We start from the raw sequence: 115,343 nt of genomic DNA, 5'->3' as shown, positions 1-115,343 counted from the left end.
CCACCATGGCTTGCGATTCAGGCAACGGGTTTTTGCGTATCTCTCGGTCGATCAAGGCAAACCAATCTAAACCAACAGGCTTGGTCATCTCAGGAATACGTCCCTGTGCTTTAGCCAACTTGGTAGGACCATGTGACTCTCCAAGCTCTGCTAATGGATAAGTGATGAAACGATCATGTACCTCAACCGCGGCCTGCTGATCTTTTGGTCCAAACACACCCGTACGATGAATTAGCCAAACCATAGGCGTACGTGAACGCACGACATGATCAATCCCTGCCGGGGTTTTACCTTGCCAGTCGTCATTCACAAGCAATACCTTACTCCCTTGAGAACCAGTGTTTCCCTCATAGAGATCGGTAATCGAATCGGAATACGCATCGAGTAACTGGACGATATAGTAACGGTCATCCGTTCGCGGGATCTCAATGACCATAGGTCCAGCTAAGTCCAAATCATAATGCGCTTGAGAATACATCGTATCGTTGTTGACTGTTGGGACGATGCGGTCTTGCGGGCCCGACAACTGGCGAGTTTTTCCCATCTGATTTAGCGGTGCCATCGCATTGTCCATCGGTATAGAAACTGATGTAGACGTTTCTCGTACCGCCGCAACCGTTAATGGTCCTGCTCCATAGATAACCGCTTGGAGACCCAAGTGGTAAGCGAGCTCTTCTTCTGGTGAAGGGGTGATTTCAGCGTGCAAAGGCAAGCTAAGCGCTGTGCAAAGTGATAACGCTAGGGATGACTTCTTCATAGTGAAGCCTCGATATGTAGTGTAGTTGCAACCAAGAATAAAGGCGGAAAGCAGAGTGACGAATCTATGTATACCTATAGTTAGTATTAACAATTTTAATAGAGCATGTTTGACTCAATACAAAACTGCAGATTGCGCTCCTCTAGCCCCCTATTGCTCACAAATCGCGTATTAATTATTAAAATTCTTAATACCTGTTATCAAACACCCTTCTGTGCTTTTTCTCTATATTGTCTCAAACCTTCAATGACTACGTTGAAACCAATAACGAATCCCTACTGATCAAAATCTATGAGGCCGATAAAATGAAAAAGCGTCTATTGTCTCTGGCGATATCCAGCATCGTCATCTGCACGCCTGCTTGCGCCCAAAACCAATCAGCAGACTCCATTCCGTTGAATATAGCCACTCAAACAGCGCAAGAGAACAACCCACAAACTCTTGCTCAACTGGCCTACGAGTATGCCTACAGCATTGATGAGGCTTATAAATACTTCTATACCACAGTGGTTGAAGCGGATTACCCATTAAACCAGTTTCAAAACATCAGAAAGCTTGCCGATGACACCTATACCGCTCATCCTTCCATCAACAATGACACGTTGCATTTGATGGGCTGGATGGATCTTGGTGCTGAACCGGTCATCGTCACGATTCCTGATCACGATGAGGGCCGTTATTGGTTGTTCCACACTATGAACATGCAGCACTTTACAGACTCAGCCTTTGGCTCTCCTGATAGAGGCGAAAAAGGGGGCATGTTTATGTATGCAGTTGAAGGCTGGGAAGGAGAGATTCCTGATAGTGTTGATGAAGTTATCTACGTGGAGCACCCACTGGTCAAAATGATGGGACGAATCATGGACCTGGGTGGAGACGATTCAGCCCAAGCACAAAAACTCATGGACCAATGGAATATCAGAACACTGTCTGAGTTCCTTGGCGAAAAAGGTCCCGAGCCGATAGAAAGAAACTATCCGAATCCTAAAAAAACAAACTGGGCTGAGCGAACCAACTTCATCCTTTCTGAAGGCACTATGCGAGAACATGATTCGGAACTACTCGCCCAGTTCGATTTCGTTAAACTTGGCTACCCTCAAGGGATTGAATTTACACCGCAAGAACTTGACTTGATTGCAGCCGGTGAGAAACAGGGCTTGGACCGCATAAAAAATGCCGGTTTTGACGACTCAAGAGACGTATTAGGCACGCGAGATCAGATGACTCAGGTTCCGAGCTATCAACATGCGTATGGCACGTTGATGGGACAGTGGGGATTGCCCGCAGAGCATACTATGTATGCGGGTGACTTCTTCGATGCTGATGGTGAGCCCTTAGATGGCAGTAAATACGATTACACCGTGACCTTTACTGCGCCTGACATCAATGATGGTGGTTTTTGGTCTTACACCGCCTATAGCGCTAAGACTCGGTTAATGGAGTCGAATCAGATGAACCGCCACTCCAGGGGAGATAGAACATTAAAGGCAAACCCTGACGGCTCCTATACCATCTACATGAGTTCTGATACTGAAGGCCAAGAAGACAACCCTAACTTCTTGCCTATCCCTAATCATGCTTGGTACTCGATCCTGAGAATGTATACCCCAGGAGAGGAAGTACGAACGGATAAATGGAAAGCGACGCCGTTTACTAAGGTAGAAAAGTCATAAGCTCGATAAACCAAGCGGGCAACTTGGCCCGCTTGATCATCGTTTGAAGTCCGGTGTTTCCACTAACTAAGACAACAGAGTGGATGCTCGCTCATGAAGCCATTGGGTCAAAGGATCATGTCGATTTCTCTGATGAGAAAACAGCGCCAATGGTCGATAATGCGCCTCTTCAGGGAGTTCTATAGGTAAGTCAACATATCGAAAGCGCTCATCCAATTTGGGTAACAGGTGTTTAGAGACGATGCCCAAATAGTCACTTTGCTCCACCAAATGAAGCATAACCATAACATCACTTGTACGGACACCGACCTTTTTGTCTCGATGCATCTTTCTAAATATCTGTTCACTGCGCGAACTTCCAGAGTCGCCATAAACCAAATTAACGCAAAGTGGATAATCCAGAACTTCGTTGAGACTGTTGCCATTTATCGGATGATCTTTACGCATGACAACAACAAACTCGTCATTGCCAATGTCTTTTTGCATGATGTTTTTATTGGTGTCCATCGGCAACGCACTGAACCCCCAACACTTGTTTTTTAGCTCAATATCACGCAAAGCATCAAAACCCCAATGATAACAATCTACTGTCGCATTCGGTGCTTTGCTGGAAAGTAATTGAACGAGCGGAGCCGCTATAGTCGACATCAGTGGTGGTGAAAATATCAGGGTCACCTCACCAGAAACTTGACTGATATCCCATGTCTCTTCATCTAGGTACAAGGCATCAATACTATCCAAAATCGATGGTAGTCCCTGAAGTATCTGCTGGCATCTAACTGTCGGTTCTAGCTTGTTCTTATCTCTGACAAACAAGGGGTCATTGAACTGATCCCTCAACTTACGCAACATCACGCTGATCGTGGGCTGGCTCACGTGCAATCGCCGTGCTGCTGTCGTTGTCTGCTTTTCCTCACTCAATACGACAAGCAGTCGCAATAGATTCAAGTCTTTCGTCATCGTTGGCCCACCAAACATAAGATATGTTAATAGTATAAACTCAAATGACCTTACCTTTATTAAAATTATTAATAGTAGCTATTAACCCACGAAGCCAGCATTTCTCTTACCATCTCTAAGCTCATTTATGGAGACTACTTTATGAAATGCCCAAACAAGTTCGTTAAAAGTGCCGTCGCACTTTCAATCGCGGCAAGTGCATTGCTCGCTGCCTCACCTGCCCTTGCCAAAGCGCCAAACATTGTCACCATCATGCTCGATGATGTCGCTCCGATGGATCTGTCTTCTTATCACCGAGGTCTCGGCGCGATTGAAACACCTAATATCGATCGCATCGCCAATCGCGGTGTCATGATCAGTGACTACTACGCACAATCAAGCTCAACAGCGGGCCGCTCAGCCTTCATCACTGGCCAATACCCGTTTCGTACTGGCTTAACTTCGGTGGGTCAGCCAGGGTCAAAACTCGGCATGCGCCAAGAAATCCCTACTCTCGCCGAGCTTCTCAAACAAAAAGGTTACGCCACCGTTCACGTCGGTAAATCGCATTTGGGTGACAATAACTCCCACCTACCTACGGTGAATGGCTTTGAAGAGTACTATGGGTTTCTCTACCACCTCAATGTGATGGAAATGCCGGAACAACCTGAGTTTCCAAAAGATCCAAACTTCATTGGCATTCCGCGCAATGTTATCCACTCAGTAGCTACCAGCGAACATGATGACACGATAGACCCAAGGTTTGGGGTGGTTGGTAAACAGAAAATCACCGACAGAGGCACATTGGGTAAAGAGCGTATGAAGCGAATCGATGAGGAGTTCTTGAACTTCGCGACGGATTGGCTCGATACACACGAAGAGCAAAATGGCGATCAACCCTACTTCATGTGGTTTAACCCATCACGCATGCACACGATTACTCATGTAAACGATGAGTACGAAGGCTCTAGCCAAACCTCAACCTATTACGATGCCCTGAAACAGTTGGATGATCAGGTGGGTGTTCTGCTTGATAAACTCGAATCGCTTGGCGAGCTCGATAATACTATCGTGATGTTTACCTCCGACAATGGTGTGAATGCTGACCACTGGCCTGATGGTGGCGCGGCTTCATTCCGTGGTCAAAAAGGCACCACCTGGGATGGTGGTTTCCGCGTCCCTATGTTGGTGAGTTGGCCTGAGAAATTCCCTCAAGGTACCTATGTTGACGGTCTAATGTCGGCTGAAGACTGGCTACCAACGCTGATGGCAGCGGCAGGTGAACATGACATTAAGCAACAACTGTTAGAGGGTAAGAACATCGAAGGCAGAGAGCGTGTTGCTCATTTAGATGGCTATAACCAAATGGAGATGCTGGCTAACGGCGGCGAAAGTCTTCGTAGCGAATTCTTCTTCTACAACGAAAGCAGCCTCAATGCCGTGCGCGTCAATGAGTGGAAAGTGCACCTAAAAACCAAAACCACCTGGACAGAGCCAGCCAAAGAGTGGCCGTTTGGTGTCTTGGTGAACATCAAAGCAGACCCTTATGAGCGCTCACCAGACACAACGGGTTGGTACCACTGGATGAAGCAAAAGTCTTGGGTGCTCCCATACTTCTATCAAGCGATCGGTGAGTATCAACAGTCGCTCAAGGAGTATCCGCCAATCCAAAAAGGCACAGGCGTGGGTATGGGTAATGACACCATAGACTAACTCACGACTTGAGCTACTCCAGACTCTCTCATGGAGTGGCTCTTTTTACTAAGAGACAAGGACGGCTTCATCACAAAGAAATCGAAAGAGCAATCAATGACACAAACACTCCCTTTCAGCCTCACAATTAAACCCGTTGGTTCTAACTGTAATCTCGATTGCAGCTATTGCTACTACTTAAATAGCGACACTGGCTGTGGCTCGCCAATGGAAACTGAATCCCTTGAAGTCTCGATTAAGAACCACATTCAATCTCAACCCAAACATAGCCAAGTCGTTGATTTTATCTGGCACGGTGGCGAGCCCCTTTTGCGAGGTAGAGCCTTTTATGAGCTGGCTTTTGAGCTCCAACATAAGTGGGCGGGTGCGAAGCGCATTGCTAATACGTTTCAAACCAACGGCACTTTAATCAATCAACAATGGGCACAACTGTTCAAACAGCACAACGTGATGGTGGGTATTAGTGTGGATGGACCAAATCTGCTCAATGACATCGCACGAATTGATACTGATGGACAATCAAGCTTCGAGAGAACCATGCGCGGGCTCTCTTTGCTTAAAGAGCATGATGTAGAGTTCAACACCCTCACTGTTGTGAACAACAGAACTTATCGCCATGGTGCTCAGATCTATCAATTTCTTAAACGAGCCAATAGCACCTACCTTCAGTTTCAACCTTGCCTCGATCATGAACTGGATAGGCGTTCAAACTACGACTGGTCTCTTAATGGTGAGCAATGGGGACAATTTTTGTGCGATGTTTTCGATGAATGGTGTAAAGATGATATTGGAAAAATACACGTCCAGTTGTTCGAAAACTGCTTGATGATCTTAATGGGGCATCCAAGCCAGATGTGTCATCACAGTGAAGTCTGTGGGCAGCAGCTCATGCTTGAGAAAAGTGGAGCAGTGTTTAGTTGTGAACACTACCCCTATAAGCAGTATGAATTGGGCAACAGTCACCAAGACTCCCTCCAAGAGATGGTTTCAAGTCAACAGCAGCGCGCATTCGCCGCGACAAAAAAACACCTTAATGAGAACTGTCACCGCTGCGATTTCTTGCCACTTTGTAACGGCGGATGTCCAAAATACCGAGACCAATCCAATAAGCAAAACTTGCTTTGCGATGGATATCGGATCTTCTTCAACTATGCACTACCAAGGATGTTGAAAATGGTTGATTCTATGAGTCGCGGCTACTCTCCAAGATTCTACAAGTTGGTCTAACGTGTTCGAGTGCCTCGCGAGTCTATTAGGGGCACCCAACTCTATTGAGAATGGTTTACTAATCAAGTCAAACCAAGCTCTGTCGATATCCATCTGACCACCCTTACAAGTGCATCTGCCTTGATTTGACGTTTTTTTGTCCTAGCTTCCTTAGCATAAAAGCAATAAACACAGAGCCTATCATCTGCAAGGACAAAGATATGAACGTCATGAATTGGTTAAACCAAATGTCGGTTAAAGTGAAGCTTACCTTGGCGTTATCACTGCCATTGCTGTTTGTTTGCCTGCTATCTGTACGCTTAATTAATGGTCTCGATAGTCAGCTAACCAGCTTAAAGACCATCGAAGGAGGGATTCAATTTGTCGACAGTTTGTCTTCCCTGTACAAAGAGTCTCATCAAGCGCGAATGGACAGGGACTCAAGCAATTTAGAAGGCACGTACCAAAGACTCACAGAACTCATTCCCAAAGCGCTCCCCACTCAAGATCCCATTATTGTTAAGCAATTAGTCGATGACCTTTATCAAACCAGCTTAGACCTGACACAAGCGCAAGGAATGGAGGAGATTGAAGAGCAGTCAGAGTGGCTAGTCGATATTTATACCCAGGTTCTATTGCTACTCGAAAAAGAGCCAATTCAAAGTGGAATAGCGACAATAGAAGGCCACCAAAACGCACTCTATCAACTTAACTGGCTCTTACTTTGGGCATCAGAAGAGAACTGGCACCTTCACCTATTGCACGACAATCAGGATGCGAGTTTAGATAGATTAGAACAAGTCGACTATCACGATATGTTGGTTGGTTATATTAAAAACCAGCAGCTCTATATTGATCGATTCGTTGCCCTGAATGCTGACGAGCAGCAGGTGAAACTGCTGTTGACTGCCTTTTCAAATGCTGCTTTTGAGGTTTCATATGAGTTTCGACAACAGCTACTCAACATGGCAACCACCCCTATTTCGCCCCAAGACATCAAATTTGGCTTTCAAGCCTTAGATGCTCGACTAGACCTTATCTCTAACGTTGCTGATGTCATCAACAGTCAACTTGTGGTGGAGATGAATACGCTGGTGAGTGAATTTCAAAAACAACGTACGCTGTTTTTTGTTGTTCTCGGCGTCATGGCGATCATCGTTATCGTTATCGGAACCAGTCTCGCAACTCGTATCTCACAAAAACTCGCTGAAATACTCGGCTTCCTCAGACAGATGGAAGACACCAATGAAATGCCAACCAGACTCAAGATTGGTGGGCGTGACGAGTTAAGTAGTTTTGCACGGCAGGTAAATAAGCTGGCGGAGGAGCGGATTGAAAATCAAAATCGAATCATAAAATCTAAAGAAGAGGCGTTGCTAGCAAAGGAAAAAGCAGAGCAAGCGAGTAAAGCGAAGAGTAGTTTCCTCGCTAACATGTCGCACGAGATACGAACTCCGCTAAACGGCGTTATCGGTATCTCTGAGGTACTCACAGATACAGACTTAAGTGCAACGCAACGCGACTATGTCGACACCATTGAGACGTCTTCTCAGCTACTCCTTAGCCTAATCAATGACATTCTCGATTTCTCAAAGATCGAATCAGGAATGCTCATTATCTCACATCACCACACCACGATTCGTGAGACGCTATTCGACATCGCTGCCATTGTCGCCCCAAAAACGGCAGAGAAGAACCTCTCCATCAATGTCGATATCTCTGACGATTTCCCCTACCGGATCATGGTGGATGACCACAGATTAAGACAAGTTCTCATGAACTTCATGTCTAACGCGGTCAAGTTTACTGAAACGGGTGGTGTCACTATCTCCGCAAAAGTGCTTTCTGTAAGTGGAAAAGCCTCTACACTGCGTTTTGAAGTCATTGATACGGGCATCGGTATTGATGAGAAGAAACAAGAGCAAATCTTCAAGCCATTTACCCAAGAAGATGACTCCACCACGAGAAACTTCGGTGGTACAGGCCTTGGTCTTGCTATCAGCACACAGTTAATCGAATTAATGGGCGGTGAAATTAAGATTCACTCGCGCAAAGGGTACGGCAGTTGCTTCTATTTCGATCTCGAACTTGAGGTTATCGAAAATTATTACGTAGCAACCAAAGAGCAAGCTCCTATTTCTGTCTGTATTGTTGGCACCCCAAGTAAGATGAGAGACGCGATTGCAAATGAACTCAAATACTACAATATCTCTGTGGCTGCCACCTTCAACACACCTGCGGATATTAAAGAACTGGATGACGACAGTGTGATCGTACTTTGTCAGCAAGAGCTGCAACAAGCACTCGATGACTGTCACGCTATTCGACACCAAAACGAACACCAAAGTATTTGTCTCGTTCGAAATTACGGGCAGTCTCAACATGACTATGGTCAATTAATCGATGGTTTGGTCAGCTACCCATTGCTTGGTAATCGCTTAACCAAGGCTGTCCGCGCCAGTGCTTCTAAGCAAAGCTCACGCCAACCGCAAAAAAATGTCGTTGAGCTCAGAGCTAATGTATCTCGCAAAGCTTTACTGGTAGAGGATAATAAGGTTAACCAAAAGGTGGCCACGGTTAACCTGCAAAAGATGGGTTACGAATGTGATATCGCCAACAATGGTCAGGAAGCACTCGACAGAGTCATGGCGCATCCAGGGTATTTGTTCATATTGATGGATTGCATGATGCCCGTCATGGATGGCTTTGAAGCAACGCAAGCGATTCGCGCCTGGGAGCAAAGTAACGAGAAAGCCCCTACCCCAATCATTGCAATGACAGCCAGCGTACTAGACGATGATATTCAACGCTGCTTCGATGTTGGTATGGACGACTATGTCCCTAAACCATTCAAAGCTAATTTACTGCAAGACAAAATCGAGAGAATCACTCCTCCGGAGGTCAGTAGCACAACGGTCACTCCAGAGAAAGTGGATACACCTTCTCAAACTGTTCAAGCTAAGGTTTTGCTTGTTGAAGATAACAAAGTTAATCAAAAAGTCGCCTCTACTCATTTGAAAAATGCTGGATACACCTTTGATATCGCCAATGACGGACAAGAAGCCGTGGATCTCATTGAGGCAGGAAACCAATATTTGCTTATCCTCATGGATTGCATGATGCCAAACAAAGACGGTTTTGGCGCTACTGCAGACATTAGGGTGTATGAACAAGAGAATGGTCTTAAACGCACGCCAATCATCGCACTGACTGCCAGTGTGATTGATGATGATATACAACGCTGTTTTGACTGCGGAATGGATGAGTACCTGTCTAAACCCGTCAAAAAGGACGTGTTGCTGGATAAGATGGAACGATTTAAATAATCGTAACTAACGATAGGCGATAAAAATATCAAAAGGGTTGGATGTCATCGAGAACACACAACCCAAATCATGTACTCATTTTAAGCCATCAAATCGCTTACTGAGTCTCTACCAAAAGGTTCTTCTTCAGCTCAAGCGCGCGAATATCGGCTTCCAACTGCGCGACCTCGCTAGGATCGGTTGCTTTGTCGAGCTCTTCTCTTTTGGCTTCAATCTTCTTCATTACTTCAACAGCAGGAGGGACGCAGTTGGCGTCCTTAAGAATTTTCATACCTAGACGGTGTTCAGCAGGTGTTTGAAAGTACTCATCATTATCGATGGCTTTGCCTCGGTAAGCATTATTCTTTAGCTCACCACTTTTTTCCGCTTTTTGAATCCAACCAGCAATCGCATTGTCAACGAATAATGACATAGTAACCTCTTTTTATAGTCAGCTCAGGGCTGTAAATTTTCGGTCCCTCGAATCCTAATCTGCAATGCTTCCATGCCTTGGGCCTAGCACTTAGGCAATCTAACCAGTATGCCTCTATTGCCCAAAAAACAGCCGCACTATGAGTGCAGCTAACAACAATCTAATATTACCATCTTCAACCACAAGGTAATGCCGATGATTTGTATACTTTTGTTTCAGGTATGGTTTTCCGATTACTTATAGAGACATGAAATGAAAGGTGTCGCTCCAGAGTTTGATGACCACTTAATTTGTCTGATTACCAGCCCTTACGTAGACATGATCATCAAACAACTTCCCACCGATTTCATAGGCGTTCTCAACCTTTTTAGACAAGTAAAAACCACACTTCTGTAAGACACGCTCTGATGCAGTATTCCCTTGAGTGACCACCGCTTGGAAACCCGAAATGACGCCCAATTGATCACCCCAACCCAGTACAGCCTCTAACGACTCAGTGGCGTAACCTTGTCCATGAAATTCAGGAAGCAGCAAATAACCTACTTCAGCAACACCCTCAGAGAGACGAAAGCCAGTCACACCTACTTTCATCTGACTTTTCTGATCGATAATCATTAAGCATAACCAATGCTCGCTATCGATATTCCATTGGGGTAGCCGTGATTCAAAGTTCTTCTTAATTTCAAACTCACTGGGTTTATCGAAGCATAATGCAATGACGGATGGCTCTGATTGCAAAGAGTGAAATAGACGCCAGTCTTCATCACAGAGTTGTCTAAGATTCAAACGTTCGGTCTCTATTATTACATCCATATTTCTCATCTTATCCGTGACTATTTAGCCACTAATATTCCCTTTTTTTAGGTATCATTTTCAAGGTAAAGATCGTCTCAATTTCACCGATATTTAGACGTATATTCAAACAAATTAAAAATTTATTTGTTCCATTCCATAACTTGATAATAAACCTTTACTATCAATACCTTAAAAAGAAAATCAGTCAGCCAATTAGACCTCTTATTTAACCCATAAACCCTAATCACCCACAAAAACTACTCATTTTGTGTTATATTACGCACCTCGTGACTAAGTGTTGGCACTTCAAATTGAGAAAAATTAGGGTTAAGGAGAAGGCCCTATATTTAAGTACAATCCGCACATTAGTCAGTCTTTTAATCGACACGGAGCCGGTCGTTGCATTCACTCCTTTTATGAATGTATATGCCTCTAAATTATGGGTTATAAATCAACAAAATACAGTATAGATTCAACAGATTATCAAGTAGGTCAGGACAACGTTACCAAATGGGGAATGGACGTCCACAACACCGTTTTTACCGCTTCCGCGGGCTTATCAATCCTTTTCATCGTTACACTCCTTTTGCTTTCGCCTGCAGACGCTAAAGCAGCCATCGACGCCGTTAAAGGCGCAGCACTCTCCAAATTCGACTTTGTGTTCATGTGGGGTGCCAACATACTACTCATCTTTGCACTTGGTATCGCTTTCTCACCACTGGGTAAGATTCGCTTAGGCGGCGACGATGCAAAAACCGAATTCTCAACCCTTTCCTGGCTCTCAATGCTCTTTGCTGCGGGCATGGGTATCGGACTTATTTTCTGGGGTGTTGCTGAACCGACCGCGTTTTTCACCAACTGGTTCGGAACGCCTCTCAACGTTGAACCTTTCACCGCTGAAGGGCGCGAACTTGCGCTAGGTTCTGCTGTTTTCCACTGGGGCTTCCACGCTTGGGCAATCTACGGCATGACTGCACTCTGCCTAGCTTACTTTGTTTACAACAAAGGCTTGCCACTTTCTATGCGCTCAGTGTTCTACCCTCTACTCGGTGATCGAGTTTGGGGACGTATCGGTGACGCAATCGACGTCATGGCGGTTCTCGTAATCCTGTTTGGTCTAGCAACGTCGCTTGGTTTAGGCGGCTCACAAGCAGCGAGTGGTATTAGCCACGTATTTGGCTTAGACAACAGCCTATTCCTGCAGCTACTGATCATCCTAACCATCATGGGTCTAGCAATCGTATCTGTTGTTCGTGGTATGGACTCTGGTGTTAAAGCGCTAAGTAACCTTAACATGGTTATTGCATTCCTGTTCCTAGGTTTCCTTGCTGTACTGAACTTCACAACGGTATTTGATTCGCTATTTACAGGTATCACCGGTTACGTGAAAAACATTCTGCCACTAAGCCAAAGTGCAGGTCGTGAAGATTCAACCTGGCTGCATGGTTGGACGGTGTTCTACTGGGCATGGTGGGTTGCTTATGCACCCTTCTTCGGTATCTTCGTAGCACGTATTTCAAAAGGCCGCACGATCCGCGAATTCCTATTCTGTGTATTGGTTATCCCAACCATCGTAACGACACTGTGGATGTGTTTCTTTGGTGGTATCGCTATCGACCAGATCATGAACAATGTCGGTCTTCTTGGTGCTGAGCAGGGTATCAGTGATGTCTCCCTAAGCTTGTTCTACATGCTAGATGCGTATTCGATTGGTAACATCCTTTCAGTGATTGCCGTAGCGCTTATCGTTGTATTCTTCGTAACGACACTCGACTCTGGCTCTATCGTGGTTGATAGCATGACAGCAGGCGGTAAGTTAGAACTACCAATCAAACAGAAAGTGATTTGGGCGGTGATTTCAGCAACTATCGCGATGGTGATGCTGTGGATTGGTGGCACAGACTCAATTCAAGCGCTTCAATCTGTGACGATTATTGCTGCATTGCCTTTCACTATCATCTTGGTTATCGGCTGTTTTAGCCTACTAAAAGGCATGTTGACTGAGGTTGAAGGTAATTCAACTCAAGAGACTGTCGCTAAATAACATAGAGTCAAACAAGAGCGAATAAACTCCGCTGTTGTCTTACTCACAAGCAACATGAAAAGGACCTGATACTTTCAGGTCCTTTTGTTGTTTAGACTCCTAAATTTCCTTCAATTATCTCATCACAAATCAGAGACACCCGCATATCTGACGCCAGATAGATAAGCCATCTCCCTATTCCATGTCGCCAAATCGTTTTGCGTGAATTGATTCAATGCATTGTGGCCACAGGCTCTCGCCATCACTTGCATTAATTCTGTCGATGCTAAGAAAAAGTTGCACAGCTGTTTGGCCGATTTATCCACATTTAAACGCTGTCTTAAGTCCGCTTTCTGTGTCGCAATCCCGGCTGGACAATTGTTTGTATTGCACATCCTTGCCGCTACACAACCAATAGATTGCATTGCGCTATTTGAGATTGCCACACCATCCGCCCCTAGCGCCATTGCTTTCACAAAGTCCATAGGAACGCGCAATCCACCCGTGATGATCAGCGTTACCTCCCCTGACTTGCCTTGCTTATCAAGATAGGCTCTCGCTCTTGCTAACGCTGGTATCGTCGGTACGCTAATATGATCCCTGAACATTAAGGGGGCTGCCCCCGTGCCACCCCCTCGACCATCAAGGATGATGTAATCAGCACTCGCATCCAAAGCAAATTGAATGTCTTCTTCGATATGATTTGCACTCAACTTGAACCCTACAGGGATTCCACCGGTTATCTCACGCACGCGGTCGGCAAAGGCTTTAAAGTCCTCGACCGTGTGTAGGTCTCTAAATGTCGGTGGTGAAATTGCGGATGTTCCTTCCTCAATGCCTCTCACCTCAGCAATTTTGCCGATATTCTTGTTACCCGGCAGGTGCCCTCCAGTGCCAGTTTTTGCACCCTGCCCACCCTTAAAGTGGAAAGCTTGCACGCCTTTTAGTTTGTCTTCTGAATAACCAAACTTCGCACTGGCAAGTTCATAAAAGTAGTGACTATTGGCTTGCTGCTCTTCCAGTAACATGCCTCCCTCTCCCGAGCAGATTCCAGTCCCTGCCATTTCTGCACCTTTAGAAAGCGCGAGTTTGGCTTCTTCCGACAAAGAGCCAAAACTCATATCAGAAACAAACAAGGGAATATCCAGTCGAAGGGGCTTTTTCGCGTTAGGACCGATAACAAGTTCTGTCGACACCGGCACTTCCTCTTGAAGCGGCTTAGTCGCCATCTGTGCCACCATCACCTGCAAATCATCCCAGTGCGGCAACAAGTGTCTTGGAACCCCCATCGATGTCATTGGGCCATGGTGTCCTAATTTACTCAACCCCTCTCTGGCAAGCTGATGGATAAATTCAACCGTAGGTTCTTCTTTGGTCGCTGCGGCAGATGGAGCCGCATCGGTAGGGTCTGCAACTTGGACACCGGGCCCCTCTTGTCCAATCATCTCATCACTGAATTGCTTGTGGGAGCCATCGCAAAATGGCGCATTTGCGGTGTGCTTGCAACGACAAAGATAGGCATCTTCGGTTTTATCGGCAGTAAATACTTTTGGGGTAAAATCTGTACCAGCATGGGAGCCGTCGCAGTAGGGTTGGCTCTTTGACCGACCACAGGTACAAAAATAGTATTCCTTACCTTCTGTGAGTTCGACTTTTATGGGCGTATTCGACGCTATAATTGGATTGCTCATTATCACCTTCCTTTGTAATTTAGGAATTTGTGTCTATTAAAGCGTAGGCGAAATTACGTAATGCGTTGAAAAAAGAGCCCCTTAACATAGGAGCTCTAGTTCAGCTATTGAGCTGGGAAGATGTTGATCTCTACACGTCGGTTACAGCGTCGCCCCTGTTCTGTTGAGTTATCACATATTGGACTGCTTTCACCCATCCCACGAGTATTGAGGCGACTGAAACTCACTTTCTGTGCGCTCAAATACGAGCGAACTGAATCCGCACGTTGAACCGAAAGCTGTTGGTTGTAACTTTCACTGCCCGTACTGTCGGTGTGTCCATCAATCAGCAATACGGTCTCTGGATACTCCACCAAGATTCTCGCGACACCATTGAGCGTGTTATAAATCGAGGGATTTAGAGAAGATGAATTGGTATCAAAACCTATCCCATTTTCCATCACCAAAATTAATTGGTCTTCCCCGACACGACGTACTTGTACCCCAGAGTTAAGCAACTCCTGACGCAACGCCGCCTCTTGCTGATCGAAGTAATAACCCACACCAGCCCCTACAGCACCACCAGCCGCAGCACCTATGAGTGCACGCTTTCTGCGTTCTTTTGCATTATCCCCAGTAATCAGCCCCACAATAGCCCCCGAAGCGGCGCCAATTGCAGCGCCTTTAGTCGTCGAGTTAGTCTCCCATTCGCCTGTGGTCGCACTTTGTCTTTGGGTTGCTTCACAACCTGAAAGTACTGTGACAACAAGCGCAATTACGATTCTATTTTTCATCGTCGCTCCCCTTAGTTCCTCACTTAACTCTCTTTCAAAGTTAGCCCAGAAAACGAGAACAAAGCCTTTCTATTATTGAGACTCGCTCGGATAAGCCCAATAAAATATGCAGCCAGACGATTATGGTCTACAAAAAAGTCGGCACCACTAATAGTGATGCCGACTTTACTTTGGAGATACTATAACCCGCAGGCGTATCTTTAACGCTCAATTACTCTTGGTATTGATCGTGCGATACGTCTAGTTGGTAGAAGGTTGCTTGCGAGTAATCATCTAAGTCGCCGCTGATGTTTTGGTTGTAAACACCTGCTTTGAAGTACATGTACTTACCACCCACATCGTAGCCGCTCTCCGTCATATCAACGATTTGCTTAACATCTTCTTTACCTTCACGCATTAGCGTCACAATCAGGTCGTGGCCTTTTACTTCAATGCGGTAGCTGAACACTTCACCAAGAGCGATGCCATCTTCACCCACTTCAGCCGTCAGGTCACCCACTAAAGGATAGAAATCCTCTTTGGTTGCATCTTGGCTTTCATGTGCGAAGTACACGGCACCCGTTGGTTGGTTTGGAAGCTTACGGTAGTAAAGACGAATTGGCTCATCGTTTTGGTCGTGGATTTGACCAATAATGAAACGGCCGACTTCGTTTGCGTTACCTGTTGTGGTTGCGTGGTCGATTTTCAGCGTGGCTTCCATCACACCATCAATACCAGCGGCGGCTTTTTGGTCTTCGATAGGAGCGGTAGAGAATACCCAGTTGTTCTTGTTCACGCCTTTCGTCGGAATCGACTGATCACCACGACGCATCATTTCACGCAGCTCAGTACGTGCATACTTAGTATTCGTAGAAGTACGAACCCCTTTCACATAAGACTTGAAAACCATACCACCATCATCGGCGGTATAGAAAATCTCTGGGTGCTGGTAACCATTAGCCAAGTTCCATTCTGAAACATCATCTGGCTTGCCGTTTTTGTCATGGTCAAACGGTTGAGAAAGGTACCAATGTGTCATATCGAAGTTTTCGCTTGGCGCATTACCTGGAAGTGGTTGATCCGGCAAGTTGGTCGGAACGGGAAGCGCGGTACGTGTGTTACATTTCACTGTCGTCTCACAAGGGTAAACCGCTGGTGCGCCAAAGTTGCCTGTGCGCAGATCTTTACGTGATTCTTTGTACGCTTTCTCTGCGGCTTTCATTTCAGCAATCATGGTCGCTTCTGCTGCAACAACCTCCGGTGTAATGATATGACTTGCCGGACAAGCGTTAACATGGCAGTTAAGCGCCGCCATTTCAGTCAAACTGTTCCAGCCACTCTTAGTATTACCATGACCCACGTATCTTACGTAGCGAGCTCGTACTACTGGCTCAAACTGAAAACGCTCTAGGCCTAGCGCTTCTCCAGAACTTAGCTGGTCTTCAAGTACCGTCGTCCAGTTCTCACCGTCCACACTCACTTGAATATCAAACTTAGACTGGCGCTCATTACCTTTACTGAAAGCAATCTGTACCGCATCAAACTCTTGCACAGTGCCATAATCAAGCGTCGCCCATTCACCATCACCCGCGGCAGACCAGCGTGTTGTTAAGTCTTGGTCGAATAGACGATCCGGACCATTACCATCGTGGCTACTTGCAGTAATCGCAACCGGCGTTAGCAGGGCTTCACCCGTTTCTTTGTTATGGGGAAAATCAGCAGTAGGAGCCTCAGTGCTTGCACAGCCGACAGCGAGCGCTACAGAAGAGGCAAGCAAGGTCTTTAGAATAGTTTGTTTCATATATAATCCATTATTGTATTACAAAGATTACAGTCATTATTGAAAGAAAATCTCCTAACTTATCGCTATTAGGTCGTTTTCCATATAACGTATTGATTGCCACAAAATTTAACGTATTCTTATAATACAAATAAATCTAACGATTAGATAAATGAGACTGATGGCACTTTTTGCATTTTTTATATTTTAACTGCGTCACATTTCTGTAACTGAATTGATATGTTTACAGAACCGTAGTCAACACAGTGATTAACAAGAAAACTCATTTCGCCAAGCATGGACCATGTATATGAATGAGCAGGTCACGAGTGCAGTGTTTTTGTACATGCTACATAAAGAAACAGCTGACCTCGTTTAACAAAAGATCAGCTGTAAAAATCAATTAATATTCTCCAACATGTCAGCAATCGCTGAGTATTGATATTCACGAGCAAGATCAAGAGGAGTCTTACCGTCATAACCTTTCAAATCTGTGCGAGCACCTCGCTCAATGAGCGCTTGAGCTGCTAGTGTATGCCCATGCCAAATCGCATCGTGTAGCGGTGTGTAGCCATTGTTTGGTCCCTGCGCATCGAGCGTTTCTTTAAAGCCAGGGTAATTTGCCAGCAGTCGAATCACTTCTGGATGACCGTTGTACGCCGCTTTGTGCAAAGGTATTGCTTTCATATAGTGGTCAGGAATGGTTTGATCGGCGCCTTTATCCATCAGTACTTTCAACGCCTGCACATTTCCGTCTCTCGCTGCCACCATAACGGCGGTGTGCTCATCGTTTCCTGAACAGTTGACTGGTGCCGTTTGATTCAATGTCATCACGCCCTCGATCGCACTGATCGCATCAGCCATCTCCTTGTCTGCGTGGTCTGTATTCGTCACTATGTTGAGCTCCGGCATCGCTGCCAATTGCTTTGTTTGGCGTTCACGATATTGCGTAAAGAGCTCCCCTAGTTCTTTGGCTTGAGCCATACCGAATTCATCGTCTTTTGACGCCCCAAACTCCACCAAATGCTCTGCCTTTAAGCCAAACGTTGAAACAATCTCAACATTGATATCTAACTCCTGCAGTAGAACACTGGCAACGTCTGGTTTACGATGCCAAACCGCCACCATCAAAGGCGTTACACCATGTTTTGGCGTCTGTAGATTGACAAACGCACCAGAGCGAAGCAATGCCTCAACCCATTTTGTGGAAGACTGCTGAGCCGCAATATGCAAAGGCGAGTTACCCATGAGAGGATCAAGTTGATTTCTATCTGCACCACTGTTTAGTGCTTGTTGAAAAGCCTCAAAATTATTCTCGATAATGTATTGGTGTAATGTTGGTAGTGCCATTTTCTTAACCCTCTATGACCTGTTGCTTGAGTGTATTATTGATTAGAACATCACAAACCGGTAGTGTGGGAACATGCATCACTAACATAACCAGTAGTTAATGAAGTCACTACCAAGCCAACTGCCCATCTTCGTGCAAGTCGCCAGAACACTCAGTTTCGCCCAAGCGGCAAGAGACCTCGGAATCTCGGCCCCTGCCGTCAGTAAAGCCATAGGGAAACTTGAGCAAGAGTGGCAAACCAAGCTTTTTCTTCGCTCCTCTCATTCACTGAGTTTAACGCCGATTGGTGAACAACTATTTCGCCGTCTTGCCCCTTCCATGGCACACATACAGGAAAGTATAGAATCGCTTACTGAGGAGCGAGAGGGTCTGTCAGGTGTGATAAAGATGAACCTACCAGCCAGCTCGATAGGCCAAGACATTATTTTGCCGATGATCATAGCGTTCATGCAGCAATACCCAGATGTCCAATGTGATATCACCTTTGAGGATCGCAGTATCGACCTCATTGAGCATGGCTTTGATCTCGGGATCGGCACTTCCATCAATGAAGACTCTCGCCTTATCGCTCGCCCAGTTATGCTCACTGAGATTGGTGTGTTTGCCTCCAAGCAATACATCGAAACAAACGGTGAACCGAAGACGATTCAAGATCTTGAAAATCACCGGCTCATTCCAGTGAAATCCGTTACCACTGGCCGAACACACCGCTGGCGACTCAATGATGGCAAAGACAATATTCTTTATGACGCGCAAGGGCACTTAATGGTAAACAGCTTTAGTGCGGCAAAAGTCTCAACCGTCCTTGGGGCAGGTATTTCATGCTTAGGCAGTTGGATGTTTGAATCAGAATTAGAGCAAGGTACTGTCGTACCCTTGTTGAAAGATAATTGGGGTGAGAGCATCAATGTTTGGCTATATTACGCATCGAGAGAATATCAACCAACAAGGGTAAGACTGTTGGTCGACTTTTTAGTCACTAAACTCTCGAAATAGCTAAAGAAATAATCAAAGCGCATGGGTTAAATACATAAAGCCCACAGTATCAACGCTGGACACTGTGGGCTTTCCTCAAATAACTAGGCGGGCTCAACAAAGTATCGCTCTATCTTTATTGAGTGAGATGAAAGGTTGAGTAGCCACTTCTCTCGAACAACAGAATCAAAATACTCCCCACTGAAAGTTTCGGCTTTGAAGTCCAACAGAAATTCAACCTCTACCCTTCCATCTTCTAAAGATTCAAACACAAACGAATGGGCGCTGTGTTCTAGAGTATTAGGTTTGAAAGTCTGTCGGTTTCCGGCCATCCAGTGCTTAAAACCGTCAATGCCAACAAACTTGTCATCATGAATCTCAAACTGAGTACCCTGTTCGAAATACGGGATGAAAAAGTCATCCTCCTCAAGCCGATCAAAGGCAGGAAAAATAACCTTCGCGATTTCATGCTCCAACTCTGCCCGATTCATATCACTGAGCCTCTTCTATCAGGCCAACAATGTCTTGATAGCCAAACTGCTCCGCTAATGCCTTGGGTGTAAGCCCGTCGAATGCCACTATTGAGGTATCAGCACCTGCATCTATCAGTACTTTTGCAGCCTCTGTATGACCATGCCAGATCGCATCATGAAGCGGCGTGTAGCCATTATTTGGACCCATCGCATCGATCACCGTTTCAAAGCCGTCGTATTGCGAAAGGAGCTGTAACATGTCGGCGCGACCAAAATAAGCAGCCTTGTGAAGGGGGATCGCTGCCATATAGTTACCTGGAATCGTCTGATCTGCCCCAGCCTCGAGTAACACTTTTGCAATCTCATAATGGCCATTTCGAGCTGCAACTAACAGTGCAGTGTGGAAATCACTGCCGACTTTCAATACAGGAGAAATTGCATTTACATCTGAGCCGCCTTTGATAAGGCGTTTAATCTCTTCTAGCTTCTCATCTTCAGACAACGATTCATTTAACACCAGCGTTGTGAAAATCACACTCTCAGTTTGTGCTTGTTCCTGCAATCGCTTCTCGCGTTGATCGAACAACTCATTAATCTTAGCGATATCAGCTATCGCATCCTTATCATCAGGGTTCGGACCAAAGTCATTAAAATCTTTAGCAGACATTCCAAAAGCCGCCATCATCGATGTATCTGTATCAGGCAAACTCAACAGGTACTCTACGCCTTCAATATTGCGATACCAAACCGCTAGCATCAAAGGTGAAGCACCTAATCTAACGGACTGTAGGTTTACGAAGGCGCCATTTTCTACCAACATTTTCAACATAGGCAAGTTGTGTGCTTGCGCCGCAAAGTGAATTGGAGCATTTCCCATGAGTGGGTCAAGCGCATTAATATCTGTACCCGAATCAATCAATTTCCGAGCTGCATCAACATTTCCCTCAACCACGGCTAAGTGCAGTGGTGTCAGGTTGCGATAAACGTCTTGCTCTACGACAGGTTTGTATAGAGCGCTGTTATCTAAGTTCTGGCTCTCAGAGGCAAAGGCGGTGGATAGCGTTGCGATACCAGCGATTGCTGTGTAACCGATAGCGAGTGCGGATAAAGTGAACTTTCTCATAACAAACCTCATTGACTGGTTTCAACATTAAAGTCGCAGCGGTGCCGATACAAATGCGCTGTACGTTACGTGGTTACTGCGTGATGGTAAGTCTAGGAAAAAGTAAAATGGCTGACAATTAACCAGTGGTTAAGGTAAAGAAAACCAGAGGATAATGAAATCAGACAGCAGGATAATGCTGCCCGATTTCGTTAGAAAGGGTTAATCAAGCTGCCACTTAGCAACGATTTGCTCGGCTGCCTCAAGGACCTCACGTTTAGCCGTTGAGTGAATGAAACTCGCATTGTCTTTTACTTGCTCGATCGTATGGGCACCTGCTATTACAGGACCCACTTCTTGCTGGGCAACTAACCAGTGAATCGCTAAGTGAGGTAACGGCACTCCCGCCTCTTGCGCTAGCGTTTTTAGTTCTTCCACACAGTTGTAGTAAGGGAGAAATGCTTCGCCATTGAGCTTAGGATTGTTGCTGCGGTCGTCATTGTTATCCCAGTTACCGCTACGCTTTAATGCCCCTGTAAGCAGCCCCTGCATTAGAGGTGAGTATGGCAGATACTTCATGTCATTTTGCGCACAGAAAGGCAGCACTTCGTCACGGGTGCGGTATTGCAATGGGATATTGTGGTAATGCGTCGGGTTTTGCTCTAGTAAGTTGTACAACCCTTGGAAGGTGGCAACTTCAACACCCTCCATCATCTCACGAGTTTGCGCTAGTGAGTAGTTTGAAACACCCACATGACGAATCTTACCTTGGCGTTTAAGCTCAGCTAGCGCCGCTGCTGTTTCGGCAATCGATGTATTGGGATCTGGCCAGTGAACTTGGTATAAATCGATATAGTCTGTTTTTAGTCGGACGAGTGATTCTTCCACCTCTTTGATTAGGCTCTGAGCGGATAGGTCATTTCGCACTTGTTTGTTCTCGTCCCACACAAGTCCACACTTAGTGGCAATCACTACTTTAGAACGATCGATACCTTCCAGCGCTTGGCCCAAAACCATTTCAGCGTGACCTAACCCATAGACTGGAGCGACATCAAAAAAGTTAATCTCATGGTCGATAGCCGCACGCACCGCTTCAATAGACTCTTTATCTGTCACATTATTCCAGGTGCCACCCATTGCCCAGCAGCCAAAACCCATAGCAGAAGCTTGAATATCTTTAATCGATTTGTAAATCATGGTATTTCCGTAAAATAACTCGTCAAACTCGCTCGGCTGGATATGAGAAGCCGAACGAATTTGAGCGAGATGGTTATTATTTAGATAGTACGCGTTTTTCTAGGTCCACAAGGGCCTGATCAACGGTTTGACGCTCTTCAATGACATTGGTAATCGCAGCACCTAAGCCGTGCCAATAGCCCATCATTTGCGGGATGTTTGGCATGATGTCACCATTTTGTGCATTAATCAGAGAGGCGTGAATTCTTGGGTCATCTTGAAGCTCTTGTGCAAACTCCGTTCTTGCAGGAACGCCAATGGACACTTGGCTATTCATAAAGCGCAGAGAATCCATAGATAGCATGTAGTTTTCAATGAACTCTTGAGCTAATGCGGTATTTGGTGAAGCGGTATTAATCCCCGCCATTAAAATACCCACAAATGGTCTAGATGACTTGTCATTAAATTTAGGTAATTCTGCCACACCATAATTAATACCCGTTGCTTCTATATTTGCCCATGCCCATGGGCCATTAATTGTCATCGCAACTTGACCTTTATTAAAAGCGGTTTCAGCGTGGGCATAATCCATATCTGAAGACATTACGCCCTGGTCGATAATTTTTTTAAGAAACGTCATGGTCTCCTTTGCTTCAGGGGAGTTAACACCGGTATTTTCCGCAATGAACCCTTCATCCCCCATTTCAAATACATACGCCCCTGCGCTCGAATATAACGGGTGAGTAAAGTAAGGTGTTTTCACATCCCAAGCAATTGCTCGCTTGCCCTGCTCCTGCAGCGCTTTATCGAGCGCAAAAACATCTTCCCAGTTTTCAATTGGTTCATCGATAATATCTTTGTTATAGATTAGCGACACCGACTCAGCTGCGATTGGATAGCCATACGTCTTACCTTTGTAGCTCACCGCGTCCCAGGTAAAGTCTTGGAACTGTGCTTTAAACTCTTTCGAAGGTGAGACTTCTCGAACCAAACCACCATCTGCGTAACCGCCAAAGCGGTCATGAGCAAATATCATGATATCCGGGCCTTTACCCACCGAAGCAACTTGAACATAACGCTCTTCGAGACTCTCTGGAAACTCAACTTTTACTTTAATTCCCGTGTCTTTCTCGAATTGCTCAACCGCATAGGTCATGCCCTTCTGCCCTTTATCTAATGGCATCCATACAGTAATTTGATCATCACTGAAAGCATGGACATTTAAGGAATTCAGGGCGAAAGCAACCCCTAAGCTCAATAGACTTAGTTTTTTCATATTTTCAGACCTTTTATTTTTGTAGGATTAGCAGTTAATTATATATTCGTATGCGTTAATGGATTTCTGCTCTGACCCATTAATATCTTTATATTCTTGTGTTTCACTAGAAAGGTTAATTGTCACTTCGACTCTATTATTTTCTTTTTGTCGAACAAAGGTAATGACATTTGGGTTGCCTGTATGGAAGAAGGTTGGTTTTGCACCATATGCTCCATTCCATAACGCTGGGTTATTACGTTTGAGCAACAGAAGATCAGTGTAGAGTTCATCGTACTTATAGGTTTTCCAATCAATCGGGTCTTTCTCAAAGAACTCAATTCGTTTATCCAGACCTGACTCTTGCCCACTGTAGATAAGAGGCATACCAAACAGTGTGGCTGCTAGCACTGTAAATGCTTCAAACGACTCCCCAAAGTACTCATCGTCACTGGCTTCCCAAGTGTTCTTATCGTGGTTGCTAGTAAACACCATTCGATAAGCGTCATGAGGATAATCCACATAAAGCTGGTCAAGGTAGGCAGGAATATCGTCTACGGTTTTCTTACCTGTGACAATGTCACCGATTAACACATAAAAACCCCAATCGTAGGTCATATCAAACGCTTTATCGTGCAAATCAGGTTTAGACCATTCAGCCAACATGAACAGATGTTTGATCTTGTTTAAACGCTCTGTCGCGTATTCCCAAAATGGGGTAGGTACCAAGCCTGCAACGTCACAGCGGAAACCATCAATATTGAACTCGTTAACCCAATAAGCCATGGCCTCTGTCATACCATCCCAAAGCGCTTTATTTTCGTAGTTAAGGCCGATGACGTCTGTCCAATACTCGGTTTTCTTGTCATCAACATAGGTGTATGGATACAGTTCGCCCTGCTCGTTACGCTTATACCATTCAGGGTGCTCATCAACCCAAACGTTATCCCAACTCGTGTGGTTAGCAACCCAGTCGAGAATAAGGTACATGCCCATATCGTGTGCTTGGTCAATCAAAGCCTTCAGGTCTTCTTTTGTCCCCAATGAAGGATCGAGTGCCAAATAGTCTCTCACTGCGTATTGGCTACCTAGTGTCCCTTTACGCTCTTTCTCACCGATTGGGTGAATGGGCATTAGCCAAAGAATATCCACGCCCATCTTTTTCAGACGAGGTAGATGATTCATAAACGCCTTGATATCACCCTCTTGTGTATATTGTCTTAAGTTGACCTCATAAATATTTTTATCCTTGGTCCACTCAGGGTGGTTAAAATTGCTCATAGCAAATCTCCATTGTGACTAATTTGAATTTGGCTTTCCTGTTGAGCCTCTTACAATCAAATCAACAGGTGAGGTAGTTTGAAGTTGAGCCGGCGACTCGCCAGAGATTAATTTGACGATAGTATTGGCGATCGGCTCACTGGAGTTGGTTAACGGTGAATGCGTTACTGTCAGTGGCGGATTAAATTCACGCGTATCGAAGTGCTGGATACCATCATCATGAGCGATAACGGACAAATCTGACCCGATTTTTAATCCCAGCTCTGCGGCTGCCATATACACTCCATAGGCAACTTTACTGCTAGAACAAACCACCGCCGTTGGACGTGTTTCGCCTACGAGTAACTCTGCTGCCAACTCACGGCCGGCAGTGACCTCAGGTGTGCAATGAAATATTTCACACTGCTCACTCTCTAGGCCTAGCTCACTCCATTTCTGGCGGAAGGCATCGCTTCTTGTCTTTGCAAATGCCAATGACTCTTGTGAGTTAATAAACGCCACCTTGCTATGTCCTAACTGATGAAGGAATGCTAAGGCTTGCTCGGAAACAGACGCGTTATCAATATCAAAATACGCATATTCCAAATCACTGGTGTCATGACCATGGACCACAAATGGAATCTTTTTCTCAACCAGAAATTGAATACGTTCATCATTCACCATGGGTGCTTTGATAATTAACCCATCCACTTCACTTTTGGATACAAACTTTTTCAACGCTTGAAGTGAGTCTCCCTGCAATGAGGAGTTGATCAACAAGTCGTATCCATTAACGCCAAGGTAGTTGGTGATGTGAGCGAGCTCAGAGAGAAAGGTTGGAGCACACACCAGTTCATCCGGAGACTGAAGCATGATCCCCACCATCTTAGATTTACCTGTAGCTAATTTTTGCGCCACCTTGTTCGGTCGGTAACCTAACTTGTCTGCGGCCTCCACCACCCGTTGGCGTGTCTTTTCGTTCACTTCTGGGTAGCCATTAATAGCGCGGCTCACCGTCGCCATCGAAAGACCAAGATATTTCGAAACTTCTGCTAGTGTTGTCATCGTCTTTTCAAAGTAATTTAAAGCGCTTTAAACTTAAGATCACCCCTTACTATTGGCAAATAGTTAACTAACGATTTGTGAGCCGTACGACGAAGTTTACACAATTTAAAGCGCTTTAAATTTTTGTCAAAATGTCACCGCTCAAACGCAATAACGTTTGAGCGTACCATACAAAGAAGCATGTATAAGCGTCGACAAAAACCGAACAGCAGTTTTCTACGGCAGTCATTGCACGGGTATTCAAGGATAATTTTTCACCCCAAAACACAATGCGCCTTTGCTAATAACGTGAGGACCAAACCCCAAAAAATGAGTCTTATACCTTGAGTACTAAAGGGCATAAGTAGGTTGCTACGCGCTGCCGTGCATTTCAGATCAGATCTCAAAACCACTTTAAATCCATCTGCATTTCTGCCGCCGTGGGCATCGCCGCTCCACACATCTCGTCATACGCACTGGCGTGCTGCAACGTTGCCGAATCAAAGCCTTCGTTAAGACAATAGTCTTTCACTTGATGAAGGCTGCTAAATGTCATTGCCCTATCTAACTCGTCCGTAATGAGTGTTTGTCTGATGCCATCGTCTTGGTATGCGAGATAGATATCCCCTTCAAAAGATTTTACTAATAGCGCAGCCATATCAAGTCTCCTTTGCCGTAACGCAAACTTCTACGGAGGGCTAAACGGTTAGATCTCAATCACGTAATTTCACACAACAACAACCCTTCCCTAAAGCGAAATGCGATTCTTAGATACATTTCACACATATAATAATACAAATGGATTATGTTGACCGCCTATTAAAAAGGAGAGCAAATACAATGAAACCCCTACACACTCGTGCTTTAGCCCTAACCACTGCTATGCTCATTTCAGGCACTGCCTTTGCTGGCGTTGATATGTTCGTGCCATCCGATGATCGCGGTATCCCCAATGACTATCCGCAATACGCCAACATCCTAGCGGCATCTAAACTGCAAATTTCTGATCCTGATGGCAGAAAAGGTAACCAGTTTCAAATCGCTGAAGACAGTAACTTTGAGGGCATGGTGAATGAGTCATTCTATGTCGACCTTGAGTCTGAAGCCCTCGTATTTAAAATGGCCAATGACCACCGCCGCAATGAAATCCGCGTACATGAAAACTTCCGCAGTGACCTGCCTGATACCTTCTACCGCCTCAGCTCATCAGTTGAACCCGTTGATCCTGAAGGTTCAATGAAGAACTCTACATCAAAGCAGAATGAAATCACTTACATTCAAGTTCACAACAAGAGCTGGGTAGACAGTGGTGAGAAAGGCATTCCTCACCCACTACTGCGTATCGTATGGAAGGAAGAGTCTAACGGTATCAAAGGCGAGTACTGGGCGATCATTAAGGCAAACAACCTAATCTGTAAAGGCGACCGAGGAAAAGAAAACATCGGTAAAGAAGCATGTAAAGCGGGCAATGCTTACTCTCACTACCACCTTGGCCCTGTAGAGCCACAGCCAACGGATTTCGATGTCATTGTCGGTGACAGCAAGCTCGTCATCAATGTCAACGGTGAAGAGAAAGTGAACCATAACATTGATTACTGGAGCAACTTAACGAGTTACTTCAAAGCAGGTGTATACAACCAATATACTGACGGAGAAAGCCACGCTAACTTCCATAAGCTTGAGTATCATGTAGATAAGATCTAAGCGTTTTACTCGAGCAAAGGTTAGCTCCCACACACTCGCTCTAACACATCAGGGTGAGTGTTATCTCTACTGATTGCTCGATAAGGTTTTCCTTTTAAGCTCCCTAGAGTAAAGCCGAGATTTTTTGAGCGAGAGTCACGTCTTTTTCTGTGATACCACCAGCGTCATGAGTGACCAAATTGATCTCTACTTTTTTATAAACATTCGACCATTCTGGGTGATGGTTCATTTTCTCAGCGAGAATCGCCACCTGAGTCATAAAACCAAAAGCGCGTATAAAATCAGCAAACACTAGCTCTGTATATAGCTTTCCTTGATGGAGCTGCCAGGTTGCCGATGACGTGCCATTTAGCTTTGATAGGGAACTTTGTAGAACTTCTAAGCTTAATATGTCACTCATTACTAAACACCTCTTCGTATAAAAACTACGTTCTCAAATCCACTTCATTCTGAGTAAACCCCGTACATAGTAAGTATTAGTAATGCAAAGTGACTTTGTATAGTGTTTAGTTTCCTTCATGCAGTATGAATATCTATTAATTCAGTATTGTTTACTCAAAAACGATCCTGCATGTTTGAATCACGGTTAATCAGTATATCCAGCAATTCTTTTCGCTCTTCAGGTGTGATCCCCTCTCCCACGGTAGTTTGACACAAATAGATACCTACGATGGCCGCTGGAATGAGCCTGGGTGGTATCACTGCCCCTTTGGCTTCGAATAGATTGCTGACATCTTCTAAACACATTGTCAGCTGAGCTTGAGCATCCTGTATATCCTGTTCGTGATCTAAAAGGTGTTTCATCTTTTCAGTTAATGCTGAAGCTTCACGAAGTCCGTCAGCATAGAGGTTCAATGTGTCTTCTTTAATTAATGATGATAAATCCTGTTTAGGTATTGGCATTCGGCATCCTCGATTATCAATGGCTGCCCATAGTAGTGGTTTTATTTCAGCTTCCATTACCATTTTACGCCACCAGTTCAATTATTCGTTGATGGAGCCTGAACTACTCCCCTTCCTTAACAGACCTATCACCTTCAGGGCAAGAACGGGCATTGACACAATTTCCATCACTATGACTAAAGACAATCCCTAACAGTCACCTCAGTAATACCCTCCTCAGTTGAAGGAACAAGAATCAACGTATCACCCTCGATTTGAAATTGTGCAATTAGCGCTTTGACATGCTCGACTGTTGCTTCTGGTGTATCCATGCTCAACACATCCATGGACAATGTCTGTTTGCAATGACCGAACCCACTGTTTGAGTTCGACACAACCAACGTGTCTGCATAGACCTCATTCGCAGTAAAGCCACTAATAAGCATGATGGTCGCAAGTACTAATACTGATTTGAACATGGCTTCTTCGCTCGATCATTTAGCTGTTTCGGCAGTTGTGTCATTGATTGACAGGCTTCAGTCCATGTCACAACCGCTGGTTGTGAAGTTCTGAATGGTAGCTGGCGCATAATTTATCTCTCATACTTGTTTCGATGTCTCCATCATAAAAACAAGTACAACATCAAACTTGCCGTTTTACGCCATTGCTACTCATTTAATTTGATGCTTTGTAACCCCCTTGAATTCATCCATCATAAAACCTGAAAAACCAGATTGACTTACAAAATAAATTACTGATATAGATAGAGTTTAATGGGTGAAATTAAGTAACTTTAGTTCTCACAGATTAGTCACGAACTCCGTAGTTGCAGTACATATCAAGGACGTACATTAATCATGACTGACATTTCATTTGGAAAATACAAAGGCCTCGATTCAGTTATTTTGAGTACGCCTTATTTACGCGCTGAATGGTTGCCCGAATATGGTAGTAAACTATGCTCACTTAAGATATTTTCAGGACATGATGAAATAGAATTACTCTATCAGTCACAGCAGCAAACCCTTGCATTGCCACCCTACAATGCCAACTTTTGCGATTTCGATATGAGCGGCTTCGACGAGTGTTTTCCGACGATTGCATCATGCACCATGCCGGGAACTGGGCTTCAAGTACCTGATCATGGCGAAGTTTGGGCTTTACCGTGGCATAGTGAGATTCTAGACGATGGACAGATTATGTTCAGTGTTCACAGCCACCGCTTCAAGTACACTCTGTCTAAATCAATCACACTTGAAGGCAATCAGCTTCAATGCCGTTATCAGCTCAGCCTTGATAAAGATGCGGCCCCTCTCCCCTACATGTGGACACCGCATGCGCTATTCGCGGCAACACCCCAGACACGCTTGATTGTCCCGAGCCATATGCACTCGGTTACTAACGTCTGCAACCCAAGCCCAATATTAGGGCCATTTGGTGAGCAGCACAATTGGCCTAAGGCTACAACTCACCAAGGAGTGCATGATTTGGCGCAGCTGAATCCACCACAGTCCGGGTTATGTGATAAGTTTTACTTCGACCAACACCTTCAGCAAGGCGACGAATTCGGCTTCGAAAATGATTCAGTACGTGTCATGATGAGCGTTGATCACGAGATCGTACCGTGGCTAAGTATTTGGAAAAACCAGGGCGGATTTCACGGCCACTATAACTTTGCTCTTGAACCCTGCACCGCAGGATTTGATTCCATTGCCGAAGCCGCATCAAAGAAACAGTGTCAGGTTATAAAGCCCGGTGAGGACCACAAATGGCATTTGAATATTAAGGTGAGTGCTGCGCGGGCTCAATGCCCCTAAACTATCGATGTGCTCCATTTAACCAAGTCGTGTGCCCATGAGAAAAGGCAGTAGGTACTCAGTGAATAGCGTCACCCTATCTTTGGGGCGTGGTACAAAACGCGATGTGATGGCTACCACCACCTCATGCTTCGGTGATACAAAGAGTGCATTGCCCCCATCACCCAAAGCGCAGTAGCCGTTATGTTCGGTCTCGTGCATCACCCACCATAGAAAACCATAGCGACGCTCGCCAAAACGACTCTGCTCTGAAGTACTCTGCTGTATCCATGCACTTGACACCAAGCGTTGTCTATCCCAAAACCCGTTTCCAAGGTAAAGACTAGCCAGCTTAACTAGGTCAGACGTGCTTAGCACAAGCCCCCAGCCTGGTGTATTGGTACCGCAAGGGTCTGTAACCCAACCCCGCTCAGGCGCACCTCGGATAAACTCGAGGTGCTGTTGCCGATCGTTTAAAGTAATGTTTTTCACCGGAGCAATCCCAAGCGGCGCAAACAACTCCTGGTTCGCATAATCCGCCACCGTTTGCCCGGTTGCATTGCTCAACACCCCCGATAAGACGTGCAACGCTGGAGTCGTGTACTTAAACTGCCCTATCTTACCCTTACCTCCTAGCAGATCCAGTGACGCTGCTGTCCAATCGTAGCTCGAATAGACGCGCGTATAAGGCTCACTCCTGAACTTGTAAGGAGCGGTCATACTTAACAGGTGTTTAAGCCGAAGCTGCGGCAATGTTCTCTCGCCGCGTTTTAATACGTAGTCGGGAAAAAAGTCCAAGACTCGCTGTTCAACACTTTGGATATACCCTTGCTCAAGCGCAATGCCAAACAACATTGAGGTAATACTTTTGGTTACAGAAGAAAGATGTATTGGGGTTTGGTCTGAAAAGCCTGGTGAAAAATGTTCCAGTGCCACTTTACCGCACCCGGTGGCAATTAGCCCGGTGATATTAGGATATTGAGCACTGATCAGCTCCTCTATGGATTCATTAATGTCGTTCATCTTGTTTTCTCATTTCATTGCTAATGAAGTAGAGGCTAGCTAAACCATTTTAAAAATGGAAAGCTCAAGGTAGAAACCAAAAGCGTTAATTTTAATTTCAAGGGAGCCGGTCACAGTAGTTTGAAAATGTAATCTGGTACTGAGTAGCAATGAGCTGAGAGGAAATAAAACACTGGCTATCGAATAGTATGCAGGTCAGATGAACCGGAGGCTTCTTCCTCCGGTATTGTTACTAACTAATTTTGGTTCCTAGGTGTTGAATCGTGGCTTGTATTCCTTCATGAACCTCTTTTATAGATTGTCCTGTCATGTAAGCGGGTGTGGTGATGAGTTGATTCGTCACATCAACGACAAAATTATCAGTCTTACATTCCACATGTGTATGGCCTTTCGATTCAAGTAAGCTAGCGATTTCTTGATCATTACCAATCGTCACTTTGATATTTGGTAGTGACGCTGCGAGCAGAACAGGTGCGATACATAAGGCCACGATCCATTTGTTTTGGCTATGGAATGTTTGAATGACTTCATTGACTTGTGGGATTGCTTGATAGTGAGGTTGATCGAATGCAAAATTACTGAGGTTTTTTGCAGCCCCAAACCCACCTACAAACACTAACGCATCAAACTTGGATACGTCTAGATCTTCCAAGGCGCCTGTTTCTGAGCGTGTAATTCTGTTGGATTCGACTAATACATTCCTTGTTTCTTGCGTAGCTTCACCTTTGGCATGATTGATGGTGTGAGCTTGCAGCATATCAGGGGCGAATGTTTGATAGTTGATACCGTTGCGTTCTAATTCCAGCAGGGTTAAGACTGCTTCGTTTATCTCTGTACCGTCATAGACTCCGCAGCCAGACAATATAATCGCTACATTAGGCATTAACGTGCTCCTTTATTGACCAATCCTATCGTCATTGTGCCATGACATACTCTACTGAACACATATAAAACTCTCTCCTTTTACGCGTTTCTTTGGAGTGACTCACAGCTTTAACCCACCTACTAGCAATATTTTGCTCATGTAGCTTTGCGCTTAAGGAAAGTTGGTGTAGAGCTCCAAAGTCATATTGGAACTTTACAAGAGAAGAATAGAAGGCCCTTTGCACTGCAATCAAAAAGGGGATTCACGCACCTAGGAGTTCACTTCAAGTGCCTGCCACCATCAAGGTGTATCGTTCTCCCCGTCATATAGTGGCTTGTAAGCACAAACCTGATGGCATCGACCACTTCTTCAAAGCCTGCCTCTCTGGGAATCAGTGCTTTTTGCAAAGCTTTGGCCTTGTAACTCTTATCGTCACTGTCATTGAATTTAAGCATGGCTGGGGAGATCGTATTCACCTTCACATCCGGCGCCAGCATGGCTGAGAATGAAAGTGTCAAATTGTTGAGCGCGGCTTTGCTGGCTGCGTAAGCGATGTGTTTTTTACTGCCTTTTTCTGCAACATAATCGCTAATGTGAATGATGTCTGACCCTTTATCACTCGATAATAGAAGGTCCTTGAGTGTTAGGTTGATTAGATAAGGGACTGTAGTATGCACCATCATCATTTGATTCATGATGTGTAACGCGTCTTTGCTGGGATTTTCCTTGTCCTCCGACCGCCAGTCGGAGGCGTTATGAATTATAGCTCTGAGTTCCTTATATTCTTGACCAACGTAATTTAGGAAGGCATCCAGACTGCTTTGTTGATAGAAATCAACCTGTATCAAGTCAGCACCATTGTCGCGCAATCCCTGTAGTTGAGGGTAGTCACTGCGATAGGTGCCCACAACTCTGTGTCCCTCTGATAACAACTGCTCCGCGAGCGCGAAGCCCAGCCGTTTCCCTACCCCAGTGATTAATATCGTCTCACTCATCGTAAAAACTCAGCTCTAGTTTGTGGGTTCGTTTTGAAAATGCCGCCGAGAGCGGTTGTCGTGGTCTCCGAGTTTGCATCCATGACGCCTCTAGACTTCACGCAGTAGTGCGTGGCTTTGATCGTCACCGCTACGTTTTCGGTTTCAACGAGAGTCTGCAGCGCTACCAATATTTGCTGAGTGAGACGTTCTTGAACCTGTGGACGTTGAGCGAAGAATCGGACGATGCGGTTTATTTTAGAAAGTCCAAGGATCTTTGATTCTGGGATGTAAGCCACCTGAGCTAATCCGTCAATGGTGATGAAGTGGTGTTCACACGTTGATGTCAAATCTATGTCAGATACCTTGACCATCTCGTCAACGGACATCTTGTTGTCTATCACACTCATTTTAGGGAAGTTGTTGTAGTCGAGCCCCGAGAATATTTCGTGTACGTACATTTTAGCAATTCGATGAGGGGTCTCTGCAAGGCTGTCGTCGGTTAAATCTAGTCCCAAAGTGCTAACCACTTCCGTCAACAGTCCTTTTATCCGGTTGTACTTCTCATCACTGTTCATTTCGCTTGGTAGCATCGGGGTTTCAAGACCTCTTTCGAGCAGTGCGCTTCTTACTTTCTCAGCTTCTGTACTTATCATTTGATAACCCCCTGCGTAATCTCATCGTGGTTAGCTTCATAACTCAAAGTGAGCGAAACAGAGTCGGCAAAACGCAGAGCATGAGGTTTATCAATTCTCACTTGAGCGTACTTTACCCACGGATGGTCAATGCAAATGCCGAGTACGTCGCTGGTCAGCTTTTCTAATAGCAAAAACCTTCCGGTCTCAACATGCTTGATGATGGTCTTGCAAATGTTTTTATAATTGAGAGCATTATCTACGTCATCTGAGAGGCAGAGGTTGTTGGCGGGATAATGAATTTCGGCATTGATAACAATGTCTTGCTGCTTAGTCTTTTCCTCTTCATTGAACCCAATGTAGGTTCTCAATCTGAGGTTTGTGATGGTAATGATAGCGTTGTGATTCATGTCAGTGTCCTTTCATAGAAGGTACAACCGTTACGTGCGCATTTTAGAAAAAGATCAATACGACACAGGCGAGTCACAGCCGCGTTCGTCTCCCTGAGTCAATACACGGTCTATGTACAGAGCTGCTTGAAAACGACGAGTTCAGTTTTCTGACTCGACTGATCGAAGCGATTCCAGATTTGCTCAAACGGCATATCCAAAACAGGATGACGTTCTTTAGGAGCAAGGTCGACCAACGGTCTAAGTACAAACGCATACTCGGTGATTTCTCCTCTGGGTAGTTCGATGCCATCAATAATACCCACCAAGTCATCATAAAGAAGGATATCGATGTCCATCGTGCGTGACGCGTACTCTTTCGCCTGACGCTGGCGACCATTGTCTGATTCGATTTGACGTAGAACGTCTGCAAGCTCTGCGACCGTGTAGTCACATTCGAATCCAACGACGAGATTTAGAAAGTTGTCCCCTTTAAAACCAACCGGCTCGCAGTCGTAAAAATCGGAAATACTCAAAGGTGCAAAGTGATGGTTTAGGGCTTTGAGGGATTCTGAGATGTGGTGTTCGCGGTTGATATTACTTCCAATACTCACATAAACGGTCGCCATATTAAGTTCTCCTTTTTTCAGCCACAGGCTACGTGTTACCTCGCCTTTAAGATCACTTCATTCATTCTGTTACTTTAATTCCCCTGCGATAATGCGACTAGATGAGACAGCAGCAGCAGTCTTAGTCACAAATCAACAACAGCAATATCATGTAGTTATGGTAGTCTCAACATCAGGTGAGCAAAACTAGGAGTGAACATGTCAAAGTGGTTGGATTGGGCCAAGCAGTTACAAGCTATTGCGCAAGCTGGCGAGGCATACAGTAAAGATGTGTATGACCTTGAACGATTTAAAGCCGTCGAGGCAATCGCACACCAAATGTTTGCGGATATCAGTGATAAGCCTCTATCACAAATTCAGGCGCTGTTCATTCCAGAAACTGGCTACCCCACCCCAAAAGTTGACCTGAGGGCCGGCGTGATCAGAAATGGTAAGGTGCTACTCGTAAAAGAGCGTCAAGACGGTGGCTGGACACTGCCAGGCGGCTGGGCTGATGTATGTGAAACACCCAGTGAAGGGGTCGTTCGCGAAGTCTATGAAGAATCAGGGCTTGTTGTTGCTAACCCTAAATTGATTGCGATACGCGATCGTGCCATTCACGATTACCATCCACCTTACCCATTCCACATCTACAAAATGTTTTTCTTATGTGAGTATGTTTCAGGTGAACCGAAAGAAAATATAGAAGTTTCTGCAATCGACTTTTTTGCAAGAGATCAGATCCCTACACTTTCAACTAGTAGAGTGTTGCCGAGAGATATTGAGATGATCTTTGATGCTTTTTACGGTGTAGATTGTCAAGTGCACGTGGATTAACCACTTTCTTTAGCGGATAAACCGATTAGCTCATCTATCACCATTGAGGTATTATTCATGGTTGCAGCTATTTTTCCTTCATGGTGGATTTATCGGCACTGTATATAAATTGATAATCTGAAAACACCGGAGGGTTAACAAGCTGTACACAGATTGATGAGCGATTGTAAAAGCCTCACTCACTGTCATTATTCAACAAAAAGTCATTTGCATCATTGACTTAAAGGGAGTAGCGTAAATCATTAGTTTAATCGTAGCGAGAATAAGGATGTCTGATGCTACACTTGATTTGCGCTGTAACGGTCATTGCCGCCTTACTTCATCATCAGCTGACACCCAACAAAGAATCAACGAAAAAGACCCATCTATCACAGACCTGGCTCCGAATTGTAACCTGGGCCCTTCTTCTTCTTTTTGTCTCATATAACGGCACAAATGAGCCACTGACTCTCGCGCTACAACTGTCATTGTCGGTGACGATCTTACATGATGTATGTGAACTAAGATGGCACGACAGAGTATCAATGCTGACCTATTTAGCACTCATTATGGTTTCAACTCTTTTTCGTGCTGGTGGGATGTGGTGCATCATCGCCGCAGATGCAACTCACGAAGTCGAGCTAGTGTTAATCACTACAGTGACATCACTCATCGCGCTCATCTGGTTTCTTATTACCCCAGTGACCGATGGAAAACCCAAATTACCATTAGGCCTCTACTCGTTCGCTACGCTCATGCAGTTATGGCTAGCCCTTGAGGTGGTTTTGCATAAGCAAAATGATTGGTATCAATTACTTATCGCCGCTAGCGTCATTTACGCCTATTCGTTCTATCGATTTTACCGAGTCACCTACTATCAAAGGAACGATGATCACCTGTCTTGTCCCCCAAGCAGCTTGATTTTAGCCAACCTATTGATGGTGGTGACTGCCACGTTGACCGTTTGAGCTGATACCAATCGTGAAAAAACGTGCTAACTGCGATCGCGCCAGCACGTCTAAGAATTGTGAGAGGTAAAGAGCCCAGCATCAAACCAGCCCTGCTAACTCTAAAGAACAACTACTTCAAAAAACCTAAGTCTTTTACCGAGAAGTTATCTAAGTTAGGAAAGATGTAAGACATGGCACTATCACTTTTCACGCCCATCCATTTGGCAACGGTCGCACCAATTTGCTCGACGGAAGTTGTTGGGATCATTCGCCCTTTGTTGAAATCATTCTCTCCATCAAGAATTAACGAAGGCCACTGACCGTACAACTGCCCACCATTTAGCGCACCGCCCATGATAAGGTGGTTACTTCCCCAACCATGATCAGTTCCTGTACCATTACTTGCTAGACGTCGACCAAAATCCGACATCGTCATTGTAGTCACATTGTCACTCAGCCCAGATTCTTCCATCGACTGATTGAACGCTGCAAGAGATTGACTCAACGTGCTCATCAATACTGCATGGTCTTCAAGTTGATTGGCATGCGTATCAAAACCGCCTAGCCCAACAAAATAGACTTGCCTTTGATGGCCGAGTTGGTCGCTCGACTTAATCAATCGAGCGACCGTATGTAACTGTGCACTCAATGAATTGTCCGGAAAATGCTCCTCTTCGGGCACAGAATCGATGGCGGTGGCCAGTGTATCTCGTGTTGTAATCGCAGCGCCTTTCACACGATCAAACTCTCGCCCAAACGCCGTTTGCGGAGATAGACGCATCACCTGTTCAAAGCTCTCTCGGCGCAGACTATTATTTAGACCATTCATTTGTGGAAGTGAGGAACCATTAATCAGGTTAGCACTATGTTCGCTACCGTTAAGTAGCTGTGCATAGCCATTGAGACTAAACATGGGACTCAGAACCTTGTCATCGCTGCTGAGCACATCCATGAGTCGACCTGCCCAGCCTAATGTTGTGTTACTCCCAGACCACCCACGCTGCCATTCATCTTGCTGCGAATTGTGAGAGAACAAAAACGGCGGCATCGCGTGAGAACCATCCTCCAACCCCGCTTTCGTTGATGGTTCTATCAATACACCACTGTTGGCTATAGCGACCATTTTGCCACTATTGAACAGAGGTTGAACATCACTCATTGATGGGTGTAAACCCAGTGTCAGTGTCGAATCTGTACTCAAGGCTAGAGGTAATAGTGAATCCTGCGGTAGCGCAATATCGGGGCGAGCAGTGACGTACTCATCATAGTGTGCATCGTTATTTGGCACCAACATGTTGAAGCCATCATTTCCACCAAACAGAAAGACACACACAAGCGCTTTATAATCGTTATCTGGCATTGCATTGACAGAGCCGGTACCCATCATTGAGAGCACAGGGGTTGAGGCCATAGCCGCTAAAAGCTGACGACGTGTAATCATTGGGCGATCTCCTCAATATGAAACTCTTGACTAGTTACAACAAGGTAAAGCGCATTACGCACCTTTAGGCTTTGCTGTGTATCGCGAAGCTCCTCTAATCCCTCGAGTAATATCACTCTCAGGGGCTCACTCATTCTTTGCGACAGCAGGCGTCGATCAATCTCATCTATCAATGCCACATGATCATTGGCTATTGCTTCTAAAGGCGCTGTATTAATCACGATACGACTTCGATTATTTTCCCCTTCATAATTTGTTCGCCCTGTCGCGGACCAAAGTTGATTATTGGTTAGGATAAAGTTATTCCAAGTTAGAATCTCAAACTCTGGTGCGACGTCATTCGCATCTGCAATTTCTCCACTTGGAGCATAGTCGGGAGCAAAAAAGTTAAACACACTAGGAGAGCCAAGCGGAGATTGTCCATATGATCCAAAGGTTCCGATTGAGTTATGAAAGCGACCTGAAGGGTCTGCCGATTTAGCGTCGAACGCGCGGAAGAAGTTAGTCATCACGATCAGTGGCTCTTTGAGCTTAACGGGTGCTCGTTCGTCACCGTTAAGGGCTTCGCTATCCGTTAACACTCCACGTATTACTGCCTTGAGATCACCTCGAACTCCTTTTCCGTTGTCTTCAAATAGACTGCTCACTCGGGCAACATAAGCCGGAGAGGGGTTGGAGGTAACCAGCCTTTGAATAAGGTGCTTACTAATAAACGGGGCGGTATTTGGATGGTTGTGTAACATGTTCATCGCTTGTGACATATCCTCTTCAGCCGATTGGCCCTGCGAGAACACCTCACCCATCACGATTTTTTCTTCATCATCGTGACGATCAGGATAAGCAATCATAGGAACAAACCAGTTACCATCTTTAGATCCCCACCCCGGTTGGTTCTTATCTGCAATGTGCCAACCGGTAAAGACGCGGGCAAGATTTTCAATGTCATCCTGCGAGTAAGTTGGAATAAGCTGGCCTTGGCTATCAAACTTCTCAGTGCCATCAGGGTTTAGCTCATAAAGGCCAATACTAAATAGTTGCATCACCTCACGAGCGTAGTTTTCATCTGGGTAGCGATTCTTATCAGGATCAGCTTTTTGGTTCGCCATCATTGACAAGTAATCACCCATCGCAGGATGAAGGGTGACGGACTCAATCAGATCACGATAGTTACCAAACGCATGGGTTATGAGCATGTCATAGTAGTCAGTCATTTCTAGTGCACGCCCGCTCAAACTCGAGCCATAACGTGAAATCACGAAAATCTCACTCAATGCAAATGCCACTCGCTGGCGCAGTTGATCGGGCGCATTAATACTAAGGTCCCACCACACTGCGGCGCGATCAGCCTGATTGTAACTCTCTCTATCGCCTTCCAACGGATACTCTTTCAAACGGACAGAGTGCAGACTCGGCGACATAGAAAACTGTTTGTTAAGCCAAGTTATGTAGCCTAAATTTGCTAATTCTTGATAAGACCCAGGTTTGGGACCAAAGGTTGAACGATAAAGGAGATCATAGCGTTGATCTTGAGTCAGAGGGGTCGATGGCAGCACTTCGCTACTATCACCACCACACGCTGAGAGCAGAGAAAGACCTAAGATGCACAGCGGTATCTTGACGCCAAAACGCTTTAACTTAGAAAACAACTTAGCAAACCTATTTTCGGATAAATTTGCCGGACATTATCGAAGAACACCACTCACAGCAAATAAGCACAACATAAACTGTGCAATGAGTTCAGATTCACGTATTTGTCATCAAATTTGATTTAAGTTTGTCCGACATTGTTTACTCATACATCTGTAATTGGAATTGAGTGATCCCGCGCGTAGCACAAGTATATACAGACATATATACCATATAACTATATCTTTGCAGTGAAATTACTCAGCTACTACCATGCAACAGACCAATATCGCCACAAAAGCTACTAAAATCAGATAAGAAAACCAACCCACCAATCGTTAACAGACGATTGATTCAAGTTCATTCTTTGAACCAACATCTCTATTCAGACCCAATATCCACATTAAATTGAAGCTTTCTCAATTATGCACCTAATTTTTTATTGATTGCTAATTTGCCGTTTAGTCAATAACCCAATTTCCAGACAAGGAAACTAGGAGTCATTATGGAAAATTTGTCTTACAAGCAGGCAGCTCGCTTTCTCGACCTTGCTACGATGGGGATCCGTGCTGGCGAAGTTGAACACCTTTTAGAGATCGATGATCGAGAGGCTTGGCTCAACAATCAGTTAAACCTAGCTGCTACCTCTCACGTCGACCGCCTAAACTACCAACTGCAAGAACGGGGGCAAAGCCAGCTTACACAAGAAATGAGAGTGTGTGCGTGGCTTGACCTGACACTTTGGTCTGAAGATCAACTGCGTCAACGTATGGCTTACGCACTAAGTCAAATCCTCGTGGTCAATGACCGAGATGCCCAACTTTCTCCCTACCCTGATGGGCTAGCCAACTATTACGACCTTCTATCCACACACGCTTTTGGTGACTACAAAACCCTTCTATACCATGTCACTCGCTCACCCATTATGGGTCATTTTCTTACTATGGTAGGTAACCTTCCTAAGGCCGAAACAGGCGTTAACCCTGATCAGAATTACGCTAGAGAGTTAATGCAATTGTTCACTATTGGCCTAGAAGAGTTAAACCCCGATGGAACACTCAAGCTAGATATAGACAACAACCCAATCCCAACGTATGACGATACCGATGTTGAAAACATGGCACGCGTATTTACTGGTTGGTTCATGACTAACGGCAGTATGTTAGAACCGATGGAATCGGATGACCTTTACCATGACCAAGATGAAAAAGTCGTACTGGGGCAAACCCTACCCGCCGGGCTCACTGCAGAGCAGGATCTTGATGCTGTATTGGATCTACTCGTCAATCACCCAAATACTGCACCGTTCGTCAGCCGCTTGCTAATCCAACGATTTGTCACCTCAAACCCTCTTCCTGCGTATGTTGAGCGGGTGGCAAGCGTGTTCGTACAAAGTAACGGTAATCTCGGAGAGGTTATCAAGGCAATATTGTTAGACTCAGAGGTTGAAGTTCAAAACAGCGTCAACAAAGCCAAACTCCGCGAGCCGATATTGGCCATGACTCATTTCTGCCGCGCCCTCGATTGTAAGCCAGGCTCAAATGGCAAAGTGACTTACGACTCTTTACTGTATCGAGAAACCTTCAATCAATACCCGCTTGGCTCCCCGTCTGTGTTTAACTTTTACTCTCCTGACTACAAGCCACCAGGAGAGTTAGCAAACAATAATTTGGCCTCTCCGGAGCTTGAAATTATTGACTGGAACCAGACCATACGAATGAGCAACCTTGCTTGGAAACTGGTTCAAGATAACGGATATAAAACGGGGTCTAACAGCAAGCAAGAGCTTTACCCAAAGATCTCTGACTTTACCAATATCGCGGGCGATTATGATGCGCTCTCTAGTCTCATTTGTGATCGATTCTTTCATGGAGAAATGCCTGTTGATCTTGCTCCTCGCTTAGAAGCACTGTGGAACGCGAAGAGTACCAACAACAAACCTTACGCTGTCGCTCCAATGCTTTACCTCGCCTTTGTTTCTGCTGATTTTATGGTACAGGAGTCCTAATCATGAAAATTTCACGACGTAACTTCCTTAAAACAGCCGCTTACTCTGCAGGCGCATCAGCAGTACCTCTGAGTTTATCCCTTCCAGCCAGTGCGATGGAGCAAGGCGACGGGGAGTACAAAGCCATCGTTTGTTTGTTCCTATATGGGGGAAGCGACTCTATGAACATGGTAGTCCCTGCAAGCGGTACAAATCTTACCAACTACCAAAACGCTCGACCTGATATTCAACTTTATGATTTTGAGGTGGCTTCAATGCCAGGGTTTAGCGATGAAACGGGACAAGCATTAACCTTAAACGGCGCGATGCCAAACCTCGCCGAGATGATGTTGGCAGGCCAAGCAACGACAGTGGTCAATGTTGGTACGCTACTAGAGCCGACGAACAAAGAGAATTACTCAAGCGTTAAACGCTCACCCAATATTGGGGCTCATAATAAGCAACAGTTAGCTTGGCAACGAAGCTGGAGTACATCAGCCTATCACCCCTATGGTTGGGCAGGCATGATGATGGACATACTGGCATCGGGCAATGAAACCGTATCTCCCGCACTTTCGCTTAGCGGCAACGAATGGCTCAACGGCGCTAGTGGGAGCGAGTTACAGCTGTCGAGTGAAGGTATTCGTGCCATGTCGCCGCTGTCTATCAACTCCGTCAACAACAACCTGACCAAATTACTAGACAACAACACTGCATCAGTGTTTGGTAGAGCCTACCTTGATAACTTCACCCAAATCTACGACTTTCAGTCAACGTTAACCAACATCCTTGACCTCTATCCGGAAGACCCTGATATCCCTAGTGGCTATCTGGGAGGCCAGTTCAAAATGGTGAAACGCATGATAGAGGCAAGCCAAGATCTCAATCAAGCAAGACAAGTCTACTTTGTCTCGTTAGGTGGCTTTGACAACCACAGCAACCAGCGCGGAAAACATGAGAACTTACTCAGTCAAATCGACGCTGTCGTTTCAGCTTTCTACACTTCACTCGAAAAGAGTGGCCTAACAGACAATGTAGTGACCTTCACTATGTCCGATTTCGGTCGCACCATCGAAAACAACAGTAACCGAGGCACCGACCACGGGTGGGGCAGTAATCAAATTGTTGTGGGAGGCGCGGTTAACGGTGGTAAAGCGTATGGCCGTTACCCTGAATTTATCAAGGATGGACCAGATGCCATCGGTAATAAATTCATACCAAGCATCGCCTCTGAACAATATGCCGCCACCCTGTGCAGTTGGTTTGGAGTCAGCGATGACGGTATTAAGGTCATATTCCCAATACTCGACCAAGATCGTGAAAACAAGTTCGACAGTCCTTACCTAGGCTTTTTGAAACAGACTGGAGAGCAGCCACTCGCGATCAATGCCGTAACAGCATCAACGACACGACGAAACCACACGCCAGAAATGGCGGTAGACGGTGACCCTAGTACCAAATGGACGGCGAAAGGCACTGGTATTACTTTCGACATTACCCTGGAGCAGACCACCTCATTAACGCAAATACTCTTCTCTCAAGCCAAAGGGAATGTAAGACAGTACTATGTTCGGATATCGCTTAGTGAAGACGGAGTTAACTATAATGAGGTCCACGACATACTTACCCCTGGCGATACACTTGATTTGGTGAGTTATGACCTATCAGGGAAGCAAGCAAAATACATACGTTTAACCTGTAATGGTAATAATGATCCTGTCGACACCCATCTGCGCGCCTGGAACAACTTCCAAGAAATTGAGGTCCGAGGGCTAGTCTGATTTCTGCTCATCTTTGAACTTGAGAGCCGATACAAGCAGTATCGGCTCTTAAAGAGTTCTTTATTTCGACCACTCAAGCCATACTCCGAAAACGCCTGCGAAACTCCACCGGCGTCAAACCCATCAGCTTCACAAACACCTTGCGACAGGCGCTGCTATCTTCATACCCTACTTGCCTCGCAATCACCTCAAAAGACTCGCTGCCTGTTTCCAGCAAATCACACGCTTTTTGAATTCGAACGCGTTGGATGTACTGATTCGGATTAAACCCAGTCGCTGCTTTAAATCGTCTCTGTAACGTTCTTACTGTCATATGAGCGTCATCGGCTAATTGATCGACAACCAGTGTGGCAGCAAAGCAGAGATTGATGTGCTGTTGAACATTAACGATAGCTTGATCTCCGTGCTGCAAATCAGGCAAAAACTGCTGATAAAAACGCTGTTCTCGAGGGGCAGTATCAACAACCAACATCTTTCCTACCAGCCTCATTGCGACAGGGGAAGCGAAACGGGCAATCAACTCTAGTGCTAGATCGAGCCAAGACATCATGCCACCCGCTGTAATAATGTCCTGATGGTCAATTAAGATCTTGTTGCTATCAATATCAAGCTTTGGATAGGACGCCTTAAGTGCCTGTGCTAACCCCCAGTGTGTGGTGATCGACCGATGTTGAACCAAACCCGTTGCAGCAAGCACGAACGCCCCGGCGCAAGCGGATGCCAACAAAGTACCTTGGCGATGCTGTTCAACCATCCACTGTAAATCTGATTCCAATGGAGCGAGGTAATAAATGTCCTTGGTCGCAGGTGGCAATAGCAATACATCGAAACTGCCTGTCAGCTCATCAATTTTCTGGAAAACCGTTGGTACAAACTGACAACGCTCTTCAAGCTGTAAGCAAGCTCGATTGGCAAATAGAAATGCCTCCTCTAGCCCATAAACGGCTGATTTTGAGGCTCCAGAATAATGAAATATTCCCACATGAATTGTTCGCATAGCACCTTGTCGCTTTTGAACTGCATTGTGTCATTTTAGACTCTAACCATTTGAGTTCAACTGCAACATACTACTCCTACACTAGAACCAACGACTCTGACTGGAGACGACTATGAAAAAGAAAGCCCTACTCGTTATCGACTTGCAGGATGACTATTTTCCAGAAGGAAAATACCCACTTTGGAACACCGAGGAGACGCTTAGTAATATCAAAACAACGATAACGAAAGCACATCAACAAGACATCCCTGTGATCCACATTCAACATATCGCAGACCCTGAAAAAGGCCTAGCTCCCTTCTTCAACAAAGGTACAGCAGGAGCAGACATTCACGCTGAGATCCTCGCCGCTGCCCCTGATGCGGATATTGTCATCAAAACATTCGCTGATGCGTTTGAACAAACGAATCTCGAGGAAGTTTTACAAAAGCATCAAGTAACAGAACTTCTTGTCTGCGGAATGATGACTCAGAACTGCGTCACTCACACAGCGATCTCCAAAGCGGCAGAGAAATACGAGGTTTCAGTCTTAATGGACTGCTGCACAACCGTGGATGAAATGATTCACAATATTGCGTTGAATGCTGTGTCGACACGAGTGCCACTCGTGTCGGCCATGCAAGCACTTGAGATCTGATACTGAGCGGCATTGATACACAAATAAGCACATCTACGATGATGCTTTGCACTATTCTTCATAAAACAAGTTCATATAGGTTTGAGTAACCGTATTCGGAGAGACACCATGCAAGACATCGAAATAAAATTAGAAAGACCACGCGTCGAAATGCTCTTTGCACGCTATCGTGACCAAATTGGTGAAGACTATGCGGGCTACCGAAACCACGTTTACCGCACCATCACCTACGCTATGCACTTTCTTGGTAACGCTGAAGAGTATGAGCAAATTGTAGAAACCGTGTTCGTTTATCACGACATTGGTTTGTGGACGGATCACGAACTCGCCTATCTCGAACCCTCTGAAGCGGTCGCTCTTGCAGACAACGAAGAGTTTGGTTGGGGACTAGACCCCGACTTATTACGTGGCGCCATTCACTGGCATCACAAAATCACGCCTTATACTGGCCCTAATACCAAAGTCATAGAAGCCTGCCGCAAAGCAGACTGGATTGATGCATCCAAGGGGAAGGTGAAAAAAGGTGTCAGCAAAGAGGTCATTGCGAACGTTGAAGCCGCTTTCCCGAACAAAGGCTTCCACGACACGCTGTTGCGATTAGCAAAAGATTACGGCGGCTCAACACTGGTGGGTGGATTAAAAGTCACCCGCGGCATTGTTAAATGGTAATCGTAGTCGAATAGCGATACCGCTCTTCATCTTGGGCGGTATCATTGGAAATGATAATGGTTGGGGAAATCTGCCTCCACCTCAGGCAGGTTCGGCCTCCGTCTCATCCATAGAGCGATTAGACGACAACGGTTCAAAACATACCACGGCATTTTTCCCCGAGCTTTTTGCTGTATAAACGGCCTGGTCGGCGGCATCTATCAGCTCTTTTGGACAAATAGTGGCGATGCTGTCGGTATCGGCAACACCAATGCTCATCGTTAGGCTCACCTTATCATTGGCAGTTTGTACTTCAAATTCCGCTCTTAATCTCTCGGCAAAGGAGTAAGCATGGACAGCGTCTTGGTCTGGACAAAAGATAACAAACTCGTCCCCTCCCCAACGGCAAACATAGTCACATTCTCTTGAGCTATTTACTAAGAACTTAGCCGCTTTTTGTAAAGCGAAATCACCCGCAATATGACCACATTCGTCATTCAAACGTTTGAAATTGTCCATATCGATCAGCATTAGTGAGGCCACACGATTGCTTCGCTTAGATCTACTCAGCTCTTTGGTCAGAACATCATCTAAATGGCGGCGATTACTCACTTGAGTGAGGTGATCAAGGTTGGAGTGCTCTTGAAGAGTATTCAATAGAGTGAGATCTTTTATCAAACACACGATCGCCATCTCTTTACCCACAATTTTTGACTCAATCGAAACACTCAATTCTATCGTTGAGCCATCTTTCTTTACCCCTTTAACAGGCAAACTATCTCGCTTTCTTTCTGGGGTGACGCCCTCTTCCTTAATAAATCCACGCCTCATTTCCGCGTGTTTATCACGCATGGAATCTTCAACCAGTGCCTCAACACTCAACTGGTAAAACTCTCGTTTGGTGTAGCCAAAAATATCTAATGCCGCTTGATTCGCTTTCTTTATCTTTCCGCGAGAGTTGATATAGATGATCCCGTCCGGTGACGAATTGTAGATAGCATTCAGCTCTTTAAGACTTCTGGCCTGTGAGCGCAGTGTGATGATCGTGGTGTAAGTAGAAAACAAGAACAAAGGTATCAAAGAGAACCCCATGAGCACGGTGTTCATACTCATTTGAGCCACTTGATCATTTAAGGCTACCTGACCAGAAATGATTTTAGAGAGAATACTGTCACGCAATAGCTCAAGGGCCCGTGCTGCTGGCTCATCATCCACTTTAATCATTTGATCCAGCTCTTCCGTCGACATCAATCTCGGTACATTTCGAGCGGTATTTAGCTGTTGTGAGTATTTGGATAAAGTGTTGACTAGAACCTGAATCGATTCACGGTCACTTTTGTCAGTTGAGGGGTTTCGCTTTAACTCTTGCAGTGCAGAATAAATCTGTTTTTGACTGTTGAGTGCAAGCTCATAATATTCGGGAGTACGTCGAATCAGATAGTTTTTGTAATGATGAATAAAACCCACGTAGCCAAAACTGCGCTCCACTTTGACCAAACTTGCTGATGCTTGAACATATTGGTTCTTCAACTCCTCCCAGTCCTGACTCAGCGCTTTTATTCCTGACATTTGCGAATAGATAAAAAACAGAATGAGTAGCTGCGCCAAGACAGCAACCACAATGGTCATCCATAACTGTTTCTTGTTACCTATCAACACTTGTTTTACCCATCCTTAATTTACAATAGAAGAATATTAGTAAACAAATTGCATAAATCAAAAATATGACGCTTCGTCAATATGTTGTCGATCTCAGATTGAACAAATAACCTCAGTTGCATATCCTTTATTCATCTTACACGAACGGCAAGGAAGCGACTGTGAAGCAATCTACTCTTCTCGTTTTGACGTGTCTCATTTCAGCTTTTTCACATGCGCACGAGTATGAATATCTAACGGCAACACCGAGAGGTCAATGGTACGTTAACGCGATTGAATCTGACCGACTCTTCCCGGTGTCACAGCAGTCCATCAATCAACTCTACGACTACTATGTGGATATGAAGCTCAAGAGCCCGTGGGAAAGCAAAGACCGAATCCTCAAAGATCCCAATTTTTACTCATCTATCCGTTCATTCTCAGGAGAAACATGCGGCTTGCTGTGGCGTTATACCCACAATAAACCCGCCAAATATCGAGTCAATGGCATAGAAGAGAAACCCCAACTCAACGTGACTAGAAAAGAAACTACACCGTTTTTCGACCAAAATTGTCCATGGTATGAAGAACGTTACGGAATCACCTTTAAGGGCAAGCAAAATGCGTACTATCACTTTCTTGCCGCAGGGAAGAACTTTAACAGTCAGGACTTTGGATTTGCTATCCACAAATCAGGAGCAAGCTTTGGCTATGGGCGCGGAAAACGCAAACATCTCGTCTTTTCGATGCAGACCTATTTTCTGGGAGTGGTTGACGGCCAAATTGCTTCTGACACATTGATTGAGAGAGACATCGCCTTAATAAGTCCGATCTATATCCCGATGACGATTCAAGATATTTCGAGGATAAACTCAGAAGCCGATGCGTATAGACAGTGTAGTGACCAAGCTAAATTTATTTTGCCTCAGCCAAAACAATAGCGAGCAAACGGTGGTAGCACTTCCAAGCGCTACCACCAAACCGTTAATATGCACCCGCGCTATATGTGAGCTCGTAACTATGAGAGTAAATTTCTAGGATATTGCCAAACGGGTCTTCCATGTAGATCATGCGATATGGCTTCTCACCTGGATAGTAGTATCTCGGCTCTTTCATACGTTTCTTACCCCCAGCCTCAACAATCTTCTCCGCCAACCCTTCTACATCTGGGTCTTGAACACAGAAGTGGAACACCCCAGTTTTCCAGTACTCAAAGTTGTTCTCCGGGTTCTGAGCATTCTCGAACTGGAATATCTCAACACCAATGCGGTCACCCGTTGCTAGATGCGCAATCTTAAAGCTATTCCATCCACTGCCAAAAACATCGGTACACATCTCACCGATTGGCGAATCATCTTCCACAATTTCTGTGGGTTTCATGATTAGATACCAACCTAAAACCTCGGTATAAAACTTCACCGCAGCTTCCAAGTCAGGAACACTAATACCAATATGGCTAAAGGTTCGAGGATAAGTATGGTTTGTGTTTGGGGGTGTCAACATGATCGTTTCCTTTCTATTGAGTTAGTGACGCACTGTGTTGCTACGTAGAAAGGGTAGTTGAAGATTCAAAATCGTGTATTTTTGACCACTGTTTGATGAAACTTAGATTAGTCACACAAAGTGCTTAGCGAGTGAACATTCAGCCTCTGCATCCCCTTAATGTAAATAGAAATGTGTTACTCTTACAAAACCTCAACACAAGACGAAAACAACAATGAAAATCTTCAGTAACTTCGAAAGCGGCAACATCAACGTTGTCTCAGCGGATTCCCCACAAAACATTCAACTGACCATTCCAGCGGATAACCAAACCGATATCGCCCAGTGGTTTCACTTCCGCTTAGAGAGCGAGGCGCAACAAGCACACCACTTCACCATTAATGAGTTGGCAAAGTCGGCCTACCCTGAGGGCTGGAAAGACTATGATGTGGTGGCATCTTATGACCGAGAGGAGTGGTTCCGTATACCTGCTGAGTTTGATGGGGACAAATTGACGTTTAGCGTCATACCAGCGCATGAATCGATGTACTTTGCTTACTTCGCGCCGTATTCATACGACCGTCATCAAGACCTACTCCATAGCGCTCAAGTTCACCCATACTGCAAGCTCGAAACACTGGGTCATACGCTAGACAACAACGACATTAGTCTGCTGACTATTGGTGAGCCAAGCGAGGAGAAGAAAAACATTTGGGTTATCGGTCGCCAGCACCCAGGTGAAACCATGGCAGAATGGTTCATCGAAGGCCTACTGCACCGCCTGCTTGACGAGACTGACACCGTTGGCCGTGCACTTTTAGACAAAGTCGTGATTCGCGTGGTGCCAAACATGAACCCAGATGGCAGTATTCGTGGTCACCTACGCACCAACGGCATCGGTGTGAACCTAAACCGCGAGTGGCAAACACCATCCATGGATCGCAGCCCAGAGGTTTACCTAGTGCGTGAACGCATGCTGGAAACCGGCGTTGATCTGTTCCTCGATATCCATGGTGATGAAGCGATCCCATATAACTTTGTTGCGGGTGGAGAAGGTATCCCATCCTACGATGAGCGCATTAAAGATCTTGAAAACCACTTCAAGCAAGCCCTGCTTACCATCACGCCTGAGTTCCAAGATGAAGTCGGTTACGACAAAGATGAACCAGGTAAAGCGAACCTGACTGTCGGCTCTAACTGGGTGGGTGAACAGTTCAAGTGCCTGTCGTTCACGATTGAAATGCCATTCAAAGACCATATCAGCCAAGCCGATGAGCTGTATGGTTGGTCGCCAGAGCGCAGTGCGGCGTTTGGCCATGACACGCTAGCGACTGTGTGGGCGACCGTCGATAAGCTGTAATTCGCAAAGGGGCAGAGCCATCACACTCTGCCCTTCCAAGGAACTACTCGGTCATCGCCTGCCAGCTGCCTTTTACAATTTCATAGTCATCAACACAAGACTCTCCACGCTCCTCGACAAACGCCTCATCAAAGATATCCGTCTTTTGCTGCATCGCTTCTGGGTCACTACCAAAAATCAAACAAAGGGTCTGATAGTATCGCTGCTCATCCAAACTGTGTTCACCCCAGAAATCTTCTTCCATAAACTCATCAACTTCCTCAGACTCTAGAGCAAACATCAACGCGGCATCGAACGCCATCCGTTGCCCTTCTTCAAAGCCTTCTAATAACCAAACCGTCGCGAACGAGTCAACCGCATCTTCCTCTCTGCCGAGCACTGGCAAACCATTAACGTAGACCAAGCCATGACCAATTTCGTGCAGAAGCGTATGAGCAAGTACTCCATCAATTGCTTGCTGCATTTCGTCCTCAGACAATGCTGGTTCTATAGTGTTAAACTGCTCTTCAATCTCAGTAACGAAAGCGTAAGGCATAAGCAGGGCTTGATGCTCAGAGTCAAATAGCGGTCCATCTTCACCGCCATACCGTATTGTAAGGTGACTCTCTAAATTGACGGTTTCATCCATCAAGTCAATGACGCGCTGCGTAATATTGTTTTTATTTATCTTTTCTAAGTTCACCTTGTCTTGGCTTGTTTGAGTGGCCAAATACTCAACATCTATCTTTGCGAAAGTAAAGCCAGACAATGTGAGACACAAAGTCACAGCAATTGACTTGAGCATTAATAACCGAAATTCCATTTAGGTTCCTTGTGAAAATAATCAGCGTTTCCTTAACCTTATGAACACTTTCCGTTTATCGCAATAAACTGCAATATCATTGAAGGTCGCTGTGACGAAAAGAGTACCAGCGTTAACAAAGGCTAATGGAGTGTTGCAATCTTCATATACGAAACTTCGCAGCTATGCGATGATGTTCAAAAAGCAGACAGACTCCATATAGCATGAACGATCAGATTACTTTCTGGTATCAAAAGCGCCACCTGAGCTATTCCGGTGAAAACCAACCCTCACCAGAGTCTCAAACCTATCTCAGCCAACTCGATAGCGACATACTCACTCCCATAGAGCAACACTTCGGCCCTATCACCATCACCTATGGTTTCACCTCAAACTCGCTCCTGAACTACATCCGTAAACACAGCCCCGGCGACATGTGTCCGAAAATAGATCAACATGCTGCTATGGAGCTTAACACACGAGGCAATCGCATCTGCGAACGTGAAGGTGCGGCTTGTGATTTTGTCGTACATGGTTTTGAAACCGAGATGCACGTTATTGCGAACTATATAACGAGCCATCTCACGTTCGACCGACTCTACTTTTATGGCAAAGACCGCCCGCTGCATATCAGCGTGGGCCCTGAGCAATCGCGTTATGCGTTAATCAGAAATACAAGAAGTGATGGCCTTCGCGTTAACGGGAAAAGTGCAGTGGGTGATGCCACACGTGAACTATTTCTTGAAATGTAGCTGCCTGGCGTGGGCATTGCGTAAACTCTTGGCGAATTCTGTAGAACGGCTGATAGACGAGCGAAACAAGATGATGCAAACTAAGTTCTTAAAGCAACTCAATGAAAGTCCTAATGAATATAACCAACCAGTATTACAGCGAAAACGCTCTAGATTTCTTTTCTAGCACGGTTAATGTAGATGTCCAGAAGCTATACGAACAGTTTCTTCCGCATGTACCAAAACGAGGGAAAATATTAGACGCTGGCTGTGGTTCTGGTCGAGACAGCAAATCGTTCCTAGATCTTGGGTATAAAGTCACCTCGTTAGATGCAAACGAATCTTTGGCCAAGCTGGCTGAAGAGTACCTAGGTCAAAAAGTCGTGGTTGCTACCTTTGACTCGTTTGAGGCTGCCCCCCGGACGTTTGATGCTATTTGGGCGTGTGCTTCACTCTTACATGTGCCGATAAATAAATTACCGATGACATTCAATCACCTCGCTCAAGTGCTGAAATCTGGTGGAGTTTTCTACTGCTCATTTAAGTATGGCGATATTGAACAAGTCAGAAATGGTCGTTTATTCTCAGATCTAAATGAGGCAAAACTGGCAAATATACTCATTTCTTCCCCTCTATGTATCAGTCAAACATGGGTTACTTCAGATGCTAGGCCGGGCCGAGAGTCTGAAAAATGGCTAAATGCGATTCTTACAAAGAAATAATGTGGTAAAACGATATGCCAGTTCAATCCCTAACGCTTAAAGATAATCTCTTAACAATTGGTGGTGACGATCCTCTGTTACCCCAACTGATACATGCAATAAACCATGCTACTGAGATAGAAATCGCTGTTTCATTTATTCAGCCGTCAGGTCTCGATTTATTGTTACCCAGCATTCATGAGGCAATAGAGCGACGAGAAAATACAGACTCCCCTCTGAAGCTTCGAGTTTTAACGTCTGACTATTTACACATTACCCACCCTATCGCTCTTAGAGCGTTGATTGAGCTCGAAGGCGAGCATGTTGAAGTTAAGGTGTTTGAAACTAACAATCGCAGCTTCCACTTAAAGTCTTACATTTTCGTGCGCACTGACGCTGCTAAGTCCTTTTATAATGGTACTGCTTATATAGGCTCTAATAACATTAGTAAAGCAGCCCTGACGTATGCTCATGAATGGTGTCTCAGGTTGGACTATCGCCAACCAGAAGACTCAGCAGAGGCAAAACAGTTCCACTATATCCGGGAGCAGTTTGATAAATTGTTCCATCACGCGTCTGCTGTGAACATTACTGATGCATGGATTAATCACTACATTAAGAATAGAAAACCACCTAAGCTATCCGTGGTTGGAGACGCTAGTCTCCTAGATGAAGATGAGTACACTCCTAACCAAGCGCAAGTCGAGGCTTTGGAGGCGCTCAATAGAACTCGCTCTGCTGGTTTCACTCGTGGACTGGTTGTTATGGGCACGGGTATGGGAAAGATGTGGCTGTCTGCGTTTGATGCAAAGCAGATGAACGCCAAACGTGTACTCTTTGTCGCTCACCGAGAAGAAATATTAACTCAAGCACTAAACACGTTCGCTAAACTGTGGCCAGAAAAATCAGCAGGGTATTATAACGGCAAGGAAAAGTCGCTCTCAAAAGACATGCTATTCGCTTCTGTTCAAACAATTGGGCAGTTAACTCACCTTTCGAACTTCGACAAAAGCCACTTTGATTATGTGATTGTTGATGAGTTTCATCACGCTAGCGCAAGAACTTACATTAATGTGCTGAACTACTTTGAACCTCGTTTTCTACTGGGTTTAACGGCGACACCTGAAAGAACAGACCAAGCAAATATCTTGTCACTGTGTAATGACAACTTGGTATATGAACGAAATTTAGTCCACGGAATAGACGATAATATACTGGTTCCTTTCCATTACTACGGGATTTGGGATGACTCAGTCAACTACCAAGAGATCCCTTGGCGAAATGGTAAATTTGACCCATCTGAACTAGACGCACAATTTGCTACTACGCAAAGAGCCTCTCACATATTCAAACACTGGAAAGAGAAAAAGCAATCCAGAACTCTTGCGTTCTGTATATCAAAAAAGCACGCTGACTACATGGCGGAGCATTTCAATAATACGTTTGCTAGCTTAGGCTACAAAGCTCTCTCGGTTCACAGTGAATCGACTGTATTGCGAAACGAAGCACTAACTATGCTCGATAAGGGCGAGATTCAGGTTCTGTTTTCGGTCGATTTATTCAACGAAGGTACAGACCTACCCTCTATCGATACTGTCCTAATGCTTCGTCCTACTGACTCAAACATCATTTTCATTCAGCAATTGGGGCGTGGCCTCAGGCGTCATGAAGACAAAACACACTTAGTTGTTTTGGATTTCATTGGGAACCATCGCTCCTTCTTGAATAAACAAGAGATCCTTGGAATAGAGAAGGGCTCTGACTTATCCGAATACAAAGGACAACCTGTAGACAGTCCGAAACTAGGTAAAGGATGTTTTACAAATATCGACCCTGAGGTTGTTAATTTTTGGCAACAGCTTACAAAGAAATTACGATACTCCGCCCAAGAAGAATTTGAACATCTCACCAATCATTTAGGACATCGTCCAAGAGCAGTTGAGTTCTATCACAAAGGTTATGACCTAAGCAAAGTAAATAAGCAAAACGGCAGCTGGTTAGAACTCGTTGCTAGTATGACAGGTAGCGATAACCTAATTGCTATAGCTCGAAGCCACAGTGATTTCTTTTTAGATGCTATCCAAAAGATGAGTATGACAAAATGCTTCAAAGCTATATTACTCGAGGCATTCTTGGAGCTAGACGGTTTTAATCACCCTCCTACAATCAAGGAATTATCACAGAAAAGCTGGCACGTTTTATCTCGTTACCCAAAACTCAAGTCACGCGACCTTTCATCTAAAGTCAAAGAGGCAACACCGGAATCAAAAGAGTGGATTCAGTACTGGTCTCGAAACCCAATTAATGCTTTGACAGGCGGTAACAAGACGAAAGGTAAAGTTTGGTTTAGTCTCTCCGATGATAGAATGATGGCAAACTTTTCAGTAGAGCCAGAACTTATTCAAGACTTTCATGACTTCACAAAAGAGTTGGTTGATCTCCAGTTAACAAAATACTCTGAGCGAAAATAGATAGTGAAGTCTAACTCAATGCATAAAACGCCTCGTACTGTATTTGCGTGCGTACTCCCTTTGCCCTAACGAGATTAAGCAGCTTCTCATTGAGACAATAGCAATGAGAAGCGCTTAAGGGTTGGATGACCAATTTGGGCTATTTGCGCGCTTTGAGTAGATTCTGAAACGAGTTCAGAATGACCTAAGGAAACGACGAGCGACGGCTTACAGGTCTAAACCCAATCACCCATTCACCAACACCTTATCCATCTCTCGTGCGATCAGGTAGTGCTTGGCCGCTTGGTCACAAAACACGTAACTGACTGCTCCGCATGGTGATGGGATTCTCTTCACTGGGTTGATAGACCCGGCGTTGTGAATCAGTGACTTTAGGCTTTCTCGTGAGCCAATATTGAGGCTTTCCATCAGTTCCTTATCGGTTCTTGGTGTGGGATAGGCGTTGCACAGTTCATCTAGCATCTCTCGGTGTCGTCCTGATGTGCGAGAGATCATTTTGCGAAAAATGTTTTGTTTCTCTTGCGAGCTGAAATTCAATCTCATCACAGGTCCCCTTGGCATCTATCCCTTGTTGATGATCGCGGCAATACGATCTTCGATAGGATTTTTGGTTTCACGTTTTTGGTAGGCTTCAAGGGCTTTTTCAAAGCTAGTCTGTGGAAGAGCGGTTATTGGTTTGGGCGTGCGAATCGAAGCACCAGGTGTCACACTCATCGATAAATAACCCTGATGAGGCTTGTTACGTCTTCGTTTTGACGTCTTTAAGTGGCTTTCTTGGGCGCGTTGTGAGCGATAAAGCCAGTTGTTCACGAAGTAACGGAGTGAACTTGGGCTCTTGCGTTTTTCAGGATGTAGGATCAACCATTTGCGGATGGCGTCGAGTTGCTCGGAGATATCGAGCAGAGGATAGGCTTGGCTCAACGGTTCAACAAAATCGCTGCACAGTCCCACCTCCCCTTCGCTGCTGAGTAGGGTGATCACCACTGCGTTACTGTGACCGACAGTATGATTTAATTCAGTAGATCTATTATTTATATTTGAAGTTAAGGTTATGTCGGTCACTCTGTCGTCATCCGTCCTCTTTTTGTGAGCTGACTCGCGACTCTCTGTCACCCCTGTATCGCTACTTGCCAGGCTCTCTAAGTTGAGTTGATAACGGTTACTTGATTGAACACCGTGCTCATCAAATCGGTTTACGTGAGTCAATAATCCCTTATTACAGAGAATCTGTATGTGACGTTGTATCGTGCGTATCGACACCTCACAGTGGCGTGCCAAACTGTCATGGGAATGAAAGCTCACGCCTTGGGCGTTGGCTTTTTCAGCCAGTTGGATCAATAACATTTTGGTGATAGGAGAGCCGGTAGAGACTTTCATTGACTGGAGTAACAGTTTGATTGCCATAGTGGTGTTCGAGTCCTTATTGAGAAAAAACACCGCTATCAATACAACACTTGTTGCCAAGTGAAATCGCAGGTTTGGTATGAGTGCCCATTGATATGGATATTTTTGCGGTCGCCTGAAACATTTATGTAACATTTATTTGCAGAGCTTTGAAAAGTGATAAGTGGGCCGAAAACTTGTTCTTCTGCCTGAGTTTTCCCGTTTTTCACGATTTCACCCACGACTTTCCCTGTTATCTTCATGTCCTCGTTTTCACTAAGAGGAGAGATGTTATTGCTGAACAGTGTGATACTTAAAAGCGCCATGGTTAGAGAATATCTGCTCAAAGACTTGAGTGCTTTACACCTGGGGCAAGCGTTGCCCCACTATCCAGATAGGTTGGAGAGTGAAACTCTACTATGGCTATCGATTAAAGCGGCCAAACGTGAGCGCCTTGGGTATAGCGTTTTTCACGTTTTCTACATTGGACGAGAGAGTAAACATTTAGATGTGGTGGAGTCGTTTGTGCTTAAACGCTTGGCGATGGGGGACTGTAAGAAAACGATTGAATTATGTCTTGAACACGCGTTAGAACGCTACCAGTCAGTGCTCGTTGAGCAAGTCGTGGAGGAAATAGACCAATGAAAAGGATAACGATTCACTGTAGCGCAACCCCAGTGACAATGGCGCTAGATGCCAATGTGATTCGCCGTTGGCACCTCGCTCGGGGTTGGTCTGACATTGGCTATCACTGGGTGATTAATCGTGATGGTCGCATTGAAGCCGGTCGCTCTATGCAGCGAACAGGCGCGCATGTGAGAGGTCACAATCACCACAACATCGGCGTGTGCTTGGTGGGTGGCGTGTCTAAACAGTTTTCGCCAGAGAATAACTTTACCGAGGCTCAATGGGATGCCCTCGCCCAACTCATTGTGGTGCTGAGCCACTGCTACAACATCCCTCTCGCCAACATAAAAGGCCATCGCGATTATGACGCTGCTAAAGCCTGTCCCTGTTTTGATGTTGGTGACTTTATTTATGCACGTTTTCACCCAGTCATAAGACAACCTGAAATAAACCCTTCCTGAAAGAAACTCTAGAGGAGTCGACTTTGACCATTTGGCAACGAATATTTGGCTCAAGCGAGCTACTGAATCAAGGGCTCAACACGATAGCAAAGACAGGAGATGCGATGTTTTTTACTGATGAAGAGAAAGCAAAATACAAACTCTCCCTACTCAAGGCGTATGAGCCATTCAAGATAGTGCAACGTTCCATTGTGTTGCTGTTCACCGTGCCTTATGTGTTGTTGCACTCGGTGGTGGTGATTGGGTGTATGCATGGGTTCGACTGGCAGCCGATCAGCGACATGATCAACGAGGCGTTTGGGTATCCGGTGTTGGCGGCGGTAGGGTTGTATTTGACCGGGGGGGTGCTGCCTAAGAAAGGGAGTTAGAGGGATGTTGGGTCAGAGTTAACGACAAGCTATTCTCTCTGACCCACTATTATAGCGATTGGTCATTTACCGAAGTACTGTAGCTTTCGCGTTTGACCCCAACCCAAATGTGAGCCAGAGCAGGATGGAAGGTGATTTCAAACATCGAAACTTTACATACCTTCCGATATTCCTTCAATTCCACTTCCCAGAAAAACGTATTAACCCGTAAAACTAGGGATGTAAGATAATTTTTAATTGGTTTAGCTACACATAGTACCAATTAAATTGTTTCGACGTACATAACTCATGGAAATTATTATTATCAATATGAAAACTGAAGTCAGAAAATCCAGAATAAAACCAAATTCTCATTATTGACACTAGAAACCAATTTATAAACCTGCTCTACTTTCAAACTATATAAATTGGAGGTAAAGACATGAAATTATTGACAATAATGTTAATATTATTTTCGATCATAGGGTGTAAATCTGAGCACAGTGAAGTAGAAAAATCCAATGCGAGTAAAATAGCTCTTTCTGATGAAATGATTGCAGAACTAAAATCAAAGAGTCGTGTTACAGAGCAACTAGATTACATTTATAAACATTATCATCACCTTCTAGATCGCTCGGATAATCTTGCTGGCATCGATATTAATAAGAATGGAATCAGAGATGACATAGAAGACTATATTGACAATCTTCAGGTAGACGAACCAACAAAACATTTAGTAAAACAATTCGCTCATGCATTCCAAAAACCGATGCTCCACGATTTCAATGATGATACTCACGAAAGTAAAATTCTTGCACGTAAAATTGCAAAGTTGCATACAAAAGCCCATGCATGTCAAGCCTATATGAATATTAGTATTGATAACCTAAATGTAACCGACAAGTTAACTTCCCTAACGTACAATACAAAAGAAAGAACACTCGCTTACTTACGTTATAACTCCTTGCTTAGTGGCGGTGTCTATACCTTGCTACCCGCTAAAGGAGAGTATTGTGAATAAGTTATTTGTTTCCATGGCTTGTATGATATTCACTACTGCGGCTAACCTAATACAAACAGCCGAACTAGAAAGCACTGTTGCCAGCCAGACATATTGAAAAAATGCATCTTTACTACAATCAATCAGGCATCGAAAAAGGTCAGTTACTTTTGCTTAAGGACTCAAAAAAACTTTGAGCAAAAATTCAATGAACTCACGTAAGTGCATCTATATTACTGGGATACGTTATGGGAGCTATCTAGCGGAAACACTGACAGTTCTGTTATCACAGATCGGTAATGATCAAATCTATGGAATTCATGAAAGAGATCATCTTCGTCACATTTGCCAATACTAGAGTCGTGACTTCGAATCCAAAATAGAGATGCTGGGCACTTCGCAACTTAGAAGTGCCCTATTGTTTTCTATTGAACTTTGCCAATACCGTGAGCATACCTAGCCCCCGGACAATATTTTCTGATGGTCAATTGCCTTACTGAGCTACCTCGAAAGGCTCCAGCCAAGTAGGAAAAACCCGAAAAAGAACAAGAAGCCAAAGGTCAGGAATACTTTTCTCAATATAACTTGCACCTTCTGGCCTTCTTTGGTCAGTTTATAACTATCACAGAACAGAAAAGCGACAGATTCAAAATACCCTCCAAGACCGATTTTCTCTTTCTTGTAGCGGCTTAAGTAGATACCTCCAAATACACCGACTATCAAGAAAACTAAAAAAAGCAAAGCAAGCATGAACGGTACAGGTGGTAGTAGCTCATATTTCTCTCCAAAAGGTGGCACTTACAGAAAGTTGCCTTCAGGCTTGATAATTAATCAACTGGTCAATAAAGATAACTTTATTGCCATTCATGAAATTTATATTAACAAGGTCATGTAAAATAACAATAAAATCCAGATAATTATTAGTAACCAAAGAGAAAGGGACACATCAAACATATATTAACTAAATTAACATTAACGTTCATCAAGGTGAAGTGTTCACTATTGAATTCTATGCACAAGACCTATTTATTGAGCAATTTGAAAATAAACAATTAGATTGCATTATGTGGCCAACCAAAATATATTAACGAGACAACAAACCGGAGTTTAATACATGGAAGAACAAATATCAGTCAAATCTAATACTAAATTAGCTTCTAGATGGTCACGTTTTTGGGCTGTAATCATTGATAGTTTAATTGCTATGGCTTACACGATACCAGTGCTTTGGTACACCGACTTCGGACAAAGAATAATGGCGGTAGGTAATTTGCCACTCTTTGAATCACTTATATTCATGCTTTACAGTTGGGTGATGTACCTCTTGTGCCATGGCTATCTGTTACATACAAAAGGTCAAACCATCGGGAAAAATGTGTTTGAAATCGCAATTGTAGATGCAAGCGATAACTACATTGGGTTACCAAAACTATTCCTAAAGCGTTATCTGCCGATCACTATCGCGGCTTCGCTGCCTATAGTGGGTCAGTTTGCAGTTACCATTGATGGCTTGTTTGTATTTCGCAAGGATAAGCGCTGTATTCACGACTTGATAGCCGGAACAAAAGTCATAGCATTAGAAGCATCAACTAATAATGTAGCAGATGACAGTAAACCTCTTACTGAGGCCTAGTAATGGAATTAGTGTGTTGGACGCTTGTTGTGCTCGGATTATTCCCGAAAGGCCATGACCATGATTGAACCTCAGCTAATACTCATCATCGTGTTTAGCCTTTGTTCTCTTTGTGTGACATTGGGGTATGTGAAGCTATTACTCTGGCTTTCCTTCACTTTCCAAGGATCGGTAAAGTTCACTCTTTCTATGATGGTTTATGTGGTGTATGCAATGATGATGGTCGCACCATTGTTTTACATGGTTAGTATCAACCTTCCTTCTATCCAGAATTCTGTTTTGGCTACCTTTTTGGTTCTATTTTTGTATGGGGTTAATATGGCCCCCTCTCTCTATGTTTTGACCCAGTATAAAGAGCGGTTACAGATAGCCGGCTACTTTCAGGAGCGTAGATAAGCGCAATAGTTAGCATAATGGGTTCGAAATTTTATAGGTAAAGTATGTCTATGCAAGAGTATAAATTAGGTTCTAAATATCGGTATTTATTGTATTTTGGTCTGGCCTTTATGGTCCTAATGTTAGTGCCTGCTTTGTACATCGTCGTTAACCCTGAAGGCAGTTCCAACAGCCGTGTTGATAATGTTATTTTTTCCGCTCTTAGTTTTATCTATCTCATTTTTATTGCTGTTATGTTCAAATCTCTACGTGATTTTTCTTCCAATCATGTTGCTGTTGACCAGGACGGTATTTGGTATCTACATCTCGGAAAGTCTAAGGGACTAATTCCATGGAATAGGATATGTAGAGTCAAAGAGAGAGCCGGAAGCCAGCGTTTAGATCTCGTTGATATCAATGATGACATTCTCATTAAGGTGAGTTATCAACTAGAGGGCTTTAGGGCTCTGAAAGCATTTATCGTCGATCATATTGATATGGATTTTAAAGTTGACAATGTTTCTAGCTCCAAGAATGTCCTTTATCACGTCGGCTACGTTTTGAGCTTTCTTGCCATTCTTGCTGGGTGTTTTTGGCTGTTAATGCAACAACGTGGGGATGCCATCTGGCTGATGATCATGGGTCTCTTTATGTTTTTATTTTGTCTTTATGAATACTTGACCACCTCAACTGGCTTTAAAATAGATCAGGATACTTTAGTCATCACTTATCCTCATACTCAACGGTTAATCAGCCTGAAAAAAATCAAAGATGTGTACGTCCGTGAATATTCGCTAAAGGGTAATTTCCATTATGAGGTCTGTATCTCTTTAAATCGCATTGCCAAACCTTTTGTGTTACGCAATGTTGGTATGGGTTCGATAGAGTTGTGTGAGTTACTCAAAGCCTCTATTGAGCTTTCAAACAACAGGTAAGTCCAATCAGATATAGCAGCGCTTGGCATCAAGCTCTGCTTGCTCCCTGCCCTTTACTTCCTGTCAACACATAGTGAGGTGAACAAAAATCAAACACTCATGCGACTACCCTGTTTTATTTGCTGTGTTGTCCGCCAATATATTGGATACTATGGCAATAATGGATGATTGTAGGAAGTATTCGATGAGTAAAAAAATGACCATGGCAGAGATTTCAAGGCAGCTTGGGATTTCGACAATGACCGTGTCACGTTACTTTAATGACGGTTATGTTTCGGAGGAAAATCGCCGTAAAATTGATGCTATCGTCAAAGAAAGTCATTACACACCGAATATATTTGCTCGTTCCATCCGTAGCCAATCTAACATTATTGGTTTCGTCGCTCCTCGTATTGAGTCGTATACAACAAGCTTGGTGATTAAAGGGGCGCTCGCTGCTGCCAATGAATCACAAGTTCGAATGCTTTTTCATGCCTCTGGGTTTAACCATGAGTCAGAATGCCAAGCGGTGAGAGAGTTTAATGGCCTCAACGCATTGGGCACGATTATCATTGCTTCAAAGCACAGTGTCGAAGAGACGTTTTATCAAAGCTTAGATAATGTGTTGTTTATTGGTAAAAACAGCCCCCACCATTGCTGTTTACATTACCCAGAACAAGAAGCAATTACAGCGTTAGTTTCACAAACCATCACTCAATTAAAACAGCAGCAGGCACCGCTAGCAGCCGCACATTATATTTATGATGAGCGTATGCTTTCAAGCCGTACAAAGCTGATGCAAGCCACCATTACTGACACCGTCCCTGAGTTGGATTTTTCGTTGCAAGCACTGGCCAACTCAGAGCAAAAGGCCTGTTACCAAGACATTCAATTGCAGCCGAACCACGTCTATTTTTGTGCTACCGATAATATAGCCATTCGTTTATACCGTCGCGCTAAAGAGCAGCAATTAAAGATTGGTCATAACGTGTGGATTGTCGGCATGGGCGACTATGACTACAGCGATCTATTAGTCCCTAGCCTGACTAGTGTCGCCTTTAATTATTATGAAGTGGGCTATCAAGCGGTTAAGAAATTGATCAAGCGCGACTTCAGTTCCGTTGAAGGCACATTCGAACTCAAAATGAGAGAAAGCTCACAGTTCCTTTAGGGTTATGAGGTTCACCTCACAGTTTTTTTAAATTTGCATTGAGTCAAAATAAATTCCATTTAACCTCTTGTGTTAACGATAACATACGAAGTGGCACAGAAGCATAGATGACTCACAATAATAGTATGCGCTTAACGCCAGTCGTGTGGTGGAAGAAGCGACCGACCACCAAATCTATCCCCGTAGTTTATTGATACAAACCAAGACGCCAATAATGGCATTCGCGCTATCATGGATTTATTGAGTAATTCCAGCTGAGATGAGCACCCCTGGTTCATCGAGTCTCGAGAGAGCAATGATAGCCTTCAGCGCGATGCGTACATTTGTCGTAGTGGTTGTAAGGACGCACTAAATAGTATTTATGGCAAGGCGTTAAAAAACGTCGCCAGTTTTTAAATCGAGGAGTTATTTGTGAGTAAGTTACTGTCGTTTGATTTTTGGCAACGATTCGGGAAATCCCTGATCGTTGTAATCGCGGTGATGCCTGCAGCGGGTATAATGATATCCCTAGGTAAAGTTGTCGCGATGTATGCCGGGGGTATTGGAGCTGTTGAAACATTAGGCTCCATTATGGAAAACATTGGTTGGGGCATCATCGTTAACCTTCATCTTTTGTTTGCTGTTGCTATTGGTGGCTCATGGGCAAAAGAGCGTGCGGGTGGTGCGTTTGCCGCGTTGATCGCCTTCATACTCATTAACCGCATCACTGGGGTGATATTGGGTGTCGATAACGCTATGCTCGCTGATCCTGATGCGGTTGTGATGAGCTTGTTTGGCACTGAACTCCCTGTATCCCAATTCTTTACCAATATTTTAGGCGCACCGGCGCTCAATATGGGTGTGTTCATCGGTATTATGTCTGGCTACTTAGGTGCCAACTTGTACAACCGTTATTACGATTTCGCTCGCCTACCTGAGGCATTAGCCTTCTTCAATGGCAAGCGTTTTGTACCTTTTGTGGTGATTTACTACTCGGTAATCATTGCTCTTATTTTGTCGATTGTATGGCCTTTAATCCAAGGTGCACTTAATGATTTTGGTCAATGGATTGCAACCTCTAAAGACACTGCGCCTATCGTGGCTCCGTTCCTGTACGGTACATTAGAGCGTTTACTACTGCCGTTTGGTTTGCACCACACACTAACCATTCCAATGAACTACACCGAGTTGGGTGGTGCTTATGAGCTTCTAACAGGAGCGAATGCAGGCACAAGTGTTTATGGTCAAGATCCATTGTGGCTTGCTTGGGTAAGTGATTTGAACAACCTTAAACTGAGCGATCCAGCCACTTATCAGCATCTATTGGATACTGTGCACCCTGCACGTTTTAAAGCAGGTCAGGTAATCATCGCTGCATCATCATTGATTGGTATTGGCCTTGCGATGTACCACTGTGTTGATAAGGATAAGCTGAAGCAATATAAGCCGATGTTCTTGTCTGCGTGTCTTGCAGTATTGTTGACTGGTGTAACTGAACCAATTGAATTCATGTTCATGTTCATTTCGCCTGTCTTGTACATTGCCCATGCCGTGTTAACCGGTGTTGCATTTGCATTAGTGGATGTAATGGACCTACGTATCCACTCCTTTGGTTTGATTGAGTTGCTCACTCGTATCCCAATGATGGTTTCAGCAGGCATTGGCGGCGACTTAGTTCGTTTCGCGCTAGTGTGTATTGTTTTCTTTGTAGTTAACTACACCCTATTCCGTGTGCTGATTGTGAAGTTCCACCTGCCAACTCCGGGTCGTAAGGGTAACTACCTAGACGAAAGTTCAGAAGGCATGTCGGAAGAAGAGAAGCTGGACATCATCATTAAAAACCTAGGCGGACGTGGCAATATTGCTGAGATCGATGCTTGTATGACTCGTCTACGTATTACCGTTAATGACCCAGCATTGGTGGCTGAATATTCACTATGGAAACCAACGGGTGCACTTGGCGCGGTAATCAAAGAACAAGGTGTACAGGTTATTTATGGCCCTGGTGTCGATAGAATTAAATCTAAGCTAATTGATAGATATTCAGCGCAACCAGCGTAATTCGTTCTCTCTGTTGGGGTGACTAACAAAGAGCAATATCGATAAACGCAGCATTCGTGCTGCGTTTTATCTCTAAACAGTAAATGAGCGAATAATAAATGAAACTAATGACGCTAAATACCCACAGTTGGCAAGAAGATAAACAACTAGAAAAGCTGGATATTGTAGCGCAAGCCATTATCGAACAAGACTGCGATGTGATTGCACTGCAAGAGGTGAATCAACACCAAGATAGCCCTGTCCTTGATGCCGATATATCCAGCAATCATCCTGTGTTAACGGATAACTACGGTTATTTGTTGCAGCAGAAACTCATCGAGTACGGTTACCACTACCAACTGACGTGGGATTTTGTTCACCAAAGTTATGAAGTCTATCAAGAAGGCCTTTCATTTTTGACGCGACTACCGATCGTTGAGCATGAGGTCATTGATTTAACGGACAACTATGATGTGAGCTACTGGAAACATAGACGCGCCGTGCGTATTAAAGTTGCTTTTCCACAGGGTGACGTCGATTTTTATAATTGTCATTGCGGTTGGTGGAATGACTCGGAGTACCCGTTTGAGGATCAGTTCAACCGTATCTCGGCAACCTTCTCAACAGGATTGAGCTTTCTATTAGGTGATTTCAACAACCCCAGCCACATACGTAATGAGGGGTATGATTATGTATTGCAGCGCGGTTTAGTGGATTGTTATGAAATTGCAGAAAAGAAAGATTCTGGGATCACTGTGATTAAAAACATTGATGGTTGGGAAGAAAATAGCCAGGCGCTGCGGATTGATTTTGTTTTTAGTAATCAACCAGTGTCGGTAAAGCAGCATCAGGTGATTTTTAATCACGACTTTTATCCGGTGGTATCGGATCACTTTGGGGTGTTGGTGGAAGTAGACATCACATAGTGTTTACTAAATTGGCACCGTATATATAAAACCGATAGAGACCCTATCGGTTTTTTTACACATTCAAACTAGAACACTGCCCTACTTCATGATGCAGGCGTAGGCCACCATAAATGCAGGCTCTTGGTATTGCTTTAAACCCGTCTCTTTAAAAGGCACGAGCAGTGGGTTGCGCTTTAGACCCTCTTTGATTTCTGCTGGTGCGATAACATCGACCTTAAGTCCTTCAATCAGCTGAATAGCTGCTTCCAACTTGAAACCCACTGCACCACCAGCAAACTTACCTTTAGTTTGGCGCTGACGGATCACAACACGCTCAACCTGATAATCTTGCATCAGCTTTGCAAATGAGAACTGAAAGTCCCTCATCTTGGCGGTGTCATTCGCATCGCCAATGGAAATTTTTGCCACGCGACAGTCAGGGATATTAAATACGCCATCAGAAAGGGTTAATAGACTGACAATCGCATCATTACCACTAAGTTCAACACCACAAATTTTCATTTTATTACCTTGTTATAGATGAGGAGCAGAGTATAGGAGTTGTGGCTGGATAGTACCACCCCAAGTGCGCACTTAAATAGCTCATTTATACTTAGAGTCGTACTGGTACTGATTTCGACAGACACGTATCTGCCCCTTTCTGCGTTGTTTTTTTCCAAGCGCTGAATTAAGTTAGTTACTACTTGCCGTCCATTTTCTAACGCCGGGATGAACATCTTCGGTGGTACACTATCTTTAGTCAGAAGGGTTTCATATAAGAGTTTCAAATGATCAGAAAGTACGTAGAGAAAGATATAGACAGTGTTCTCGACATTTGGTTAGAGGTATCCATTCAAGCACATGATTTTGTTGCTGCTGACTTTTGGCAGTCTCAATTGGATAATATGCGTAATGTTTACCTGCCAATGTCAGAAAGCTATGTCTATGAGGTCGACTCGAAAATAGTCGGCTTTTACTCACTTTACGAAAACCTTCTAGCTGCGATTTTTGTGAGCTCAGATTATCAAGGGAAAGGTATTGGTAAGCAGCTTATCAATGATGCAAAAAAGCACCGTTCATCACTAACCCTAAGTGTATTTAAAGAAAATGACGCTAGCCACCGCTTCTATGTTTCACAGGGTTTTGAGGTCGTAACTGAGCAAGTCGATGTACATACCGGTCAAGCCGAGTACACAATGCGGCTAGTTAAGTAACTCGAAAGTGCCCCATTGTGTTTTTCGTCCATTTAGGATCAGAGACACTCATGTCAAACATGCATTAATTTTACTAATCTGAATTTGTCTACAAAATGTAGACCTTACCCATTGTTCAATGGTGGCACATATAGATTCTCTATTTCCCTATCCATAATTTCATATCTAACTGCAATAGATTGTCGCCTTTTAACCTACAACCCTACAGTCAACACGTGTACAAAGCAACAAAACGCATTACGCTATGCAGCGTGAAAGGCACACGAAAGCAGTGTACTGCAACGAATTTAAAGCCGACGAGAGTCTTTTAGAGAAAAGTGGACACCTAATATGGTAAATAAAATTTTATTACTGACGGCATTGTTACCGACAGCTTCTATTGCATCAGAGTTCATTCAATGCAATGAGATAGAACCAACTATCCCAGGTATGGGCGAAAGGCATAGCTTTGTCATAAATGAAAATTCAATTGGTCACGGATGGTTATCAAGTATGACTGAGTACGAAATTGTCGAAAAAAATGAGTCTGGCTATGGAGGTATATTAAAGAAAAGTGACGGAGGTTATAGTAGAACCTTATCTATATCATTTCGACGATTTGGTAACATCAATGATGATAGGGTTACACACATTCTTATTTATGGTTCTACGAACGATAAGGGAGTAGTTACCGTGGCGAGTACTGACCTACTTAGTTGCGGCAACTAGAGGACAAAATCTTTAATTCATAGAGATGGAATCAAATTATTATAAACCAAATATCGCACATCTAAGCTTACTCTTGAAAACTCTCTTTTCTGAGCTCAAAAAGGCGAAGAGGTATAGCAACTCAAAGTCTTTCGGTAATAGTAACTTGTGACACATTTTTGCACCGGAGCTTGTAAGGGTAACTGCACTACATATTTTCTGGCCATGCTTTTTATCCAAAAAAAGTTGCTCGATCTCGATATTTTCTAAAGCTACCCCGTAGTACAGATGACTCGACCTATTCTCTGTATCTTAAACATATTGATTCAGCGCTGAAGCTTAAAATGAAAGGCGGCATTATGTGGCCATAGAATCAAGACATTCGTCGTATACAAAGCGTTTTGTTTAATGGAGAAAACAATGATCTCAGGGCTCAATCACATTACCATTGCAGTTAGTAACTTGGAGCGTTCTATGAGTTTCTATCGAGATATTTTGGGCTTCACTGCTCGCGCTAAATGGGATAGAGGAGCTTATCTTTCTGCAGGTGAACTCTGGTTTTGTCTTTCTTTAGATGACCCTTGCCCAAAGACCGACTACACCCATTTAGCTTTTGATATTGAATCAAAAGAGTTTGGATCTTTTGCGAAGCATTTAATTTCACTGGGTGTAGAGGTTTGGAAAGAGCATCAGAGCGAAGGAATGTCGCTCTATATTCTAGACCCCGATGGTCATAAATTAGAGATTTACTCTGGCTCACTGGAAACCAGATTAGAGGCCCTAAAAGAGAAGTCATACAACGGGTTTGTTTGGCTTTAAACCTAACGACAAACTCTCAGAACTCAGCGATGCTTGCTCTAATCTGGCCCAATCCTATATAGCGATGCAACCATTACAGAAGAAAGGTGCTTCTTTAATATACGTGCATATACCCCATACAGGAGGAGCATCCTTTATTTCCAGTTAGCTAACGCTATATGACTATCTATGAGATTATGTGATAGTACTTATGAGCTATACAGCTAGCGGTGCTGAGCGTTCAATATAGTTTGAAGTTACCTGTTACGTGAAGCATAGCTAACATATACAGGCAGCCATTATAGTAACGCCAATCACCGGTCGGTTGGCTTTCTGACCAAAAATCGTTAAAGAAGTCTGTAGCGATCGAACTATCTGTCGAGGCTAACGTAGCAACAGCATTTGTGGCCTTTTGACCAGTACCTGCACACTGCTGAGTTTCGGCACTACCGTAGGAATAAAGCTGCTTGTAACATTTGTCACTGCTGGCATTTTTGTCATAGTCTAGGAACCCAAGAAGACTATTAATTGTATCCTTGTGCCAACTCTCAGCACCATAGAGATGTGCGTCAGTAGCGACGTTCATAGCCACTCGCCATGCGTCATACTCATACCAGTGCCCAGGATTTGCTTGACCATTAAATAGGTAGTCGATAATTGGTTCGCCATTATTTTGAGCTAGGAAAGTGGGTAGGTTCCAGTGCGGGTTACCACTGACCTTAGTGAAGTGATTTTTTAAGAAAACTCGACTTTTTGTGGCAGCGGAGTTCCAAAAGTCACGTTCATGATTGCTAGAAACCCGTGTGGCAAAATAATTGTAAAAAACAGGAATATGGTATGAAGGGTCAGTGAGGTTGTCCAAGTATGGAGAGAAACGAATTATTGAATCTTCCATTAGTTTATTTCGGATTACACCGAGTATTTCAATCGCATCATCATAATAGTTAAACTCTCCCTGACTCCCCCAGCGCGCATCGGCATTTAATAGGGAAAATGCAAAGTAAAGCTCGCCATCAGGGGCAGGGCCATCGTCATTTTTATACACATAACCATTGCTATCAAATTTTAGCTGCCAAGCATATACTCCTTGCTTATTAGGATCGCTATGGCTCCAGCTATTTTTTTGATATCGGCGGGCAAAGCGCCAAAGATTATCAAATTCCTCTTGCTTGTTCATCATTACAGCGATTGTCATACCCCAGGATTGCCCTTCTGAGCGAATATCATCACCACTAGTGGGGTTAATGGCTCGTATATAATGTGCCTTGTATTGTCCATTTTCGCTATAAGCATAGTAAAGCTGCTGTTTGCCGTTGTATCCAAACATGCTATTAAACCCCTGGTTTAGCTTGTCTATCCCATTGGTTTTACCAAATTCAGCGGCGAGATTTCGATATTTCCCATTGAAGAATGCTCCCTGAGTTGGTGGACTGGCGTTAAACGCTGCATAGCTGGGAAGTGAAGCAGTTGTGAAGAGTAATAGTACTAGGATATATTTTATTATTGACGAGACCATTATGTGACTCCTTTATGTTATTGGAGTACATATGTTTGGTTAAGTATTGTGCAATTTCATTGTGATATAAGGTAAGTGAACTAAAAATATTTGCCAGCACTCTGTAAACTGTGAACTGAGCCAAGAACATTTTGAAGAGACTGCCTTTTGTCTACTCAATGAAAGTCGTTGTTTTTCTTTGTACTGATAGCTTGTACTAGAGCCCAGTCGACCAGACAGTTGACGTTGCTAATTCAGGTGTGAACGATTCAGTATTGGAGAGGTGTGCTACCGCCTCAAACTAAGCGTCCACTAGACCCAAAATGCGCTTATGTGGCATGTGACACGGAATTGCCCCTTTCCTGGTTAGAGTTGTTACTCATAACATTTTTGAGCAATCCCATTTGAACAAATATTGCTAATGTCGATATAGTGCAACTAAATACATAAAGATGGCTGCAAGCGGATTATGGGTAACAGAAAAATTGCTGTATTAATTGACTCAGAAAACACTCCCCACTCAAAGCTAAACCTCATTATTGAAGAGCTTTCTAGTTTTGGGCAGATTATCGTTAAACGTGCGTATGGCGACTTTTCTACTGAGCAATTAAAAAACTGGAAGCAGCCTTTGAATGAGTTAGCGATTCAAGCCAAACAGCAATTTGCCTATACATCAGGAAAAAACTCGACAGACTCTTTAATGATTATTGATGCAATGGACCTCTTGTACAGCCAAAGATTTGATGCTTTTGCTTTGATATCCAGTGATAGTGATTTTACAAGTCTTGCTACGAGGTTAAGAGAGTCGGAGATACACGTCATCGGCGTGGGAAAAGCGATGACTCCGACCTCGTTTAAAAACGCTTGTGATGACTTTGTAGCTATAGAGAACTTAAACGCTGATGTTGATCTTGGGGACGTACAGCCCAACTCTAATCAAGATGCAGAACGCGAATTATGGAGATTAATGCATCAAGCTTGGCAGAACTATAGAGACGAATCGGGTTGGGCAAAGCTAGGTGAAATAGGCAAGTACTTAAAAAGACTAAAGCCAGATTTTGATCCTCGAAACTACGGGTTGAAGAAGTTATCTGACTTTTTTGATAAATATCCAACGCGCTATAGAACCCGTAACACTAAGCGCTCTGGTATGGAGTTTCAGCTGATAACAAAGGCAAGCAAACAAAAATGATATGCTGCCTTAATTGATGACACACTGTAATCAAGTAAGTTTAAATTGCCCCACAACAAGTTTTGAACATTACTTTGGGGCATTAAAAACCGCTTACATTTTACTTGAACCAACGATGCTTGCGGATGAGTCCAACGAACAACATAGCAAACCAGAATACACCACCGACGGAGCCACCTGAACCAACGTCATTACCACCATTTCCACCGTTGTCGCCATCACTATCATCAGAAGCTACAGCAAATTTCACGGGAATGTCGATCGTGTCTGTTAAATCGATAGTCACGTTGTATTCAGTGTCGATGACCTGTTGAGCATAATTAAAGTACAGTTTAATGATACAGCCTTCTTGAGATGGAATAACAGAGTTACAGTCAAAAGCATCCATATCAACCATACCGCTGTTATCATCCGACAGTGTTGGCGTGAACAATACATCACTTGAAGTCAGGTTTTGAATCGGTATTTTCACTAGCAGTGTTTGGTCAAAGCCTTCTTCAAGCTCTGCACCGGCTACTGGCGGGTAGACTACTTTATTGATCGCTTGAGTTAGCTCAGGCATGATAGTGGAGAAGTGAGTAAACGTAGATTCACCAGAGCCACCAAAGACGGAGCGAGCAACACCGAATAGTTGGTTATCGTAAACCAATCCAGTACCACTATCACCACTGGCGACATGTTGTTTACCTAATCCATAGAAGTAGGCACGGTCTTCGGGCTTGTATTCACAGTCCAAACCTTGTTCTGCTCTGTGCTCATCCGTGCAACTTACATAAGCAAAGCTGTCTACTTCATCAACACGCTGCCAGAGCTGCTCATTGACATCACCCCAACCATAAAAGCTTTTTAATTGAGCTTTCTGGAGAGTCGCTGGATTAGAGCCATTTTCATCACGACCCCATCCGTAAAAATTGATAGCTTGGTCTGCTGGGAAAACTGACTTACCTGTGGTGATGTCACGCATCGGCGTAATGGCAACGCCAGTGTAATGTTGAACAGTGTTTTGCAATTTTAGAACGACTAGATCACCGTCATAGCGAAGCGCGGTTTGCGCTGCATTTGGGTAGTCTCCCAAGATGACGTCAGCGTAATAAAGCATGCGCTGAGAAGCAGCTGATTCAATATCGGCATTCGTGCCATCTAAGACGGTCGTAAAATCGGTTAGAGTGGTCTTATCACCGGTATAGCTAAGACCTTGACGGATCTCGATGGTACCTGTCATGCCTGTGCTGTCATTTCTGTCTGAGCCATCTGTGATAATGCAGTGTCTTGCTGTGATTAAGTAATCACCACCAAGCAATGTCGCACCACAATGCGAGTTACCAAATACAATATGTACATTAAAATCATTGTATTCATCAGAAGTGGCGTCCACACCGTATTCAACAGCCCATGCCGTATTCGGCAAAGCAAGAGCAACTGCTAGTGCAAGTTTATTTCTACAATCCATCGTAATATCAGCCCCTAGTCTAAATAAGTAAACTATTGCATATCGTGATGAAATTGCCACACAATGGGTCACAAAACACGAATTCACCGGCAAGTTGGGGCTGATATGAATGTTTGAACAGCTAATGTTTTGATGGTTCAGTGGATAGTTATTTCTGATATCTATATTGAAGGTACGTAAATACCTCAACTAACCCAGTAAATGCTAATTTAGCAAAACCACTGGCTCATTATTGTCCGCGGATGTTTCGGTTCATGCTCACTGAATGTTATCGCAGCTGGAACGGTTCTAGTTGATTGCCAGACTTTATGTTGACCAACAACTTTGAAAAGGAGGTCAATATGAGAAAGTTATCTTCGGGAAAATGCACCGGCATTAAAAGGCCATTTAAGCTTGAAGAGATCTGGCGGATCAGAACTAGGCTGGAGATTGAAAACGATTTGATGCAGCTCGCGCTACTGAACCTAGCTATAGATAGCAAGTTAAGATCGAGTGATTTGCTGAAACTACACGTTTACGATGTTTCTTCGCAAGGAGTTATTTATGAAAGGGTTCAGTGCATCCAGCAAAAAACGGGGACCGATGTCCACTATGAGATTACTCCGAGAACACAGCAAAGTATTAGTCGATGGATTTTCGCAGCATCCCTAGAGGCAAGCAGTTTTCTATTCCCGAGTATCCGACGCTCTGGGCAACCTATCAGCTACTCATTCTACCGTTCAATCATCAGGAGCTGGGCTGCAAAACTGGGATTGAATGCTGACTATTACGGAACTCATTCCATGCGCCGTACTAAAGCCACTTTAATCTATGCCAGAACGAAAAACATCAGGGCCGTTCAGATCTTACTTGGACATTCGAAGCTAGATAACACAATTCGATACCTTGGCGTTGAGCTAGAAGACGCTCTGAGGCTGTCTGAGAAAACAGATTGCTGACAGACAGGAGCTGCTACAGGCTTTTCTTCTGAAAAGCCTGTGCCCCATGGTGAGTTTCGACCGATCTAACCTCCAGTCCATGACAATCTAAATTGACTTACTTTTTCTCATGCCTGTAATCTGAAAAGAGTCGGCTTCAGCTAAGATGAGGAATATGTGTTTGATGCGATTGTGTTTGACTTTGATGGTACCTTGGTCGATTTTGTTGATACAGATACCAAAATTCTCAAGCTGCTACACTCAAAGTTAACAACGGAAACTACGTTTGAAAAATTCCTGACGACTGCTGTCAAAGAGATTATCGCTTTTCATTCTCTTGTTGAGCGTGGAGAGGCAGATCCGCTATCAATGGATAGGACTAGACTTAAACGGACGTTTGACAGTCTCTCCATAGATTGGCATGAGTCAGTAACTGAGATTTATAGAGCTGAGTTAATTCGATCTTGTGAGCCTTTTCCTGGTGTACCAGATATCCTTCATAAGCTGCAAAAGTGCTTTAAGCTTGGATTACTCACAAACGCCTACGACCCAAGTGAGCAAAGAAACAGAATTGTCTCTTCCAGGTTAAACCAATATTTCGACCAAATCCTAGTGTCAGGAGAGATCGGATTGTACAAACCAGATCCAAGTGTTTTCTGTTGCATTTTAGATCGGCTTAATGTTGTACCAGAAAGGGCTGTCTACATAGGTGATTCACTCCTACATGATGTAGAAGGTGCTAGATTGGCGGGCATGAAGTCGGTTCTGTTCAGTAAAAGGTCAAAAATAAACTCTACCGTAGCTGATTATCATGTCTATGGTGTAGAGGAACTGGCGGACTTGATGCGCCACTTTTGTGAGTTATCTAAACGGTCACAACTGAACTGACGCCGGGGTTTGGGAAATCAAACTACCTATTACGATTTTAAAGCCAACCCCCTCTCCTCTGGCAACTAAGGTATCACTGTATTGCCCCATTGTGTTTTAGTTAGATTAGTCAATACTGCAAAGAGGATGAGTAGTATAAGGTAGGTTTTCTCATCAAGCGTGGAATTTATGGGCACTCGTACTGATGAGTACATCAGTACGAGTAAATATTACAAATTCTCTTTAAATCTCGTTAATCACGGCATGTTTTAATGCGATGTTAAATCTCTCTTCATGGAGCTCTTTATCAGTCATTACTTGATAGTGATTGTATTCTTCTGAGCGAGGAGAGTAATAGTCAGTGTATTCCGAGCCATCATAGTAGTTTGTCGTAATTGAAACCCAGCCGCCCCACGACCCACTAGGAATCATTTGGTAATAGTGTTTTCCCATCTCATCACTTTCTTCCATAAAACTGCGAGGGTACTGCCATGTTTCAGTCCAGTAGCGGAAATCCATACCATAGGCAGCAATCCAGTCAGTTTTATATTGACCATAATTTGTACTGAAGTAGGTCATACCAAAGCAATTCTCTACTAGAAAAGAATAGCCTTGTCGTTCGGTGTCAAAATTTACCACATTACCCTCTGAGCAATGACTCGGTTCTGAAGGTCCAGTGTTTTCAGAACTGCAAGCAGTAATGGCAAGTGAAAGAAGAAGTATAGATAGGTGTTTCATTAGAAAATGATATAGCTCTGATTGCTGATTTAAGGGGCGCGTATCCTAGCATTAAAACCAGCATAAACAGAGCATTTTTAGATAGAGTAAGGTTTACGATAAGACGCTATGTTTAAACACATCTATGCCCCATTACGCGTTTACAGCCTCAAGCCACTTAACATGCTACTGATGACTTTGCCCAAGTATAACTAATGGGTGCTGTATCCCTCCTCGAAAAACTGGTCGCTAGCAATTCGAGCTTTTCTGTTTACACTGAAGCAAACGGAGAATGAAACTGGTCGAATTGCATTTTTATTCAGAATTGGTATATATTGTTCGAGTCTAGTTGGCTGTATCAAGGAGTGGTAAATGGAGTCTTATGCTGTTATTTCTGATATTCACAGCAATGTTTATGCATTGCGAGCGGTTGTAGAAGACGCTAATGCAAAAGGAGTGGCTACTTTTATTAACCTTGGAGATATCTTTTACGGGCCGATAGAACCCAAAGAGACATTTGACTATTTATGCGGTTTAGATGTCATAACGATATCTGGTAATCAGGATAGGCAAATATACCAGTCAACCGAGTCCGAAGTTGCGTCGAATCCTACAATGAAGTTTGTTCTAGATAGTTTGGGTGAAACGCCTATAGAGTGGATGAAAAGTCTACCTTTCGATTTGGAAATCAATGACGATATTTATGCTTGCCACGGCACACCTAGTGACGATTTGACCTACCTGCTTGAAGACATCTCTTCAGGCTCTGCGGTAATTAGAGATGAAGCTGAGGTTCTCGATCTGCTGGGAGCTGTATCTTCAAAAATAATTTTGTGTGGGCATAGTCACACACCGCGTGTACTGAGTTTATCTTCGGGGCAGATTGCTGTTAACCCAGGTAGTGTTGGACTCCAAGCCTACGCTGATGAGGATCCTGTTCCGCACACGATTCAAAATAGTACACCTAAAGCCTCCTATGCCATCCTAAAAAAACAAGGTAACGAATGGGACATATCTTTGCACAGAGTCGGCTACGATCACGAGCAAGCCATAAACTGCGCCTCGACAAGACATCGAAATGATTGGATGGAATGTTTACGCACTGGGCAGTGCTCATAGAGAGTCCATGGCCACGCTTGTATTACTCTGCTACGAGTAACTCAGAAGTGCCCCTTTTTAAGTTAGTTGCGACGGATGTGGTCTTTGAGCAGTAATCAAATTGACTTAACATTTCTTATGGGTTCAAGTCGTAGTTAGGATTAAATGAGATCGGTGAACCTCTGTGAAATTGCTAAAGTCTGAATACTCAACAAAAAATGTCGTCAAAGACCTAATGCAAGCCTATTTGCATGATATGTCGCCATATACTGGTGAGCGGCCAGATGAGAAAGGTTTGTACAGCCTAGGAAAGTACTTCGACCTATATTGGATTGATAAAGATCGCTTTGCTTACCTCTGTCTTCACGAAGATGAGCCTATTGGGCTTGCTCTGGTACGAGAAATTACTCCTAACCAATTTTCAATCTCAGAGTTCTTCATTTTGAGCTCAAAAAGGCGAAAGGGTATAGCAACTCACTTTGCTCAAGAAGTATTTCAGCAGCACCGGGGAAGATGGAGTGTCTCGCAACTAGAATCTAACAAAGTAGCTCAGTGCTTTTGGCGTAGGACTATATCAAGCTATACCGAGGGCGCATTCTCTGAAGGCTGGTCATCTTCACAACCCCTTGGACCTAAGCAGTCTTTCGATAATAGTGACTTGTAACGCATGTTTGCCCCTTTTCAAGTTGACTCGCTCAAGCGAGAGAGAACACTCTTAGTGCTTTTTCCCATACTCTACTAATGCGACGTGCTTCTTAAGTTATTGATTTATCATCTAACCATATCGGAATATGTGTTACTCATCACATTTAGATATAGTCGTTCTATGTTGTTGATTTTTATAACTTACGTACTCGAAAAAGTGTGTAATGATGAGTTCAAATAGCAGGCGGTTTGGGGTATTCAATTAAAACTGTTTCCTCTGCTCATGCGGCTCACAATAAAGAGCATACTACTGGAGCCCAAATGTACCCTCACCACTCGGGAGCGTGGGGCGCTTACAATCACGATAACGCGATAAGTTAGTTAAATATTATGAAGATAGAGTGCCCGCATTGCCAGACAGATAATGACATTGAATTTGCAGAAAATATCGCGTGTAAAGAGTGTGAGAAGTCGTTTAAGGGGTTCAAGTTTATCAAGCGTAATTTCGTTTCAGCTAGTACGGCATTAGCGGTTGGGCTTATTGGAGGCTACAAGGTCAATGGCGCATTAGAAGAAGAACGCTACCCTTTAGAGGTAGAGTACGCAATTATTGATACCTGCGTAAATTCTTCAAAGAATATTGTGTCGATGAGCTGGTATGAGAGTAAACGAGAAGCTTGCTTATGTGCTCTTGAGGAAACAGAAAAGTCATTGACCTACTCAGACTATAAATCGAATCAACAGCAGTTTTTGCTTCGCTTTAAGCAGAATGCTAAAGGGTGCGTTTAACCAGAATCGAAGGTGAGGCAGCAAATGCTGCCTCTAAGTGTTACTAGCGTTTGGGCGCGTTACCACGACCTTTGCCAGAAGGTTCGCCAGTTTTGCTTGGGTAGTTTGGATTTGGCTTGCCCATGGGTTGCTCCTTATTTCCCTTGTTTCTGATTGTTGGCAGCAGCGCGTTGAGCGCGAGCAGCAAATGAATCTTTAGAAACTTGTCCACCATTTTGTTTTGCTTGATTCGCTTGAATACGAGCAGCGGCTTCTGGGGTCATTGGTGCTTTGTTTTTAGACATAATATTTCCTTTTCGTTGATTGATTACTCGTCTCCGCTGAGACCAGTGCATCGTAACTAGTAGGGTGGGGACAAATGGGGACAGCCCAAAAACAAAAGCAAATTCGATTCATGTTGGATGCTTTAGGTTGGAGCCACAAGCAACTGGCTGATGTTCTTTATGAAGAACTTAAGTGTTCTGAACATGAAGAGCTAGAAGATGTTTCTCCTGAAGAAATTCATAAGTTTAAAGAGGCTCTCAAGAAGCATTTACAAAGAGACTCAACACCAGAGAGTCGGCTTGAACAGTACATTAAAATCATTTCAGAGCACCCAGACTTTGTTGCGTTGAGGTTGGATGTTGTGGTTCCAAAGTACGTTAGCCATAGATGCTTGAATGATGGTTCATTTGCGGGGTTGGCAGATATATCTAGCTGGCTAGATGAACGAGAACAGCCAGATTGAAGTCGATTTTCTAATTTACGTGATTACTCTAAGCAACTTTTTCTAGAGGCTTGCTGACGGGGTATGAAACATGAAAATGCCCCAAACTATGTTACCAATGCTTAGTGTCATCAAAGAATGGTTCAGGATTGCCTTAAGATAAGTTATCTGGGTAGCATAATAGAACCTATGTGATCAGAGTGACCTTGATATGGATATAAAGCGATTTTCTGAGCTAGTTGGGCTATCACCTTACACGCTGAGATATTACGAAAAAATTGGTTTGATAAGAAACGTTAACCGAGATCCGAGCGGACGGCGGCTTTACCTCGATAAGGATACTGATTGGATGCAATTTATTATCCGACTCAAGGAAACTGGCATGCCCCTAAATGCTATAAAGGAATACTCAAAACTGCGATATCAGGGGGAATCTACCCTAGAAGCAAGGAAAGAGTTGCTCGAAGAACATCGTATCTATCTCAAAGCAGAACTCGAAAAGCAAGAGAGGCACCTGTCCGCTCTCGATGCAAAAATCGACTTTTATGAGCGTGAATTAAAAGCTTGACTTAGAGTTAACTCTAACGATTAGCCTATTGTTATTCAATGACATAAGGAACTTGTAATGAGTAACTCAAGGTATCAAATTGGCCTAGATAAGTTAGCGCTAATCGATGGTGAAGCAGGGCAAAAGGTAATCGAAAGCTTGGAAGACATTTGTCCAGATTTAGCAAGATTTACTATTGAGTATCCTTTTGGGGATATATATAGCCGCGAAGGACTGAGCTTGAAGGAGCGAGAAATTGCAACAGTTGCTGCATTAACGGCAATGGGAAATTGTGCACCTCAACTAAAAGTTCACCTACATGCAGCCCTAAATGTCGGGTGCACCGAAGCTGAGCTAAAGGAAGTCATATTGCAGATGTCAGTATATGCAGGTTTCCCAGCAGCACTGAATGGAATGTTCGTCCTGAAAGAAATCCTTCTAGAACGAGGCAATCCATAACTACCAATGGTTTTTCTTAGGGGCATAAATCGTTTATGTCCAGAAACGTTTTTAAAAGTGAATTGAGCTCTATTGACCTCCGACAACAATGACTAGACATAGAGCGAACATAGTGTCAAATAGAGTTTAAAAGTAGGTAGTGGTTAGGGGGAATAGGTGATCTTAATTACACATCCCTGTGTAACGTAATCTGAATGTCAGCTGGCTTTAAAGCGCTTCATAAATTTACTAAAGCTTGGAATCAGGCTTTGCAAAGTCGGCGCATCGGGAATCTCATTTACAAAATTCATAAAGCGCTGTGCTTTACTTTTATCACCTTGAGCAGTCCCTGCTAGTATTGCTTGAGCTAAAATCACATGCTCAGCGGTAACGTCCTTATTCGAAAATTCGTGAATCGACATAGAAAATCCTAATAAGTATAAATACAAATGTAATAATACAATATATTGGTGTGTATATCGATAGCTTCTGGCATTCATCAATGCCAGATTTGTGTGAAAGCGAGGTAGTGATGTGCACCATGTTAGCTTAGTGATTTTCCAGGGTTATGCTAATTCGAGATTTGCAAATACTTAGTTCTCCAAAACTCATTTCTATCCAAAAGAAAGTCAAAAGTAATTTCAGCGTTACTAACCTTTCTGCTTTTCATCGTGATATGGTGAACAACAGTCACAACTTGGTTTGATCTTTTTTGCAACCAAATCAGATAGATACTTGGAAGCGAGAACAATTTGGGATTAATCACTTAATTTGTATAATGCACTTAAATACATCTTTTTTTACAAAGAGAATATGTTGATGAACATCACCAAATCGAGCTGGATTCTTCTCTTTTCTGCGGTTGTTAGTCTTGTGGGCTGCCAGGAAGCACCAGATAGTGTACCGATTGCGGCAAAAGACCATTGCGCCGATCAGCCAGCAGTTGAGGTCACTCCCCTTTCAGACTTCATTCTGCCCTACCAAGCGCAGCTAGAGACTCGGTCTGGCGTCTATGTACTTGAACAAGGTGCAGAGGCGATGATGTCTCGCGCTTGGCTGACAGAGCGAGCCGAGAAAAGCATCGACATTCAATACTTCATATTCTCTGTTGATAATGTGGGTTTAATTGCCACCGATTACCTTGTAAGAGCAGCAGAGCGTGGGGTTAATGTTCGTGTGCTCGTTGATGACATTATGCTTGAAGCGCGCGGTGACGAACTATTGATGTTGGATGCTCATGAAAATATCGAGATTAAGATCTACAACCCTAATGTGAACATCGGTAAAAACCTTGCTCAAAAAGTGTTTACGTTAGTCACGGATTTTCATGGTTTGAACCAACGCATGCATAATAAAGTGTTTGTGGTGGATGACCAAGTTGCGATTACGGGTGGTCGTAATATTGCTGATGAATATTTCGGTTTTGACCACGAATACAACTTCCGAGACCGTGACGTATTTCTAGTCGGTTCGGTGGTTGACGAAGTGAACGCGTCCTTTGATGACTATTGGGCATTTGAACTGAGCGTGCCTGTCGCTGAGTTAGTGAAAGACAATCCATATTCAGAAAACCCCGACTTCTCTCGTTTGCACAGCTATGCGTGCGACCCTGAAAACTTCCATCCCGTGATCATCAATGAGATCGCAAAGGTGCCTGACACTTTCAATCAACTCATGGAAGAAGGTAAATTCCAGTTTGTCGAACGCATCGAATATATCTCAGATATTCCGGGTAAAAACGACGGTAAAACCTTCCTTGGTGGCGGTAGTCTCACCCAAAGTAAGCTGGCTGAACTGGCTAGCAGTGCTAAGAAAAGCATCTTGATTCAGACGCCCTACCTCATCACCACTAAAGAGGATAGAGTCTTCCTCAAAGAGCTTGTGGACGACGGAATCGAAGTGAAAATTCTCACTAATAGCCTCGCTTCCAACGACAATCTTGAAGCATTTAGTGGCTATCAGCGTACACGTAAAGCCCTACTGAAAACGGGCGTTGAAATCTACGAGTTCAAACCTGATGCTCAGGTTCGCCAGCGTGTGATGACCGATCATATGTTTAAGCGCTTACCCACCCAGCCTATCTTTGGTCTCCATGCAAAAACGATGACCATTGATGACGAGATTTCGGTGGTCGGGACTTATAACTTTGATCCACGCAGTGCCAATCTCAACACAGAAAGCTTCACCGTTATTTATTCAGATATCATTACGAAAGAACTGAATCTGTCGATTAATATTGAGATGGAGCCAGAAAACGCATGGCGTATCACGGAAGATTTTAATCCTGATAAAGAGATTAACTTAACCAAGCGTATCGGCGTCAAACTACGTCGGGTTGTACCCATCGATATTTTATAGTCGGTGAGCGCATCTCTACGCCGAAACGTGCGAGAACCTGAGCTTATTTATAAACCTTGTTATAACGATTTGGATTAGAACGCGAGAATCAAGGCCTGACCTCAACAGCCTATTCATAACAAGCTGAACACTCTTCTGGAGTATATCGCTTTATGCCACTTAAGTTTGCAAGGTGCTCTGCTCCCGCATCAACACCCATTTGATAGCCTGCCTCTAATACCGCTGGTTTACGAGACAGACGCTTAACGGGAAAGTCTTCTGGTGGAGCAATCACCCTTACTTTAGCATCTTTTGGTGGGAAGCGAATAAACTCAAGCGCTTGGTTGTATCGATTTGCTCTAGTTTTCAGTGCATCAGCAACTTGAGGCTTGTCTGATAGCAGTCGTTTCATTAGCCAGTGGCTATTGGATTCTGGCATAGAATAGCTAAGAGGATGAGATAAGATCACAGTGATGTCTCGTGCTCCTCGCCTATAGGCTTCCTTCACAGGAATTGAGTCGGCTACCGCACCATCAGTAAAGCAGCTACCCGAAAAACAAGGTGTCCCTCGATAGGCTACGGGTAATGCCGTCGTGGCTTCAATGACATTGAGAAGGTTATCTTTTGTGACTTTAAAGTAATTAGCAACCCCGGTTTCAATATCGGTCGTCGTTGCATACAAAGGAATGTTATTCAGCAATGTATCAAGGTGAAGTGGATATTTCTGCAATGAGGTTTCGCTCAGCCATTTCACATCTGTTAAGTGCCCGCCTTTCACAAACCTAGCTGGGTTATAGAAGTCAGCAGATGTACCGAGTTCGGTAATGATTTGATAGCTACGCTTTGGTTGTTTCGCCAAATAACCCAGCAAATTGGACGCACCTGCAGAAGCCCCGATGGCAAATTGAAAAGGGTTATACTCTTGTTGCATAAAAGAGTCCAAAACCCCTGCTGCAAAAATACCGCGCATTGCTCCGCCTTCAACGACTAGTGCCTTCTTGTCCATTTAATCTACTCACCTAAACCTGAATCACTGAATTTTATTTAAAATCTCAAGATAGGTTAAATCAATTGTTATTATTGATTTGATAGTCACTGCCTATGCTAGGTATTTTTGGTCTTGTCAGTTGGGCGCAGCAACTCATGCTGAAGTCACTCCTAGGTGGTCTCAGCGCACTTTATTAAAACCTTACCGATACACTGTCCACTTTCTAGCTCTTGATGTGCTTTATGCACTTGAGACAACGGCACTACGCTCGAGATAATAGGGTTTATTTCTTCTCTTTCTAGCATGTTGATAAGTTGGGTGAGGGTTTGTTTATACCACTGTCTGTTCTTATCAACTTCGGAAGGTAAAGCGCAAAAATTAACGGACTTTCCATTAGGGAGGATGTTTAATATGCCGAGCTGTACGACGCCCGCAATCATTTTGAATAGCCCTCCAAAGCTTCCTCCTGAAAAACCGTAGCTCACGGCAATACCGCCTTTTTTAACTGTCTTCACTGTGCGATTTAAATGTGCGCCGCCCACTGAATCAAAAGCAGCATCGACACCCCTAGGGCAATAGGAAAGCACTTCTTGAACGAAATCATTTTGGTAATGATCGATCGGACATACTCCAAGCTCTTTTAGAGTCTCTTGCTTGTTTGAAGACGCCGTTCCCAAAACCCTAACTCCAAATTGATTGGCCAATTGAGCTAGCGCCGAACCCACACCACCGGCTGCTGAATGCACCAATATGGTTTGCTGTGGCTGAACATTGGCCTTGGTAAATAACATGCAGTAAGCGGTCAAATAATTTAGGGACAATGCACAGACCTTCGCGGCACTTAGTTGCTTTGGATATTTGACTAGCAAATCGGTAGAAATAGACAAGTATTGAGTGTAGCAACCGTACTTTGGATTCAATCCAACGACATTTTCACCAATGTTAAACTCTGAAACTTCGTCGCCAACCTCATCAACAATCCCAGCGAAATCGTAACCAGGCACAAAAGGTAAGCTGGGAGCGAGTGGATACCCTCCTCTGCGCGCCATGATATCTGCCCAACCGACACCGGCTACGATGATTTTGACCCTGACTTCCTTTGGTCCAGGTTTTGGTATGTCAGTCGTTACAAGTTTCAAACAAAGGGGGTCACCATGAGAAACGACCATTGCACTAGTATTGGTTTCCATTAAACAGCCTCCGAGACGTCGTAATAGGTTCTGAGTGTGTATTTAAATTAAAGTGCAATGAGTTTAATATGTAATTTTGACGTAAAGAACGTGAGAAAGTGCAATGCGGGTATGCAAATATGAATATTGATTGGCATTTTTGGCATGTGTTTTTAGCTGTGGCTGAGAGTGGAAGCCTGACAAAAGCCGCATCAGCTCTCGATACTTCGCAACCAACTTTAAGCAGACAGCTTTACCAACTTGAAAAACAGCTTGGACGCTCCCTATTTGATAGGAGTACGCGAGGCCTTGCATTAACAAGTTTTGGCCAAACCTTGTTAGAAGAAAGCAGAAAAATGGCGGCGTCAGCGAACAAGCTCGAAAGGCTGGTGCAAGGTCAAGATATTGCGCTGTCTGGTACAGTAAGGTTGTCAGTCAATGAGATGATTTCTCAATATTACTTGCCGGAAATATTACCCGGTTTTCTAGACTCATATCCGAATTTGCAAGTGCAAGTGGTTGTTACGAATCAAATAACAAGCCTTGATAAACGTGATGCAGACATCGCGATTAGAATGCTCAGGCCTCAACAGCAAGATCTCGTGATGAAACATTTATTTGATATCGAACTGGGTGCCTTCGCGAGTAAGGAATACTTGGCCAAAGCTGGCACACCAGAAAATCCAAAAGATTTTTCAAACCACCGGGTTTTAGGGTACGACCGTGATAAACAGCTTGAAGAAGGGGCAGCAGCATTAGGGTGGGACATAAAAAACGATGAGTTATTCTTCCGCACAGACAATATGCCGCTTCTCGTTGAGCTAGCAACCTTTGGGGGAGGTATTGTATTCACTCATCGCGATGTTGCTGAAAAAGCACACCTAGAGTCCATAGAGTGTGGTTTGAAAATCCCTGCCTTGCCAGTTTATCTAGCCTGTCACCGGGATGTTCAACATAATAATAAAATAAGGTTGCTAATGGAGTATCTTGTCGAACACTTGGGGAAAGCGAGTCAGCAATAAACCTATATTCCGCAATTACACTTTACATTGGCATAAATTCATATTCGTTGATAATTGCGTATGAACGACCAGGTAATCGGTCGCGTCTATGGGGACCGACATTATCCATTTAGTCTCACCATGTGGGGATAGGATATTCATTTCCCCAAGACTCCTAACGTTCTGATTTCCATTACCAGAGTCGATAGGTTACGCGTTGTTTCTTCGGCCTTTGTCTATAACATCCCAGCGTTATACCGATCACAGAGCGGTTATCTAGGTTCGAGCGTATTCTGCTAAACATGTTATAAGATAAGAATGAGCTATGCTGGGCTCTACTGGTAGAATCCACGACGAACAACAACTAGTTAGGAGCCGAAAATGGAATATGTGCTTGTCCTTGCCGTAATAGTTATCGCTGTTCTGGTGTTCAAAGATCGACCGATTATGACAATGACTTTTGATGACGGAAAACTCACCAGCCAGAAAGGTCGGATCCCAGTTGGTTTTTTATCGGATTGCAAAGAGATCGCCCATAAACAGCCATTTTCAGGGAAGATCAAAGTGTACAAGAATCGCTTTACAACTAAGCTAGTATTTTCTAAATCTGTGCCATCTAAGATAAAGCAGCGTATTCACAACGTGTACCCTTATAGCGGTGGTAGTAAAAAGCATGGTAGACGTGCCTGAACACAATCAAACCCATGCATAATAGCATCGCCTTTTTTAGCTAAGTAACCGCTTGAGGTAGTAGGTTCTGCACGCTGCTACAACAGATTGATAGTCTAATCAGGGTACGTTGGTGCCCAATCAGTTTTTCTTGTTAATTACGGGTATTAAGTCACCCTACCAACAATTAAATAATCAAACAGCAACCTAAGATTCTATTTGTTAGGTTGCTGCTTTCGTTGTCATTAAGTGAAACGGACTACGCTTATTTACCAAGGTTCGTACTTGTTAAAGTAAGTTACTCTAGAGACGCTTTGGATCAAGGGCATTGTCAAGCATACGCGTCATCACCGAGGCCATGAGTTTGCGCGGCGTAAAGTCAGCCATTGCCACCATAATGTTGTTACGTATGCCGGGAACGGTGACGACACGTTTACCAATACCTTGCAAAGCGACTTTTGCAACTTTTTCAGGTGTTTTCGCAGCCATTGGGACTTTGCTCCAGTTAACGCCTGTATTCACAGCCATAGGCGTTTTTGTGAGTCCAGGTGATAAGATACTTACATCAACACCTTTAGGCTTTAACTCCCCGAAAAGGGATTGTCCAAAACCAATGACAAAGGCTTTAGAGCCTGCGTAAGTTGAGAAGTAAGGAGATGCCATTTGCCCAAACATACTTGCGACCAACAAAATCGCACCTTTACCTCGTTTGACCATTGCCTTACTGAAGTGATGGCTCAATTCCATCGTCGAAGAAACGTTTACCTCCAACATTCTTCGCTCACTATCTAGGTTAAGTTTTTCGAAAGCACCATTAGTTTCCAGCCCTGCCGATAGTGCCATCAACCCGATGTCGCGTTTATTGGTTTTTACTTTATCTATGCCTTCCTGAGTCGCTAGATCAGCGACGATAACGTCCGTTTCAATTGAGTACTCAAAAGCCAGAGATTGAGCATATTCCTTTAACTCTTTTTCACGACGAGCAACCAATACGAGATTCATTCCGTCAGCCGCAAGCTGTTTTGCCAGTTGCTCACCAATACCAGAAGTTGCACCAGTCACTAATGCCCAACCGCCGTATTTTTGTTTAAAATTAAAAGACATTTCTCTTACTCCCACTGGATAGCCAGTTAAATAGATCGTTAGTTCGCTGAATTATTCTGTTTTCTTCGTTTAAACATAATGTTCGAAGATAGGCTCTAATGTTGATTGATAGCGCTCGCTTGTACGTTGTTCATCTTCGTCATAGGTAAAGCCACCGCCTGTTTTTTCGCTTGGGTCTAAATAAGCAAAACGTTCACTGGTGCGCTTCTCATCTTCGTCATAGGTAAAGCCACCACCTGTTTTTTCGCTTGGGTCTAAATAAGCAAAACGTTCGCTTGTGCGTTTCTCATCTTCGTCATAGGTAAAGCCACCACCTGTTTTTTCACTTGGGTCTAAATAGGCAAAACGTTCACTGGTGCGCTGCTCATCTTCGTCATAAATTAATGAATCGGAACGACTTGGCTGAGAATAAGACAATGTTTGCTCTAACAACTCTTTTGATTTGAATCGTTGAATATTTGACTTTGCATTTTCAATCGATAGGTTGGCACTCACCTGCTCATTGTAATTTTGAGCATTAACCATTGAAGAAAATGAGATGATTGAAACAATAAGACCAATAGTGGTAGCTTTCATAGTACAGACCTCTGACTGAATTTAACCTTTAAGAGCTGGGATAATCTCAGCCCTCATCAACGCTAAGCATTGTAAGTCGGCAGATAGGATTCAAAAATAGACATTAATGCACTTGAATCATTCAAATATGAAAGTTTGTTTTCACTCATATCCAAGCTATGTGGAATATCGACAGGAATACTGCCTATATAATTTAGGGGCAATCAGCGCCGGAAAAGCATATAAAACGTTTTTGCCCAGATAGTTGGTACTTATCGCGTCATGTTCTCTCAGTCGTGACTTTTCTTGAGGGATAGCTTGTATTCTGTTTGATTAGATTCTGGAATGAATTCAGAATGACTCACTAAACTAATATTAATCAATGCGTTAATCAGGAAGTGCACGTATCACTAACTCTACACCTGCTTCTACTATGCCCGCCTTGATCATTCATGCACCTCAATTACAATAAAACCATATGGATATAACTTGGGCGCATGGACATGGTCACATTAGAACAGCAGCTTTCTCGGCTTGATCTTAACTTGCTCGTCTCACTGAGCGTGCTTATCAAAGAGAAGAACGTTACCCGCGCGGCGCAGACGCTTTATCTGTCTCAGCCAGCGATGAGTCGCACTTTAGGTCGCCTTCGTGACTTGTTTGATGACCCGCTGTTTTATCGTGAATCGAATGGCTTGGTGCCAACTCAAAAGGCGCTGGAGTTGCAGCAACCTCTTGAAGAACTGCTTCGAAGTATGCAGAGCCTGGTGGCAAAATCTGCGTTCTCGCCTGATAAGTGCGACCAAACCTTTGTGCTCTCTGCGCCGCCTTTGATGAGTAGTTTCTTGTGTATCCCATTGGCGACTGAGCTAAACAAGCAAGCGCCTTTCGCTAGCTTGGTTGAGTTCCCGGTGGCGAGAAACCCTGAGCAGCAACTAGCGGCTCGTGATGTGGATTTCTCTATCCATGTTGAAGCACCAGATAATGGCATCGAGTTCCCTTATGAAATAATCGGCTCTTCTTATCCTGTTTTTTATGTTTCACCGAATCACCCGCTTGCTCAGGCTAAGACCGTCACGCTTGAAGACTGCTTCAACTATCGTTTTGTGGATATGAGCCTCGATATTCGCTCGTCGTTTGGCGTGAGTAATCCGGTCGATGCATTGCTGGCAAAAAAGGGGATTGAGCGAGATGTGGTCTTCAAGAGTGGTCAGTTAATGACGCTGGTTGAAGTAATGCAAACAACAGAAACCGTGATGGTCTCTTCTCATTTGGTGGCTAGCTCAAAAGAGATGGAAGGAAAACTGGTGCCTGTTTTTGCGCTGGATAGCGACCCGGAATGTGCGGTGAATATTTACCTGATTGAACACAAGCGAACGGCTAACAGCCCTGCTCATTTGTGGTTTAAGCAACTTCTCATTGATACGGTTCAACGAGAAGTGCTTAGTAGCTTGTAAAGACAAAAAGCTAGCGGGGTCGGAATCGATTTTACCCAATCGAGTCTAACCCCTTCGCACTTAGTTGATGCCTTGTTTGCTTGCCATCGTTTGAGCGTATTGATAGCCAAACCACAAAGTAGGAAGCAATATGAGTGATACTGGCACTGCCGTCACAACAATGAAAGACTGCAATGCGCCAATGCCGCCCTCTCCCATCGAGATCAGGACAATCGCGACTAAACCCATAGTGATGCCCCAAAATGCGCGGATCACGGCATTTGGCTCTTTATCACCGCTGATCACCATACTGATGGTGTAAGTCATCGAGTCACCTGTTGTTACGATGAATGTGGTGGTGAGAAGCAAAAACAATAAAGCGATTGGCGTTGAGAATGGTAGCTGACTGGTAATCGCCAACAACACTGCCGGTAGATTAAAGCCTTCAAACGCGGTTGAGATAACGCCAGGGTTTGCAATCTCGAACGCTAATCCACTGCCACCAATCGCAGTAAACCAAAAGCAAGTCACTAATGGTGCAACGATACTCACCGACATCACGAGCTGGCGGATAGTACGACCGCGAGAGATGCGTGTGATGAAAATGGCCATCATTGGGCCATAGCCGATAAACCACCCCCAGAAGAAGACGGTCCACCAGCTCAACCATTCGGTATCTGCGCGATACAGTGCCATAACAACAAAGTTGTCGACCATACTGCCGACGCCTTGCACATAGCCATCAACGATAAAACTCGTTGGGCCAAACAACAAGATGAACCCTATCAAGAACACAGATAATAAGATGTTGTAGCGGCTGATAATTTGAATTCCTTTGCTCACACCACTCAGCGCTGACACGGTGTACATCGCCATCGCAAACAAAATAACTAGGCTTTGGGTAACAAAGTTATCAGGTAAACCAAACAGCGCATTTAACGCGTAGCTAATCTGTAAACCCAAAAAGCCGATTGGTCCAATGGTTCCCGCAGCCACAGCAATAATACAAGCGGTATCGACTACATTACCCAGTCGACCGGTGATCACTCGCTGACCGAAGATTGGGTATAAGAGTGTGCGAGGTTGTAATGGTAACCCTTTGTCATAATGTAGGTGCATCAGTACGATGGTTGATAGACAACCAAGGATAGCCCACGCCAAGAAGCCCCAATGTAAGAAAGATTGAGACATGGCATTGACTGCGGCATCAGTCGGTAAGGCGTCACCAAACAACGGAGGGGCACTCACGAAGTGAGCGATGGGCTCTGCGGCTGCCCAAAAGACACCGCCACCCGCAAGCAGCGTGCACAGAATGATTGAAATCCATTTAAAGCTGGTGATTTCTGGAGCAGAAATACCACCAAGTCTCACACTGCCAGTACGGCCAAATGCTAGGTAAAGACCGATGACAAAGTTGGCTAGCAGTAACACCTGCCAGAAAGCGCCAAAGAAATGGGTAGCGAATGAAAACCCTTGATTGACCCACTCTGAAAGTAGCGATGGGTTGGTAATCGTCAATAACATAAACCCGACAAAGAAGGTGCTACTCATTTGAAAAGTGGGGTTAGTCAGTTGAAGTTTGTGTAAAAGAGCAGGAGCTGCCTTTTGCGAGGGACTTTGGGCCAAGTCAGAAGCACTGATGGCTTGAGTCGAATTAGGCATGTATTGGTTCACTTATTTTGGCTGAACAAGAACATTCAGCATGTGTTTGCCTCACAGTTTCACAAAAACGTGAGGTGCATCACTGTATGGTACCACAACTGGCTTCAAAAAGGGGATTTGATACAGGAAGTGGCAAAAAGAAGGAGGTTGAATACCCAGCGTTCCGCGAATGGAAAATTTGGTCAAGCGAAAGGAGGCTATTGAAGCGTAGACGTTAAGAAGTAGCCTACGCGATAACCGTTTTGTCATTTTTTAGCTGAGAGACCCCAAGTGCTCTCTAGGGATTTCGGCTCTATTAATTTGCATTCACGAAGCGTTCGGTACTCGCAAATAGCTTTTCGCACTTTTTCTTTTGCTTGGCGTGCTCATCCGTGCCTTCAGTCATCGAATCGAGCAGCTCTTTGGCGCTGTTGTATTCCGCTACCATCACAGAAAGTCGCTCTTCAAAGTGATTTTTGCTCATTTTCTTCGCTGGTTTTCTAACCGGTTTTCTTTTGTTCATCTTATAGCTCCCATAACTTTTTTTGTTCTTGTTCTAATAGAATCTCTTCTATTTTCTTTCTTATTTTGTGAGCGCTTTCTGTGCGTTCATTGTCGGCGTGAACATTCAGTTCATCCACTTTCACTTTCTTTAGTTTTGTTTTTTTCAACACTTAGTCCCCTATACCAGAAGTGAGATAAAATCCACCTAACACCTTACCTTGAGTGTTCTTTATTTCGCCGGAGTTTTGGCGTTCACAGAAAGTAAAAACCAGGTCAAAACTGTTTGATTTAGGTAGGATATGACGTTTTAAAACATCACTGTTAAGCTGGTTTATTGTGGCAGACCAAGCGGTTTGATTGTGGTGAAGGTAATAGTTAATTTCGTACAATTAAGTCTTACTCTTCAGATCTTTGTGATCACGAGAGACAATCTTTTGTTCACGAGAAACATTATTTTGTTCACGTGAAAGATAGTACCAATAGGTCTTTCGATTCGTTAATCTTCTCATTTTTCTCCTAGTTTGTTTAGAAATCGCAAGATCTCGCCCAGTGTCAAGTACCGAGCAAGACCTCGCTAAACTCTTAAAGTACTGTAACGTCAGTAGCTTGAGGGCCTTTTGCGCCTTGCTCTGAGTTAAAAGATACTTTTTGGCCTTCAGCTAGTGTTTTAAAGCCGTCGCTCACGATAGCGCGGAAATGAACGAATAGGTCTGCGCCACCGTTGTCAGGTGAAATAAATCCAAAACCTTTAGTTTCGTTAAACCATTTTACTGTGCCAGTTGCTTTGTTTGACATATTAATATCTCGATATGTTGATTGAATTAATCAGGGAACTACTAAATAAGGAATGAAGAAAAAGGGTTCGCAGGATAGCGATAAGACGAATCAAATCGAAATGTAGCTGGGAAGAACTTAAACTAGATTAGTTATTAATAGCCCACTGTTTGAGCTTGCGGCTACTATACACGTTATTAGCTCAATAGATACACATTTCTTTACCTATTTATTTTGTTATTAAAAATCAGCATCTTGAAACGTCCAATTCTAACAAAAACCAATTCAGACAATGCTCAACTAACTCACTACGGGTAAGATCATTGACAGTGTACGATGGGTAAATCAGCCCACTTTGTCAGGTAGGCAGGGGACAGTCGGTCACGAGTCATCTTTGCCTTCGCCTCAAAACCTTCTGCACCTAAGCGTACGATTCGCTCTCCGGCCAGGCTATTAATACGGTCCATCACCGTCATCAGGCGTGGGTCTTGATGTGGTGCAAACATATCCCCCTGAGTTTGGCGAATATCGCCCAGTTCAAGGCAACGGCAACCTATCTTATAGTAACGCTGCCCCTCTTGAAATAGACCATTATCGAGTGCATTGGTCATGGCCTGAGTTAACGTCCTTGTGTCATCAATGGCGGTGACAAAGCGCACCGTTTCGCTACGGGAGAAATAGGTTTTCGCATGTTGCCCTGACGAAACGTAAAACTGAACGCAACGCGTGCCAAGCCCAGACGTACGCAATTTAGCAGCGGCAACCGCGACCCTAGCGCTAAGAGCTTGGCGTAACTCATCATAGGTTTCAGCTCTTACCGTTAGGCTCAGGCTCGATCCTATCTCTTGCTTGCTCTGAACATCAGGGAAGCTTCGGAAGTTAAACACCTGCTCACCATTGAGTTCACGCACGACACGCTCTAAGTTGACCGACCCCGACTGCCTTGCCAGCTTTAAAGGCATTGCCGCTAACTCAGCCGCATTGTAGATCCCCTTCGTGGCCAGCATCGCTGCTGTGCGACGTCCAACCCCCCATATCTCGCCGACAGGCACACTAGGTAACATTTTGGCTTCATTTTGTGGAGTCAATAATGCGATTCCACGATAGCCTTCAAACGTTTTTCCGATGTGACTGGCTACCTTCGCAAGAGTGAATGTTCGCCCTAGCCCACACCCTATCGGCAACCGAGTATTTGTCCATGCCAGTCGACGCACCTGCCGCGCGGTTGCTACCCACTCTTCATCGGTCTGCGATACATTTTCAACCGCAGCGAAGGCTTCATCGATGCTGTATCGGTGATAATGCGTGAAGATTTGCGATTCTTCTAGAATACTATGAAGCCGATTAGACATGTCGGCGTATAGCTCATAGTTTGAGCTAAAGACTGCAACGCCGTTTGCCTCAAGCTGTTTTTTTTGCTGAAAGTAGGGAGCAAATTTTTTCACACCTGCTGCTTTAGCTCTCTTATTTGCAGCAACAATCATCCCATCCCCGTTGCTCAGCACAACAATAGGTTTGTCACGTAGGTCTGGACGGAACACCGCTTCAACGGAGCAATACATCGCGTGAACATCACACAAAAATATCATGGTCATAATGGACGATGGCACCGAATAGACTGCACGACAACGCCTTCGATTAAAGAGGCTGAGTTTACCTCTACAGGGGGATAATCTTCATTGGCGCTGATTAGACATTTATTATTTAAATCTAGCAACTTCACGACAAACAGCCCATCATGAGTGGCAACAACCACATCGCCGTGGCGCGGAGGACAAGCACGATCGATCACCAGCAGATCGCCATCATAGATCCCGACTCCCGTCATGCTGTCACCTTGGGCACGAACAAAATAGGTAGAGGACTTACGCTCGCCAACAATGAGGTCATCGAGACTCAAAGGCTTTAGCGCTTTGTATTCTGCCGCAGGCGATTCAAATTGACTAATTCCTGCGCTGGCGCTGACAAGTGACATAGGGACACCAATAATACTGTATATATATACATATAATTATCGCCATTTGTCGTCTACTGTCAATACAATCACCTATCACTTTGCCTGAGGCGACGCTTTCTTAACCTAAGTAAAGACAAGCAACAGCCCAATATATTGGATGACATCAAGAATAAAGGTATAGAAGTGTAAAGATCGTTGCCGTTCTTTCATAAATGGTTGATAAAATAATACTAAATGACAAAAAGAAACCTCAAGCTCAAGAGGTTTCACTGGTTAACCATGGATTGGAACCCAAATGAAATTGACTCTAGTTACAGGTTTGCTGATCGCTGGCCTTATTGTACCTCCCATCAGTAAGGTGAATGCGACACAACTTTCTGCATCTGCTCGTGCTCTACCGGTTGAGCTTAGTGAGGTGAAATCGTCACCTTGGGGAGAAAGTTTAGTGGCACTAGGCAATGTCTATGCTCGTCACCAAGTCGCTCTCGTCAGTCAAGTGGAGGGTGTGATTACTGGACTACCAATTCACGATACTCAAACGGTGAACCAAGGTCAGCTGTTAGTGCAGCTTGATGACCGTCAAGCCAAGGCGCTCCTCACCCAAGCAGACGCACAGCTCAATGAAGACAAGCGTTTACTCAAAGAGATGGTGAGACTTCATGAGCGTAATTCCTTACCAGAATCGAGCCTGCTAACTCAGCGAGCCAAAGTTCAAATTAGCCAAGCCCAGCGTGATTCTGCGGCGGTTACGCTTTCTTACTATCAAACAACGGCACCCTTTGATGGCGTCACTGGCTTAAACACGCTCACTGAAGGTCAATATGTGCAACGCGGTGAATCGCTGATCACATTGACAGATGTTGAGAGGCTTTACATTGACTTCAATTTGCCGAGCCACTACCTGTCTCAGCTAAACACCAAGCAAAAGCTTGAATTACGCTTTAATGCGCTTCCTGATATGGTATTTTTTAGTGAGATTAGCAGTATTGACCCACAAATCGATCAGCAAAGCCGCAATCTTAAAGTACGTGCAGAGTTGTTTAACCCTGAAGGGCTACTGCGCCCGGGACTACTCGCCCAAATTAATGTATCGCTTGAACAAGAGATCGCGAACATAGTACCAACCAGTGCTGTCTTCTACCGTGGTGCCAATGCCTATTTGTATGTGGTTGATGAAAATGGGGTTGCCCGTCAGACAGAAGTGACGCTAGGCAATACTGATGGTGCGCTCACCCAGGTGCTTGCTGGCGTGCCGCCTGGTGCTCATGTCGTCAGTGCCGGTGTGGGTAAGATCAGTCATGGTAGCTTAGTCAAAGACGCAAACCGTGTCGCTAAACTCAAGCCAGAAGCTCAAGGAGATGACGATGCTTCTCTCTGATCTTTCGATTAAGCGCCCGGTTGTCGCCTGTGTGATTAACCTTCTTCTCATCGTATTCGGTGTGTTGGCTTTTAATAACATCCCTTTGCGTGAATACCCTGATGTCGCGCCCCCTATCGTCTCAGTGAGAGCCAACTATGCGGGTGCCTCTGCCGATATCATGGAATCGCGGGTGATCAAAGTCATTGAAGACCAACTCTCGGGGATCGATGGGATACGCAGTATTGAAGGAAATGCCTCAGAAGGACGAGCGAATATTAAAGTTGAGTTCGAGGCGAGCCGTGATATTGAAGCCGCCGCGAATGACGTACGTGATTCGGTGGCAAGAGCACAAAGACAGCTTCCTGCGAGCATGGACCCGCCGACCGTGACCAAAAGTGATTCCGATGGTGATGGGGTAATAAGTTTTGCAGTCTCGTCGGATTCTCTATCATCTGTTGAGCTCTCTGACTATATTGAAAGGCAGTTTGTTCAGCCGCTAAGTCTACTTGATGGCGTCAGTTCTATTGAACTGCGTGGTGACCAAACGTACGCCTTGCTGGTTCATCTTGATCCAATTGCCATGGCCAGTCGCAATGTGACTGTCGCAGATATCGAAGCGGCCCTTCGCAGTGAAAACTTGGAAGCGCCCGCTGGTAACTTATATGATCCTGCCCGAAGCTATACCCTACGACTGGAGCGCAGTTACCTTACTGCAGAGGATTATCAAAGGCTCATTATCCGACGCAACCTTGATGGTTCGATCCTTTATCTCTCTGATGTCGCGGATGTCACCACTGGAGCAAAAAATGATCTTCGCACTTTGCGCGTAGATGGACGCTCAATGGTTATGATGGAGTTTCTAAAACAGTCTCAAGCGAATACCTTGGATGTGGTGAATGGCATCAAAGCAGAGATTCAACGTCTAACACCTTTTTTGCCTGAAGGTATGACGATTCAGCCGCTATCCGATAGCTCGGTCTTTATCGATAGCGCAATTAGTGAAGTTTACACAACGCTGGCTGTCACTTCTATTCTGGTTATCTTGGTTATTTATACGTTTCTGGGTAGCGCGAGGGCAACCTTAATCCCTGCCGTTAGCGTTCCTGTCTCATTGATTGCGACTTTTGCGGTGCTTGCTCTGTTTGGTTACTCCATTAACTTAATCACCCTGCTGGCTTTGGTCCTTGCCGTTGGACTTTTGGTGGACGATGCAATTGTCGTACTGGAAAATATCGTACGTCGAGTTGACATGGGCGAGCCTGCGATGCTCGCAGCTTATCGAGGCACTAAAGAAGTGGGGATGGCCGTTATCTCAACCACAGCGGTGTTAGTTGCTGTCTTTGTACCTATCACCTTGCTGACGGGTACGGTTGGTATGCTATTTAAAGAGTATGCGATAACCCTAGCAGGTGCTGTAGTTATCTCTAGTATCGTCGCACTGACGATGGGGCCAGTGCTTGGCAGTCGTTTATTGTCGGTTAATGTGAAACCAGGAAAACTACACGATTTTACCGAGTCTATTTTTAAGCGTTTGGAGCAAAACTATCGTGACTTGATTACCCGCCTACTCAAACACAGCTGGGTGGCTGCGCTATTGGTTGTTGTCAGCATGGGCTTTATTGCACTTGTCTATCACACGCTGCCACAATCTTTTGTCGCTCGTGAAGACAAAGGGCGCCTCATGGTAATGCTCCGTGCAACGGAAGGGACTGGCTTTGACGCCATGCAGCCTTATGTCGGTGAGATTGAAGATAGAATGGCCCTGCTGATGGCGCCAGAAGGCCCTATCGAAACGATGGCGATTCGTGCCCCTGGCCGACGGGGTGAGCACGAAATCATGCTGATCATCGACTTAGTCGATTGGAGCGAGCGTGACCAGAGTGTGTTTGAAGTGGGAAACACGATCCGTCGCCAGTTAACGCCCATGGTCGACCTACGGATCTCTCCGGTTGTCCCCACCAGCTTTGGCAGTCGCGCACGCTCTCCTGTGCAGTTGGTTATCGGTGGTGGTAGCTACGAGCAAGTTAAAGAGTGGACAGATAAAGTCATCAGCATCGCCAGCGAGAACCCTAACTTGCTTGATTTAGATACTGATTATAACGAGACGACCCCTCGGTTACGCACTCAAATCAATCAAGCCTACGCCCATGAGCTGGGCATACCAGTCTCTGAAATAGCCAACACATTAGAGACGGTGTTAGCAGGCAAAAACATCACCACCTATATTGAAAATGGTGAAGAGTATGATGTTCACGTTCGTGCTCCACGTGACGCGTTTAACAGCATTACTGACTTAGCGATGATTCAAGTGCGTTCGCAAAATACGGGCGAGCTTGTGCGTTTAGATAAGCTGGTTAACGTTATCATTGAAGGACAACCAAGCTCTCTAAGACACTACAACCGCCGCAAAGCGATTACTATTTCTGCGGATTTGGCCGATGGTTACTCTTTAAGCCAAGCTCTGAGCTATCTCGAAAATGTGGTACAAGAGCAACTGCCAAGCCAGGTAACGGTGGACTATAAAGGTGAATCCCTCGAGTTTAAGCGTTCAAGTAGCTCAATGGGACTGATTTTTATTCTGGCCCTAATGGTGGTCTATCTCGTGCTTGCCGCTCAATTCGAGAGCTTTATCCATCCGTTCGTGATCATACTAACCGTACCTTTGGCCCTAACCGGGGCGCTCGGCGGCTTAATTGTCTTTGACCTAGTTATTGATGTTTATTCGCAGATCGCCATTATTATGTTGATCGGTTTGGCGAGTAAGAACGGAATTTTGATTGTCGAGTTCATTAACCAGTTGCGTGATAAAGGATCTGATTTCGAGCAAGCGATTGTTGATGGTGCGAGTCAGCGCCTGCGCCCTATCCTAATGACGGCAATTACTACCCTTGCTGGTGCGATACCCCTGATGCTAGCCAGTGGTGCTGGCTGGGAGTCTCGTCATGCGATTGGTGTGGTGATTTTCTCTGGGGTGTTAGTCGCTACCATGATGACACTCGTTGTCATTCCGGGACTTTACCATCTCTTGGCTAAGCACACTGGCTCACCCGCAGAGCAAGCTGAGAAGTTGGCGAAACTTGAGGTGGCTTACCCTGAGGTAAAGTAGTCAGTAGGTCTTATTCGAAGGGTCAGCATCAACAAAACGCACATTGACGCAGACCCTTTTTAACGCTTACGAAGGTTATTGCTGTTGCAAGTCACTAGGTCGCCAAGATTGGTCAAACCAAGTCTCAGTTGGTCCGTAAGCGCGGAAGATAACGTTATAGCCTTTGCCTGGCATGGTCTGAACCCAGTTACCTTCCCAGCCTTTCGGCGCTTTGGGTGCAAAATGGATAGTGACAGAGCCATCATCGTTCTCGCGAACGTTTTCGCTTAGTCCATCAACGCCTGCTGATTTTTGGTCGGTTTCGAGCATAGAGCGAGTTTGGTTGTCGTACACCATGAATGACCAGAAGTTCGCCACAGGTACATCTTTGGGTAGCGTGACGGTGTAGTGCTCTCCACCATCCAGCAACTTGTCAGATGCGTCACGCGTTGCGAGTAGATAAGCGGAGCCTTTACCCACGGTGTTCGTCACCATGTCGGGTGTAATACCCGTAGCCATAAAGTGGAAGGTGGCACGCTCATCCACAGAGATTACGCCGTTTTCATCTATAAACTCATGGCCAGAAATAAGTGGCGTAAACCAATGACGGTCGTCGTATACCTTCATATTCTCTTCCGGATAGAAGTAAGTAGAACGTGTTTCTGCCGTGGCAATTTTTGCCGCTTCAACAAGCACCGCTTTCATACGCTCATCGGGTGCAAACGCTTTGCCTTTTTCGATACCCAAATCTTGTGCCAGGCCAATCCACTCTTGGTCCCAAATCTCGGTCGGTTCATACTGAATCAACGCATTTATCTCATCATAGAACTTCTCATTCATGGCATGAACTGTGTTGTATTGCCTGTCGGTGAGGTTGATAAATTCCGTCTGATCGTTCTCGCCATACGGGTACAACTTCATAGTTTGCTTGAGTTTGGCGATGTTGCTTTCCACTTGTGCTTTTTGACCGACGATGCGCAGCAGCAGCCAGTGTTGATAGCCCTCAGTTTCAATCGAAATGTAGCCCTCTGGCACTTCTCCTTTATATGAGCTGTGGTAGATAAAGTATTTACCGCCTTTGCCTTGATCTAATGGATGTGTAACCCCGACTTTGCCAGCAAACTTAAAGGCAGCATTATCAAGCAGGCCAAGTACCGGTGTGCCCACTTCCAAAACAACCGGGCCATTTTTGACATCGACTTCGCTTGTGACATAAGGTGTTGTGGTGTTCGGCGTCAGCCAGATACTGCGCGCATTGAGCATGCCTTCAGAAATACCAATGGTCTGATTCGGCTTCATACCCACGCTTTCATGTCCCGCGAACAAACCTTGCATTGACGCTACCTGAATGCCCGATAAAAACACTCTGACAGCAGTCGCAGTATCAACAAAGTGGCGCGCTTTAAGGTGAGTATCTTGTGAAGGTGCGCCTGATACATAGTTCATCTCACCCAAATACATGGAATCGACTTTATCTGGGGTGATGATCTCGTCAGGCACATTGGCGCTGTATTGCGGCACGGCCATAGCTGAGATGGAAACGGATGAGATAAGTGCTGCGAGGAGTAATTTAGACATTCTGAACCCTTACTTGTTGACCTTCTGAATCGTGTCTAAACGCGCATCAATGCCCTTTTATCTCATTCCTATTTTGACTTTGAAAGTCGTTTGCGCGTCGAACTGGGTCAACTATAAAGGGTCGAACATATACTATCCAATTATGATATTTGATATCTAATATGTTTCTTGTGCATATTGAGAAACAACAAGGTCAACTCGCTAGATCGGTGACAAATGAATGTGTAGTGATGGGTTGACAGCCTCTTAGTATCCTAAGCAATCAGGGATAATAAGAGGCCAAGTTTCAATCAATGAGGGCAATTACTCATGAAAAGTATGAGTTAAGATCGAGTTAGGAAATGTCTCCACCCTCCCGTCTGAGTGATATCCTCAGCCCCTTCAATCCCTATACCCTCACAAATAAACCCTTTCACCCACTCACCAGAGTCTATTTCGACACTGCCTAATCCCAATGGGTGTGGGATCTGCACAAGCAGAGCACCCAGCTGCTTTTTCGGCACCCGCCAGATTTCAACCTCAATCTTTTCTCCCTTATTTGGGGTGCGAACTAATCCAGGCCTTAGCGGTGGCCCACCAGCTAGGCAATACAGGGAGTAGTTTTCGGATGTGGTGGTTCGCTGTTTAAAGTTCGCCCCTAACTCGATGAGTTGATGATTAAGCGCTAAATCTTTCATGTGAGCCCCACACACTAACAAGTCAACACTCTCGCTACTCTCAAGTTCAACTTGCGTTGCCCCTAGTGGTAGGTTCATTGCCTGTTGCCACTCTTTACCCAACGCTATCAAGGCTTCGTCTTGGAATGCTTGGGCAAACAAAGTCACACCAAACGGCAATCCAGCGTCAGTGAAACCTGCGGGCATGGCTATCGCACTGTAGTCGAGTAGGTTCATGAAATTGGTGTAGTAACCAAGGTTGCTGTTGAGGGCAATTGGGTCGTTGTTCACTTCATCAATCGTGTAGATGGTGCCAGCGGTTGGCGTCAGCACTGCATCAACATCGTCCATTAACTGATCACACTTAACTTTAAATGCTTGCAGTTGATACATGGCTTTGAATGTATCGGCAGCAGAAAGATTTCTGGCTCCACCGACAATGGTTTGAATCACGTCCAAGCATTGCTCTTGATTACTATTGAAGAAGGATTCAATCGCAGCGTATCTTTCAGCAACCCAAGGGCCTTGATAAAGCAGATTCGCCGCCTCTATGAATGGTGATAAATCAAAAGGAATGACTTCTGCACCTAGAGATTCTAGACGCGCGACTGACTGAGCATAGAGCTTGCGGTACTCTTCGTTACCAAAGAATTTAAGCTGCTCGTCAGATGGCACGCCGACTCTTAATCCAGAGAACTGAGTGGTGGCTTCAAGCCCTTGCTCAATGGCGTAGCGAGCGTAGCAGTCACTCTCATCGTAGCTTGCTCCTACTTGATAGAGTGTGCTCAGGTCTTCAGCGCTTTTAGTAAAGAATGTCACGCAATCTAATGTTCGGCACGCAGGAACGACACCGCTGCAGCTTAACAGCCCCTTACTTGGCTTGAGGCCATATAAATTGTTAAACGCTGCGGGGACACGACCAGAGCCTGCGGTATCAGTTCCCAGTGCAAAACAGACTTGATTGGTCGCAACGGCAACGGCACTACCAGAGCTTGAGCCACCTGAAATATACTGCGGATCAAAACTGTTGTTCACCGCCCCCCAAGGGCTGCGGGTGCCTACTAATCCGGTGGCAAACTGATCAAGGCTCGTTTTACCCAAAGGCACTGCGCCCGCTTTGATCAACTGCTTAACCACATAGGCAGATTCAGTGGGTTGATAACGGTAGGCTTCGCAACCAGCCGTTGTATCCAGCCCTTGCAGATCAATATTATCTTTGATGGCAAATGGCACGCCAAACAGGGGGAGTTGTTCAATGTCCTGCTTTGCAAGGTCAGCCAGATACGCATCAAGTTGTTGGTCAGAAATGACCGATAGCCAAGCATTGGAGCTGTCGGCTCTGACTTGCTCAAGCTTGCCACGCAGAAACTGCTCTGCGTTAAGCTCGCCATTGAGGTAGGCCTCACGCAGACCGCTGATAGTCATTGGTTCTGCTACTGTTTGAAGTATTATTTTCGTCTTTGTCATTTGTCTATCCTCAAACGGCTACGCTGAACACGTGTTAACAACCAGTAACGGCTCGCCAGCGTGCACCTGAGCACCGGCCTCATGGCATATAGAGTCAATGACGCCAGAGACACTTGCCGTCACTTCAAGCTCCATTTTCATTGCCTCAAGAATCATCACTACGTCATTCTCTTTCACAATTTGGCCCGGCTCCACCAGCACTTGCCAAATATTGCCTGCCACATGGCTTTCAATCGCTTCCTGACCTTCTTCTAGCTCAGTTTGTACACTCGATTGCTCTATTTCAGTGGCAACAAAATTCGCTTGTCCTGACTCCTCCCAACGTTGACGCTCCTCTTCGAATGCCTTTTGCTGGCGAGCTTTCGCCTGCTTAATCTCATCGGCATTTTCGTCCAGAAGTGATTGATAATCCGCTAGTGAAAATTCGGTTTCCTCAATCTTGACTGGATAATGGCCTTGAGGGTGTTTCTCTCGAATATCGAGTAGCTCTTCGGCGCTGACTTCATAGAACTTAATCTGGTCAAAGAAGCGTAACAACCAAGGCTTGCTGAAGGCTTCGGTTTGACGGTAGCGATTCCACATCTGCAGCGTTCGGCCGACAAACTGATACCCACCAGGGCCTTCCATACCGTAGACACACATGTACGCGCCACCAATACCAACCGCATTTTCTGGCGTCCAAGTTCGTGCTGGGTTGTATTTGGTGGTCACCAAGCGATGGCGAGGGTCCATAGGTGTGGCCACTGGCGCGCCAAGATACACATCCCCTAGTCCCATCACTAGGTAACTTGCATCGAACACGATGCGCTTAACGTCTTCCACGGAATCGAGACCATTGATGCGACGGATGAACTCAATGTTATCTGGGCACCACGGCGCGTCTTTTCGCACAACTTCATCGTATTTACGGATCGCGAGTCGAGTCGCTTCGTCATCCCAAGACAGCGGCAGGTGTACTACGCGTGCTGGAACTGTCAGATCATCAATGTTATCGAGTGTTGCTTCAATCGATTCTAGCTCTTCAAGCAACTGTTCTCTTGGCAATACCAGGTTGTCGTAATGAATTTGTAGCGAACGAATACCCGGTGTCAACTCTTGTACACCGATCAGATTACGTTCTTGAAGTTTAAGCATCAGAGCATGAACACGGAAGCGAAGGCGAATATCAAGTACCTGAGGGCCATACTCCACCAGCAGGTAATCTTCACCACTTGGTCGATAAACCACTTGTTCACCATACTCACTGGCTGGAATAGTCTTGATGATGGGTGAATCGAGATCTGCACTCGGTAGTGCCATTTCATGGATTGCACCCTTCTCAAGTTGAGCAAGCTGCGCTCGTTCGGCAAGCTCGGCATCTTCTACGGAGACTGGCGTAAATCGAATTTTGTCGCCGGCTTTGAGCTGTCCCATCTTCCAAAGATCGGCTTTGATGATGGTCGCCGGGCAAACGAAACCGCCCAAGCTAGGGCCGTCTGGGCCCAAGATAACGGGCATGTCACCTGTGAAGTCGATAGTACCTACTGCATACGCGTTATCGTGAATATTGGATGGATGCAGCCCTGCTTCACCACCATCGGAGCGTGCCCAATTAGGTTTTGGGCCGATTAATCGAACGCCAGTACGGCTTGAGTTAAAGTGCACCTTCCACTCGGCATCAAAGAAGGCATCAATGTCCTCTTGAGTGAAGAAATCTGGTGCGCCATGCGGGCCATAAATCACTCGGATCTGCCATTCGCCATTAAACTCTGGCTGATTAATCGTGTGGATTTCAGAAGCAATATTTGGTTTTACTTGGTTGATATGAAGCACATCACCCGCTAGCAATGCACGGCCAGCGTGGCCACCGAATTGACCTAGCGTGAACGTTGAGCGACTACCCAAATACTCAGGGCAATCAATGCCCCCCTGAATGGCTAAGTAGGTTCGAGCACCATCGAGCACTTTGCCCAGCTTGAGGGTTTGTCCTGCTTGGATGGCTATCGCAGTACTCATCGCAACGGGTTCCCCATCCAGTGTGGCTTGTATGCTCGCCCCAGTCAGCGCAATAAGAGTGTCTTGATTGAACTTAAGCGTTGGGCCTGAAACAATGATTTCTAATCCCGCACTGGTTTCATCATTCGCAAGCAGTGTATTAGCTAAACGAAAACTCAAAGCATCCATAGGGCCAGAAGGTGGAACACCAATGTCCCAATAGCCCGTTCGTGCTGGGTAGTCTTGTATGGTGGTTTGTGTGCCGCCACTGATCACGTCAAAGGTATTCGGTTTGAACTCGAAACTATTGAGAGATTGCGTTAGCACCTCGCCTTTCTTCACCAATTCGCTGGCTAATAGCTGGCTCAAATACGCCTTATTATGCTCTATACCGTAGATCGTGCTGTTATCAAGGCTCTGTTTAAGTTCTGCCAATGCTGTGTCTCTATCATCCGCATGCACGATCACTTTGGCTAACATCGGGTCAAAGAACGGTGATACTTCCACACCCGCTTCGATCCAGTGTTCAATGCGTAAGTTCTCTTGTTCTGCCCACTCAACATGGCTTAATAGGCCAGCACACGGCTGGAAATTCTTATTGGCATCTTCGGCATATAGGCGAACCTGAATCGCATGACCTTGTGATGTGAGACTGGCACCCAGTGCCTTCAACTCTAGCTGCTCTGCCCCTTGGCGAACCATCCACTCGACAAGATCCACACCAAACACTTCCTCCGTTACACCATGCTCTACCTGCAAGCGGGTATTCACTTCTAGGAAATAGAACGCTTGTGTTTGCTGATCTAATACAAACTCAACGGTACCGGCATTGCGGTAATTGACCTCACTTGCCAACCTCACTGCGGTATCTTGCAGCTTGGTTCGGGTTTCATCACTGAGGTTCGGCGCAGGAGTCTCTTCGATTACTTTCTGGTTACGACGCTGCGCAGAACAATCACGTTCACCCAATGCCACCACATGACCTTGTCCATCCCCGAAGATCTGCACTTCGATATGACGCGCTTGTTGAATAAACTTCTCGATGAACACACCGCTGTTACTGAAGTTGTTCTCACTTAGTCGCTTAACGCTGCCATAAGCCTCATCAAGTTCTTGGCTGGTAAAGCAGCACTGCATACCGATGCCACCGCCACCAGCGGTACTTTTCAGCATCACTGGGTAGCCAATTTTCTCTGCTTCTTGCAGTGCTTGCTGTTTGTCATTAAGTAGGTCTGTGCCAGGAAGAAGCGGCACATTTGCTTGAATCGCTATGTTACGCGCAGAGTGTTTTAGGCCAAACGAACGCATTTGTTCTGCTGTTGGCCCTAAAAAGACCAATCCTTCTTGTTCGCATCGTTCAACAAACTCTGGGTTTTCACTCAAGAAGCCGTAGCCCGGATGAATCGCTTGTGCGCCCGACTGTTTGGCAATGGCGATAATTTTGTCTTGGTCAAGATAAGTCTCGGTTGCCCCACCTTGGCCTAGAGAGTACGCCTCATCAGCGCCGACAACGTGTAGGCTTTGAGAGTCAGCTTCACTGTAGATGGCAACGCTGCCAATATTCAGTTGTTTTAGTGTGCGGATAACACGGCAGGCAATGGCTCCACGGTTAGCAATTAATACCTTACTAAACATATTTTCGTCCCTAAAGTCCGGGTCGTCCCGGCAAAAATAAGAGCATTCACTAGGGTCGTCCCTTGCTCATTTTCTCAGCTATTGTGCTGATGTTATTGCTTAAATATTATTCCCAGACAATCACTTCAACCGGGGTTGGGTTGTAGGCATTACATGGGTTATTTAGTTGTGGGCAGTTCGACATAAGAACGATGGTGTCCATATGCGCTTTTAGCTCTACGTATTTGCCTGCACCACTGATGCCATCGGCAAAAGTTAAACCACCTTCTTGCGTAATGGGCACATTCATAAAGAAGTTGATGTTGTGGGTAATATCGCGCTTCGACATACCAAACTCTTCATTCTCTGCAACGGCCAACAACCAGCTATCGCGACAGGCGTGCATACATTTTTTATCGAGTGAATAACGAACCGTATTACTTTCCGTTGCACATGCACCGCCTAATGTGTCGTGCCTACCACAGGTATCGGCAACGATTTCGAGCATCACATTGCCTTGGACAGATAAGATCTTGGTGCCTGCGGTTAGGTAGACGTTACCCTGCTCGCGAATGGTATCGATGGCGCTGTAGCGCTCTGATGGATCGTCAGCGTTGTAAAATAGGGTATCTGCCGCTTGGTTTCCCTCAATATCAAGAATACGAAAGGTCTGCCCTTTCTTGACCACCTTCATGTAGTAATCACCGGCAGGAACAACATCTCGATACAGTGCTTCACTTGGCTGTAATTGGCTTTCTACGATCATGCTTTACTCCTTTAGCAATGATGATGGTGGTGAGAGGATGTATCGAAACCTTGCTGGGTCGACGTTGTATAACGGCGGTTGTTCTCAAAACCTCGTGCGTTCTCGTCACGGTGATTCAGACAGGTGTCGTTCTCAAGCATTGGCTCTGATTCAAACACCGTGACCTCAACAGGTTGGTATGGGTAAGCTTCGGCAGGATTAAGTGGGTGCGGGCAAGTCGTCATCACAACCAACGTATCCATTTCAAAGCGCAGCTCAATGCAGTCATCGGCTTTGCTATGCTGTGGGTCGTAATTCAAGTTGCCCGCTTCATCGGTAGAGACTTTGCTAAATAGATTTAAGTTCGCCGCCAAATCACGCTTACCTAAACCATACTTCGCCACCTCAACCAGCAGTGCATCATAGCCGTTCTGCTTCCATTGGTTACGCTCGGTTTGGTAGTCACGCTCGCCCCACTTGTCTGAGACCTTTTTCTTGTTGGCTACACCACATACGGTATCAATCCAGCCGGTATCATCGCGGACAATAGAGCAGAAGATACGTCCCATATCTGAATATAAGCAGTTACCCTCAGTCAGCTTAAACGTGTGCTGGCATTTGAGTGTGTCTGGTGCGTTGTAACGCTCTAATGGGTTCGCTGGGTTGTAAAACAGCACACTTAGGTTTGCGCCGCCTTCTAGGTCTTTGAACCGAACGGTTCGACCTTTAGGCACCACCATAGACCAGTGCGCGGCCCCAGGTAGAGTGTCTGAAAAAATCACTTCCTGTTTTGCTGACATGTTTCATTCCTTATGCAATTTTTTGGAGAAGTTGTTCTGGTTGGGTGTGTTCCAATTGTTCAGTTGGAATATCAAACGTCACCTGCGCACCAAAACGCTCTGGCGCTTGCTCATCGTGGCGAGTGTGGTCAAACACCCATAATCGGTTCCCGAGATGGAAGCCTTCGCTGAGATCATGCGTGATCATGAATACCGTTAGGTTTTGCTCTTTCCAAAGCGACTTCACTAACACGTGCATATCTTTGCGAATGCCCGGATCAAGTGCGCCAAACGGCTCGTCGAGTAGCAAAATTCTTGGCTTTTTAATTAACGCCTGTGCAATTGAGAGGCGCTGTCTCATGCCACCCGATAACTCATGTGGATATTTGTCTTGAGCAGCCAGCAAGCCGACCTGCTCTAGCATCTTAAGTGCCTGCTCTTTAGCTTGTTGCTTCTTGGCACCAAACAGTCGACCCAACAAAGTGCTAGAAATGCTTCTTTCCTCAAACTCATAACCAAGCATCACGTTCTCAAGCGCGGTCAAATGTGGAAAGACGGAGTATTTCTGGAACACAATGCCTCGCTCGACGCCCGGCTCTTGAGTCAGAGGCTCTCCATCCAATAACAATTCACCTCTGGATGGTGTTTCCGTCCCTAACAGCATGTTAAGAAAGGTGGTTTTACCGCAGCCCGACGCACCTACGATGCTGACGAAATCACCCTCATTGACGGTCAGGTTCAAACGCTCAAGTACGATGTTGTCGCCGTACTCTTTCCAAACTTGTTTCACTTGGATGATTGGCTGCTTGGTTTCATTGGTGGCATGCAAGTTAACCATTATTCTCTCCCTGAGACTGGTGATACCAAGGGCTTAGTTTCTTTGAGGCTAACCGCAGTAGCCAATCCATGCTGTATGCCAAAATAGTGATCCACAATACGTAAGGCAGAATCACATCCATCGACAGGTAACGGCGTACCAAGAAGATGCGGTAGCCCAACCCTTCGGTCGCTACAATCGCTTCAGCGGCAATCAGGAACAACCATGCGCTACCCAATGTAAGACGAACCGCTTCAATGAGTTTTGGCATTATTTGAGGAAGAATAACGCGAACAATAATTTGCCAGCTGTTTGCTCCAAGTGTTTGAGCCTTGATTAGCTGCTCATCCGGTAAGCTCTGTACTCTAAGTTGAATATCACGAATAATGATTGGACACACACCAATGACAATCAGCACCACCTTCGATAACTCGCCAACGCCAAATGAGATGAACAAAATCGGCAAGATAGCCATTGGTGGAATCAAAGAAACAGCGGTGATCACAGGTGACAGTGAAGAGCGCACTAATGGAATGATCCCAGTGGCAATACCCAGTGATAAGCCAATCAAGGCACTGATACCAATCCCCCATCCCAGCCTTGCTAGGCTAGCGAAGGTATCTGTCCACATCAGATATTCACCGGTTCTTCGACTTGGGGTAAAAGCCATTCTGTCGATAGCGTCTGCAAAACTGCTGAAAGCCGGGAGCAGCTTATCAGCAGAGTTAGCCGCCAGTCTGGCATCTGATGCCGTCACGTAGACGGCAAGCAGGATCAGAAATGGCATGACACCGAGCATAACGCGTCCAAGTTTAGACGGATGGCGGTTAATTACTTTGGTCATAACGACTCCATTTACAACGACTGAAGAGGGAGATTACAGCTTGTTATCCGCTGCCATCTGCATGTATTCAGAAGTAAATCGGAGCTTGACGTTGCTTGGGTCACCGTAAACGCCTGTCGGTGTCTCTACGCCAATGAAGCCCGCATCAGGTGCACCTTCACCCAGCAAACCGTGCTCAAACGAGAACTCACTGACTTTCTGCATCGTTGCCGCCAATTTAGGGCTCTGCGTGAAGCTCACTGCCTCATCCGCTGAGTAGAACATGTTGGTGGCTTTTAACTGAGACTTGTAGCCATCGAGATCAGTACCTGATGCTTGCGCCATGTAGGATTTGGCTTCATCTCCCTGCTCTGATGATTGCATGATCGACATGATCTCATACCAAGCCCCCGTTAGCGCCTTACCTAGAGCAGGATTACTTTCTAACGTCTCGGTATTTACCACCAGTAGGTCGATGATTTCGCCAGGGATATCAGAAGAGTTGAAAACAAAAGAGGTATCTGGCTGAGAAGTGATTTCGCTAAGAAGCGGATTCCAAGTCACAACCGAAGTGACTTGACTCGTGCTAAACGCAGCAACAAGGTCAGCGTCCGACGTGTTCACCACTCTCACGTCACGCTCGCTCATGCCCACGCTTTCGAGTGCGCGCGCCATCAGGTAGTGAGACACACTTAACTCAACAAGGTTAATCGACTGGCCTTTCAGGTCTTCTAGCTTCTTGTCCCCCTTAAGGACAATACCGTCGTTACCATTTGAGAAATCACCGACGACAAGAGCCGTAGAGTCAACGCCACTAGCGGCAGGAATCGTCAATGCATCCATATTGGTCATCACAGTGGCGTCGAATTGACCTGTCGTGAACTGGTTGATGGACTCAATGTAGTCATTCACCTGCACCACATCAATCTCAATGCCGTACTTGTCTGCCCATTTATCTAAGATTCCAGAATGATCTGCATAGTCCCATGGCATCCATCCGACATAGATAGACCAAGCGAGAGTGAACTTCTCTTTCTCTTGAGCGAGTGCGATTGGGGAAAAAGCGGATGCAAGTAACGTAGTACCAACAACAGATGCGAGTAGGCTTTTTTTGATTTGAGCTTTCATTGGAATCTCCTCCATGAGGTCACTAAATATCAACACAAGAGACACAACCAATTGGTTTGGTTTAATCTCCCGGGCTTCTATCCCTCCGTGTGACCTCTCGCGAGGTTGACAACTCTCGACCCAGACACTGCAGACACAGCCGGAACCCTAGATGTCTATTTTCCAAATTGTGAGTTAGGTGGACAGCGATACCAACTAACGATGCGCTCTTGTGAACTTGATTGGAGTAATCCAATTTGCGTGCCAAAATTTATATTAAATTAAATCAACAGGTTAAACATAAACACAAGGACCTACTCTATTGGGTAATGACCATTTTAGTGCAAAAGTCCAAGATTAGTGCAGCCTGATACGATTCAATCCGTTACTTCATTTTCATATCTGAATTTAATCTGAGTTAACGTATCCATCGCTTAGTCAACATCTATTATCAAATTTAATTTGAGAATAATTCAAAAATTAGGCTATTTATTGATGCGTAATGGTTATCTAGTCTTACATCCATAGCGAGACAGGAGAGAGAAAATCATGAGTATCAAAATCACTATTGGCGTAACAGACCTATCGTTCCATCGTACAACGGCTTCGTTAGTTGCCAATGTTTTGCAATCCATGGGTTTTGAAGTAGAACGCATTTTCTCACCGCATCAAGATAATTTTGCAAAGCTAAAAACGGGGGAAGTGGATATGCTCTCGTCAGCTTGGTTACCCTCGAGTCATGGCATCTATAAGTCCGATGTTGAAGAGGTGGAGCCATTAATTGAGCTTGGACTTCACTATGAACCGTATGCACTGTGGGGCGTTCCAGATTATGTCCCGAAAGACGTGGTTTCCGAGGTTGCTGATTTAGTAAAGCCTGAGGTCATCGAAAAAATGTCACCTAAAATCCAGGGGATCAATCCAGGTGCAGGTATCACCCGATTCTCTATTAAGATGATGAAAGAGTATGGCTTGAGTGATGCAGGATATCAGTTTTTCACAGGTACCGAAGAGGATTGCTTTAGCGCCTTTGAAAATGCGGTAGCGAACAAGGAATGGGTGGTTGTACCCCTGTGGAAACCTCAATTTCTCCATTATCGTTATGACATCCGTGAGATTAAAGATCCCAAGGGGCTTCTAGGTATTGTGGATAGAGCGGTACTTCTTTTAAGAGAAGATAAGAAATCACTGTTCACATCAGAGCAGCTGCAAAAGCTAGATTCACTGAAATTCTCAAACGATATTATCGCTGAACTTGATTACAAAGTTTGCCGCGAAGGTAAGCCACAAGATGAAGTCACGCATGATTGGTTAGTTGAGCAAGGCATCATCTAAGCGGTTTACAACCAAGATCTGAACAACGGAGAAAGTACTATGTCATTACCATCAAAAATGAAAGCTATTGGTTTTACCCGCTCACTTTCAATTGATGAGCAGGAGAGTTTATTTGAATTTGAAACGAGTTTGCCGGAATTGCGAGAAAATGATTTACTTGTGAAGGTAAGTGCAACCTCAATTAACCCTGCAGATGCAAAAATCCGTGCCAGCAGTGCAAAAGATAAAACACTAGATCACCCTCGCGTGTTGGGTTACGACGCGGTCGGTGAAGTGGCTGCTATAGGTGCCAATGTCGAGGGTTTCGAAGTCGGTGATCGGGTGTTTTATGCCGGCGATGTTACGCGTATGGGCGCCAATGCAGAATACCAAGCGGTGGATTTTCGAATCACCTCGCATGCACCAAAGAGTCTTTCTGACGAGTCGGCTGCGGTGATGCCACTGGCTACACTGACGGCTTGGGAGGCGCTATTTGATCGCCTCCGTGTTCGTCCCGAAGAGAGAAAGTCCATACTCATTATTGGTGGCGCTGGCGGTGTTGGCTCTATCGCAACTCAGTTAGCAAAACAGCTAACCAACCTTACTGTGATTGCAACGGCGTCAAGACCCGAAACTGAGCAGTGGGTCAGAGATATGGGTGCAGACCTTGTCGTGAATCACCGTAACCTGGTTGAATCTGTGCGTGAGCAAGGTATTCAATATGTCGACTATATCTTTAATGTTGCAGATACCAAAGGCCATTGGGATTCAATGGTCGAGCTCATTGCCCCACAGGGTATGATCAGCTCAATTGTTGAATTTGAAGGCGGTGTAGATTTATCGGCACTGCAAGGAAAAGCTGCTGGCTTTGTCTGGGAATTGATGTTTACACGTTCGCTATTCGACACAGACGACATCCAGAGACAACAAGACATCTTGTTCCAAGCGGCTAATTTGATTGATTCAGGGCGGATTAAATCAACGTTGACGACGACTCTAAATGGTTTTAATGTCAATACTTTGAAAGAGGCACACCAACGTATTGAGAGTAGCGCGTCGATTGGTAAAACGGCTGTTAAGTACTAGCTCAAAAGATACCATAAAGAGTAAATTGCGAGCCATCACTGAGGCAATAGCAGTCCCTTGTGTCTCAATGTAATATCACTTGTTTTGACAGTGATGGCTCAGTAACCCCCTGAGCTATTTCGGGAACCCAACAACAAGTTACTGTCTCTATTTGGCATCCCTAACTAAACGAACCCAGTTATCAATAGAGATATAGTCAGACGCCATTTCAGAGGCTAATTCATAGTCAGAAGGCGAGCCGCTTTTGGGGTCACTTCTTTGGGCTCCAGCACCGTGCCAATCGAAGTATTCTGTCGCATCGGAGTTTTTCTTACTCCATGCCTGCGCAAAGGTAACGTACACAGCAGTGTGCTTAAAATCACCTTGAGTGCTACTCGTCCAGAAATAATAGGAGTCTTGCTGGGACTCAAATTGGGATGGCGTCACTTCAAAGAAGTTGGTGTTGATGGCTGGAAAATCGACCTTCTCATAATCGACTAATGATTGTAACTCTTTTGCATTTGGCAGGCGCCAATCACTGTGTCCTGCAAGCGTGGCATTATCCGCATACTCTAGCGCTTCAACCCAATTCATTCGTTTACCACTATCACTCTTGGACCACATCAAGCCGGTAGATTGATCGGTCACTGTTCCGTCTTGGTTATCGACATAGTCCATATCATAGAGTGTGGTTGTATTGCGAACGGCACGCACATAATTTCCTGGAACGAACATGTTGTCTTATTTCTGTATGGTGGTGCCATCAAAGAACTTGCCAGTCTCATAGGATTTTATATGGCCGTCAGCAAAGTCAAATCCGAAGCCTCCTTGCAAACCTCCATGCTGAGTGAAGTTTTGCACATCACCTTTGATGTAAACCGTGCTGGACCAAAAAGCGCCAGCAAACGGCCTTCTTCTGTCGTACTCGAAGTCAAAGTAATCGGTATCAATATAGGGTTTACTCTCTTTACCACTTCCAGGCTTCATAAGCTCACCATCGAAATCCGCTAAGGAGTACAACTCTTTGATCGTTGGTAAACGCCAATCCTCATGACCACCGAGTGTCATCGCCTCAACCACTGCCACTGAATCAGCCAAATTTCTTTTGGTTGTGTCATGACTTTTTTGCCACATCAAACCGGTGTTTAGATCGGTGATGGTGCCATCACCATTGTCTTGATATCGTAACGGTGTCGCTTCAATAGACGCATCTTGGCCCGTATACAGGCTGCTTTCGGAAGCGGCTAATGGCTCCCCTTCTGTATCATATTGAACACTTTGCCCAGTACCAGGTAAGATTGGTACTTCTACTTGGGCATGAGCCGAAAATATATGACAGGACAATATCCCTATCATTAAGGTTTCTACCGCTTTTGACATGTGACCACCTATCAGTTTTTGCAGTACTAAGCCGTTCAAGCTATCTCTGTTACAGAGAAGAGATCGACTTAACCTAGACACTCTCAGTTTAGATGAAGGATGGTTGATGCCCGGTAAATATAAGCTACGTCCCCATAATTGTAGTTACTTTCCTTGTTGCAAAAGGCATTGCACGACATTAGTCTATCGAGCAATTTAAAAGCGATACTTTAGTGCAACCTGCACTCCTGCTTCCTCATCTTCTTCCATATCTAAAAGATTTCAAAAAGCTAAGTCGGCCTTTGATAGTCAGTAAAGTTCGAATGAAACCTCTACACCCCATATAACAAATTGTTTTAATTGGTAAAAATATCATGCTAAGGTTTTCATTTAGTTTTTCTAATCAACCATGAGCTAGATGCCAAACGAGTAGCAAGTTTGATATCCTACGAAATCCAGTACTCATCTGCAGTGATACCAGAAAATGAACATTAGCCAACTCGATACCCCTGCCCTAATCGTCGACCTTGAAAAGCTTGAACGTAACCTAGCAGAGATGCAAAAGCGGGTTGAGTCGCAAGGAATGACTCTAAGACCTCATACTAAAGCCCACAAAATCCCAGCCATCGCTCAAATGCAGCTAGACGCTGGTGCGGTGGGTATTTGCACCTCGAAACTGGGTGAGGCAGAGGTAATGGTTTTAGGTGGCATCAAAGATGTCTTAATTACCACGCCAATCGCAGGCGAGATTAAAATTGAAAGACTTGTACGCTTGTGTAGTGAAAACCCTGAATCTACGGTGCGTCAGGTGATTGACCATCCTAGCCATGTTACCGAGATTGGCCGTCAAGCGGCTTCTAATGGGGTAGAAATTGGTCTTCTTGTTGAAGTCGAAAGTGGCCAACAGCGATGTGGCGTTGAGCCGGATGCTGCGCTACTTGATTTGATCGAACTCATCAAGGTGACAGAAGGCGTCAGATACGATGGTATCCAAGCTTATAGTGGTCACCTGCAATTAGTTAAAGGTTTTGAACCGCGACAAGCTGCTGCTCGTGATGCAGTCGCTAAAGTATTTGACTACATCAAGATGGAATTAGCACCTCGCGGACTCGAACCGACAATCATTTCCGGCGGTGGTACGGGCACTTACCAAGCTCATATCGACCAACCTTTTACCGAAATTCAAGCAGGCTCTTACCTGTTTATGGATGCAACTTACTCTGCTATCGGTGATGAGAGTAGCGATGAGGTCAATGGCCAATTTGAGACTGCATTATCTGTATTAAGTACCGTCATCAGCCACCCTGCCGCCGATCGAGCTGTCATTGATGCGGGTATGAAATCACTCTCCATAGACTTAGGTATGCCAAGGGTAAAATATCAAGACAAAGTCACCTACAAAACTGGCGGAGACGAGCACGGTATCCTCTTAATGGAACTGAATGAATCTCCGTACAAAATAGGCGATCGAGTGATGTTGTTACCAAGCCATTGTGATACCACTCTACACAATTTTGATGTGCTGCATGCGGTTCGTAAAGATAAGGTAGTTGGACAATGGCGCATTGAGGGTCGAGGTCGCTCGGACTAAAGATTGAATTAAAGCCTTTGGGGTCAGAATCAGCCTAAATCGACTCTGACCCAATGTCATTTTATTGATATTGGATTGATTCAACCGCTAGAAATAACCGTCCATTTTTATTGACCTCACAAAATTACGAACAAACCCAGACACATTGTGTTTTTCGACTCGATTACTGAACCACACTGCAACCACATCTTTATCTGGTGAGATATAGATTCCCTGCCCACGCATGCCGCCCTTGAACATATCACCGTCTTCCCAAATCGCATCGAACTGATAGCTGCCACCGAGAGGGAGGTCATCCGCAAACGCTTCAAAAGGGCCCGATGCTTCACTAACCGTGTAGACATCAGGCGTCACCGATGTACGAATGGTATTGACGATATCTTTAGAGATCACTCGCTCGTTAGCAATGGTGTTACCACTGTCGGTGTATAGCATAGCGTAGCGAGCCATGTCTTCGGTATTGGTTGTCACTAGGCCATGCACCACTTCATGGCCATCAGGGGTCAGTGTCATCGCCATATCTGATGTCATTTGTGCCTTTGACCAAACGCGCTCTTCAAATACCTGTGAAAGAGGCTTTCCTTCCACTCTTGCAATCAGCAACCCAAGCATTTGCGTGTTAGCGGAGCTGTATTCAAATGCTTTGCCCGCTTCACCCTTGGTTGGGATGTTGATGAGTGTGTCGTAGTAATCAGTCGCTTCAGCAAATTCAGTGAGAAACAGCTGGGTAATATGAGAGTTCACATCGGCGCGGGCTGCATCATTCTCTTCTGCATCCATACCCGATTGCATGTTGAGCACATCAAGTATGCGCACCTGCCCCCAACCTTTATCGTTTAGCTCAGGTAAG

At 44.8% G+C, this 115,343-nt stretch carries 107 protein-coding genes, 1 pseudogene and 1 riboswitch (2 of these 109 only partly in view); of the genes and pseudogenes, 49 read left to right on the top strand and 59 right to left on the bottom strand.

Annotated elements, in window-relative coordinates; genetic code table 11:
• On the bottom strand, nucleotides 1–757 hold the 5' portion of the coding sequence (locus GT360_RS16035) for a DUF1254 domain-containing protein (RefSeq protein WP_164649975.1). 620 nt of this gene lie to the left of the window's left edge; only the first 757 of its 1,377 coding nucleotides appear in the window; its start codon is at nucleotides 755–757; its stop codon lies off the left edge, out of view.
• Nucleotides 758–1,062: 305 nt separating this feature from the next.
• Between GT360_RS16035 and GT360_RS16030 the strand changes: the two genes are divergently transcribed.
• Nucleotides 1,063–2,430, top strand: a complete 1,368-nt coding sequence (locus GT360_RS16030; protein WP_164649974.1) for a DUF1254 domain-containing protein — start codon at nucleotides 1,063–1,065, stop codon at nucleotides 2,428–2,430.
• Between the two features lie 66 nt (nucleotides 2,431–2,496).
• Here GT360_RS16030 and GT360_RS16025 read toward each other — a convergent pair whose 3' ends face one another.
• The gene (locus GT360_RS16025) at nucleotides 2,497–3,390 is read right to left on the bottom strand and encodes a LysR family transcriptional regulator (RefSeq protein WP_164649973.1); all 894 of its coding nucleotides are present in this window, start codon (nucleotides 3,388–3,390) and stop codon (nucleotides 2,497–2,499) included.
• 141 nt (nucleotides 3,391–3,531) lie between these two features.
• Between GT360_RS16025 and GT360_RS16020 the strand changes: the two genes are divergently transcribed.
• From GT360_RS16020 to GT360_RS16010, 3 genes are all read left to right on the top strand, one after another.
• The gene (locus GT360_RS16020; protein WP_164649972.1) at nucleotides 3,532–5,082 is read left to right on the top strand and encodes a sulfatase-like hydrolase/transferase; all 1,551 of its coding nucleotides are present in this window, start codon (nucleotides 3,532–3,534) and stop codon (nucleotides 5,080–5,082) included.
• Nucleotides 5,083–5,178: 96 nt separating this feature from the next.
• Entirely contained in the window at nucleotides 5,179–6,309 is a 1,131-nt protein-coding gene (locus GT360_RS16015) for an anaerobic sulfatase maturase (RefSeq protein ID WP_239502676.1), read from the top strand.
• Nucleotides 6,310–6,509: 200 nt separating this feature from the next.
• Nucleotides 6,510–9,614, top strand: a complete 3,105-nt coding sequence (locus tag GT360_RS16010; RefSeq protein ID WP_164649970.1) for a response regulator — start codon at nucleotides 6,510–6,512, stop codon at nucleotides 9,612–9,614.
• A gap of 97 nt (nucleotides 9,615–9,711) precedes the next feature.
• Here the strand turns inward: GT360_RS16010 and GT360_RS16005 are convergent, their stop codons facing one another.
• Nucleotides 9,712–10,026, bottom strand: coding sequence for a DnaJ family domain-containing protein (locus GT360_RS16005; protein ID WP_164649969.1), 315 nt, complete (start codon nucleotides 10,024–10,026; stop codon nucleotides 9,712–9,714).
• 285 nt (nucleotides 10,027–10,311) lie between these two features.
• A complete protein-coding gene (locus GT360_RS16000) occupies nucleotides 10,312–10,839 on the bottom strand; it encodes a GNAT family N-acetyltransferase (RefSeq protein WP_164649968.1) in 528 nt (175 codons plus the stop codon).
• Between the two features lie 421 nt (nucleotides 10,840–11,260).
• Here GT360_RS16000 and GT360_RS15995 point away from each other — a divergent pair, with 421 nt between their 5' ends.
• Nucleotides 11,261–12,865 carry a BCCT family transporter gene (locus GT360_RS15995; protein ID WP_164649967.1) on the top strand — a complete coding sequence of 535 codons (1,605 nt, stop codon included), beginning with the start codon at nucleotides 11,261–11,263 and terminating at the stop codon, nucleotides 12,863–12,865.
• Between the two features lie 122 nt (nucleotides 12,866–12,987).
• Here the strand turns inward: GT360_RS15995 and GT360_RS15990 are convergent, their stop codons facing one another.
• The 4 genes from GT360_RS15990 to GT360_RS15975 all read right to left on the bottom strand — a co-directional run bounded on the left by GT360_RS15990 (nucleotide 12,988) and on the right by GT360_RS15975 (nucleotide 18,417).
• Nucleotides 12,988–14,535, bottom strand: coding sequence for a glutamate synthase-related protein (locus GT360_RS15990; RefSeq protein WP_164649966.1), 1,548 nt, complete (start codon nucleotides 14,533–14,535; stop codon nucleotides 12,988–12,990).
• A 104-nt stretch (nucleotides 14,536–14,639) separates the two neighbouring features.
• The gene (locus GT360_RS15985) at nucleotides 14,640–15,308 is read right to left on the bottom strand and encodes a YiaD family glycine zipper/OmpA-like lipoprotein (protein WP_164649965.1); all 669 of its coding nucleotides are present in this window, start codon (nucleotides 15,306–15,308) and stop codon (nucleotides 14,640–14,642) included.
• A gap of 211 nt (nucleotides 15,309–15,519) precedes the next feature.
• The gene (locus tag GT360_RS15980) at nucleotides 15,520–17,088 is read right to left on the bottom strand and encodes a polysaccharide lyase family 7 protein (protein ID WP_164649964.1); all 1,569 of its coding nucleotides are present in this window, start codon (nucleotides 17,086–17,088) and stop codon (nucleotides 15,520–15,522) included.
• 378 nt (nucleotides 17,089–17,466) lie between these two features.
• A complete protein-coding gene (locus GT360_RS15975; RefSeq protein WP_164649963.1) occupies nucleotides 17,467–18,417 on the bottom strand; it encodes an ankyrin repeat domain-containing protein in 951 nt (316 codons plus the stop codon).
• 100 nt (nucleotides 18,418–18,517) lie between these two features.
• Between GT360_RS15975 and GT360_RS15970 the strand changes: the two genes are divergently transcribed.
• Entirely contained in the window at nucleotides 18,518–19,414 is an 897-nt protein-coding gene (locus GT360_RS15970; RefSeq protein WP_164649962.1) for a LysR family transcriptional regulator, read from the top strand.
• A gap of 83 nt (nucleotides 19,415–19,497) precedes the next feature.
• Here the strand turns inward: GT360_RS15970 and GT360_RS15965 are convergent, their stop codons facing one another.
• The 7 genes and pseudogenes from GT360_RS15965 to GT360_RS15935 form a co-directional block, all read right to left on the bottom strand.
• Nucleotides 19,498–19,884 (bottom strand): hypothetical protein, encoded by a 387-nt coding sequence (locus GT360_RS15965; RefSeq protein WP_164649961.1) that lies wholly within the window; start codon nucleotides 19,882–19,884, stop codon nucleotides 19,498–19,500.
• Between the two features lies 1 nt (nucleotide 19,885).
• On the bottom strand, nucleotides 19,886–20,989 hold the full coding sequence (locus GT360_RS15960) for an ankyrin repeat domain-containing protein (RefSeq protein WP_164649960.1): 1,104 nt from the start codon (nucleotides 20,987–20,989) through the stop codon (nucleotides 19,886–19,888).
• A 201-nt stretch (nucleotides 20,990–21,190) separates the two neighbouring features.
• On the bottom strand, nucleotides 21,191–22,165 hold the full coding sequence (locus GT360_RS15955; protein ID WP_164649959.1) for an aldo/keto reductase: 975 nt from the start codon (nucleotides 22,163–22,165) through the stop codon (nucleotides 21,191–21,193).
• Between the two features lie 76 nt (nucleotides 22,166–22,241).
• Nucleotides 22,242–23,420, bottom strand: a complete 1,179-nt coding sequence (gene malE / locus GT360_RS15950) for a maltose/maltodextrin ABC transporter substrate-binding protein MalE (protein ID WP_164649958.1) — start codon at nucleotides 23,418–23,420, stop codon at nucleotides 22,242–22,244.
• Nucleotides 23,421–23,447: 27 nt separating this feature from the next.
• A complete protein-coding gene (locus GT360_RS15945; RefSeq protein WP_164649957.1) occupies nucleotides 23,448–24,680 on the bottom strand; it encodes an alpha-amylase family glycosyl hydrolase in 1,233 nt (410 codons plus the stop codon).
• 18 nt (nucleotides 24,681–24,698) lie between these two features.
• Complete coding sequence (locus GT360_RS15940) at nucleotides 24,699–25,724, bottom strand: substrate-binding domain-containing protein (RefSeq protein WP_164649956.1); 1,026 nt, start codon at nucleotides 25,722–25,724, stop codon at nucleotides 24,699–24,701.
• Between the two features lie 382 nt (nucleotides 25,725–26,106).
• Nucleotides 26,107–26,370: pseudogene (locus GT360_RS15935) on the bottom strand (DUF6482 family protein); the annotation flags it as partial.
• 173 nt (nucleotides 26,371–26,543) lie between these two features.
• Between GT360_RS15935 and GT360_RS15930 the strand changes: the two are divergent.
• The gene (locus tag GT360_RS15930) at nucleotides 26,544–27,407 is read left to right on the top strand and encodes a polysaccharide lyase family 7 protein (protein ID WP_164649954.1); all 864 of its coding nucleotides are present in this window, start codon (nucleotides 26,544–26,546) and stop codon (nucleotides 27,405–27,407) included.
• A 103-nt stretch (nucleotides 27,408–27,510) separates the two neighbouring features.
• Here the strand turns inward: GT360_RS15930 and GT360_RS15925 are convergent, their stop codons facing one another.
• From GT360_RS15925 to GT360_RS15915, 3 genes are all read right to left on the bottom strand, one after another.
• On the bottom strand, nucleotides 27,511–27,807 hold the full coding sequence (locus GT360_RS15925) for a 4a-hydroxytetrahydrobiopterin dehydratase (RefSeq protein ID WP_164649953.1): 297 nt from the start codon (nucleotides 27,805–27,807) through the stop codon (nucleotides 27,511–27,513).
• A 155-nt stretch (nucleotides 27,808–27,962) separates the two neighbouring features.
• A complete protein-coding gene (locus GT360_RS15920; RefSeq protein WP_164649952.1) occupies nucleotides 27,963–28,373 on the bottom strand; it encodes a hypothetical protein in 411 nt (136 codons plus the stop codon).
• Between the two features lie 113 nt (nucleotides 28,374–28,486).
• On the bottom strand, nucleotides 28,487–28,768 hold the full coding sequence (locus GT360_RS15915) for a hypothetical protein (protein WP_164649951.1): 282 nt from the start codon (nucleotides 28,766–28,768) through the stop codon (nucleotides 28,487–28,489).
• Nucleotides 28,769–29,146: 378 nt separating this feature from the next.
• Here GT360_RS15915 and GT360_RS15910 point away from each other — a divergent pair, with 378 nt between their 5' ends.
• Complete coding sequence (locus GT360_RS15910; RefSeq protein WP_164649950.1) at nucleotides 29,147–30,106, top strand: aldose epimerase family protein; 960 nt, start codon at nucleotides 29,147–29,149, stop codon at nucleotides 30,104–30,106.
• Between the two features lie 18 nt (nucleotides 30,107–30,124).
• On the opposite strand, the gene GT360_RS15905 is transcribed toward GT360_RS15910, so the two are convergent.
• From GT360_RS15905 to folK, 6 genes are all read right to left on the bottom strand, one after another.
• A complete protein-coding gene (locus GT360_RS15905; RefSeq protein WP_164649949.1) occupies nucleotides 30,125–31,108 on the bottom strand; it encodes a serine hydrolase domain-containing protein in 984 nt (327 codons plus the stop codon).
• Between the two features lie 232 nt (nucleotides 31,109–31,340).
• Nucleotides 31,341–31,991: an isoprenoid biosynthesis glyoxalase ElbB gene (gene elbB / locus GT360_RS15900; RefSeq protein ID WP_164649948.1), complete on the bottom strand. Its 651-nt coding sequence runs from the start codon at nucleotides 31,989–31,991 to the stop codon at nucleotides 31,341–31,343.
• Between the two features lie 260 nt (nucleotides 31,992–32,251).
• The gene (gene folM / locus GT360_RS15895; protein WP_164649947.1) at nucleotides 32,252–32,968 is read right to left on the bottom strand and encodes a dihydromonapterin reductase; all 717 of its coding nucleotides are present in this window, start codon (nucleotides 32,966–32,968) and stop codon (nucleotides 32,252–32,254) included.
• The gene (folE, locus tag GT360_RS15890; protein ID WP_164649946.1) at nucleotides 32,965–33,603 is read right to left on the bottom strand and encodes a GTP cyclohydrolase I FolE; all 639 of its coding nucleotides are present in this window, start codon (nucleotides 33,601–33,603) and stop codon (nucleotides 32,965–32,967) included. Before folE ends, folM begins: the two co-directional genes overlap by 4 nt.
• The gene (folX, locus tag GT360_RS15885; protein ID WP_164649945.1) at nucleotides 33,600–33,992 is read right to left on the bottom strand and encodes a dihydroneopterin triphosphate 2'-epimerase; all 393 of its coding nucleotides are present in this window, start codon (nucleotides 33,990–33,992) and stop codon (nucleotides 33,600–33,602) included. Before folX ends, folE begins: the two co-directional genes overlap by 4 nt.
• 110 nt (nucleotides 33,993–34,102) lie before the next feature.
• Nucleotides 34,103–34,600, bottom strand: coding sequence for a 2-amino-4-hydroxy-6-hydroxymethyldihydropteridine diphosphokinase (folK, locus tag GT360_RS15880; protein ID WP_164649944.1), 498 nt, complete (start codon nucleotides 34,598–34,600; stop codon nucleotides 34,103–34,105).
• Nucleotides 34,601–34,798: 198 nt separating this feature from the next.
• On the opposite strand from folK, the gene GT360_RS15875 reads away from it, so the two are divergent.
• Both GT360_RS15875 and GT360_RS15870 read left to right on the top strand, forming a co-directional pair.
• Nucleotides 34,799–35,416 (top strand): NUDIX hydrolase, encoded by a 618-nt coding sequence (locus GT360_RS15875; protein WP_164649943.1) that lies wholly within the window; start codon nucleotides 34,799–34,801, stop codon nucleotides 35,414–35,416.
• Between the two features lie 524 nt (nucleotides 35,417–35,940).
• Nucleotides 35,941–36,363 carry a hypothetical protein gene (locus GT360_RS15870; protein ID WP_164649942.1) on the top strand — a complete coding sequence of 141 codons (423 nt, stop codon included), beginning with the start codon at nucleotides 35,941–35,943 and terminating at the stop codon, nucleotides 36,361–36,363.
• Between the two features lie 112 nt (nucleotides 36,364–36,475).
• On the opposite strand, the gene GT360_RS15865 is transcribed toward GT360_RS15870, so the two are convergent.
• Together GT360_RS15865 and GT360_RS15860 are read right to left on the bottom strand one after the other, a co-directional pair.
• Entirely contained in the window at nucleotides 36,476–37,786 is a 1,311-nt protein-coding gene (locus tag GT360_RS15865; protein WP_164649941.1) for a DUF1501 domain-containing protein, read from the bottom strand.
• The gene (locus GT360_RS15860) at nucleotides 37,783–39,432 is read right to left on the bottom strand and encodes a DUF1800 domain-containing protein (RefSeq protein ID WP_164649940.1); all 1,650 of its coding nucleotides are present in this window, start codon (nucleotides 39,430–39,432) and stop codon (nucleotides 37,783–37,785) included. The genes GT360_RS15865 and GT360_RS15860 overlap by 4 nt, the downstream gene beginning before the upstream one ends.
• A 485-nt stretch (nucleotides 39,433–39,917) precedes the next feature.
• On the opposite strand from GT360_RS15860, the gene GT360_RS15855 reads away from it, so the two are divergent.
• Both GT360_RS15855 and GT360_RS15850 read left to right on the top strand, forming a co-directional pair.
• On the top strand, nucleotides 39,918–41,420 hold the full coding sequence (locus tag GT360_RS15855; protein ID WP_164649939.1) for a DUF1800 domain-containing protein: 1,503 nt from the start codon (nucleotides 39,918–39,920) through the stop codon (nucleotides 41,418–41,420).
• A 2-nt stretch (nucleotides 41,421–41,422) separates the two neighbouring features.
• The gene (locus GT360_RS15850; RefSeq protein ID WP_164649938.1) at nucleotides 41,423–43,180 is read left to right on the top strand and encodes a DUF1501 domain-containing protein; all 1,758 of its coding nucleotides are present in this window, start codon (nucleotides 41,423–41,425) and stop codon (nucleotides 43,178–43,180) included.
• A gap of 73 nt (nucleotides 43,181–43,253) precedes the next feature.
• Here the strand turns inward: GT360_RS15850 and GT360_RS15845 are convergent, their stop codons facing one another.
• Nucleotides 43,254–44,177 carry a GlxA family transcriptional regulator gene (locus GT360_RS15845; RefSeq protein ID WP_164649937.1) on the bottom strand — a complete coding sequence of 308 codons (924 nt, stop codon included), beginning with the start codon at nucleotides 44,175–44,177 and terminating at the stop codon, nucleotides 43,254–43,256.
• A 112-nt stretch (nucleotides 44,178–44,289) separates the two neighbouring features.
• Between GT360_RS15845 and GT360_RS15840 the strand changes: the two genes are divergently transcribed.
• Nucleotides 44,290–44,814, top strand: a complete 525-nt coding sequence (locus GT360_RS15840; RefSeq protein ID WP_164649936.1) for a cysteine hydrolase family protein — start codon at nucleotides 44,290–44,292, stop codon at nucleotides 44,812–44,814.
• 108 nt (nucleotides 44,815–44,922) lie between these two features.
• On the top strand, nucleotides 44,923–45,483 hold the full coding sequence (locus GT360_RS15835) for a phosphohydrolase (protein ID WP_164649935.1): 561 nt from the start codon (nucleotides 44,923–44,925) through the stop codon (nucleotides 45,481–45,483).
• A gap of 81 nt (nucleotides 45,484–45,564) precedes the next feature.
• Here the strand turns inward: GT360_RS15835 and GT360_RS15830 are convergent, their stop codons facing one another.
• Nucleotides 45,565–47,121 (bottom strand): sensor domain-containing diguanylate cyclase, encoded by a 1,557-nt coding sequence (locus GT360_RS15830; protein WP_164649934.1) that lies wholly within the window; start codon nucleotides 47,119–47,121, stop codon nucleotides 45,565–45,567.
• A gap of 161 nt (nucleotides 47,122–47,282) precedes the next feature.
• On the opposite strand from GT360_RS15830, the gene GT360_RS15825 reads away from it, so the two are divergent.
• Entirely contained in the window at nucleotides 47,283–48,041 is a 759-nt protein-coding gene (locus tag GT360_RS15825) for a hypothetical protein (protein WP_164649933.1), read from the top strand.
• A 43-nt stretch (nucleotides 48,042–48,084) separates the two neighbouring features.
• Here the strand turns inward: GT360_RS15825 and GT360_RS15820 are convergent, their stop codons facing one another.
• Complete coding sequence (locus GT360_RS15820; RefSeq protein ID WP_164649932.1) at nucleotides 48,085–48,603, bottom strand: lactoylglutathione lyase family protein; 519 nt, start codon at nucleotides 48,601–48,603, stop codon at nucleotides 48,085–48,087.
• A 214-nt stretch (nucleotides 48,604–48,817) separates the two neighbouring features.
• On the opposite strand from GT360_RS15820, the gene GT360_RS15815 reads away from it, so the two are divergent.
• The gene (locus tag GT360_RS15815) at nucleotides 48,818–49,942 is read left to right on the top strand and encodes a M14 family metallopeptidase (RefSeq protein ID WP_164649931.1); all 1,125 of its coding nucleotides are present in this window, start codon (nucleotides 48,818–48,820) and stop codon (nucleotides 49,940–49,942) included.
• Nucleotides 49,943–49,985: 43 nt separating this feature from the next.
• Here the strand turns inward: GT360_RS15815 and GT360_RS15810 are convergent, their stop codons facing one another.
• Complete coding sequence (locus GT360_RS15810; RefSeq protein ID WP_164649930.1) at nucleotides 49,986–50,744, bottom strand: DUF4344 domain-containing metallopeptidase; 759 nt, start codon at nucleotides 50,742–50,744, stop codon at nucleotides 49,986–49,988.
• 203 nt (nucleotides 50,745–50,947) lie between these two features.
• Between GT360_RS15810 and GT360_RS15805 the strand changes: the two genes are divergently transcribed.
• The 3 genes from GT360_RS15805 to GT360_RS15795 all read left to right on the top strand — a co-directional run bounded on the left by GT360_RS15805 (nucleotide 50,948) and on the right by GT360_RS15795 (nucleotide 54,626).
• Complete coding sequence (locus GT360_RS15805) at nucleotides 50,948–51,475, top strand: hypothetical protein (protein WP_164649929.1); 528 nt, start codon at nucleotides 50,948–50,950, stop codon at nucleotides 51,473–51,475.
• 119 nt (nucleotides 51,476–51,594) lie between these two features.
• Complete coding sequence (locus GT360_RS15800; protein ID WP_204274602.1) at nucleotides 51,595–52,176, top strand: class I SAM-dependent methyltransferase; 582 nt, start codon at nucleotides 51,595–51,597, stop codon at nucleotides 52,174–52,176.
• A 14-nt stretch (nucleotides 52,177–52,190) separates the two neighbouring features.
• Nucleotides 52,191–54,626, top strand: a complete 2,436-nt coding sequence (locus GT360_RS15795; protein WP_164649927.1) for a DEAD/DEAH box helicase family protein — start codon at nucleotides 52,191–52,193, stop codon at nucleotides 54,624–54,626.
• Nucleotides 54,627–54,851: 225 nt separating this feature from the next.
• On the opposite strand, the gene GT360_RS15790 is transcribed toward GT360_RS15795, so the two are convergent.
• Together GT360_RS15790 and GT360_RS15785 are read right to left on the bottom strand one after the other, a co-directional pair.
• On the bottom strand, nucleotides 54,852–55,169 hold the full coding sequence (locus GT360_RS15790) for a hypothetical protein (protein ID WP_164649926.1): 318 nt from the start codon (nucleotides 55,167–55,169) through the stop codon (nucleotides 54,852–54,854).
• A gap of 18 nt (nucleotides 55,170–55,187) precedes the next feature.
• Nucleotides 55,188–56,030, bottom strand: a complete 843-nt coding sequence (locus GT360_RS15785; RefSeq protein ID WP_164649925.1) for a helix-turn-helix domain-containing protein — start codon at nucleotides 56,028–56,030, stop codon at nucleotides 55,188–55,190.
• Between the two features lie 267 nt (nucleotides 56,031–56,297).
• Between GT360_RS15785 and GT360_RS15780 the strand changes: the two genes are divergently transcribed.
• The 9 genes from GT360_RS15780 (at nucleotide 56,298) to GT360_RS15740 (ending at nucleotide 65,482) form a co-directional block, all read left to right on the top strand.
• Nucleotides 56,298–56,654 carry a hypothetical protein gene (locus tag GT360_RS15780; RefSeq protein WP_164649924.1) on the top strand — a complete coding sequence of 119 codons (357 nt, stop codon included), beginning with the start codon at nucleotides 56,298–56,300 and terminating at the stop codon, nucleotides 56,652–56,654.
• Complete coding sequence (locus GT360_RS15775; RefSeq protein WP_164649923.1) at nucleotides 56,651–57,097, top strand: N-acetylmuramoyl-L-alanine amidase; 447 nt, start codon at nucleotides 56,651–56,653, stop codon at nucleotides 57,095–57,097. The genes GT360_RS15780 and GT360_RS15775 overlap by 4 nt, the downstream gene beginning before the upstream one ends.
• A 23-nt stretch (nucleotides 57,098–57,120) precedes the next feature.
• Nucleotides 57,121–57,465, top strand: coding sequence for a hypothetical protein (locus tag GT360_RS15770; protein ID WP_164649922.1), 345 nt, complete (start codon nucleotides 57,121–57,123; stop codon nucleotides 57,463–57,465).
• 421 nt (nucleotides 57,466–57,886) lie between these two features.
• A complete protein-coding gene (locus tag GT360_RS15765; protein ID WP_164649921.1) occupies nucleotides 57,887–58,465 on the top strand; it encodes a chromosome partitioning protein ParA in 579 nt (192 codons plus the stop codon).
• Between the two features lie 1,093 nt (nucleotides 58,466–59,558).
• Nucleotides 59,559–60,077 carry an RDD family protein gene (locus GT360_RS15760; RefSeq protein ID WP_164649920.1) on the top strand — a complete coding sequence of 173 codons (519 nt, stop codon included), beginning with the start codon at nucleotides 59,559–59,561 and terminating at the stop codon, nucleotides 60,075–60,077.
• A gap of 440 nt (nucleotides 60,078–60,517) precedes the next feature.
• Nucleotides 60,518–61,387 (top strand): hypothetical protein, encoded by an 870-nt coding sequence (locus GT360_RS15755; protein ID WP_164649919.1) that lies wholly within the window; start codon nucleotides 60,518–60,520, stop codon nucleotides 61,385–61,387.
• A gap of 184 nt (nucleotides 61,388–61,571) precedes the next feature.
• A complete protein-coding gene (locus GT360_RS15750; protein ID WP_164649918.1) occupies nucleotides 61,572–62,537 on the top strand; it encodes a LacI family DNA-binding transcriptional regulator in 966 nt (321 codons plus the stop codon).
• 411 nt (nucleotides 62,538–62,948) lie between these two features.
• The gene (locus GT360_RS15745; protein ID WP_164649917.1) at nucleotides 62,949–64,577 is read left to right on the top strand and encodes a PTS transporter subunit IIBC; all 1,629 of its coding nucleotides are present in this window, start codon (nucleotides 62,949–62,951) and stop codon (nucleotides 64,575–64,577) included.
• Between the two features lie 98 nt (nucleotides 64,578–64,675).
• Nucleotides 64,676–65,482: an endonuclease/exonuclease/phosphatase family protein gene (locus tag GT360_RS15740; protein WP_204274595.1), complete on the top strand. Its 807-nt coding sequence runs from the start codon at nucleotides 64,676–64,678 to the stop codon at nucleotides 65,480–65,482.
• An 81-nt stretch (nucleotides 65,483–65,563) separates the two neighbouring features.
• Here GT360_RS15740 and GT360_RS15735 read toward each other — a convergent pair whose 3' ends face one another.
• Nucleotides 65,564–65,986 carry a DUF3010 family protein gene (locus GT360_RS15735; RefSeq protein ID WP_164649916.1) on the bottom strand — a complete coding sequence of 141 codons (423 nt, stop codon included), beginning with the start codon at nucleotides 65,984–65,986 and terminating at the stop codon, nucleotides 65,564–65,566.
• A 266-nt stretch (nucleotides 65,987–66,252) separates the two neighbouring features.
• On the opposite strand from GT360_RS15735, the gene GT360_RS15730 reads away from it, so the two are divergent.
• From GT360_RS15730 to fos, 3 genes are all read left to right on the top strand, one after another.
• Nucleotides 66,253–66,678: an N-acetyltransferase gene (locus GT360_RS15730; protein WP_164649915.1), complete on the top strand. Its 426-nt coding sequence runs from the start codon at nucleotides 66,253–66,255 to the stop codon at nucleotides 66,676–66,678.
• A gap of 330 nt (nucleotides 66,679–67,008) precedes the next feature.
• Nucleotides 67,009–67,386, top strand: a complete 378-nt coding sequence (locus tag GT360_RS15725) for a hypothetical protein (protein ID WP_164649914.1) — start codon at nucleotides 67,009–67,011, stop codon at nucleotides 67,384–67,386.
• Nucleotides 67,387–67,785: 399 nt separating this feature from the next.
• Complete coding sequence (gene fos / locus GT360_RS15720; protein ID WP_164649913.1) at nucleotides 67,786–68,184, top strand: fosfomycin resistance glutathione transferase; 399 nt, start codon at nucleotides 67,786–67,788, stop codon at nucleotides 68,182–68,184.
• Nucleotides 68,185–68,404: 220 nt separating this feature from the next.
• Here the strand turns inward: fos and GT360_RS15715 are convergent, their stop codons facing one another.
• Nucleotides 68,405–69,679, bottom strand: coding sequence for a family 8 glycosyl hydrolase (locus GT360_RS15715; protein WP_164649912.1), 1,275 nt, complete (start codon nucleotides 69,677–69,679; stop codon nucleotides 68,405–68,407).
• Between the two features lie 448 nt (nucleotides 69,680–70,127).
• Here GT360_RS15715 and GT360_RS15710 point away from each other — a divergent pair, with 448 nt between their 5' ends.
• Entirely contained in the window at nucleotides 70,128–70,850 is a 723-nt protein-coding gene (locus GT360_RS15710) for an NYN domain-containing protein (RefSeq protein ID WP_164649911.1), read from the top strand.
• Nucleotides 70,851–70,950: 100 nt separating this feature from the next.
• Here the strand turns inward: GT360_RS15710 and GT360_RS15705 are convergent, their stop codons facing one another.
• Nucleotides 70,951–72,300, bottom strand: a complete 1,350-nt coding sequence (locus GT360_RS15705; protein WP_164649910.1) for a trypsin-like serine protease — start codon at nucleotides 72,298–72,300, stop codon at nucleotides 70,951–70,953.
• 341 nt (nucleotides 72,301–72,641) lie between these two features.
• Here GT360_RS15705 and GT360_RS15700 point away from each other — a divergent pair, with 341 nt between their 5' ends.
• Entirely contained in the window at nucleotides 72,642–73,238 is a 597-nt protein-coding gene (locus GT360_RS15700; protein WP_164649909.1) for a tyrosine-type recombinase/integrase, read from the top strand.
• 156 nt (nucleotides 73,239–73,394) lie between these two features.
• Nucleotides 73,395–74,105, top strand: coding sequence for an HAD family hydrolase (locus tag GT360_RS15695; RefSeq protein WP_164649908.1), 711 nt, complete (start codon nucleotides 73,395–73,397; stop codon nucleotides 74,103–74,105).
• 222 nt (nucleotides 74,106–74,327) lie between these two features.
• Here the strand turns inward: GT360_RS15695 and GT360_RS15690 are convergent, their stop codons facing one another.
• Complete coding sequence (locus GT360_RS15690) at nucleotides 74,328–74,663, bottom strand: hypothetical protein (RefSeq protein WP_164649907.1); 336 nt, start codon at nucleotides 74,661–74,663, stop codon at nucleotides 74,328–74,330.
• A gap of 510 nt (nucleotides 74,664–75,173) precedes the next feature.
• Here GT360_RS15690 and GT360_RS15685 point away from each other — a divergent pair.
• The 3 genes from GT360_RS15685 (at nucleotide 75,174) to GT360_RS15675 (ending at nucleotide 77,333) form a co-directional block, all read left to right on the top strand.
• Nucleotides 75,174–75,920 (top strand): metallophosphoesterase family protein, encoded by a 747-nt coding sequence (locus GT360_RS15685; RefSeq protein WP_164649906.1) that lies wholly within the window; start codon nucleotides 75,174–75,176, stop codon nucleotides 75,918–75,920.
• A gap of 163 nt (nucleotides 75,921–76,083) precedes the next feature.
• Nucleotides 76,084–76,563, top strand: a complete 480-nt coding sequence (locus GT360_RS15680; RefSeq protein ID WP_164649905.1) for a GNAT family N-acetyltransferase — start codon at nucleotides 76,084–76,086, stop codon at nucleotides 76,561–76,563.
• Between the two features lie 371 nt (nucleotides 76,564–76,934).
• Entirely contained in the window at nucleotides 76,935–77,333 is a 399-nt protein-coding gene (locus GT360_RS15675; RefSeq protein ID WP_164649904.1) for a hypothetical protein, read from the top strand.
• A 134-nt stretch (nucleotides 77,334–77,467) separates the two neighbouring features.
• Here GT360_RS15675 and GT360_RS21855 read toward each other — a convergent pair whose 3' ends face one another.
• The gene (locus GT360_RS21855) at nucleotides 77,468–77,617 is read right to left on the bottom strand and encodes a hypothetical protein (protein ID WP_017790133.1); all 150 of its coding nucleotides are present in this window, start codon (nucleotides 77,615–77,617) and stop codon (nucleotides 77,468–77,470) included.
• A gap of 74 nt (nucleotides 77,618–77,691) precedes the next feature.
• Between GT360_RS21855 and GT360_RS15670 the strand changes: the two genes are divergently transcribed.
• The 3 genes from GT360_RS15670 to GT360_RS15660 all read left to right on the top strand — a co-directional run bounded on the left by GT360_RS15670 (nucleotide 77,692) and on the right by GT360_RS15660 (nucleotide 79,045).
• Nucleotides 77,692–78,060 carry an elongation factor Ts gene (locus tag GT360_RS15670; protein WP_164649903.1) on the top strand — a complete coding sequence of 123 codons (369 nt, stop codon included), beginning with the start codon at nucleotides 77,692–77,694 and terminating at the stop codon, nucleotides 78,058–78,060.
• A 190-nt stretch (nucleotides 78,061–78,250) separates the two neighbouring features.
• Complete coding sequence (locus GT360_RS15665) at nucleotides 78,251–78,607, top strand: MerR family transcriptional regulator (RefSeq protein WP_164649902.1); 357 nt, start codon at nucleotides 78,251–78,253, stop codon at nucleotides 78,605–78,607.
• Nucleotides 78,608–78,664: 57 nt separating this feature from the next.
• Nucleotides 78,665–79,045: a carboxymuconolactone decarboxylase family protein gene (locus GT360_RS15660; RefSeq protein WP_164649901.1), complete on the top strand. Its 381-nt coding sequence runs from the start codon at nucleotides 78,665–78,667 to the stop codon at nucleotides 79,043–79,045.
• A 197-nt stretch (nucleotides 79,046–79,242) separates the two neighbouring features.
• Here GT360_RS15660 and GT360_RS15655 read toward each other — a convergent pair whose 3' ends face one another.
• Nucleotides 79,243–79,446, bottom strand: coding sequence for a pyrophosphatase (locus GT360_RS15655; protein WP_164649900.1), 204 nt, complete (start codon nucleotides 79,444–79,446; stop codon nucleotides 79,243–79,245).
• A 397-nt stretch (nucleotides 79,447–79,843) separates the two neighbouring features.
• On the opposite strand from GT360_RS15655, the gene GT360_RS15650 reads away from it, so the two are divergent.
• Nucleotides 79,844–81,382 carry a phospholipase D family protein gene (locus tag GT360_RS15650; protein ID WP_164649899.1) on the top strand — a complete coding sequence of 513 codons (1,539 nt, stop codon included), beginning with the start codon at nucleotides 79,844–79,846 and terminating at the stop codon, nucleotides 81,380–81,382.
• Nucleotides 81,383–81,491: 109 nt separating this feature from the next.
• Here GT360_RS15650 and GT360_RS15645 read toward each other — a convergent pair whose 3' ends face one another.
• On the bottom strand, nucleotides 81,492–82,367 hold the full coding sequence (locus tag GT360_RS15645; protein WP_164649898.1) for a patatin-like phospholipase family protein: 876 nt from the start codon (nucleotides 82,365–82,367) through the stop codon (nucleotides 81,492–81,494).
• 152 nt (nucleotides 82,368–82,519) lie between these two features.
• Entirely contained in the window at nucleotides 82,520–83,539 is a 1,020-nt protein-coding gene (locus GT360_RS15640; RefSeq protein WP_164649897.1) for a quinone oxidoreductase family protein, read from the bottom strand.
• 119 nt (nucleotides 83,540–83,658) lie between these two features.
• Here GT360_RS15640 and GT360_RS15635 point away from each other — a divergent pair, with 119 nt between their 5' ends.
• On the top strand, nucleotides 83,659–84,540 hold the full coding sequence (locus tag GT360_RS15635; RefSeq protein WP_239502675.1) for a LysR family transcriptional regulator: 882 nt from the start codon (nucleotides 83,659–83,661) through the stop codon (nucleotides 84,538–84,540).
• 360 nt (nucleotides 84,541–84,900) lie between these two features.
• On the top strand, nucleotides 84,901–85,209 hold the full coding sequence (locus GT360_RS15630; RefSeq protein ID WP_164649895.1) for a DUF3634 family protein: 309 nt from the start codon (nucleotides 84,901–84,903) through the stop codon (nucleotides 85,207–85,209).
• Nucleotides 85,210–85,491: 282 nt separating this feature from the next.
• On the opposite strand, the gene GT360_RS15625 is transcribed toward GT360_RS15630, so the two are convergent.
• The gene (locus GT360_RS15625; RefSeq protein WP_164649894.1) at nucleotides 85,492–86,292 is read right to left on the bottom strand and encodes an SDR family NAD(P)-dependent oxidoreductase; all 801 of its coding nucleotides are present in this window, start codon (nucleotides 86,290–86,292) and stop codon (nucleotides 85,492–85,494) included.
• Between the two features lie 69 nt (nucleotides 86,293–86,361).
• Entirely contained in the window at nucleotides 86,362–86,868 is a 507-nt protein-coding gene (locus GT360_RS15620; RefSeq protein WP_164649893.1) for a hypothetical protein, read from the bottom strand.
• Between the two features lie 482 nt (nucleotides 86,869–87,350).
• Here GT360_RS15620 and GT360_RS15615 point away from each other — a divergent pair, with 482 nt between their 5' ends.
• Nucleotides 87,351–88,304: a LysR family transcriptional regulator gene (locus GT360_RS15615; protein WP_164649892.1), complete on the top strand. Its 954-nt coding sequence runs from the start codon at nucleotides 87,351–87,353 to the stop codon at nucleotides 88,302–88,304.
• Between the two features lie 60 nt (nucleotides 88,305–88,364).
• Here GT360_RS15615 and GT360_RS15610 read toward each other — a convergent pair whose 3' ends face one another.
• The 6 genes from GT360_RS15610 to GT360_RS15590 all read right to left on the bottom strand — a co-directional run bounded on the left by GT360_RS15610 (nucleotide 88,365) and on the right by GT360_RS15590 (nucleotide 93,177).
• Complete coding sequence (locus tag GT360_RS15610) at nucleotides 88,365–89,945, bottom strand: BCCT family transporter (protein WP_164649891.1); 1,581 nt, start codon at nucleotides 89,943–89,945, stop codon at nucleotides 88,365–88,367.
• Nucleotides 89,946–90,240: 295 nt separating this feature from the next.
• Nucleotides 90,241–90,447 (bottom strand): hypothetical protein, encoded by a 207-nt coding sequence (locus GT360_RS15605; protein ID WP_164649890.1) that lies wholly within the window; start codon nucleotides 90,445–90,447, stop codon nucleotides 90,241–90,243.
• A gap of 1 nt (nucleotide 90,448) precedes the next feature.
• Nucleotides 90,449–90,598 (bottom strand): hypothetical protein, encoded by a 150-nt coding sequence (locus GT360_RS21850; RefSeq protein ID WP_204274594.1) that lies wholly within the window; start codon nucleotides 90,596–90,598, stop codon nucleotides 90,449–90,451.
• Between the two features lie 412 nt (nucleotides 90,599–91,010).
• Nucleotides 91,011–91,223 carry a transcription antiterminator/RNA stability regulator CspE gene (gene cspE, locus GT360_RS15600; RefSeq protein WP_164649889.1) on the bottom strand — a complete coding sequence of 71 codons (213 nt, stop codon included), beginning with the start codon at nucleotides 91,221–91,223 and terminating at the stop codon, nucleotides 91,011–91,013.
• Between the two features lie 299 nt (nucleotides 91,224–91,522).
• Nucleotides 91,523–92,797, bottom strand: coding sequence for a Y-family DNA polymerase (locus GT360_RS15595; RefSeq protein ID WP_164649888.1), 1,275 nt, complete (start codon nucleotides 92,795–92,797; stop codon nucleotides 91,523–91,525).
• On the bottom strand, nucleotides 92,794–93,177 hold the full coding sequence (locus GT360_RS15590) for a LexA family protein (protein ID WP_164649887.1): 384 nt from the start codon (nucleotides 93,175–93,177) through the stop codon (nucleotides 92,794–92,796). The genes GT360_RS15595 and GT360_RS15590 overlap by 4 nt, the downstream gene beginning before the upstream one ends.
• A 277-nt stretch (nucleotides 93,178–93,454) precedes the next feature.
• Here GT360_RS15590 and GT360_RS15585 point away from each other — a divergent pair, with 277 nt between their 5' ends.
• Nucleotides 93,455–94,537: an efflux RND transporter periplasmic adaptor subunit gene (locus GT360_RS15585; RefSeq protein WP_164649886.1), complete on the top strand. Its 1,083-nt coding sequence runs from the start codon at nucleotides 93,455–93,457 to the stop codon at nucleotides 94,535–94,537.
• Complete coding sequence (locus GT360_RS15580) at nucleotides 94,524–97,625, top strand: efflux RND transporter permease subunit (protein WP_164649885.1); 3,102 nt, start codon at nucleotides 94,524–94,526, stop codon at nucleotides 97,623–97,625. The genes GT360_RS15585 and GT360_RS15580 overlap by 14 nt, the downstream gene beginning before the upstream one ends.
• Before the next feature lie 75 nt (nucleotides 97,626–97,700).
• Here GT360_RS15580 and GT360_RS15575 read toward each other — a convergent pair whose 3' ends face one another.
• The 8 genes from GT360_RS15575 to GT360_RS15540 form a co-directional block, all read right to left on the bottom strand.
• The gene (locus tag GT360_RS15575) at nucleotides 97,701–99,182 is read right to left on the bottom strand and encodes a DUF1254 domain-containing protein (RefSeq protein ID WP_239502674.1); all 1,482 of its coding nucleotides are present in this window, start codon (nucleotides 99,180–99,182) and stop codon (nucleotides 97,701–97,703) included.
• Nucleotides 99,183–99,505: 323 nt separating this feature from the next.
• Nucleotides 99,506–101,305 carry an allophanate hydrolase gene (gene atzF, locus GT360_RS15570; protein WP_164649884.1) on the bottom strand — a complete coding sequence of 600 codons (1,800 nt, stop codon included), beginning with the start codon at nucleotides 101,303–101,305 and terminating at the stop codon, nucleotides 99,506–99,508.
• An 18-nt stretch (nucleotides 101,306–101,323) separates the two neighbouring features.
• Nucleotides 101,324–104,914 (bottom strand): urea carboxylase, encoded by a 3,591-nt coding sequence (gene uca / locus GT360_RS15565; RefSeq protein WP_164649883.1) that lies wholly within the window; start codon nucleotides 104,912–104,914, stop codon nucleotides 101,324–101,326.
• 106 nt (nucleotides 104,915–105,020) lie between these two features.
• On the bottom strand, nucleotides 105,021–105,659 hold the full coding sequence (locus tag GT360_RS15560) for an urea amidolyase associated protein UAAP2 (RefSeq protein WP_164649882.1): 639 nt from the start codon (nucleotides 105,657–105,659) through the stop codon (nucleotides 105,021–105,023).
• An 11-nt stretch (nucleotides 105,660–105,670) separates the two neighbouring features.
• Nucleotides 105,671–106,438 (bottom strand): urea amidolyase associated protein UAAP1, encoded by a 768-nt coding sequence (locus GT360_RS15555; protein ID WP_164649881.1) that lies wholly within the window; start codon nucleotides 106,436–106,438, stop codon nucleotides 105,671–105,673.
• A 10-nt stretch (nucleotides 106,439–106,448) separates the two neighbouring features.
• A complete protein-coding gene (locus GT360_RS15550; RefSeq protein WP_164649880.1) occupies nucleotides 106,449–107,255 on the bottom strand; it encodes an ABC transporter ATP-binding protein in 807 nt (268 codons plus the stop codon).
• The gene (locus GT360_RS15545; RefSeq protein ID WP_164649879.1) at nucleotides 107,248–108,078 is read right to left on the bottom strand and encodes an ABC transporter permease; all 831 of its coding nucleotides are present in this window, start codon (nucleotides 108,076–108,078) and stop codon (nucleotides 107,248–107,250) included. Before GT360_RS15545 ends, GT360_RS15550 begins: the two co-directional genes overlap by 8 nt.
• Nucleotides 108,079–108,111: 33 nt before the next feature.
• Entirely contained in the window at nucleotides 108,112–109,185 is a 1,074-nt protein-coding gene (locus tag GT360_RS15540) for a putative urea ABC transporter substrate-binding protein (protein ID WP_239502673.1), read from the bottom strand.
• 64 nt (nucleotides 109,186–109,249) lie between these two features.
• A riboswitch (guanidine-I (ykkC/yxkD leader) is annotated at nucleotides 109,250–109,347 on the bottom strand.
• 366 nt (nucleotides 109,348–109,713) lie between these two features.
• Here GT360_RS15540 and GT360_RS15535 point away from each other — a divergent pair.
• Together GT360_RS15535 and GT360_RS15530 are read left to right on the top strand one after the other, a co-directional pair.
• On the top strand, nucleotides 109,714–110,499 hold the full coding sequence (locus tag GT360_RS15535; RefSeq protein ID WP_204274593.1) for a glycine betaine ABC transporter substrate-binding protein: 786 nt from the start codon (nucleotides 109,714–109,716) through the stop codon (nucleotides 110,497–110,499).
• Nucleotides 110,500–110,538: 39 nt separating this feature from the next.
• Nucleotides 110,539–111,564 carry a zinc-binding alcohol dehydrogenase family protein gene (locus GT360_RS15530; protein ID WP_164649877.1) on the top strand — a complete coding sequence of 342 codons (1,026 nt, stop codon included), beginning with the start codon at nucleotides 110,539–110,541 and terminating at the stop codon, nucleotides 111,562–111,564.
• Nucleotides 111,565–111,711: 147 nt separating this feature from the next.
• On the opposite strand, the gene GT360_RS15525 is transcribed toward GT360_RS15530, so the two are convergent.
• Nucleotides 111,712–112,278, bottom strand: a complete 567-nt coding sequence (locus GT360_RS15525; protein WP_164649876.1) for an Lcl C-terminal domain-containing protein — start codon at nucleotides 112,276–112,278, stop codon at nucleotides 111,712–111,714.
• Between the two features lie 6 nt (nucleotides 112,279–112,284).
• Nucleotides 112,285–112,923, bottom strand: coding sequence for an Lcl C-terminal domain-containing protein (locus GT360_RS15520; RefSeq protein ID WP_164649875.1), 639 nt, complete (start codon nucleotides 112,921–112,923; stop codon nucleotides 112,285–112,287).
• A 463-nt stretch (nucleotides 112,924–113,386) separates the two neighbouring features.
• Between GT360_RS15520 and GT360_RS15515 the strand changes: the two genes are divergently transcribed.
• On the top strand, nucleotides 113,387–114,493 hold the full coding sequence (locus GT360_RS15515; RefSeq protein ID WP_164649874.1) for a DSD1 family PLP-dependent enzyme: 1,107 nt from the start codon (nucleotides 113,387–113,389) through the stop codon (nucleotides 114,491–114,493).
• Between the two features lie 87 nt (nucleotides 114,494–114,580).
• On the opposite strand, the gene GT360_RS15510 is transcribed toward GT360_RS15515, so the two are convergent.
• Nucleotides 114,581–115,343: the 3' portion of a serine hydrolase domain-containing protein gene (locus tag GT360_RS15510; RefSeq protein WP_164649873.1), read on the bottom strand. 470 nt of this gene lie beyond the right edge of the window; the window shows 763 of its 1,233 coding nt (coding positions 471–1,233); the start codon falls outside the window, past its right edge; the stop codon is at nucleotides 114,581–114,583.

Origin of the sequence: Vibrio astriarenae (assembly GCF_010587385.1) — a bacterium.
GTDB lineage: Bacteria > Pseudomonadota > Gammaproteobacteria > Enterobacterales > Vibrionaceae > Vibrio > Vibrio astriarenae.
Note: the sequence above shows the minus strand (reverse complement) of the source record. Positions and strands in the feature narration are given on the sequence as shown.

Coding starts and splice junctions, on each gene's coding strand:
- GT360_RS15710 (WP_164649911.1), top strand. CDS start 70,128: ATGGGTAACAGAAAAATTGCTGTATTAATTGACTCAGAAAACACTCCC.
- GT360_RS15555 (WP_164649881.1), bottom strand. CDS start 106,438: ATGTCAGCAAAACAGGAAGTGATTTTTTCAGACACTCTACCTGGGGCC.
- GT360_RS15780 (WP_164649924.1), top strand. CDS start 56,298: ATGTTATTGCTGAACAGTGTGATACTTAAAAGCGCCATGGTTAGAGAA.
- GT360_RS15805 (WP_164649929.1), top strand. CDS start 50,948: ATGAACGATCAGATTACTTTCTGGTATCAAAAGCGCCACCTGAGCTAT.
- GT360_RS15785 (WP_164649925.1), bottom strand. CDS start 56,030: ATGGCAATCAAACTGTTACTCCAGTCAATGAAAGTCTCTACCGGCTCT.
- GT360_RS15535 (WP_204274593.1), top strand. CDS start 109,714: ATGAGTATCAAAATCACTATTGGCGTAACAGACCTATCGTTCCATCGT.
- elbB (WP_164649948.1), bottom strand. CDS start 31,991: ATGCCTAATGTAGCGATTATATTGTCTGGCTGCGGAGTCTATGACGGT.
- GT360_RS15730 (WP_164649915.1), top strand. CDS start 66,253: ATGATCAGAAAGTACGTAGAGAAAGATATAGACAGTGTTCTCGACATT.
- GT360_RS15870 (WP_164649942.1), top strand. CDS start 35,941: ATGCTGACCTATTTAGCACTCATTATGGTTTCAACTCTTTTTCGTGCT.
- GT360_RS15520 (WP_164649875.1), bottom strand. CDS start 112,923: ATGTCAAAAGCGGTAGAAACCTTAATGATAGGGATATTGTCCTGTCAT.
- GT360_RS15585 (WP_164649886.1), top strand. CDS start 93,455: ATGAAATTGACTCTAGTTACAGGTTTGCTGATCGCTGGCCTTATTGTA.
- GT360_RS15705 (WP_164649910.1), bottom strand. CDS start 72,300: ATGGATTGTAGAAATAAACTTGCACTAGCAGTTGCTCTTGCTTTGCCG.
- GT360_RS16020 (WP_164649972.1), top strand. CDS start 3,532: ATGAAATGCCCAAACAAGTTCGTTAAAAGTGCCGTCGCACTTTCAATC.
- GT360_RS15765 (WP_164649921.1), top strand. CDS start 57,887: ATGAAATTATTGACAATAATGTTAATATTATTTTCGATCATAGGGTGT.
- GT360_RS15965 (WP_164649961.1), bottom strand. CDS start 19,884: ATGAATCGGGCAGAGTTGGAGCATGAAATCGCGAAGGTTATTTTTCCT.
- GT360_RS15865 (WP_164649941.1), bottom strand. CDS start 37,786: ATGATTACACGTCGTCAGCTTTTAGCGGCTATGGCCTCAACCCCTGTG.
- GT360_RS15715 (WP_164649912.1), bottom strand. CDS start 69,679: ATGGTCTCGTCAATAATAAAATATATCCTAGTACTATTACTCTTCACA.
- GT360_RS15515 (WP_164649874.1), top strand. CDS start 113,387: ATGAACATTAGCCAACTCGATACCCCTGCCCTAATCGTCGACCTTGAA.
- GT360_RS15875 (WP_164649943.1), top strand. CDS start 34,799: ATGTCAAAGTGGTTGGATTGGGCCAAGCAGTTACAAGCTATTGCGCAA.
- GT360_RS15525 (WP_164649876.1), bottom strand. CDS start 112,278: ATGTTCGTTCCAGGAAATTATGTGCGTGCCGTTCGCAATACAACCACA.
- GT360_RS15610 (WP_164649891.1), bottom strand. CDS start 89,945: ATGCCTAATTCGACTCAAGCCATCAGTGCTTCTGACTTGGCCCAAAGT.
- GT360_RS15945 (WP_164649957.1), bottom strand. CDS start 24,680: ATGAGCAATTTTAACCACCCTGAGTGGACCAAGGATAAAAATATTTAT.
- GT360_RS15850 (WP_164649938.1), top strand. CDS start 41,423: ATGAAAATTTCACGACGTAACTTCCTTAAAACAGCCGCTTACTCTGCA.
- GT360_RS15750 (WP_164649918.1), top strand. CDS start 61,572: ATGAGTAAAAAAATGACCATGGCAGAGATTTCAAGGCAGCTTGGGATT.
- GT360_RS15670 (WP_164649903.1), top strand. CDS start 77,692: ATGGGGACAGCCCAAAAACAAAAGCAAATTCGATTCATGTTGGATGCT.
- GT360_RS15740 (WP_204274595.1), top strand. CDS start 64,676: ATGAAACTAATGACGCTAAATACCCACAGTTGGCAAGAAGATAAACAA.
- GT360_RS15955 (WP_164649959.1), bottom strand. CDS start 22,165: ATGATTTACAAATCGATTAAAGATATTCAAGCTTCTGCTATGGGTTTT.
- GT360_RS15910 (WP_164649950.1), top strand. CDS start 29,147: ATGACTGACATTTCATTTGGAAAATACAAAGGCCTCGATTCAGTTATT.
- GT360_RS15810 (WP_164649930.1), bottom strand. CDS start 50,744: ATGGAATTTCGGTTATTAATGCTCAAGTCAATTGCTGTGACTTTGTGT.
- GT360_RS15590 (WP_164649887.1), bottom strand. CDS start 93,177: ATGTCACTTGTCAGCGCCAGCGCAGGAATTAGTCAATTTGAATCGCCT.
- GT360_RS15790 (WP_164649926.1), bottom strand. CDS start 55,169: ATGAGATTGAATTTCAGCTCGCAAGAGAAACAAAACATTTTTCGCAAA.
- GT360_RS15815 (WP_164649931.1), top strand. CDS start 48,818: ATGAAAATCTTCAGTAACTTCGAAAGCGGCAACATCAACGTTGTCTCA.
- GT360_RS15650 (WP_164649899.1), top strand. CDS start 79,844: ATGAACATCACCAAATCGAGCTGGATTCTTCTCTTTTCTGCGGTTGTT.
- GT360_RS21855 (WP_017790133.1), bottom strand. CDS start 77,617: ATGTCTAAAAACAAAGCACCAATGACCCCAGAAGCCGCTGCTCGTATT.
- GT360_RS15975 (WP_164649963.1), bottom strand. CDS start 18,417: ATGGCACTACCAACATTACACCAATACATTATCGAGAATAATTTTGAG.
- GT360_RS15855 (WP_164649939.1), top strand. CDS start 39,918: ATGGAAAATTTGTCTTACAAGCAGGCAGCTCGCTTTCTCGACCTTGCT.
- GT360_RS16025 (WP_164649973.1), bottom strand. CDS start 3,390: ATGACGAAAGACTTGAATCTATTGCGACTGCTTGTCGTATTGAGTGAG.
- folK (WP_164649944.1), bottom strand. CDS start 34,600: ATGGCGACCGTTTATGTGAGTATTGGAAGTAATATCAACCGCGAACAC.
- GT360_RS15845 (WP_164649937.1), bottom strand. CDS start 44,177: ATGCGAACAATTCATGTGGGAATATTTCATTATTCTGGAGCCTCAAAA.
- GT360_RS15660 (WP_164649901.1), top strand. CDS start 78,665: ATGAGTAACTCAAGGTATCAAATTGGCCTAGATAAGTTAGCGCTAATC.
- fos (WP_164649913.1), top strand. CDS start 67,786: ATGATCTCAGGGCTCAATCACATTACCATTGCAGTTAGTAACTTGGAG.
- GT360_RS16005 (WP_164649969.1), bottom strand. CDS start 10,026: ATGTCATTATTCGTTGACAATGCGATTGCTGGTTGGATTCAAAAAGCG.
- GT360_RS15665 (WP_164649902.1), top strand. CDS start 78,251: ATGGATATAAAGCGATTTTCTGAGCTAGTTGGGCTATCACCTTACACG.
- GT360_RS15530 (WP_164649877.1), top strand. CDS start 110,539: ATGTCATTACCATCAAAAATGAAAGCTATTGGTTTTACCCGCTCACTT.
- GT360_RS15775 (WP_164649923.1), top strand. CDS start 56,651: ATGAAAAGGATAACGATTCACTGTAGCGCAACCCCAGTGACAATGGCG.
- folX (WP_164649945.1), bottom strand. CDS start 33,992: ATGAATCACAACGCTATCATTACCATCACAAACCTCAGATTGAGAACC.
- GT360_RS15820 (WP_164649932.1), bottom strand. CDS start 48,603: ATGTTGACACCCCCAAACACAAACCATACTTATCCTCGAACCTTTAGC.
- GT360_RS15990 (WP_164649966.1), bottom strand. CDS start 14,535: ATGAGCAATCCAATTATAGCGTCGAATACGCCCATAAAAGTCGAACTC.
- GT360_RS15690 (WP_164649907.1), bottom strand. CDS start 74,663: ATGACCTACTTCAGTACAAATTATGGTCAATATAAAACTGACTGGATT.
- GT360_RS15700 (WP_164649909.1), top strand. CDS start 72,642: ATGAGAAAGTTATCTTCGGGAAAATGCACCGGCATTAAAAGGCCATTT.
- malE (WP_164649958.1), bottom strand. CDS start 23,420: ATGAAAAAACTAAGTCTATTGAGCTTAGGGGTTGCTTTCGCCCTGAAT.
- cspE (WP_164649889.1), bottom strand. CDS start 91,223: ATGTCAAACAAAGCAACTGGCACAGTAAAATGGTTTAACGAAACTAAA.
- GT360_RS15995 (WP_164649967.1), top strand. CDS start 11,261: ATGGGTTATAAATCAACAAAATACAGTATAGATTCAACAGATTATCAA.
- GT360_RS15795 (WP_164649927.1), top strand. CDS start 52,191: ATGCCAGTTCAATCCCTAACGCTTAAAGATAATCTCTTAACAATTGGT.
- folE (WP_164649946.1), bottom strand. CDS start 33,603: ATGATAAGTACAGAAGCTGAGAAAGTAAGAAGCGCACTGCTCGAAAGA.
- GT360_RS15835 (WP_164649935.1), top strand. CDS start 44,923: ATGCAAGACATCGAAATAAAATTAGAAAGACCACGCGTCGAAATGCTC.
- GT360_RS15540 (WP_239502673.1), bottom strand. CDS start 109,185: ATGAAAGCTCAAATCAAAAAAAGCCTACTCGCATCTGTTGTTGGTACT.
- GT360_RS15675 (WP_164649904.1), top strand. CDS start 76,935: ATGAAGATAGAGTGCCCGCATTGCCAGACAGATAATGACATTGAATTT.
- GT360_RS15905 (WP_164649949.1), bottom strand. CDS start 31,108: ATGAACGACATTAATGAATCCATAGAGGAGCTGATCAGTGCTCAATAT.
- GT360_RS15545 (WP_164649879.1), bottom strand. CDS start 108,078: ATGACCAAAGTAATTAACCGCCATCCGTCTAAACTTGGACGCGTTATG.
- GT360_RS15940 (WP_164649956.1), bottom strand. CDS start 25,724: ATGACAACACTAGCAGAAGTTTCGAAATATCTTGGTCTTTCGATGGCG.
- GT360_RS15575 (WP_239502674.1), bottom strand. CDS start 99,182: ATGTCTAAATTACTCCTCGCAGCACTTATCTCATCCGTTTCCATCTCA.
- GT360_RS15980 (WP_164649964.1), bottom strand. CDS start 17,088: ATGAAACAAACTATTCTAAAGACCTTGCTTGCCTCTTCTGTAGCGCTC.
- GT360_RS15630 (WP_164649895.1), top strand. CDS start 84,901: ATGGAATATGTGCTTGTCCTTGCCGTAATAGTTATCGCTGTTCTGGTG.
- GT360_RS15560 (WP_164649882.1), bottom strand. CDS start 105,659: ATGATCGTAGAAAGCCAATTACAGCCAAGTGAAGCACTGTATCGAGAT.
- GT360_RS15970 (WP_164649962.1), top strand. CDS start 18,518: ATGAAGTCACTACCAAGCCAACTGCCCATCTTCGTGCAAGTCGCCAGA.
- GT360_RS15925 (WP_164649953.1), bottom strand. CDS start 27,807: ATGAGTGACATATTAAGCTTAGAAGTTCTACAAAGTTCCCTATCAAAG.
- GT360_RS15615 (WP_164649892.1), top strand. CDS start 87,351: ATGGTCACATTAGAACAGCAGCTTTCTCGGCTTGATCTTAACTTGCTC.
- GT360_RS15840 (WP_164649936.1), top strand. CDS start 44,290: ATGAAAAAGAAAGCCCTACTCGTTATCGACTTGCAGGATGACTATTTT.
- GT360_RS15580 (WP_164649885.1), top strand. CDS start 94,524: ATGCTTCTCTCTGATCTTTCGATTAAGCGCCCGGTTGTCGCCTGTGTG.
- GT360_RS16010 (WP_164649970.1), top strand. CDS start 6,510: ATGAACGTCATGAATTGGTTAAACCAAATGTCGGTTAAAGTGAAGCTT.
- GT360_RS15605 (WP_164649890.1), bottom strand. CDS start 90,447: ATGAACAAAAGAAAACCGGTTAGAAAACCAGCGAAGAAAATGAGCAAA.
- GT360_RS15625 (WP_164649894.1), bottom strand. CDS start 86,292: ATGTCTTTTAATTTTAAACAAAAATACGGCGGTTGGGCATTAGTGACT.
- GT360_RS15725 (WP_164649914.1), top strand. CDS start 67,009: ATGGTAAATAAAATTTTATTACTGACGGCATTGTTACCGACAGCTTCT.
- GT360_RS15930 (WP_164649954.1), top strand. CDS start 26,544: ATGAAACCCCTACACACTCGTGCTTTAGCCCTAACCACTGCTATGCTC.
- GT360_RS15960 (WP_164649960.1), bottom strand. CDS start 20,989: ATGAGAAAGTTCACTTTATCCGCACTCGCTATCGGTTACACAGCAATC.
- GT360_RS16015 (WP_239502676.1), top strand. CDS start 5,179: ATGACACAAACACTCCCTTTCAGCCTCACAATTAAACCCGTTGGTTCT.
- GT360_RS15635 (WP_239502675.1), top strand. CDS start 83,659: ATGAATATTGATTGGCATTTTTGGCATGTGTTTTTAGCTGTGGCTGAG.
- GT360_RS15620 (WP_164649893.1), bottom strand. CDS start 86,868: ATGAAAGCTACCACTATTGGTCTTATTGTTTCAATCATCTCATTTTCT.
- GT360_RS15550 (WP_164649880.1), bottom strand. CDS start 107,255: ATGGTTAACTTGCATGCCACCAATGAAACCAAGCAGCCAATCATCCAA.
- folM (WP_164649947.1), bottom strand. CDS start 32,968: ATGAGTGAGACGATATTAATCACTGGGGTAGGGAAACGGCTGGGCTTC.
- GT360_RS16030 (WP_164649974.1), top strand. CDS start 1,063: ATGAAAAAGCGTCTATTGTCTCTGGCGATATCCAGCATCGTCATCTGC.
- GT360_RS15915 (WP_164649951.1), bottom strand. CDS start 28,768: ATGTTCAAATCAGTATTAGTACTTGCGACCATCATGCTTATTAGTGGC.
- GT360_RS16000 (WP_164649968.1), bottom strand. CDS start 10,839: ATGGATGTAATAATAGAGACCGAACGTTTGAATCTTAGACAACTCTGT.
- GT360_RS15595 (WP_164649888.1), bottom strand. CDS start 92,797: ATGACCATGATATTTTTGTGTGATGTTCACGCGATGTATTGCTCCGTT.
- atzF (WP_164649884.1), bottom strand. CDS start 101,305: ATGACAAAGACGAAAATAATACTTCAAACAGTAGCAGAACCAATGACT.
- GT360_RS15685 (WP_164649906.1), top strand. CDS start 75,174: ATGGAGTCTTATGCTGTTATTTCTGATATTCACAGCAATGTTTATGCA.
- GT360_RS15755 (WP_164649919.1), top strand. CDS start 60,518: ATGTCTATGCAAGAGTATAAATTAGGTTCTAAATATCGGTATTTATTG.
- GT360_RS15640 (WP_164649897.1), bottom strand. CDS start 83,539: ATGGAAACCAATACTAGTGCAATGGTCGTTTCTCATGGTGACCCCCTT.
- GT360_RS15655 (WP_164649900.1), bottom strand. CDS start 79,446: ATGTCGATTCACGAATTTTCGAATAAGGACGTTACCGCTGAGCATGTG.
- GT360_RS15645 (WP_164649898.1), bottom strand. CDS start 82,367: ATGGACAAGAAGGCACTAGTCGTTGAAGGCGGAGCAATGCGCGGTATT.
- uca (WP_164649883.1), bottom strand. CDS start 104,914: ATGTTTAGTAAGGTATTAATTGCTAACCGTGGAGCCATTGCCTGCCGT.
- GT360_RS15735 (WP_164649916.1), bottom strand. CDS start 65,986: ATGAAAATTTGTGGTGTTGAACTTAGTGGTAATGATGCGATTGTCAGT.
- GT360_RS15920 (WP_164649952.1), bottom strand. CDS start 28,373: ATGGTAATGGAAGCTGAAATAAAACCACTACTATGGGCAGCCATTGAT.
- GT360_RS15760 (WP_164649920.1), top strand. CDS start 59,559: ATGGAAGAACAAATATCAGTCAAATCTAATACTAAATTAGCTTCTAGA.
- GT360_RS15985 (WP_164649965.1), bottom strand. CDS start 15,308: ATGAAAAATAGAATCGTAATTGCGCTTGTTGTCACAGTACTTTCAGGT.